The organism is Afifella pfennigii DSM 17143 (genome assembly GCF_000688515.1).
GTDB classification, from domain to species: Bacteria; Pseudomonadota; Alphaproteobacteria; order Rhizobiales; family Afifellaceae; genus Afifella; species Afifella pfennigii.
Window position 1 is genome coordinate 1 of record NZ_JHZK01000002.1, and the last position, 107,902, is coordinate 107,902.

General features: G+C 67.8%; 115 protein-coding genes, 1 tRNA gene and 2 pseudogenes (1 of these 118 cut by a window edge). 35 read left to right on the forward strand and 83 right to left on the reverse strand.

Annotation, left to right across the window (positions count from 1 at the left end; all coding sequences use genetic code 11):
- Nucleotides 1-330: 330 nt before the first annotated feature.
- The 7 genes and pseudogenes from pheT to Q331_RS19545 all read right to left on the reverse strand — a co-directional run bounded on the left by pheT (nt 331) and on the right by Q331_RS19545 (nt 7,195).
- Complete coding sequence (gene pheT, locus Q331_RS0102030; protein WP_026379301.1) at nt 331-2,736, reverse strand: phenylalanine--tRNA ligase subunit beta; 2,406 nt, start codon at nt 2,734-2,736, stop codon at nt 331-333.
- Between the two features lie 57 nt (nt 2,737-2,793).
- A complete protein-coding gene (locus Q331_RS0102035; protein WP_026379302.1) occupies nt 2,794-2,982 on the reverse strand; it encodes a hypothetical protein in 189 nt (62 codons plus the stop codon).
- Nucleotides 2,982-4,055: a phenylalanine--tRNA ligase subunit alpha gene (gene pheS, locus Q331_RS0102040; RefSeq protein WP_026379303.1), complete on the reverse strand. Its 1,074-nt coding sequence runs from the start codon at nt 4,053-4,055 to the stop codon at nt 2,982-2,984. Before pheS ends, Q331_RS0102035 begins: the two co-directional genes overlap by 1 nt.
- Before the next feature lie 185 nt (nt 4,056-4,240).
- Nucleotides 4,241-4,642 (reverse strand): 50S ribosomal protein L20, encoded by a 402-nt coding sequence (rplT, locus tag Q331_RS0102045; RefSeq protein WP_026379304.1) that lies wholly within the window; start codon nt 4,640-4,642, stop codon nt 4,241-4,243.
- A 12-nt stretch (nt 4,643-4,654) separates the two neighbouring features.
- Complete coding sequence (rpmI, locus tag Q331_RS0102050) at nt 4,655-4,855, reverse strand: 50S ribosomal protein L35 (protein ID WP_026379305.1); 201 nt, start codon at nt 4,853-4,855, stop codon at nt 4,655-4,657.
- Nucleotides 4,856-5,336: 481 nt separating this feature from the next.
- A pseudogene (infC, locus tag Q331_RS19540) lies at nt 5,337-5,867 on the reverse strand (translation initiation factor IF-3); the annotation flags it as partial.
- 149 nt (nt 5,868-6,016) lie between these two features.
- Nucleotides 6,017-7,195 carry a glycosyltransferase family 4 protein gene (locus Q331_RS19545; protein WP_034490793.1) on the reverse strand — a complete coding sequence of 393 codons (1,179 nt, stop codon included), beginning with the start codon at nt 7,193-7,195 and terminating at the stop codon, nt 6,017-6,019.
- Between the two features lie 90 nt (nt 7,196-7,285).
- Here Q331_RS19545 and Q331_RS19550 point away from each other — a divergent pair, with 90 nt between their 5' ends.
- The 7 genes from Q331_RS19550 to Q331_RS0102095 all read left to right on the forward strand — a co-directional run bounded on the left by Q331_RS19550 (nt 7,286) and on the right by Q331_RS0102095 (nt 13,607).
- Nucleotides 7,286-8,104 (forward strand): alpha/beta hydrolase, encoded by an 819-nt coding sequence (locus Q331_RS19550; protein WP_051630383.1) that lies wholly within the window; start codon nt 7,286-7,288, stop codon nt 8,102-8,104.
- A gap of 63 nt (nt 8,105-8,167) precedes the next feature.
- Nucleotides 8,168-8,896: a phosphoribosylanthranilate isomerase gene (locus Q331_RS19555; RefSeq protein ID WP_051630385.1), complete on the forward strand. Its 729-nt coding sequence runs from the start codon at nt 8,168-8,170 to the stop codon at nt 8,894-8,896.
- A gap of 28 nt (nt 8,897-8,924) precedes the next feature.
- Nucleotides 8,925-10,172 carry a tryptophan synthase subunit beta gene (gene trpB / locus Q331_RS0102075; RefSeq protein ID WP_026379306.1) on the forward strand — a complete coding sequence of 416 codons (1,248 nt, stop codon included), beginning with the start codon at nt 8,925-8,927 and terminating at the stop codon, nt 10,170-10,172.
- Nucleotides 10,173-10,186: 14 nt separating this feature from the next.
- The gene (locus Q331_RS0102080; RefSeq protein ID WP_034490726.1) at nt 10,187-10,432 is read left to right on the forward strand and encodes a hypothetical protein; all 246 of its coding nucleotides are present in this window, start codon (nt 10,187-10,189) and stop codon (nt 10,430-10,432) included.
- Nucleotides 10,422-11,276 carry a tryptophan synthase subunit alpha gene (gene trpA, locus Q331_RS0102085; RefSeq protein ID WP_034490729.1) on the forward strand — a complete coding sequence of 285 codons (855 nt, stop codon included), beginning with the start codon at nt 10,422-10,424 and terminating at the stop codon, nt 11,274-11,276. The genes Q331_RS0102080 and trpA overlap by 11 nt, the downstream gene beginning before the upstream one ends.
- Before the next feature lie 26 nt (nt 11,277-11,302).
- Nucleotides 11,303-12,277, forward strand: a complete 975-nt coding sequence (gene accD, locus Q331_RS0102090) for an acetyl-CoA carboxylase, carboxyltransferase subunit beta (RefSeq protein WP_026379309.1) — start codon at nt 11,303-11,305, stop codon at nt 12,275-12,277.
- Between the two features lie 16 nt (nt 12,278-12,293).
- Nucleotides 12,294-13,607, forward strand: coding sequence for a bifunctional folylpolyglutamate synthase/dihydrofolate synthase (locus Q331_RS0102095; RefSeq protein WP_026379310.1), 1,314 nt, complete (start codon nt 12,294-12,296; stop codon nt 13,605-13,607).
- A 50-nt stretch (nt 13,608-13,657) separates the two neighbouring features.
- Here Q331_RS0102095 and trxA read toward each other — a convergent pair whose 3' ends face one another.
- The 12 genes from trxA to dnaK all read right to left on the reverse strand — a co-directional run bounded on the left by trxA (nt 13,658) and on the right by dnaK (nt 32,341).
- Nucleotides 13,658-13,978 carry a thioredoxin gene (gene trxA / locus Q331_RS0102100; RefSeq protein ID WP_026379311.1) on the reverse strand — a complete coding sequence of 107 codons (321 nt, stop codon included), beginning with the start codon at nt 13,976-13,978 and terminating at the stop codon, nt 13,658-13,660.
- A gap of 55 nt (nt 13,979-14,033) precedes the next feature.
- A complete protein-coding gene (addA, locus tag Q331_RS0102105) occupies nt 14,034-17,579 on the reverse strand; it encodes a double-strand break repair helicase AddA (RefSeq protein ID WP_026379312.1) in 3,546 nt (1,181 codons plus the stop codon).
- Nucleotides 17,576-20,695: a double-strand break repair protein AddB gene (addB, locus tag Q331_RS0102110; RefSeq protein WP_051630386.1), complete on the reverse strand. Its 3,120-nt coding sequence runs from the start codon at nt 20,693-20,695 to the stop codon at nt 17,576-17,578. The genes addA and addB overlap by 4 nt, the downstream gene beginning before the upstream one ends.
- Before the next feature lie 4 nt (nt 20,696-20,699).
- A complete protein-coding gene (locus Q331_RS0102115) occupies nt 20,700-21,398 on the reverse strand; it encodes a nucleotidyltransferase family protein (RefSeq protein ID WP_084174648.1) in 699 nt (232 codons plus the stop codon).
- Nucleotides 21,399-21,438: 40 nt separating this feature from the next.
- The gene (gene tsaE / locus Q331_RS19560; RefSeq protein WP_084174650.1) at nt 21,439-22,923 is read right to left on the reverse strand and encodes a tRNA (adenosine(37)-N6)-threonylcarbamoyltransferase complex ATPase subunit type 1 TsaE; all 1,485 of its coding nucleotides are present in this window, start codon (nt 22,921-22,923) and stop codon (nt 21,439-21,441) included.
- Nucleotides 22,920-25,331, reverse strand: a complete 2,412-nt coding sequence (locus Q331_RS19565) for a sensor histidine kinase (RefSeq protein ID WP_051630389.1) — start codon at nt 25,329-25,331, stop codon at nt 22,920-22,922. The genes tsaE and Q331_RS19565 overlap by 4 nt, the downstream gene beginning before the upstream one ends.
- Before the next feature lie 251 nt (nt 25,332-25,582).
- Entirely contained in the window at nt 25,583-26,983 is a 1,401-nt protein-coding gene (ahcY, locus tag Q331_RS0102130) for an adenosylhomocysteinase (RefSeq protein WP_026379315.1), read from the reverse strand.
- A 91-nt stretch (nt 26,984-27,074) separates the two neighbouring features.
- Nucleotides 27,075-27,653 (reverse strand): NADPH-dependent FMN reductase, encoded by a 579-nt coding sequence (locus tag Q331_RS0102135; RefSeq protein WP_322786483.1) that lies wholly within the window; start codon nt 27,651-27,653, stop codon nt 27,075-27,077.
- Nucleotides 27,653-28,249, reverse strand: coding sequence for a class I SAM-dependent methyltransferase (locus tag Q331_RS0102140; RefSeq protein WP_026379317.1), 597 nt, complete (start codon nt 28,247-28,249; stop codon nt 27,653-27,655). Before Q331_RS0102140 ends, Q331_RS0102135 begins: the two co-directional genes overlap by 1 nt.
- Nucleotides 28,250-28,328: 79 nt before the next feature.
- Complete coding sequence (dnaJ, locus tag Q331_RS0102145; RefSeq protein ID WP_026379318.1) at nt 28,329-29,462, reverse strand: molecular chaperone DnaJ; 1,134 nt, start codon at nt 29,460-29,462, stop codon at nt 28,329-28,331.
- 3 nt (nt 29,463-29,465) lie between these two features.
- On the reverse strand, nt 29,466-30,347 hold the full coding sequence (locus Q331_RS22840) for an FkbM family methyltransferase (protein ID WP_051630391.1): 882 nt from the start codon (nt 30,345-30,347) through the stop codon (nt 29,466-29,468).
- 59 nt (nt 30,348-30,406) lie between these two features.
- Entirely contained in the window at nt 30,407-32,341 is a 1,935-nt protein-coding gene (gene dnaK, locus Q331_RS0102155; RefSeq protein WP_026379319.1) for a molecular chaperone DnaK, read from the reverse strand.
- Nucleotides 32,342-32,580: 239 nt separating this feature from the next.
- Here dnaK and Q331_RS19575 point away from each other — a divergent pair.
- Nucleotides 32,581-33,208 (forward strand): annotated as a pseudogene (locus tag Q331_RS19575) (alpha-ketoglutarate-dependent dioxygenase AlkB family protein).
- 34 nt (nt 33,209-33,242) lie between these two features.
- On the opposite strand, the gene pyrE reads toward Q331_RS19575, so the two are convergent.
- The 4 genes from pyrE to hrcA all read right to left on the reverse strand — a co-directional run bounded on the left by pyrE (nt 33,243) and on the right by hrcA (nt 36,268).
- Nucleotides 33,243-33,800 carry an orotate phosphoribosyltransferase gene (pyrE, locus tag Q331_RS0102165; RefSeq protein ID WP_034490732.1) on the reverse strand — a complete coding sequence of 186 codons (558 nt, stop codon included), beginning with the start codon at nt 33,798-33,800 and terminating at the stop codon, nt 33,243-33,245.
- Between the two features lie 75 nt (nt 33,801-33,875).
- Entirely contained in the window at nt 33,876-34,265 is a 390-nt protein-coding gene (locus Q331_RS0102170) for a VOC family protein (RefSeq protein ID WP_026379321.1), read from the reverse strand.
- 128 nt (nt 34,266-34,393) lie between these two features.
- On the reverse strand, nt 34,394-35,041 hold the full coding sequence (grpE, locus tag Q331_RS19580; RefSeq protein ID WP_034490734.1) for a nucleotide exchange factor GrpE: 648 nt from the start codon (nt 35,039-35,041) through the stop codon (nt 34,394-34,396).
- Between the two features lie 168 nt (nt 35,042-35,209).
- A complete protein-coding gene (gene hrcA / locus Q331_RS0102180; protein WP_034490737.1) occupies nt 35,210-36,268 on the reverse strand; it encodes a heat-inducible transcriptional repressor HrcA in 1,059 nt (352 codons plus the stop codon).
- Between the two features lie 140 nt (nt 36,269-36,408).
- Here hrcA and rph point away from each other — a divergent pair, with 140 nt between their 5' ends.
- The 6 genes from rph (at nt 36,409) to trmB (ending at nt 43,278) form a co-directional block, all read left to right on the forward strand.
- The gene (gene rph, locus Q331_RS0102185) at nt 36,409-37,122 is read left to right on the forward strand and encodes a ribonuclease PH (RefSeq protein WP_026379323.1); all 714 of its coding nucleotides are present in this window, start codon (nt 36,409-36,411) and stop codon (nt 37,120-37,122) included.
- The gene (gene rdgB / locus Q331_RS0102190) at nt 37,119-37,775 is read left to right on the forward strand and encodes an RdgB/HAM1 family non-canonical purine NTP pyrophosphatase (protein ID WP_051630393.1); all 657 of its coding nucleotides are present in this window, start codon (nt 37,119-37,121) and stop codon (nt 37,773-37,775) included. Before rph ends, rdgB begins: the two co-directional genes overlap by 4 nt.
- A gap of 2 nt (nt 37,776-37,777) precedes the next feature.
- The gene (gene hemW, locus Q331_RS0102195) at nt 37,778-38,941 is read left to right on the forward strand and encodes a radical SAM family heme chaperone HemW (protein WP_026379325.1); all 1,164 of its coding nucleotides are present in this window, start codon (nt 37,778-37,780) and stop codon (nt 38,939-38,941) included.
- Nucleotides 38,942-39,041: 100 nt separating this feature from the next.
- Nucleotides 39,042-41,123: a transglycosylase domain-containing protein gene (locus tag Q331_RS19585; RefSeq protein WP_084174652.1), complete on the forward strand. Its 2,082-nt coding sequence runs from the start codon at nt 39,042-39,044 to the stop codon at nt 41,121-41,123.
- A 218-nt stretch (nt 41,124-41,341) separates the two neighbouring features.
- Nucleotides 41,342-42,514, forward strand: coding sequence for a methionine adenosyltransferase (gene metK / locus Q331_RS0102205; RefSeq protein ID WP_026379326.1), 1,173 nt, complete (start codon nt 41,342-41,344; stop codon nt 42,512-42,514).
- A 44-nt stretch (nt 42,515-42,558) separates the two neighbouring features.
- Complete coding sequence (gene trmB, locus Q331_RS0102210) at nt 42,559-43,278, forward strand: tRNA (guanosine(46)-N7)-methyltransferase TrmB (protein WP_026379327.1); 720 nt, start codon at nt 42,559-42,561, stop codon at nt 43,276-43,278.
- On the opposite strand, the gene Q331_RS0102215 is transcribed toward trmB, so the two are convergent.
- Complete coding sequence (locus tag Q331_RS0102215) at nt 43,275-44,756, reverse strand: gamma-glutamyltransferase (RefSeq protein WP_026379328.1); 1,482 nt, start codon at nt 44,754-44,756, stop codon at nt 43,275-43,277. The two genes, trmB and Q331_RS0102215, sit on opposite strands and share 4 nt — an antisense overlap.
- Nucleotides 44,757-44,831: 75 nt before the next feature.
- Nucleotides 44,832-46,445, reverse strand: a complete 1,614-nt coding sequence (locus tag Q331_RS0102220; RefSeq protein WP_026379329.1) for a phosphoenolpyruvate carboxykinase — start codon at nt 46,443-46,445, stop codon at nt 44,832-44,834.
- Nucleotides 46,446-46,715: 270 nt separating this feature from the next.
- Between Q331_RS0102220 and Q331_RS0102225 the strand changes: the two genes are divergently transcribed.
- The 10 genes from Q331_RS0102225 (at nt 46,716) to Q331_RS0102270 (ending at nt 55,650) form a co-directional block, all read left to right on the forward strand.
- Complete coding sequence (locus Q331_RS0102225; RefSeq protein ID WP_026379330.1) at nt 46,716-47,417, forward strand: response regulator transcription factor; 702 nt, start codon at nt 46,716-46,718, stop codon at nt 47,415-47,417.
- A gap of 24 nt (nt 47,418-47,441) precedes the next feature.
- Nucleotides 47,442-49,259 (forward strand): stimulus-sensing domain-containing protein, encoded by a 1,818-nt coding sequence (locus Q331_RS0102230; protein ID WP_026379331.1) that lies wholly within the window; start codon nt 47,442-47,444, stop codon nt 49,257-49,259.
- 10 nt (nt 49,260-49,269) lie between these two features.
- A complete protein-coding gene (locus Q331_RS19590) occupies nt 49,270-49,716 on the forward strand; it encodes an HPr kinase/phosphorylase (protein ID WP_034490741.1) in 447 nt (148 codons plus the stop codon).
- A 52-nt stretch (nt 49,717-49,768) separates the two neighbouring features.
- Nucleotides 49,769-50,170, forward strand: coding sequence for a PTS sugar transporter subunit IIA (locus Q331_RS0102240; protein WP_026379332.1), 402 nt, complete (start codon nt 49,769-49,771; stop codon nt 50,168-50,170).
- Complete coding sequence (locus Q331_RS0102245) at nt 50,167-50,469, forward strand: HPr family phosphocarrier protein (RefSeq protein ID WP_051630398.1); 303 nt, start codon at nt 50,167-50,169, stop codon at nt 50,467-50,469. The genes Q331_RS0102240 and Q331_RS0102245 overlap by 4 nt, the downstream gene beginning before the upstream one ends.
- Nucleotides 50,470-50,531: 62 nt before the next feature.
- Nucleotides 50,532-51,374, forward strand: a complete 843-nt coding sequence (locus Q331_RS0102250) for an ABC transporter ATP-binding protein (protein ID WP_156953242.1) — start codon at nt 50,532-50,534, stop codon at nt 51,372-51,374.
- Nucleotides 51,371-52,177, forward strand: a complete 807-nt coding sequence (locus Q331_RS0102255) for an ABC transporter permease (RefSeq protein ID WP_026379335.1) — start codon at nt 51,371-51,373, stop codon at nt 52,175-52,177. The genes Q331_RS0102250 and Q331_RS0102255 overlap by 4 nt, the downstream gene beginning before the upstream one ends.
- Nucleotides 52,178-52,355: 178 nt before the next feature.
- The gene (gene phaZ, locus Q331_RS0102260; RefSeq protein WP_026379336.1) at nt 52,356-53,927 is read left to right on the forward strand and encodes a polyhydroxyalkanoate depolymerase; all 1,572 of its coding nucleotides are present in this window, start codon (nt 52,356-52,358) and stop codon (nt 53,925-53,927) included.
- Between the two features lie 369 nt (nt 53,928-54,296).
- Nucleotides 54,297-54,737, forward strand: a complete 441-nt coding sequence (locus tag Q331_RS0102265; protein WP_026379337.1) for a DUF2852 domain-containing protein — start codon at nt 54,297-54,299, stop codon at nt 54,735-54,737.
- Nucleotides 54,738-54,918: 181 nt separating this feature from the next.
- Nucleotides 54,919-55,650, forward strand: coding sequence for a M48 family metallopeptidase (locus Q331_RS0102270; protein ID WP_026379338.1), 732 nt, complete (start codon nt 54,919-54,921; stop codon nt 55,648-55,650).
- Nucleotides 55,651-55,701: 51 nt separating this feature from the next.
- On the opposite strand, the gene Q331_RS0102275 is transcribed toward Q331_RS0102270, so the two are convergent.
- Nucleotides 55,702-56,133, reverse strand: a complete 432-nt coding sequence (locus Q331_RS0102275) for a helix-turn-helix domain-containing protein (protein WP_026379339.1) — start codon at nt 56,131-56,133, stop codon at nt 55,702-55,704.
- Between the two features lie 122 nt (nt 56,134-56,255).
- A complete protein-coding gene (gene lnt, locus Q331_RS0102280; RefSeq protein WP_034490744.1) occupies nt 56,256-57,851 on the reverse strand; it encodes an apolipoprotein N-acyltransferase in 1,596 nt (531 codons plus the stop codon).
- Nucleotides 57,852-57,971: 120 nt separating this feature from the next.
- Here lnt and mbfA point away from each other — a divergent pair, with 120 nt between their 5' ends.
- Together mbfA and Q331_RS24020 are read left to right on the forward strand one after the other, a co-directional pair.
- Nucleotides 57,972-58,949: an iron exporter MbfA gene (gene mbfA, locus Q331_RS0102285; protein WP_026379341.1), complete on the forward strand. Its 978-nt coding sequence runs from the start codon at nt 57,972-57,974 to the stop codon at nt 58,947-58,949.
- A 177-nt stretch (nt 58,950-59,126) separates the two neighbouring features.
- On the forward strand, nt 59,127-59,273 hold the full coding sequence (locus tag Q331_RS24020) for a hypothetical protein (protein ID WP_210164895.1): 147 nt from the start codon (nt 59,127-59,129) through the stop codon (nt 59,271-59,273).
- A gap of 36 nt (nt 59,274-59,309) precedes the next feature.
- Here Q331_RS24020 and Q331_RS0102295 read toward each other — a convergent pair whose 3' ends face one another.
- Genes Q331_RS0102295 through dapB form a run of 3 tightly spaced genes read right to left on the reverse strand, consistent with a single transcriptional unit; the run spans nt 59,310 to nt 61,377 of the window.
- Entirely contained in the window at nt 59,310-59,906 is a 597-nt protein-coding gene (locus Q331_RS0102295; RefSeq protein ID WP_034490746.1) for a hemerythrin domain-containing protein, read from the reverse strand.
- Nucleotides 59,903-60,535: a 2,3-bisphosphoglycerate-dependent phosphoglycerate mutase gene (locus Q331_RS0102300; protein WP_026379343.1), complete on the reverse strand. Its 633-nt coding sequence runs from the start codon at nt 60,533-60,535 to the stop codon at nt 59,903-59,905. The genes Q331_RS0102295 and Q331_RS0102300 overlap by 4 nt, the downstream gene beginning before the upstream one ends.
- A gap of 32 nt (nt 60,536-60,567) precedes the next feature.
- A complete protein-coding gene (gene dapB / locus Q331_RS0102305; protein WP_026379344.1) occupies nt 60,568-61,377 on the reverse strand; it encodes a 4-hydroxy-tetrahydrodipicolinate reductase in 810 nt (269 codons plus the stop codon).
- Between the two features lie 168 nt (nt 61,378-61,545).
- On the opposite strand from dapB, the gene Q331_RS23640 reads away from it, so the two are divergent.
- From Q331_RS23640 to Q331_RS19595, 3 genes are all read left to right on the forward strand, one after another.
- The gene (locus tag Q331_RS23640) at nt 61,546-61,722 is read left to right on the forward strand and encodes a hypothetical protein (protein ID WP_156953243.1); all 177 of its coding nucleotides are present in this window, start codon (nt 61,546-61,548) and stop codon (nt 61,720-61,722) included.
- 197 nt (nt 61,723-61,919) lie between these two features.
- Nucleotides 61,920-63,722 (forward strand): translation elongation factor 4, encoded by a 1,803-nt coding sequence (lepA, locus tag Q331_RS0102315; RefSeq protein ID WP_026379345.1) that lies wholly within the window; start codon nt 61,920-61,922, stop codon nt 63,720-63,722.
- Between the two features lie 113 nt (nt 63,723-63,835).
- The gene (locus tag Q331_RS19595) at nt 63,836-64,519 is read left to right on the forward strand and encodes a glycoside hydrolase family 25 protein (protein WP_051630404.1); all 684 of its coding nucleotides are present in this window, start codon (nt 63,836-63,838) and stop codon (nt 64,517-64,519) included.
- A gap of 36 nt (nt 64,520-64,555) precedes the next feature.
- Here the strand turns inward: Q331_RS19595 and Q331_RS23340 are convergent, their stop codons facing one another.
- Nucleotides 64,556-64,732 carry a DUF1328 domain-containing protein gene (locus Q331_RS23340; protein WP_026379346.1) on the reverse strand — a complete coding sequence of 59 codons (177 nt, stop codon included), beginning with the start codon at nt 64,730-64,732 and terminating at the stop codon, nt 64,556-64,558.
- A gap of 384 nt (nt 64,733-65,116) precedes the next feature.
- Here Q331_RS23340 and Q331_RS22845 point away from each other — a divergent pair, with 384 nt between their 5' ends.
- Complete coding sequence (locus tag Q331_RS22845; RefSeq protein WP_026379347.1) at nt 65,117-66,250, forward strand: extensin-like domain-containing protein; 1,134 nt, start codon at nt 65,117-65,119, stop codon at nt 66,248-66,250.
- A 25-nt stretch (nt 66,251-66,275) separates the two neighbouring features.
- Here Q331_RS22845 and Q331_RS19605 read toward each other — a convergent pair whose 3' ends face one another.
- On the reverse strand, nt 66,276-67,226 hold the full coding sequence (locus Q331_RS19605) for a glycosyltransferase family 2 protein (protein ID WP_051630406.1): 951 nt from the start codon (nt 67,224-67,226) through the stop codon (nt 66,276-66,278).
- Between the two features lie 138 nt (nt 67,227-67,364).
- On the opposite strand from Q331_RS19605, the gene mepA reads away from it, so the two are divergent.
- The gene (gene mepA, locus Q331_RS0102340) at nt 67,365-68,378 is read left to right on the forward strand and encodes a penicillin-insensitive murein endopeptidase (protein ID WP_245615495.1); all 1,014 of its coding nucleotides are present in this window, start codon (nt 67,365-67,367) and stop codon (nt 68,376-68,378) included.
- 4 nt (nt 68,379-68,382) lie between these two features.
- Here mepA and msrA read toward each other — a convergent pair whose 3' ends face one another.
- Together msrA and Q331_RS0102350 are read right to left on the reverse strand one after the other, a co-directional pair.
- The gene (gene msrA, locus Q331_RS0102345; RefSeq protein WP_026379349.1) at nt 68,383-69,042 is read right to left on the reverse strand and encodes a peptide-methionine (S)-S-oxide reductase MsrA; all 660 of its coding nucleotides are present in this window, start codon (nt 69,040-69,042) and stop codon (nt 68,383-68,385) included.
- A gap of 65 nt (nt 69,043-69,107) precedes the next feature.
- The gene (locus Q331_RS0102350; RefSeq protein WP_026379350.1) at nt 69,108-69,434 is read right to left on the reverse strand and encodes a hypothetical protein; all 327 of its coding nucleotides are present in this window, start codon (nt 69,432-69,434) and stop codon (nt 69,108-69,110) included.
- Between the two features lie 139 nt (nt 69,435-69,573).
- On the opposite strand from Q331_RS0102350, the gene Q331_RS0102355 reads away from it, so the two are divergent.
- Nucleotides 69,574-69,663, forward strand: a tRNA-Ser gene (locus tag Q331_RS0102355).
- Nucleotides 69,664-69,943: 280 nt separating this feature from the next.
- Here the strand turns inward: Q331_RS0102355 and Q331_RS0102360 are convergent.
- The 34 genes from Q331_RS0102360 to Q331_RS0102535 all read right to left on the reverse strand — a co-directional run bounded on the left by Q331_RS0102360 (nt 69,944) and on the right by Q331_RS0102535 (nt 97,412).
- Nucleotides 69,944-70,939: a hypothetical protein gene (locus tag Q331_RS0102360; protein ID WP_026379351.1), complete on the reverse strand. Its 996-nt coding sequence runs from the start codon at nt 70,937-70,939 to the stop codon at nt 69,944-69,946.
- Nucleotides 70,940-71,038: 99 nt separating this feature from the next.
- Nucleotides 71,039-71,596: a DUF4376 domain-containing protein gene (locus Q331_RS0102365; protein ID WP_026379352.1), complete on the reverse strand. Its 558-nt coding sequence runs from the start codon at nt 71,594-71,596 to the stop codon at nt 71,039-71,041.
- A gap of 3 nt (nt 71,597-71,599) precedes the next feature.
- Entirely contained in the window at nt 71,600-72,967 is a 1,368-nt protein-coding gene (locus tag Q331_RS0102370) for a hypothetical protein (protein ID WP_026379353.1), read from the reverse strand.
- Complete coding sequence (locus Q331_RS0102375; RefSeq protein ID WP_026379354.1) at nt 72,967-73,569, reverse strand: YmfQ family protein; 603 nt, start codon at nt 73,567-73,569, stop codon at nt 72,967-72,969. Before Q331_RS0102375 ends, Q331_RS0102370 begins: the two co-directional genes overlap by 1 nt.
- Nucleotides 73,566-74,708 carry a baseplate J/gp47 family protein gene (locus tag Q331_RS0102380; protein WP_026379355.1) on the reverse strand — a complete coding sequence of 381 codons (1,143 nt, stop codon included), beginning with the start codon at nt 74,706-74,708 and terminating at the stop codon, nt 73,566-73,568. Before Q331_RS0102380 ends, Q331_RS0102375 begins: the two co-directional genes overlap by 4 nt.
- Nucleotides 74,708-75,166, reverse strand: coding sequence for a phage GP46 family protein (locus Q331_RS0102385; protein WP_026379356.1), 459 nt, complete (start codon nt 75,164-75,166; stop codon nt 74,708-74,710). Before Q331_RS0102385 ends, Q331_RS0102380 begins: the two co-directional genes overlap by 1 nt.
- A gap of 66 nt (nt 75,167-75,232) precedes the next feature.
- Entirely contained in the window at nt 75,233-75,490 is a 258-nt protein-coding gene (locus Q331_RS0102390) for a PAAR domain-containing protein (RefSeq protein ID WP_026379357.1), read from the reverse strand.
- On the reverse strand, nt 75,490-75,933 hold the full coding sequence (locus tag Q331_RS0102395; protein ID WP_026379358.1) for a phage baseplate assembly protein: 444 nt from the start codon (nt 75,931-75,933) through the stop codon (nt 75,490-75,492). Before Q331_RS0102395 ends, Q331_RS0102390 begins: the two co-directional genes overlap by 1 nt.
- Complete coding sequence (locus Q331_RS0102400; protein WP_084174660.1) at nt 75,933-77,177, reverse strand: phage baseplate assembly protein; 1,245 nt, start codon at nt 77,175-77,177, stop codon at nt 75,933-75,935. The genes Q331_RS0102395 and Q331_RS0102400 overlap by 1 nt, the downstream gene beginning before the upstream one ends.
- A complete protein-coding gene (locus Q331_RS0102405) occupies nt 77,177-78,451 on the reverse strand; it encodes a DNA circularization N-terminal domain-containing protein (RefSeq protein WP_026379360.1) in 1,275 nt (424 codons plus the stop codon). Before Q331_RS0102405 ends, Q331_RS0102400 begins: the two co-directional genes overlap by 1 nt.
- Nucleotides 78,448-80,841 carry a phage tail tape measure protein gene (locus tag Q331_RS0102410; RefSeq protein WP_084174662.1) on the reverse strand — a complete coding sequence of 798 codons (2,394 nt, stop codon included), beginning with the start codon at nt 80,839-80,841 and terminating at the stop codon, nt 78,448-78,450. Before Q331_RS0102410 ends, Q331_RS0102405 begins: the two co-directional genes overlap by 4 nt.
- Before the next feature lie 114 nt (nt 80,842-80,955).
- Entirely contained in the window at nt 80,956-81,456 is a 501-nt protein-coding gene (locus Q331_RS0102420; protein WP_026379362.1) for a hypothetical protein, read from the reverse strand.
- Nucleotides 81,457-81,502: 46 nt separating this feature from the next.
- The gene (locus tag Q331_RS0102425; RefSeq protein WP_026379363.1) at nt 81,503-81,862 is read right to left on the reverse strand and encodes a phage tail tube protein; all 360 of its coding nucleotides are present in this window, start codon (nt 81,860-81,862) and stop codon (nt 81,503-81,505) included.
- Between the two features lie 32 nt (nt 81,863-81,894).
- Nucleotides 81,895-83,388 (reverse strand): phage tail sheath subtilisin-like domain-containing protein, encoded by a 1,494-nt coding sequence (locus tag Q331_RS0102430; protein WP_026379364.1) that lies wholly within the window; start codon nt 83,386-83,388, stop codon nt 81,895-81,897.
- The gene (locus tag Q331_RS19610; protein WP_084174696.1) at nt 83,389-83,670 is read right to left on the reverse strand and encodes a DUF2635 domain-containing protein; all 282 of its coding nucleotides are present in this window, start codon (nt 83,668-83,670) and stop codon (nt 83,389-83,391) included.
- Nucleotides 83,663-84,259: a hypothetical protein gene (locus Q331_RS0102440; RefSeq protein ID WP_026379365.1), complete on the reverse strand. Its 597-nt coding sequence runs from the start codon at nt 84,257-84,259 to the stop codon at nt 83,663-83,665. Before Q331_RS0102440 ends, Q331_RS19610 begins: the two co-directional genes overlap by 8 nt.
- Nucleotides 84,259-84,690, reverse strand: a complete 432-nt coding sequence (locus tag Q331_RS0102445; protein WP_026379366.1) for a gp436 family protein — start codon at nt 84,688-84,690, stop codon at nt 84,259-84,261. Before Q331_RS0102445 ends, Q331_RS0102440 begins: the two co-directional genes overlap by 1 nt.
- A 208-nt stretch (nt 84,691-84,898) precedes the next feature.
- Complete coding sequence (locus Q331_RS0102450) at nt 84,899-85,453, reverse strand: hypothetical protein (RefSeq protein WP_026379367.1); 555 nt, start codon at nt 85,451-85,453, stop codon at nt 84,899-84,901.
- A 69-nt stretch (nt 85,454-85,522) separates the two neighbouring features.
- The gene (locus Q331_RS0102455; protein ID WP_026379368.1) at nt 85,523-86,416 is read right to left on the reverse strand and encodes a Mu-like prophage major head subunit gpT family protein; all 894 of its coding nucleotides are present in this window, start codon (nt 86,414-86,416) and stop codon (nt 85,523-85,525) included.
- A 13-nt stretch (nt 86,417-86,429) separates the two neighbouring features.
- On the reverse strand, nt 86,430-86,819 hold the full coding sequence (locus Q331_RS0102460; protein ID WP_026379369.1) for a hypothetical protein: 390 nt from the start codon (nt 86,817-86,819) through the stop codon (nt 86,430-86,432).
- Complete coding sequence (locus tag Q331_RS0102465; RefSeq protein ID WP_026379370.1) at nt 86,819-87,865, reverse strand: phage protease; 1,047 nt, start codon at nt 87,863-87,865, stop codon at nt 86,819-86,821. The genes Q331_RS0102460 and Q331_RS0102465 overlap by 1 nt, the downstream gene beginning before the upstream one ends.
- A 65-nt stretch (nt 87,866-87,930) precedes the next feature.
- Nucleotides 87,931-88,446: a phage virion morphogenesis protein gene (locus Q331_RS0102470; RefSeq protein WP_026379371.1), complete on the reverse strand. Its 516-nt coding sequence runs from the start codon at nt 88,444-88,446 to the stop codon at nt 87,931-87,933.
- A 101-nt stretch (nt 88,447-88,547) separates the two neighbouring features.
- Nucleotides 88,548-89,654 (reverse strand): phage head morphogenesis protein, encoded by a 1,107-nt coding sequence (locus Q331_RS22850; protein ID WP_051630410.1) that lies wholly within the window; start codon nt 89,652-89,654, stop codon nt 88,548-88,550.
- 131 nt (nt 89,655-89,785) lie between these two features.
- Nucleotides 89,786-91,360, reverse strand: coding sequence for a DUF935 domain-containing protein (locus Q331_RS0102480; protein ID WP_034490752.1), 1,575 nt, complete (start codon nt 91,358-91,360; stop codon nt 89,786-89,788).
- Nucleotides 91,360-92,997: a hypothetical protein gene (locus Q331_RS0102485; protein WP_026379373.1), complete on the reverse strand. Its 1,638-nt coding sequence runs from the start codon at nt 92,995-92,997 to the stop codon at nt 91,360-91,362. Before Q331_RS0102485 ends, Q331_RS0102480 begins: the two co-directional genes overlap by 1 nt.
- Complete coding sequence (locus Q331_RS0102490) at nt 92,994-93,545, reverse strand: DUF3486 family protein (RefSeq protein WP_026379374.1); 552 nt, start codon at nt 93,543-93,545, stop codon at nt 92,994-92,996. The genes Q331_RS0102485 and Q331_RS0102490 overlap by 4 nt, the downstream gene beginning before the upstream one ends.
- 3 nt (nt 93,546-93,548) lie before the next feature.
- The gene (locus Q331_RS0102495; protein ID WP_026379375.1) at nt 93,549-93,851 is read right to left on the reverse strand and encodes a VpaChn25_0724 family phage protein; all 303 of its coding nucleotides are present in this window, start codon (nt 93,849-93,851) and stop codon (nt 93,549-93,551) included.
- Complete coding sequence (locus tag Q331_RS22855) at nt 93,848-94,231, reverse strand: hypothetical protein (RefSeq protein WP_051630412.1); 384 nt, start codon at nt 94,229-94,231, stop codon at nt 93,848-93,850. Before Q331_RS22855 ends, Q331_RS0102495 begins: the two co-directional genes overlap by 4 nt.
- 15 nt (nt 94,232-94,246) lie before the next feature.
- The gene (locus tag Q331_RS24110; RefSeq protein WP_245615496.1) at nt 94,247-94,678 is read right to left on the reverse strand and encodes a hypothetical protein; all 432 of its coding nucleotides are present in this window, start codon (nt 94,676-94,678) and stop codon (nt 94,247-94,249) included.
- Between the two features lie 8 nt (nt 94,679-94,686).
- On the reverse strand, nt 94,687-95,241 hold the full coding sequence (locus Q331_RS0102515; protein ID WP_026379376.1) for a hypothetical protein: 555 nt from the start codon (nt 95,239-95,241) through the stop codon (nt 94,687-94,689).
- 15 nt (nt 95,242-95,256) lie between these two features.
- Entirely contained in the window at nt 95,257-96,030 is a 774-nt protein-coding gene (locus Q331_RS0102520; RefSeq protein ID WP_026379377.1) for an N-acetylmuramoyl-L-alanine amidase, read from the reverse strand.
- A 91-nt stretch (nt 96,031-96,121) separates the two neighbouring features.
- Nucleotides 96,122-96,493 (reverse strand): hypothetical protein, encoded by a 372-nt coding sequence (locus Q331_RS0102525; protein ID WP_026379378.1) that lies wholly within the window; start codon nt 96,491-96,493, stop codon nt 96,122-96,124.
- Nucleotides 96,490-96,747 carry a hypothetical protein gene (locus Q331_RS0102530; RefSeq protein WP_026379379.1) on the reverse strand — a complete coding sequence of 86 codons (258 nt, stop codon included), beginning with the start codon at nt 96,745-96,747 and terminating at the stop codon, nt 96,490-96,492. The genes Q331_RS0102525 and Q331_RS0102530 overlap by 4 nt, the downstream gene beginning before the upstream one ends.
- Nucleotides 96,744-97,412, reverse strand: a complete 669-nt coding sequence (locus Q331_RS0102535) for a hypothetical protein (RefSeq protein ID WP_026379380.1) — start codon at nt 97,410-97,412, stop codon at nt 96,744-96,746. The genes Q331_RS0102530 and Q331_RS0102535 overlap by 4 nt, the downstream gene beginning before the upstream one ends.
- A gap of 68 nt (nt 97,413-97,480) precedes the next feature.
- Here Q331_RS0102535 and Q331_RS0102540 point away from each other — a divergent pair, with 68 nt between their 5' ends.
- Nucleotides 97,481-97,819, forward strand: a complete 339-nt coding sequence (locus Q331_RS0102540) for a hypothetical protein (RefSeq protein ID WP_026379381.1) — start codon at nt 97,481-97,483, stop codon at nt 97,817-97,819.
- A 2-nt stretch (nt 97,820-97,821) separates the two neighbouring features.
- Here the strand turns inward: Q331_RS0102540 and Q331_RS0102545 are convergent, their stop codons facing one another.
- The 11 genes from Q331_RS0102545 to Q331_RS0102595 all read right to left on the reverse strand — a co-directional run bounded on the left by Q331_RS0102545 (nt 97,822) and on the right by Q331_RS0102595 (nt 105,263).
- Entirely contained in the window at nt 97,822-98,442 is a 621-nt protein-coding gene (locus tag Q331_RS0102545; protein WP_026379382.1) for a gp16 family protein, read from the reverse strand.
- Nucleotides 98,439-98,825 (reverse strand): winged helix-turn-helix domain-containing protein, encoded by a 387-nt coding sequence (locus Q331_RS0102550; RefSeq protein ID WP_026379383.1) that lies wholly within the window; start codon nt 98,823-98,825, stop codon nt 98,439-98,441. The genes Q331_RS0102545 and Q331_RS0102550 overlap by 4 nt, the downstream gene beginning before the upstream one ends.
- Nucleotides 98,826-98,861: 36 nt before the next feature.
- Nucleotides 98,862-99,149: a hypothetical protein gene (locus Q331_RS0102555; RefSeq protein ID WP_026379384.1), complete on the reverse strand. Its 288-nt coding sequence runs from the start codon at nt 99,147-99,149 to the stop codon at nt 98,862-98,864.
- A gap of 139 nt (nt 99,150-99,288) precedes the next feature.
- Nucleotides 99,289-99,732 carry a GcrA family cell cycle regulator gene (locus tag Q331_RS0102560; RefSeq protein WP_034490753.1) on the reverse strand — a complete coding sequence of 148 codons (444 nt, stop codon included), beginning with the start codon at nt 99,730-99,732 and terminating at the stop codon, nt 99,289-99,291.
- A 14-nt stretch (nt 99,733-99,746) separates the two neighbouring features.
- A complete protein-coding gene (locus Q331_RS0102565; protein WP_026379386.1) occupies nt 99,747-100,271 on the reverse strand; it encodes a host-nuclease inhibitor Gam family protein in 525 nt (174 codons plus the stop codon).
- Complete coding sequence (locus tag Q331_RS0102570) at nt 100,268-100,861, reverse strand: helix-turn-helix domain-containing protein (protein ID WP_026379387.1); 594 nt, start codon at nt 100,859-100,861, stop codon at nt 100,268-100,270. Before Q331_RS0102570 ends, Q331_RS0102565 begins: the two co-directional genes overlap by 4 nt.
- Nucleotides 100,858-101,256: a hypothetical protein gene (locus tag Q331_RS0102575; protein WP_026379388.1), complete on the reverse strand. Its 399-nt coding sequence runs from the start codon at nt 101,254-101,256 to the stop codon at nt 100,858-100,860. The genes Q331_RS0102570 and Q331_RS0102575 overlap by 4 nt, the downstream gene beginning before the upstream one ends.
- Nucleotides 101,249-101,662, reverse strand: a complete 414-nt coding sequence (locus Q331_RS0102580) for a transcriptional regulator (RefSeq protein ID WP_245615497.1) — start codon at nt 101,660-101,662, stop codon at nt 101,249-101,251. Before Q331_RS0102580 ends, Q331_RS0102575 begins: the two co-directional genes overlap by 8 nt.
- Nucleotides 101,659-102,300 (reverse strand): hypothetical protein, encoded by a 642-nt coding sequence (locus tag Q331_RS0102585; RefSeq protein WP_026379390.1) that lies wholly within the window; start codon nt 102,298-102,300, stop codon nt 101,659-101,661. The genes Q331_RS0102580 and Q331_RS0102585 overlap by 4 nt, the downstream gene beginning before the upstream one ends.
- Nucleotides 102,300-103,046 carry an AAA family ATPase gene (locus Q331_RS0102590; RefSeq protein ID WP_026379391.1) on the reverse strand — a complete coding sequence of 249 codons (747 nt, stop codon included), beginning with the start codon at nt 103,044-103,046 and terminating at the stop codon, nt 102,300-102,302. The genes Q331_RS0102585 and Q331_RS0102590 overlap by 1 nt, the downstream gene beginning before the upstream one ends.
- Before the next feature lie 54 nt (nt 103,047-103,100).
- Nucleotides 103,101-105,263: a DDE-type integrase/transposase/recombinase gene (locus tag Q331_RS0102595; protein WP_026379392.1), complete on the reverse strand. Its 2,163-nt coding sequence runs from the start codon at nt 105,261-105,263 to the stop codon at nt 103,101-103,103.
- A 116-nt stretch (nt 105,264-105,379) separates the two neighbouring features.
- Between Q331_RS0102595 and Q331_RS0102600 the strand changes: the two genes are divergently transcribed.
- Entirely contained in the window at nt 105,380-105,625 is a 246-nt protein-coding gene (locus tag Q331_RS0102600; RefSeq protein ID WP_026379393.1) for a hypothetical protein, read from the forward strand.
- A gap of 8 nt (nt 105,626-105,633) precedes the next feature.
- Here the strand turns inward: Q331_RS0102600 and Q331_RS0102605 are convergent, their stop codons facing one another.
- The 3 genes from Q331_RS0102605 to Q331_RS0102615 are packed head-to-tail and all read right to left on the reverse strand — an operon-like array spanning nt 105,634 to nt 107,155.
- On the reverse strand, nt 105,634-105,855 hold the full coding sequence (locus Q331_RS0102605; RefSeq protein ID WP_026379394.1) for a hypothetical protein: 222 nt from the start codon (nt 105,853-105,855) through the stop codon (nt 105,634-105,636).
- Nucleotides 105,852-106,337, reverse strand: coding sequence for a hypothetical protein (locus tag Q331_RS0102610; protein WP_026379395.1), 486 nt, complete (start codon nt 106,335-106,337; stop codon nt 105,852-105,854). The genes Q331_RS0102605 and Q331_RS0102610 overlap by 4 nt, the downstream gene beginning before the upstream one ends.
- Nucleotides 106,337-107,155, reverse strand: a complete 819-nt coding sequence (locus tag Q331_RS0102615; RefSeq protein WP_026379396.1) for a ParB/RepB/Spo0J family partition protein — start codon at nt 107,153-107,155, stop codon at nt 106,337-106,339. Before Q331_RS0102615 ends, Q331_RS0102610 begins: the two co-directional genes overlap by 1 nt.
- A 103-nt stretch (nt 107,156-107,258) precedes the next feature.
- Between Q331_RS0102615 and Q331_RS0102620 the strand changes: the two genes are divergently transcribed.
- A complete protein-coding gene (locus tag Q331_RS0102620; RefSeq protein WP_034490758.1) occupies nt 107,259-107,810 on the forward strand; it encodes a hypothetical protein in 552 nt (183 codons plus the stop codon).
- A 50-nt stretch (nt 107,811-107,860) separates the two neighbouring features.
- Here the strand turns inward: Q331_RS0102620 and Q331_RS0102625 are convergent, their stop codons facing one another.
- On the reverse strand, nt 107,861-107,902 hold the final stretch of the coding sequence (locus Q331_RS0102625; RefSeq protein WP_026379398.1) for a DUF3486 family protein. Its footprint extends 306 nt past the window's final position; 42 of the gene's 348 nt are visible here — the last part of the coding sequence; the start codon falls outside the window, past its right edge; its stop codon occupies nt 107,861-107,863.

The window sequence follows — 107,902 nt, forward strand, 5'->3', positions numbered from 1 at the left end:
GATGATCTGGTCGAGCCGGGCGCGGAACAGGTCATCGGTGAGCTCGCGATTGGGCGCTCTCGGTCGCATCGTCACCTCTCGTGATCCTCTCAATCGAATCACGGAAAGGCGCCGCCGGGAATCCCCAAACCGCATGCGAAATCGCAAGGTTCCGCAGGCTCAAGCCACCGAATCCTGCAAAACCGAAACCTTGCGAGAGACCGAAATCCGTCGACTATCAGCCGCTTATGCGTTCTTCACAGTCAACTGCCGAAGGGCCGCTTTCCGCCTGTCCTGTCGCGCACGGCAGGCGCCGTCATCCACAAGTTACGCACAGGTCAGGCGAAAACCTTATGCGCGCAGCACCCCGCCGGTCGCCTTCGCCACGGCGGCGACGATGCGCTCCGACACGGCCTCGATTTCCGCTTCCGTCAGCGTCCTGTCCTCCGGCGTCATCGTCACCTCGATGGCGACCGACTTCTTGCCCTCGCCGATGACGGCGCCGCGGAAGACGTCGAAGACGCCGATTTGCGAGATGAGGTTCTTGTCCGCGCTCTGCGCTGCCCGCAGGATGCGCTCGGCCGCGACCTCCTCCTCCACCACGAAGGCGAAGTCGCGGCGCACCGGCTGGTAGTCGGAGATGGCGAGCGCCGGCCGCGAGGCGCGCTGCGCCTTCGGCACCGGAATGGCGTCGATATCGACCTCGAAGGCGACGAGCGGCCCCTTGACATCCATCTCATCGAGGATGCGCGGATGCATCTCGCCGAAGACGGCGAGCCGGTTCTTCGGCCCGAGCGCGATGGTGCCGACGCGGCCGGGATGATACCAGGCCGGCCCCTCCGCAAGCACCTGCGCCCTGCCGACGGGCGCGCCGAGCGCCTCCAGCACGGCGAGCGCGTCCGCCTTGACGTCGAAGACGTCGTAGGGGCGGGGCGCGGCGAGCGAGCTGCGCGGCCCGGTGGCGCCGTGGCGGATGCCGGAGGCATGAAGCCGCTCCTCCTCCGGCGCGTCGCCGAGATAGATCTGGCCGATCTCCGACAGCGCCTGGCTCTCCGCGCCGCGGTCGGCATTGCGTCCCGAAGCGGCGATGAGGCCGGGCAGCAGCGAGGGCCGCATGTCGGAGAGCTCGGTGGAGATCGGGTTGTCGAGCGTCAGCCTTTCCTCGCCGCCGCCGAACAGGCCGGCCTCCTCATGCGGCAGGAAGGACCAGGTGACCGCCTCGTTGAAGCCGCGCGCGGCGAGCGTCCTGGCGGCGCGGAAGCGCCGCCGCTGCTTGACGCTGAGCTTCGGGCTCGTCACCGCCTCAAGCCGCGGCAGGGTGACATGGTCGATCTTCTCCAGCCCCCAGATGCGCACGATCTCTTCCACGAGGTCGGCCTCGCCGGAAATGTCGGGTCGCCAGGAAGGCACCGAGACCGCCACTTCCCCGCCGGCGCCGGCGACGCCGAAACCGAGCGCCTCCAGAACCTCCACCTGGCTTTCTGGCGCGATGTCGACGCCGGCAAGGCTCTTCACCCGCGAAAGGCGCAAGGACAAGGTGGTGTTCTTCAAGGGCGGCGCGCCGGCGACGACCAGCTCGGAGGCCTCGCCGCCGCACAGTTCGAGAATGAGCCGCGTGCCGATCTCCGCCCCGGTCTCGGTGAAGGCCGGGTCGACGCCGCGCTCGAAGCGGTAGCGCGCGTCGGAGATGATGTTGAGCTTGCGGCCGGTGGAGGCGGTGCGCACCGCGTCGAAATAGGCAGCCTCCAGGAAGACTTCCGTCGTCTCCTCCGTGACGCCGCTCGCCTCCCCGCCCATGACGCCGCCGATCGATTCCGGGCCCGCCTCGTCGGCGATCACCGTCATCGCCTCGTCGAGTTCGTAGACGCGCCCGTCCAGCGCCTCGATCGTCTCGCCCCGGCGGGCGAGGCGGGCATGGATGTCGCCCTTCACCTTGGCGGCGTCGAAGACGTGCAGCGGCCGGCCATAGGCGTGGGTGATGTAATTGGTGATATCCACCAGCGCCGAGATCGGCCTGACGCCGATGGCCCGCAGCCGCTTCTGCATCCAGGCGGGGGAGGGGCCGTTGCTGACACCGCGGAAATAGCGGCCGACGAAGTGCGGGCAGGGGCGCTCCGCGCCGTCCTCAAAGCGCAGCGAGACGCCGATCGGGCTCTTGAAGGCGCCCTCCACCGGCGCCTCGGCGAGCGGCTTCAGCCGGCCCATCCCGGCGGCGGCGAGATCGCGGGCAATGCCGTAGACGCCGAGCGCGTCGGGCCGGTTCGGCGTCACCGCCACGTCGATGACCGGATCGTCGAGCCCCGCCCAGGCGGCGTAGCTCGTTCCCACCGGCGCATCCTCGGGCAGATCGATGATGCCCTCATGGTCGTCGGAGAGCATCATCTCGCGCTCCGAGACGAGCATGCCATGAGAGGCCTCGCCGCGAATGACGCCGGCCTTGAGGTCGATGCCGGTGCCGGGGACATGCACGCCCACCGGCGCGAAGACGCCGACCATGCCGGTGCGCGCATTGGGCGCCCCGCACACCACCTGCACCGCCTCGCCGGTGCCCGGATCGACCATGCAGACCCTGAGCCGGTCGGCGTTGGGATGCGCGCGCGCCTCCAGCACCTTGGCGATGACGAAGGGAGCGAGCTTTTCCGCCGGGTTGGCAAGGCCCTCAAGCTCCAGCCCGATCATCGTCAGCTTGTCGGCGATCTCCTCCGCCGAAGCGTCGGTTTCCAGATAGTCCTTGAGCCAGGAAAGGGTGAATTTCATCGCGTGACGCTCGAGAGTTGGGAAGCGGCCGGCGCGGCAGGGCGCCTGCCGGCATGATCAGTGGACGACGCCGGCATCGACCCGGACGGTGGCGCTTGTGCGCACGGTCCAGTCGCCGGCCTGGGTGACATTGCCGGCCTCAGGCTCCGGCGGTGCGGCGCCCTGGCAGGCGCCGAGCCCGGCCGCGAGCCCGATGGCGAGCCCGTTGGCGAGCCCGTTGGCGAGAAGGCGGCGCGTTGCCCCCATCAGCTCAGCCCTTCGGCGACGCTCGGCATGTCGAGCGCGGCAAAGCCGTAATGCCGCAGCCATCTGAGATCGGCCTCAAAGAAGGCTCTGAGATCCGGGATGCCGTATTTCAGCATGGCCAGGCGGTCGAGCCCCATGCCGAAGGCAAAGCCCTGGTATTTTTCCGGGTCGAGGCCGCCGGCCTTGATGACATAGGGATGCACCATGCCCGAGCCCAGAATCTCCAGCCAGTCGTCGCCCTGGCCGATCTTCAATTCCCCGCCGACCCATTGGCAGCCGATATCGACCTCCATGGAGGGTTCCGTGAAGGGAAAGTGCGAGGGACGGAAGCGCATCTTCAGTTCGTCCACCTCGAAGAAGGCCTTGCAGAAGGCTTCCAGCGTGCCCTTCAGATGGCCCATATGCGTGGTCTCGTCGATGACGAGCCCTTCGATCTGGTGGAACATCGGCGTATGGGTGCGGTCCGAATCGGAGCGGAAGGTGCGCCCCGGCGCGATGATGCGGATCGGCGGCTCCTGCGCCTCCATGGTGCGGATTTGCACCGGCGAGGTATGCGTGCGCAGCACCATGCGCGAGCCGTCCGCCTTCGGCTTCAGGTAGAAGGTGTCCATGTCCTGGCGCGAAGGGTGCTCGGGCGGAATGTTGAGGGCGCCGAAATTGTACCAGTCGGTCTCGATATGCGGCCCTTCGGCGACCGAAAAGCCCATATCGGCGAAGATGGCGATCACCTCCTGCCAGACCTGCGTCGTCGGATGGATGGTGCCGCGCTGCTCGGCGCGCGGCGGCAGGGTGACGTCGAGCCGCTCGCTCTTCAGCCGCGCCTCAAGCGCCTTCTCCTTCAGTTCGGCGCGGCGCGTCTCCAGCGCCTCGCCGATGCGCGCCTTAAGGCCGTTCAGCGCCGGGCCGGCCACCTGGCGCTCCTCCGGGCTCATCCGCCCGAGGCTCTTCAGCCTTTCTGAGACGACGCCCTTCTTGCCGAGCGAGGCGAGCCGCGCCTCCTCCAGCGCCGTCTCGTCCTCGGCCTTGTGGATGCGTTCGGTGATGTCGCGCTCCAGCGCGTCAAGGTCGGTCATCTGGTCCATTTTTCGCTCCGCGAGAGGAGGCTCTAGCCCATCTTTGCGGCCGGTGGAAAGGCCCGTGCGTGGCCGAGCGCGTCCGTGTCGCTGCAATGCGTTCTGAGCCAATCGCCAGGCGACGCTCCGCCAAGAAAAAGGGCGGCACCCCGGCCGCCCTCGTCGTTTCTTCTCGCGCTCGCGCCTCAGCGCACCGCCGCCTCGTATTCGTTCGGCGTCAGTTCCTTCAGATAGGCGAGCGCCTGCTTGGCCTGTCCGGCGAGCGCGGCGAAGGCCTCAGGCTCGTGCACGGCAAGGTCGGCGAGCACCTTGCGGTCGACCTCGATACCGGCCTTGGAAAGCCCGTCGATGAGGCGGCCATAGGTAAGCCCGTTCATTCGTGCGGCCGCGTTGATGCGCTGGATCCACAGGGCGCGGAAGGAGCGCTTGCGGTTGCGCCGGTCGCGATAGGCGTATTGGTTGGCCTTCTCAACGGCCTGCTTGGCGGCGCGGATGGTGTTCTTGCGCCGGCCGTAATAGCCCTTGGCCTGCTTGATGATCTTCTTGTGCCTGGCGTGCGCCGTCACGCCGCGTTTCACTCGTGCCATGTCGGTGCCTCCTCAGCGCTGGTAGGGCATGTATTTGCGCACGATGCGCGCATCCTGCTCCTCCAGCACCATGGTGCCGCGAGCGTTGCGGATGAACTTGTTGCTGCGCTTGATCATGCCGTGGCGCTTGCCGGCGGCCGCGACCTTGATCTTGCCCGTCGCGGTGAACTTGAAGCGCTTCTTGGCGCCCGATTTGGTTTTCATCTTGGGCATTTGGCTCTCCTTTCCATGACAAAGAGGCCCCGGCGGTGCGGAGCCCTTCTCGTCGGCTCTTGTCAGAGCGTTCTGGATCGCCACGGCATGCCCATTTCCGCCATGTTGTCACAGTGCGGAGAGCCGGGCGATCCGGCAGCGCGCTTATAGAAGCGCGCCTTGGTAAAGGCAAGACGTACCGCTGCCGCGCCCGCAACGACCGATGCGCGGAACGGAACCGTTCCCTTGCCGGCTTTTGTCTCTTTCTCGCTCCGGCGGCATCGCTCCGGCAGCGCCGCGTCGGAGCGGGGGTCGGGCCGCTTCCGGCCGAAGCGCCTCAGGCATCCGCCGCCTGGCGCTCGCCCTCCGGCTGCGCCTCTTCCGGCTCGGCTTCTTGCTGCTGCGCCTCTTGCTGCTGCGCCTCTTGCTGTTTGGCGCTCTTGGCGGCCGCTTTCTCGGCTTCCTTCTTCGCCTTTTCGATAGCGGCGAGCTTCTTGGAGTCCGGCGCCAGGATCATGATCATCTGGCGGCCTTCCATCTTCGGGTCGTGTTCGACCTTGGAGATGTCGCCGAGCTGGTCCCGGACCTTGTAGAGAACCTCCAGGCCGAGCTCCTGATGGGCCATCTCGCGGCCGCGGAAGCGCATGGTCATCTTGACCTTGTCGCCCTCTTCCAGGAAGCGGCGGGCATTGCGCATCTTCACGTCGTAGTCGTGCGTGTCGATGTTCGGCCGCATCTTCACTTCCTTGACGTCGACCGTCTTCTGCTTCTTCCGCGCCTCGGCAGCCTTCTTCTGGGACGTGTATTTATACCTGCCGTAGTCGAGGATCTTGCAGACGGGCGGCCGCTGGTTCGGCGAGATCTCGACGAGATCGAGCCCGGCATCCGCGGCGATGGCGCGTGCCTCTTCCGTGGAGATGACGCCGTGATTTTGGCCTTCGTGGTCGATCAGCTGAATCTCGGGCAGCCGGATCTCGTCGTTGACGCGGGGCCCCTCCTTGACCGGAGGTGGCGCACGATGGGGTCTGCGAATGGTCGGCTCTCCTTCTGTAGTTCACAACGACCTTGGATGATGTGCGGCGCGTCGCTGCGAGCCTGCACGATTAGAGTATAGCATTTCGGCACGACGACTGGAATGTCAACGTACCGAAAGAGCTCGTCAGCAGGAGCTCTGGCGAAAAACTAGCTCTCTGGTGTGCGGGAAAGAATCGCATCGTAGAGCTTGAGCGTTGCTTCGCTCATCGCCGCAAGAGAGAAAGACGCCGCATGCGCGCGCGCGCGCGCGGCAAGGGCCTCGCGCTCGCCCGGCGGCAGCGCCAGGGTCTGCTTCAGCGCTTCCGCGAGCGCGGCCGCATCGCCGGCGGCGACCCGCCAGCCCGTGCGCTGGGGCGCCGGCGTCTCCGGTGGGGCGAGCACGGTCTCGCGCGCCGGGCCGAGATCGCTGACGACCGTCGGCACGCCGAGCGCCTGCGCCTCCACGGCGAAGCGGCCGAAGGCTTCCGGCTCGGTGGAGGCGACGACGGCGACCGAGGCGAGCGCCAGCGCCGCCGGAACGTCCTCGCAATGGCCGGGCATGAGGACGCGGCCGGCAAGGCCGGCCCGCTCGATCTGCGCCGACAGGCGGGCCCGGTAATCGCTTCGCCCCTGCGCGTCGCCGGCCAGCACCAGCGTGAAATCCGTCTCCTTGGCGAGGCGCGCGGCCGCCTCGATGAGGATTTCCTGGCCCTTCCAGGAGGTGAGGCGCGCCACGTTGAGGACAATGCGCGCCCCCTCCGGCAACCCCCATCGCGCGCGCAGGGCCGCGCGCCTCGCCTCGCCGATGGCGCCGGCGTCGAAGCGCGACAGGTCGGTCCCCCGGTAGATGGTGGTGATGCGCCCTGCCGGGGTGCCGTGCCGGCGGGCGACGAGCTCGGCCGTGTAGCGCGAATTGGCGATGACGGCGTCGCCCCTGGCCATCACCGAATTGTAAAAGCCCTTCAGCGCCGATTTCTGTCCGTAGATACCGTGATAGGTGGTGAGGAAGGGCGTGCCGGTCATGCGGCAGGCGAGAAGCGCCGACCAGGCCGGGGCGCGGCTCCTGGCATGGACGAGATCGACGCCGCGCGCGCGCACGAGCCGGGCGAGCCGGCCGGCATTGGCCGCCATGACGGCCGGGTTCTTGGAGGCGAGCGGCATGGCGATGAGCTCGCCCCCGGCGGCCTCCAGCTCGGCCGCGAGCCGCCCGCCTTCGCTGGCCACGAGCGCCTTGTCGCCGCGCGCCGCCAGCGCCGCGGCGATGTCGATGGCGGTGCGCTCCGCCCCGCCCGTATCGAGGTTCGGGATCACCTGCAAAATCGTCTTGGGCAGGATGGGCTTGGGCATGACATGAGGCTTGACGTTGAAGGGCGGCTTGACGGTGGAGGGGCGAGGGCGCACCTCATGCGCCGGAACGAGCGGACGAGACATAGATGGATGGGCGTGCAGTTGCAAAAGATCACTGTCGGTAGCGGCGCGGATGCACGGCAAATCGCCGTCCTGGCGCGGCAGGGGCGCGCGCCGGGCGTTTTCTGGCTTGGCGGCTTCAAATCGGACATGCAAGGCTCCAAGGCCGAGGCGCTCGATGCCTTCGCCGCCGCGACCGGGCATGCCGCCACCCGCTTCGACTATTCCGGCCATGGCCGCTCCGGCGGGGATTTTCTCGATGGCACCATCTCGCGCTGGCTGGAGGAGGCGCTCGCCGTCTTCGATGCCTTCGCGCAAGGCCCGCAGATCCTCGTCGGCTCCTCCATGGGCGGCTGGCTGGCGCTGCTCCTGGCCAAGGCGCTCCGCGAACGGGGCGAGGCGGGGCGTCTTGCCGGCCTTATCCTCATCGCCCCGGCCGTCGACATGACCAAGGCGCTGATGAGCGACCACTTCGGCGATGCCGAATGGGCCGAGATGGAAAGGACGGGCCGCGTTACCCAGCCCTCCGACTATTCCGAGGAGCCCTATGTGCTGACGAAGGCGCTGATTGAGGATGGAGCCAAGCACCTCTTCGGCGAGGCGCCGATCGAGACCGGCTGCAAGGTGCATATCATTCAGGGCATGGAGGATACCGACGTGCCCTATAGCCATGCGGAGAAGCTCGCCGACCGGCTCTGCTTCGACGACGTGGTCTTGACCTTGGTGCGCGACGGCGACCATCGCCTGTCCCGGCCTCAGGATCTTGAGCGGCTATGCGCCGCGCTCGCCAAGATGGCGGGCGGGCAGGACGCGGCGGGCACGCCCGAGCCGCCGGAAACCGCCGCGTGAGGGAACCCTCGCTCGCCCCTCGGGCGTTGGACATTTTAGAGGATTCGTGCGAACGAGAGCGGCATGGCGACAGAGGTGAAAATCTGCGGCCTCTCAAGGCGCGAGGACATCGACGCCTGCCTTGCGGCGGGCGCCGATCTTGTCGGTTTCGTATTCTTCGACAAGAGCCCGCGCGCCCTCGCCCTTGACGTGGCGGCGGCCCTTGCGGCGCCCGTTCGAGGCCGGCTCGGCGTCGTGGCGCTGACGGTGAACGCGACCGACGATGTCGTCGCGGCGATCGCCGCCGATCTCGCCCCCGATTTCCTCCAGCTTCACGGCTCCGAAAGCCCCGAACGCGTTGCCGAGATCGCCGCCAAGTTCGGCCTGCGCACCATCAAGGCGCTGCCCGTCGGCGGCGCGGAGGATTTGCGCGCGGCCGCTTCCTACGCCAAGGTCGCCGACCGTCTTCTCCTCGATGCGCGCCCGCCGAGGCAGGCCACCCGTCCGGGCGGCAACGGCGAGCCCTTCGACTGGGAGCTTCTGGCCGGTTTCGAGCCTGGCCTGCCCTGGTTCCTCTCCGGCGGCCTGTCGCCGGATAATGTCGGCGAGGCGCTCCGCCGCACCGGGGCGCCGGGGCTCGACGTCTCCTCCGGCGTGGAATCGGCGCCCGGCGTGAAGGATGCGGGAAGGATCGCCGCCTTTCTGGCCGCCGCGCGCGCCGCCGATAAGACGCTCGGCCGCAAGGCGGGCGAGCCTGGCGACAGCGCCGCGCCGGACCCCGGCCCGGCACCGCGCGGCTTCGCTGCCGCGTAAGAACGACACGTTGGAAAGGCACGCTGCCATGGCCGAATCCGGTCTGAAGCCCAATACCTACCGCGGCGGTCCCGACGAGACCGGCCATTTCGGCATGTTCGGCGGCCGCTTCGTCGCCGAGACCTTGATGCCGAACATCCTGGAGCTGGAAGCGGCCTATGACGCGGCGAAGGAAGATCCTGAATTCCATGCCGAGCTGGCCGCCCTCGCCAAGCATTATGCCGGCCGGCCGAGCCCGCTCTATTATGCCGAGCGCCTGACGGAGCATTTGCGCCAGGGCGCGCCCGCCGGCCGCGGCGCCAAGGTCTATTTCAAGCGCGACGAGCTCAACCACACCGGCTCGCACAAGATCAACAACTGCCTCGGCCAGATCCTGCTCGCCCTGAAGATGGGCAAGACGCGCATCATCGCGGAGACCGGCGCCGGCCAGCACGGCGTCGCCGCGGCCACGGTGGCGGCGCGCTTCGGCCTTCCTTGCATCATCTATATGGGCAAGACCGATACAGAGCGGCAGAAGCCCAACGTCTTCCGCATGCGCCTCCTCGGCGCCGAGGTGAAGCCGGTCACCGCCGGCGCCGGCACCTTGAAGGACGCCATGAACGAGGCGCTGCGCGACTGGGTGACCAATGTGGAGGACACCTATTACATCATCGGCACCGCTGCCGGCCCGCATCCCTATCCCGAGCTCGTGCGCGATTTTCAGTCGGTGATCGGCCGCGAGGCGAAGGAGCAGATGAAGGAGATGGAGGGCCGTCTGCCGGACGCCCTCGTCGCCTGCCTCGGCGGCGGCTCCAACGCCATCGGCCTCTTCCATCCCTTCCTCGACGAGGAGGAGGTGAAGATCTACGGCGTGGAGGCCGGCGGCCACGGCCTGGAGGTGCAGAACGGCCACGCCGCCTCGCTCAATGGCGGCCGGCCCGGCGTGCTGCACGGCAACCGCACCTATCTCCTGCAGGACGATGACGGCCAGATCCTGGAAGGCCATTCCATCTCCGCCGGCCTCGATTATCCCGGCATCGGGCCGGAGCACGCCTTCTTGAAGGATAGCGGCCGCGTCACCTATGTCTCGGCCACCGACCGGGAGGCGCTCGACGCCTTCCAGCTCTGCACGCGCCTGGAAGGCATCATCCCGGCGCTGGAGCCGGCCCATGCGCTGGCGCATGTCATCAAGCTGGCGCCTGAGATGCGGCGCGACGAGATCATCGTCATGAATATGTGCGGGCGCGGGGATAAGGACATCTTCGCCGTGGCCGAGCATCTCGGCATGGACATCTAGGAGGAGTGGGGGGAATGACGTTTTTCGAGATCTATCGTTCGGTGAACAATCGCCATCATTACGTCGCCGTGCATTCCGGCGACGACCGCCCGAACGCGGAGGGCGTGCGCTCTAGCGAGAACCTCGTCTACATGATGACCGTCCCCGACGACGAACAGCCGCGCATCGCCTTCGACGCGGAGATGGCGCGCGAGCGCATCGAGCGCGACGGCTTCTACGCCTTTTCCGTCACCATCGAGGTGCGTGAGCATGTCGCCTGAGGCCGCCTCCGGTCGCATCGCCCGTCGCTTTTCCGCCGTCCGCCAGGAGCTGAGGCCCGCCCTCGTCACCTTCTTCACGGCCGGCGATCCGGACCTTGCGACGAGCGAGAAGATCCTCGCCGCCCTGCCGGAAGCGGGCGCCGACATCATCGAGCTCGGCATGCCCTTCTCCGACCCGATGGCCGACGGGCCGGCGATCCAGGCGGCGGGTCTGAGGGCGCTTGAGGCCGGACAGACGCTGAAGAAGACGCTCGCCATGGTGCGCCGCTTCCGTGAGCGCGACGACGACACGCCCATCGTCTTGATGGGCTATTACAACCCGATCTACCAATACGGCCCGGAAGCCTTCGTGCGCGACGCCAGGGAAGCCGGCGTCGACGGCCTCATCGTCGTCGATCTGCCGCCGGAGGAGGACGAGGAGCTTTGCCTTCCGGCCCTGCGCGGCGGGCTCAACTTCATCCGCCTGGCCACCCCGACGACTGACGACAAACGCCTGCCGGCGGTGCTGCAGAACACCTCCGGCTTCGTCTATTACGTCTCCATCACCGGCATCACCGGCTCCGCGGCGCCCAACACCACCCTGGTGGCCGAGGCGGTGGAGCGCATCAAGGCCCATACCGATCTGCCGGTTGCCGTCGGCTTCGGGGTCAGGACGCGCGAGCAGGCGGCCGCCATCGGCCGCACCGCCGACGGGGTCGTCGTCGGCTCCGCCCTCGTCTCCGCGATCGCGGCAAGCCTTGATGATGCCGGCAAGGCAACCGACATGACGGTTGCGGCCGTGACGTCGCTCGTCGCCGAGCTGGCGGAGGGCGTGCGCCTGTCGCGGCAGATGGCCGCCGAGTAGCGGCGGCCCGATAGGAGAAACTTGGCTTGAACTGGATTTCCAACGTCGTTCGCCCGAAAATCCGTGGCCTGTGGACCAAGCGCGAGACCCCTGAGAACCTCTGGGTGAAGTGCCCGGAGACCGGCTCCATGGTCTTCTACAAGGATCTTGAGGCGAACCAGTACGTCTTCCCCGGCTCCGGCTATCATCAGCGCATCGATGCCAGGACCCGGCTGCGTCTCTTCCTCGATTACGGCCAGTGGACCGAGATCGACTTTCCCGACCCCGTCGTCGATCCGTTGCGCTTTCGCGATCAGCGCCGCTACACCGACCGGCTGAAGGGCGCCAAGGCCAAGACCGGCATGAAGGACGCCATCCTCGTCGCCGAGGGCAAGGTGGAGGGCGTCGACGTCATCGTCGCGGTGCAGGATTTCGAGTTCATGGGCGGCTCGCTCGGCATGGCGGCGGCCGAGGCGCTGATTGCCGGCGCCGAGGCGGCGTTCGAGCGCGGCTGTCCGTTCATACTCGTCACCGCCTCGGGCGGGGCGCGCATGCAGGAGGGCATTCTCTCCCTGATGCAGCTCCCACGCACGACGGTGGCCGTCGACCGGCTGAAGGAGGCGGGCCTTCCCTATATCGTCGTTCTCACCAATCCGACGACGGGTGGCGTCACCGCTTCCTACGGCATGCTCGGCGACATCCACATTGCCGAGCCGGGCGCGCTTATCGGCTTTGCCGGCCCGCGCGTTATCGAGCAGACCATCCGCGAGAAGCTGCCGGAGGGCTTCCAGCGCTCCGAATATCTGATGGAGCACGGCATGATCGATATGGTCGTGCCGCGCCAGGAGTTGCGCTCGGTCGTCGCCCGGCTGTGCCGCCTGCTGATGAAGCTGCCGGAGCCGCCTATGCCCGCCAGGGAGGAAGAGGTCATCTTGGAGGAAGAGGCGGGCGAGCCGATCGCCGCCGAGCCCTCGGCAAAGAGCGAGGCAAGGCCGGCCGAGGCTGGTCAGGCATCGTCCTGATCGCCGCGCCCGTTTGATGCCCCCGCTGGACGACCTGCTTGAGGCGCTGCTGGCGCTTCATCCCAAGCGCATCGACCTCTCGCTCGGCCGCGTGGAGCGGCTTCTTTCCGCCCTCGGCGATCCGCACGAGCGTCTGCCGCCGGTCATCCACGTCGCCGGCACCAACGGCAAGGGTTCCGTCATCGCCTTCCTGCGCGCCATGTTGGAGGCGGCCGGCAAGACCGCGCATGTCTACACCTCGCCGCATCTGGTGCGCTTCAACGAGCGCATCCGCCTCGGCGCGGCGGGCGGCGGCCGGCTGGTGGAGACGAAGCCGCTGATCGCCGCCATCGAGGAGGCGCTGGAGGCCAACGAGGGCCAGTCGATCACCTTCTTTGAGATCACCACGGCGGTCGCCTTCCAGCTGTTTGCCAAGCATCCCGCCGATTACGCGCTGATCGAGGTCGGCCTTGGCGGGCGCTTCGATGCCACCAACGTCATCGAGCATCCGCTCGCCGCCGTCATCACCACCATCGGCCACGACCACGCCGAGTTCCTGGGCAACGACCTTGCCGGCATCGCCACGGAGAAGGCCGGCATCATGAAGCCGGGCGCTCCGGCCATCGTCGGCCCGCAGGACGAGCACGCCATGGCCATGCTCGCCGTGGAGGCGGAGGCCGCGCATGCGCCGCTGTTTCGCCACAACATCGAATGGGGCGTGCACGAGGAAAGCGGCCGTCTCGTCTATCAGGACGAACGCGGCCTCATCGACCTGCCCCTGCCGCGCCTTGCCGGCCAGCACCAGATTGAAAACGCTGGAACCGCGGTCGCCGTCTTGCGCGCGCTCGGCCTTGATATCGGCCAGGAGGCGATGGCGCGGGGGCTGAAGGAGGCGAACTGGCCGGCGCGGCTGCAACGGCTTGCGGCCGGCCCGCTGGTGGAGGCGGCGCCGCAGGGCGCCGAGCTCTGGCTCGACGGCGGCCACAACGCCTCCGCGGGTCTTGCCGTCGCCTCGCAGATGGCGGCGCTTTCGGAGCGCGTGCCCAAGCCGCTTTTCCTTATCGCCGGCATGTTGACGACGAAGGACCCGGTGGCCTTTTTCACGCCCTTCGACAGCCTCGCCCAGCATGTCATCACGGTGCCCGTCACCAGCTCCGATTCCGGCTTCGGGCCCAAGGCGCTCGCCGAGACGGCGAAGGAGGCGGGGCTGCCGGCGCGGCCGGCCGAGAGCCTGCGCGAAGCGCTCCTCGCCATCGGCGAGATCGCCGACGAGCCGCCGCGCATCCTCATCTGCGGCTCGCTCTATCTCGCCGGCGAGGTGTTGAAAGAAAACGGCCCCCTGCCGCAATAGGCAGGAGGCCGTCTTCACGTAGGACCTTCAAAGAGAAACGAAGCTGGCGCTCAGGCGGCGCCCTGGATCCAGCGCTGCAGATCGCTCTTGGCGCTGGCGCCGACCTTCATGTCGACCGGCTCGCCGCCCTTGAACATGATGAGCGTCGGAATGGAGCGCACGCCGTATTTGATGGCGGTCTTCTGGTTCTCGTCGACATTGAGCTTGGTGATTTTCACCTTGCCGTTCATCTCCTTGGCGATCTCGTCCAGATGCGGGGCGATCATCTTGCAGGGCCCGCACCATTCGGCCCAGAAATCGACGACGACGGGCGTGTCGGACTTCAGGACATCGGCCTCGAAATTGCTGTCGGTGGTTTGCTCGGTGGCCATGGTTCGTAAATCTCCTGATGGGTTGCACCGAAGGTAGGAACGGCTCCGCTGGCGGTCAAGCAGGGCCGGGCGCGGTGATGGCGAGCGGGGCGAGCGCCGCGCCAAGTTGCTCCGCAGCTATCTCCAGCACCGCCGGCCCCGCCGTGTAGACCAGAAAGGCGCGCAGCGTTCTTCCCGGATAGATGCGGGCGAGAAGCTTGCCGTAAAGCGCTATCTGGCGCAGCGCCATCTCGTCGGCCTCCTCGGGCCCGGCCGGCGCCGCGCCGGTCTTGTAATCGGCCAGAAACACCGTCTTCTCGTTGACGGCGAGCCGGTCGATGCGCCCGGAGAGGGCAAAGGCGCCGCTCTTCGTCTCCACCTGTCCCACAAGCGGCACCTCGGCCCGGCTGCCTGGCGCAAAGAGCGGGGCAAGCTCAGGCTCGGCGAGGACGGCGAACGCCTCCTCCAGCGCCGCTTGCCGCGCCGCCTCGCCCGCTTCCGGCCAGAAACGGGCAAGCAGGTTCGCCGCCTTCTCGGCGCGTTCCGCCTGCGGCCAATCCGGCAGGAATTGCAGGAGCCTGTGCAGCGCCCGTCCGCGCCCGGCCGCGAGCCGCGCCCGCTCCGAAGCGGCGGCGAGCGGCAGGGCGAGCCCTGTCGGCGGGTCCTCCTCGGCGAGGGCGCGCGAGGGGCGCAGCGGCTGCGGCGGCAGGCGCGGCGGGCTGGCGGGCTTCACCGCCCATTCCGGCAGCGCGACGGGCGGCTCTTCTTGCCGCGCTGTGTCCTCTTTCTCTTCCGCCGCCTCCGCCGGCGCAGGCGGAACGCGGCCGCGCCAGATGAAGGTTTCCTTGAGCTCGCCGGCTTCGTCGCGTTCGGCCCCTTCGCTTCCTTCCGGGGCGAGCGCGTTGCAGATCGTCTCGTACCAGGCGTTCGCCGGCGTCCTCTCGCCGCGAATGCCGCAGACGAAAAGGAGGTCCTTGGCGCGCGTCATCGCCACGTAGAGGAGGCGGAAATATTCCTCCTCCTGGCGCTTCTTCTCCGCCTCGTCATGGGCGCGCTGGGCCGGCGCGGCATCGTCCTTGCCCTGACGGAAAAGAAAGGCCGGCGCCTCGCCCCCGCCGACGGGCACCAGCCGGTCGCGGTGCTGATGGACGCTGATCTGCCCGCCGGTATCGGCGAGGAAGACGATATCGGCCTCAAGCCCCTTGGCGCCGTGCACCGTCATCACCCGTATCGCCGCCGCGCTCTCCGACAGCTCGCGCTTGACGTCGCCGGCGCCGGCGCGGATCGTCGCCGCGAGCGCCTGCAGGCCGGGAACCGTCGCCTCTTCCAGCCTCAGCGCCGTCGTCAGGAAGAGGTCGAGGACATCGTCGGCCTCCGAACCCATGCGGGCGCGGAAGGCCTGGCGCCCCCCGTCGGTCTCCATGAGGCGGGTGAAGAAGGCGAAGGGCGTCACCTGATCGGCGAGCGCCATCAGCCGAAGAAGGCGCCGATGCGCCGCCTGGTGGCGCGGCTCGGCGCTTTCGCCAAGTCGCTGCATCAGGCTCGCCCTGCTGCGGCGTTCCTCGCCATCGATGAGGAGCGCCATCAGATCCTCGTCGTCGAAGGCAAAGAGCGGCGATTTGAGAAGCGCCGCCAGTTGCAGATCGTCCTCAGGCAGGAGCATGACGTCGGCGAGCGCCAGGAGATCCTGGACGATGATGTGCTCGGCCAGGGCGATGCGGTCGGCGCCGGCCGTCGGCAGGCCCCGCGCCTTCAGCGCCCGCACCATGGCGCGGGCGAAGCTGCCGCGCTTGCGCGTCAGCACCATGATGCCGCCCGCCCGCACCGGCGCGCCGGAGGGCAGCCTGCGCTTCTTCAAAAGGCGCGCGATCTCCTCCGCGATCGTCTCCGCAAGCCGGTTCTCGCTTTCCGCCGGCGCGTCGTAGGGCTGCCACCAATTCTCCGGCGCCTCGCGCTTCGGCCGCAGGATGCGCGGCAGGATATGAACCTCCCCCGGTGCCTTCTCCCGGAACGCCTGATGCGCCTCGTAAGTCAGTCGGGTGACCGAGGCGGCGAGATCCCCGTCGAAGACGGCATCCACGGCGTCGAGAACGGCTTGCACGGAGCGGAAGGAGACGCGAAGGCTGACGCCGCGAAAGACGAGCCCGGCCTCGTTCGCCCGCCGGGCGAATGCGTCGCGATAGGTGGAAAACAGCGTCGGATCGGCGCCCTGGAAGCCGTAGATCGACTGCTTGTCGTCGCCGACGGCGAAGAGGGTGCGCGTGCCGCGCTCCGCGCCCTTGCCGGCGAAGAACTCCGCCGCCAGGTGCTCCACGATCTTCCAGGCCTCCGGCGCGGTGTCCTGCGCCTCGTCGAGGAGGATGTGGTCGATGCCGGCATCGAGCTTGTACTGCACCCAGGCCGCGACCTCCTCCTTCTCCAGGAGGTTCTTCGTGCGCTCGATGAGATCGTCGAAATCGAGAAAGCCGCGTGCCTGCTTCAGCCCGCGGTAGCGCGAAAGGATCGCCTCGCCGACGGTAAGCAGAGCCGCGCTCGCCTCCGCGGTGCGCGCCAGCGACAGCCGCTCACGCAGGCGAAGAAGGCGCGCCGCCTCCGCCCCGAAGCGCTCGTCGAGCCGCGGTTCGGCCTTGCGCAGCTCCTTGCCGAAGCGGCGGCTTTCGCTGCGCTCGCCCCAGCTTCCGTCCTTTTTCTGGTTGAGGAAGAAGCCGAGCCGCAGCGCCGCCTCCCCCTCGCCGTCGATCTCGCCGATGAGCGCCGTGAGGGCTTGCAGGGCGCCGGCATCGATGCTGTTCGCCGCCTCTCCGAGTCGGAAGATGGCCTGGCAGACGGCCCGGCAGGCGGCCTCGTCCCAGTCGTCGCTGCGGCAGATTTCGGCCGCGATCGCTTCTTCGCTTTCCTGCGGCCCGAGCCCCAATTCCCGCCTCAGATCGGCGATGGCGTCCTCCACGCCGCCGGGCCTCGTCGCGCCTGCCGGCCTTGCCCGTTGCATCCAGCGGCGGATGGCCTCCCGCCTGTCGATGACGGCCTTCAGCGCCGCCTCGATCTCCTGATCGTTCTTCAGCCTCGCCAGCCTCGTCAGCGCCGCGCCGAGCCCGTCCGCGTCCTTGCCCGCGGCGGCAAGCACCGCCTCGCGCGCCTCGGCGATGAGGGCCGCCGCCCCCGTCTCGTCCAGTACCTCGAAATGCCCCGCCACATTCGCCTCGAAGGGGAATTGGTGCAGGATGCGCTCGCAGAAGGCATGGATGGTCTGGATGTTGAGCCCGCCCGGCGTCTCCAGCGCCCGGGCAAAGAGCCGCCTTGCCCGCGCCATACTGGCGCTATCGGGCCGCGTTCCCTGGCTTGAGGCGATGGCCTGCGCAAGCTCCGCCTCCCCCAGCACCGCCCATTGGCCGAGCGTCTTGAAGACGCGGCCGGCCATCTCCGCCGCCGCCGCCTTGGTGTAGGTGAGGCATAAGATGGCGCCGGGATCCGCGCCGGCGAGCAGGAGCCGCACCACGCGCTGGGTCAGCACATGCGTCTTGCCGGAGCCGGCATTGGCGGCCACGAAGGCGGAGACGGAAGGCTCCGACGCCTGCCATTGCAGCCGCGCCGTCGGGCTGGCGGAAGGCTGGGCGGCGCTCATGCCTCGCCCTCGCCGAGCGAGAATTCGGCAAGCCGCGCCAGATGGTCGTATTCCCCGGCGAAGGCGGTGGGGCGCGGCACGCGGCTGGAGGGGTAGGGGCTTTCCGGCTTGGCGAAATGCGCCACCAGCTCGGCAAGGTTCCTTTCCGTCTGCGCCAGGCATTCTTCAAGGCGCATCGGCGGCTTGCCGTCGCGGCTCGCTTTTTCCCGCACGCCGCGCGAAAACGTCTGGCCACCTTCGCCGTGGCCTGAGAGCCGGTAATAGAGGAGCGCTTCGGCCTCGCCCGCCGGCACGTCCTTGAAGGCGCCGCGCCGCGCCATCAGCGCCTCCAGCGGTAGCTGCGGGGCGAGCGTCAGGACTTCCTCCGCGCCGGGCGGCGGGCCGGTCTTGTAGTCGATGATGGTGAGCCGCCCGTCCGCGCCCCGGTCGATGCGGTCGGCGCGCCCGGTCAGGCGGAAATGCTCGCTCACCTGCCAGTCGCCCCTGGCTTCCACATGCCGTTGGAGGATGCCCTCGCGCCCGGCCTCCTGGCGCACGAACCAGGTTGCGATGCGCTGAAAGCGCGGCCACCACAGCGCCGCCACCTCCGGCCAGTCGGCATAGGCGGCAAAGGCCTCGCGGCCGAGCTCCGTCAGCCGGGAAAGCGCCGCCTCGTCGAAGGGGCCGGCAGGTCGCTCGGCGACGAAGCGCTCCAAAATGTCGTGGACGAGCGTGCCGCGTTCGGCCGCCCCGGCGGGCGCGGCGATTTCCTCCAGCGCGGCGAGGCCGAGGATGCGCTCCGCGTAGATGGCGTAAGGGTCGCGGATGAGCCGCTCGATGCGCGTCACGGAGAGTTTCTTCGGGCGCGCCTTGAGCGGCGGGCGCGGCTGCGGCGGCGCAAGGGTGATCGTCGCCGGCGGGATGTCGAGCGCGCGCGCCAGGCGAAGGAGTTCGGTGCCGCGCCCGCGCATGGCCTCCGTTCCGGCCTCTCCCGCGCGGGCCATGAGCCGCTGCAGCCAGCGCGAGGCGACCATCGGCTCGCCCTCCTGGCGCAGCGCGCGGGTGAGCACGACCTCGCCATGGCCGAGCGACTGGACGAAATCGTGCGCCGACAGGCCGAGCCGCCGCTCCGGCGGGTCGAGGCCGATGGCCCCCGCCATCAGCCGCGACAGGAACGGGTCGGTGCGCGCGGGCCGCGGCCAGACGCCCTCGTTGAGCCCGCCGAGGACGGCGAGGTCGACGCTCTGCAGCCGCGCCTCCAGCGTCCCCCAGATGAAGACGCGCGGATCGTTGCCGCCGCGCCGCCGCACCTTCGCCTCGGCGATGAGAGCCTCAAGGAGCGCCGGATACTCGCCCGCGCCGAGGGCGGGGCCGTCGTCCGCCGCCGCCTCCAGCGCCTCCAGCCTGGCGGCGAGCGCCTCGCCGGCCTCCTCGGCGAAAAGCCCGCCGGTGCCGCCCGAACCGTCGTCCGCGCAGGCGGCGAGCGCCGCGACATGGGCGGCAAGGAACTCCGCGAAGGGCGCCTTGCCGGCGGCAAGCGAGGCGAGCGGCGAAAGCGCCGCGCAAAGCCGCGCCAAGAGCGCCTCGGCCGCGCAGAAATCGTCCTCGCCGAGCCCGGCCGAAGCCGCCCGGCGATCCTCGCCCGCCTGCCATTCGGCGTGTCGGCGCTTCAGCGCCTTCTCCATCGCCGGCAGACCGGCGGCCAGCACCGGGCCGCGCAGGACGGCCCGTTCCAGCGCCCTTGCCGCATGCCGTACCCGCCCTTCCGGCCAGCCGAAGCGGGCGAGCGGATGCTTCAGCAGCGACAGGAGCGGGATGGCTCTGGCGCCCTTCAGCGCCACTTCGGCGACGAGCCTGGCGAAGAGGCCGGGTGACGTCAGCGTCAGCGCCGTGCCGCCGGAATCGTCGACGCGCACCTGCCAGCGCTCCAGGATCGCCGAGACGCGCCGCGCCAACGCCCGGTCCGGGGTGATGAGGGCGGCGAGCTTTTTCTCCTCCAGCGCCCGGCGCAGGGCGAGCGCCGCCGCCAGCGCCTCCTCGCGCTCGTCGCTCGCCTCCAGGAGCGCAAGGCCCTCAAGGCCGTTCGCCTCCGCCGGGGCCGGCAGGGCGGCCCATCGGTCCGTGGTGGCGGCCGGGCGCAGCGCGTCGGAGACAAAGCGCATGCGCGCTGAAAGTCCCGAAGGCGCCTCGGCGAGCGGCGTCACCGCCTCGCGCGCGCAGCCGAGGTCGGCGAGGAGCTTCTTCAGCCCGAACTGGGGATGGCCGGCATCGGCGGGCTCGCGCCTTGCATCGCCGATCGCCTCCCAACTCTCCCGGTCGAGATCAAGGTCGAGGCCGGGCAGGACGACGGCGCCGTTCGCCAGCCGCGCGATGGCGCCAAGGAGAGCCGCCGTCTCCGGCACCGAGCCGGTGGAGCCGGCGGCGATCACCGGCCCGGCGGAGCCTTCCGCGGCAAGCCGCGCCGCCTCTTGGCGCAGCGCCGCCTTGCGATGCGCGCCCGGATCGGCAAGGCCGCGCTCGGCAAGGAAGGCCGGCCAGCTCTCCGAGACGATGGCGAGGAAGCGCTGCGTCACCTGCCAGTACTGCGCCAGCTCTTGCGGCGGCACGGCGTCAAGGGCGCGCCAGCGCTCGCGATCGAGCCCCACCTCGTCGAGGAGGTCGGCGAGCGCGGCGGCAAGCCGCGCCGCATCGGCGGCGGAGGCCGGCACCAGGGCGGGCTCCCCGCCGAGCCCTGCCGCTTGCCGCGCCATGGCGCCGGACCAGGCAAGCACCAGCCGCGTCAGGACGAGCTGGCGGATAAGCGGGGAGACCGGCGGCGCGGCCGAGGCGTGCTCGTCCGCTGCGAAGATCTCGGCGACGGGCTCGTCCTCGTCGAGATCGCCGAGGGTGCGGATGCGCGGCAGGATGAGGCCTTCCGGACGCGCCCTCAGGAAGCTCTCGCGGATGGCGCGCGCGGCGCGGCGCGTCGGCAGGTAGAGGGTGAGATCGGCGAGCTGCAGCGGCTCCTCCAGCCGCGCTGCGGGAATGATGCGGCCGGAAAGGATCGCCTCCACCAGGGCGTCGAGGAAGGGAGCGCCCGCCGGCAGGCTGAAGATATGGGCGGCAGTTCTCTCGCGTTCGGCCATCGCCTCGGCCATGGCCTCAGGCGGCGCTTTCCAGGATGGCCGCCTCGGCGGCCCGGATCGCCTCCGGGCTTTCCACGTTAATCCACAGCCCGTCGAGGCGTACGCCGAAAAGGCGGCCCTTCTCCAGCGCCCGATCGAAGAGAAGGTTGAGCGAGAAGGCCCCTTCCGGCGGGTCGTCGAAGAGCCGCGGCGAGACAATGGCCGCGCCGGCATAGGCGAAGGGCGCCACCGTGCGCTCGGCGCGCCGGGTCAGCCTTCCATCCTTGCCGAGCTCGAAATCGCCGGCGCCGGTATAGCCGGCCGAGGCGACGGTGGAGGCGAGCAGCAACAGCCCGTCCATCTCCGTCTCGTCCCAGCCCTCGATCAGCCAGCGCAGATTGGGGCGCACGCCTTCCAGCCAGAAGGAATCGGAGTTGCGGATGAGGAAGGGACCCTCGCCGAGAAGCGGCATCGCCTTGATGCAGGCCCCTCCGGTATCGAGCAGCCTTGCCCGCTCGTCGGAGATGACGACCTGCGGGCGCTTGCGCCGCGCCAGATGCGCTTCCACGAGGTCGGCGAGATAATGGACGTTGACGACAGCCTGGCCGATGCCGGCTTGCGCCAGCCCGTCGAGGCAATAATCGATCAGCGCCTTGCCGGCGACCTCGATGAGGGGCTTCGGCGTCGTGGTGGTCAGCGGGCGCATGCGCCGGCCGAAGCCGGCCGCAAGCACCATGGCGCTGGACGGAGAGGTCAACGGCAGAACTCCAGCACGATCAAAGGAGGTTCTGATAGCACCGGCGGAGCGGCGACAGAACCGGCTTGTTGAGGTCGCGCCTCAGCCGGGCGCGAAGCCGCGGCATATGGGCTCGGTAGGTTGGCATGCCCGCGCGCGCCAGGCGGGCGAAGGCGCCCAGCACCTTGCTGGCGCGCTGCGCGGCGAGGATCGCATAGGCCCGCCGCAAGGCCTCTTCGTCGAAGCCCGGTTCGGCCTTTTGCCGCGCCGCGACATAGCGGCGTAGCAGCGCCTCTTCCTCAGCCTCGGCGATATCGGCGCGCGCATCCTGGGCGAGCGAGGCAAGGTCGTAGGCCGGATGGCCGATGAGCGCGTCCTGGAAGTCGATGACGCCGACGCGGTCGGTTCCCGCCGCCCCTTCCAGCCAGATGATGTTGGGCGAATGGAAGTCGCGCAGGACGATGACCCGCTCGCCGCCCTGAAGCGGGCCGAGCAGCTCGCGCCAGGTGGCGAGGAAATCCTCGCGCTGCGCGGCCGAGAACGGCCTTTTTGCCTCCTGCGCGGCGAAATGGTCGGCAAACAGGCTCGTCTCGATGAGCAGCGCCTGCGTGTCGTAGGCGGACAGGGCGGCGCGCGCCGCCGCATCTTTGGGGTGCGGTCGGTGCAGCTTGAGAAGGAGGTCGACGGCCGCCTCGTAGCGCGCCAGGATCGGCCGGTTATCCGGCGTCAGGATCGGCTCGGCGCCGAAATCCTCCACCAGGAGGAGCCCGGCGGCGAGATCCTGGGCGTAGACTTCCGGCACGCGCGCGCCCTTGGCGGCGAGCAGCTCTCTGACGGTGAGGAAGGCGGAAAGGTCGAGCGCGCGATGCGCCACCGCGTCATAGCTCTTGCCGTGCCAGACGGGCGGCCCCTGCTGCCGGGCCGGGGCGTTCATCAGCACGGCATCTGCGCCGCCGCGCACCCGTTCGTAGCTGCGCCCGGAAGCGTCGCCGAGAATGGGCATACGATGCGACCTCGCCCGCCGGCTCTTATCCAGAAACCGGCGGATGAGAAAGCTGCGCGCGAGCCTTTCCGGCCAGTCGCCGCCGCCGCAAATGCTCGCCGAGCGGCCGCAGCCATCCACCTCCAGGCGGATGGTCAGCGCCTCCTCGGCGTCGAGCTCACCCCGTTCGGGCCATTCGGCGAGAAGCAGCGTTTGCGGCGACAGGTCGAGAAGGCCGACCTCCTCCGCTTCGGCCGGATCGGCGAGCCGGTAAAGGTCGGCATGCGTTACGGCAAAGCGCGGCATGGCGTAGTCGATGCGCATCGCGAAGCTCGGGCTCGGCACTTCCAGCTGCGCATCGCCGGCGAGCGCTCGCAGGAAGGCGCGGGCGAAGCTGGTCTTGCCGGCGCCGAGCCCGCCTTCAAGCAGGATGATGTCGCCGGCGCGCGCGGCCGCCGCGACGTCCTCGGCAAGGCGCGCCGTGGCGCTCTCCTCGGCGAGTTTGAGGGTGGCGATGGCCGCCGGCGGCACCTTCGTCTTCACTCGGCCGCTTCGGCCGCCTCTTCGATATCGGCGGGAAGGCGGATGGTGGTGGTGGTGCCGGCGCCTTCTGCCGTATCGATGCCGATCTCGCCCCGGTGCAGCTCGACGAGCCGCTTGACGATGGAAAGGCCGAGCCCGGCGCCGCGCCGTCCGCCCTGCGGCGCCGTCCCCTCGAAGGGCTCGAAAATGTCGTCGCGGATGGCTTCCGCGATGCCCGGCCCCTCGTCGCGAACGCGGAAGAAGACCGAGCCGTCGCGGCGCTCTGCGGAAATCTCCACGCGCCCGCCCTCGGGGGAGAAATTGATGGCGTTGGAGAGGAGATTGTAGAGGATCTGCCGCACGCGCGAGGCATCGGCGCGGAAGCTGCCGAGGCCCGGAGGCGTTGTGATGGCGAGGTCGACCTTCTTCTCTTCGATGCGGTCGCGCACGCCCTCCACGGCCGCGCCCACCACCTCGGCGATATCCACCTCGCCGATCTCAAGCTCCATGATGCCGGCATCGACCGTGGCGAGGTCGAGAATGTTGTTCACCAGCGCCAGCAGCGCGTCGGAGGATTGGGCGATGTGGTCCATGTATTCGCGCTGCTGCGCGTTGAGCTCGCCCGGCGCCTCGCTGGCGAGCATCTGCGAGAAGCCGATGATGGAGGCGAGCGGTGTCCTGAGCTCGTAGGAGACGTGCTGGACGAAATCGGATTTCAGCTGATCGGCCTCTTCCAGCAGCCGGTTGCGCTCTTCCAGGAAGCGATGCGCCTCCGCCTTTTCCGTCACATCGGCGAAGGTGAGCAGCGTCATGCCCTGCGGCAGCGGCACGGTGGCGTATTCCAGGATGGAGCCGCCGCGTCGCTCCATGCGCCCGGAAAGGCTTTCGCCCGCCTCCGTACGGGTGATGGCGTTGGCGACGCGCTTCCAGGTCTCCTGATCGGGATAGAAGACCATCCAATGGCCGATGAGGCTGGAGATGTGCGGCTCCTGGCGCAGGAAATCCGGCGACAGGCGCCACATCTCGGCGAGGACGGGATTGTGGAGCCTCAGCCTTCCGTCGGAGCCGAAGACGCCGACCGCCTCCGAAAGATGGTCGAGCGTCTCGCCCTGGATGCGCGACAGGGCGTTGACCCGGCTCTCCAGGCTGAGCCGCTCGGTGACGTTCTCGTAGATATAGGTGAAGCCGCCCTGCGCGTTCGGCGTGGCGATGAGGCGTAGCGAGCGCCCATCGGGCAGATGCCACATCTCCTCGCGCGGCTGCGGGTCGGCATAGGCGGCAAGGTGCTCCTGGCGCCAGCCGCGGTAATTGGCCTGTTCGGGAAGCTGACGCTCGGCGCGGAGCTGGTCGAGGATCACCCCCTCCTCCGTGCCGGGGGCGAGGAAGCGCTCCGGCAGGTTGAACAGCGTACCCAAGGCGGCGTTGGAGAATTCCAGGCGCTGCGAGCCGTCGAAGACGGCAATCGCCGAGCTTACCTGGTCCAAGAGGCGGGCGTTGAGCTCGATATTGCGTCGCAGCTCGCTGCGCGCCCGCTCCAATTCGGTGACGTCGAAGGCGAGGCCCACCGTGCCGTCCTCCGCCTTGATGTCGAAGACCTCCATCCGCCGTTGCCCGGCGCCGGCCTTTACCGGCACGATCTCGTGGAAGATGGCGCCTTCGCGATGCGCCACCCGCATGGCCTCGCGCGTATCGGATGCGAACAGCTCGGCGGCCCGCGCGTTGAGCGCCGCCACATCCTCCGCCCCCGCAAGCGTCAGATAGGCCGGGTTCACCCAGCTCAGCCGGCCATGGGCGTTGCGCCGCCAGAGCGGGAAGGGCAGCTTTTCGGCGAGCGTGCGCAGCGCCGTCATCTCCGAGATGACGATGCCGGCCTGCTCCTTCAGCTCGGCGAAGGAGCGGCGCTCGCCGGTCAGCTCGCGCAGCCGCACCAGCGCCCTTGCGCCGCTGGTACGTCCGCTGGCTTCCACGAAGCAGTCGCTCAAGCTGCGCAGCGACAGGCGGAAAGGCTCTCCGGTTTCCATCAGCTGCTCGATGGCGGTGGCGAGCGCCTCGGCGCTGCGCGCATCCAGCCAGGTCTGGAAGTCGAGGAAATCGACCGTGGCCATCGGCGCGCCCACCCGCTCCGGCAGCGTTCCATAGAGCTCGGCGCTGTCCTCCGCGGCGTTGAGGCAAAGCGTCTTCTGGTCGTCGCTGGCCAGAAGCGCCTCGGCGCGGTCGAGTGCCTGCTTAAGATCGGAAATTCGCCGGTTGGCCTCCATGAGGCCGTTCTCGCGCTCGCGCCGGGCCAATAGCATGAAGGCGATGACGGCGGTACCGGCAAAGCCGGCCGTCACGGCGAGCCACAAAACGCCGGGAAGGCCGCCGCCGTCGAAAAGTGCGGGAAAGGTGGCAGCTTGCGTCGGATAGGCGAGGAAGAGAGTGGCGGCCACGCCGGACGCGATCCTGCCTGAGGCTCGAATCGCTATATGCCCGGCCTGCCGGTCCAATCTCGTCTCCGCCGCGTTTGCCCTGGCTGCCGGCGAGGAAGCCCCGACATCCCCATCCGAATCGACACATTAACCGCTTCGTGGGAACCGGAAAAGTGTGACCGGGGACGCGCTGCGTCGCGGTGGCAAGCGCTTGACGGCAAAGAGCGCCCGAAACGGGCGCTCCGCGGTCTGTCAAAAAGCCGCTTCTCGCCTCAGTAGCGGTAGTGGTCGGCCTTGAACGGACCTTCCGGCTCCACCCCGATATAGGAGGCCTGCTCGGCGCTGAGCTTGGTCAGCTCGATATTGAGCTTCTTCAGATGCAGCGAGGCGACCTTCTCGTCCAGATGCTTGGGCAGGACGTAGACCTTGTTCTCGTATTCCTCGCCCTTGGCGAAGAGCTCGATCTGGGCCAGCACCTGGTTGGTGAAGGAGGCCGACATGACGAAGCTCGGATGGCCGGTCGCGTTGCCCAGATTGAGCAGCCTTCCCTGCGATAGCAGGATCATGCGCTTGCCGTCCGGGAAGCTGATCATGTCGACCTGCGGCTTGATGTTGGTCCAGGTGAGGTTGCGCAGCGCGCCCACCTGAATCTCGTTGTCGAAATGGCCGATATTGCCGACGATGGCCATGTCCTTCATCGCCCGCATATGGTCGATGGTGATGACGTCCTTGTTGCCGGTGGCGGTGACGAAGATGTCGGCATCCGGCGCCGCCTCTTCCATGGTGACGACCTCAAAGCCGTCCATCGCCGCCTGCAGGGCGCAGATCGGGTCGATTTCCGTCACCTTCACGCGCGCCCCGGCGCCGCGCAGCGATTGCGCCGAGCCCTTGCCGACATCGCCGTAGCCGCACACGACGGCCACCTTGCCGGCCATCATCACGTCGGTGGCGCGGCGGATGCCGTCCACCAGCGATTCCCGGCAGCCGTATTTGTTGTCGAACTTCGACTTCGTTACCGAATCGTTGACGTTGATCGCCGGGAAGGGAAGCATGCCCTTCTTCTGCAGGTCGTAGAGCCGCATCACCCCGGTCGTCGTCTCCTCGGAGACGCCGCGGATGGCCTGGCGCACCTTGCCGAACCATTCCGGATGGCTCTCAAGGCGCCGCTTGATCACCTTGTAGAGCTCTTCCTCTTCCTCGTTCTGGGGATTGGCGATCAGCGAGGGATCGTCCTTGGCCCGCGCCCCGAGGAGGATGAGAAGGGTCGCATCGCCGCCATCGTCGAGGATCATGTTGGCGGGTTCGCCATCCGGCCACTCGAAGATACGGTCGGCATAGTCCCAGTATTCGGCGAGCGTCTCGCCCTTGACGGCGAAGACGGGGATGCCCGCGGCGGCGATCGCGGCGGCGGCATGGTCCTGCGTGGAGTAGATGTTGCAGGAGGCCCAGCGCACTTCGGCGCCGAGAGCGACGAGCGTCTCGATCAGGACGGCGGTCTGGATGGTCATGTGCAACGAGCCGGCGATGCGCGCGCCCTTCAAGGGCTGCGCGGCGCCGAACTCCTCGCGAAGCGCCATCAGGCCAGGCATCTCTGTCTCGGCGATGGCGATCTCCTTGCGACCCCATTCGGCCAGCGACAGGTCCTTGACGGCAAAATCTTCGCGTTCAGGCATGCGATCCTCGGCTTGTTGTTATGTCTTGGGGAAACGAACGGCCGCGCGTTAACACGCCGCTCGGCAAGCGGCAAGCTGGCGAAGGGCCGCCTCAGCTTTCGCGTGAAAGTTTTAGCGCCGTGGCGCGTTCAATAAGGGCGCGCAGCACCGCTTCCAGGCGCTTGTCCGCCGCCGCGTCCTTCAGTTCCTCGTTCTCCGCAAAGGCCTCGCCGGCGAAGGTGAGCAGGAAATGCTCCGGGATGACGAGGGCGCCAAGGCCGCTCGCCTCCAGCATCTGCCTGAGCGCAAGCGCCACGCGCACGCCGCCGAAAGGCCCGGGGGAAGCGGCGGCGAGCGCGAAGACCCGGTCGCGGAAGGGGGCCACGCCGTCGCGGCTCATCCAGTCGATCGCGTTGGAAAGCACCGGCGGGATGCTGGCATTGTATTCCGGGCTGACCAGGAGCACCGCGTCATGGGCCATGAACTGCTCGGCGAGCTTCTGCGCTGCGGCCGGCGTGCCGCTCTCCTTCTCCAGGTCGCCGTTATAGATCGGCATCTGATAGTCGGCGAGCGAGATGCGCCTCACCTCCGCGCCCCGGAGGGCGAGCTTCTTGGTCGCGAGCGCGGCAAGGCGCGTATTCAGCGAGCCGGTGCGAAAGGAGCCGGGGACGACGAGGACCCTGACCGCCATCAGGCGGTCTCGCGCTCGAAGATCCACACCCGGCCCGGCGGCAGGTTGAAGCCGACCCAGGGCGAGCTGCGCACCCGGAAGCTGCCGGGGACCGGCTTTTGCGGCGTGGTGAAGGAATAGGAAAGCTGGGTCATGTTGCCCCCCGGCCTCACCCGCGACAGGCAATCGGCGATGAAGTGGCGGCGCTTCTCCTCCGAGATCAGCAGCACCGGCACGCCGGAAAGCACCGCCGAGAACTGCGTATCGGCGAAGGCGCCGAGCGTTTCGCCGAGGTTGAAGGCGTCGCCGCGGATGAGGTTCACGCGCGGGAAGCGCTTCTTCAGGAGGTCGTAGAAATGCTGCTCGTATTCCACGCAGACGAGGCGTTCCTGGGGAATGCCCGCGCGGATCAGCTCCTCGGTGATGACGCCGGTGCCGGGGCCGAGCTCCAAGGTCCAGCCTTCCGGGTCGGGCTTGCCATGGCGGATCATCATCCGCGCGAAGGCGCGGCTGGAAGGCACCACCGCCCCCATCTTCATCGGCCGCTTGGCCCAGGTCTTGAAGAAGCGGAATTCGTCCTCGATCCGTTCGCCGAGCGGTGTTGCGTTCTGAGCCATTGGCAGACCTTTCGTCCTATGGCGAGCGGCGCGCGCTAGCGGCGCCTCGCTCGCTTTGTTTGCGTCATCTCCATGACGATTATGTGTCGCTGAGCGATCCCAAGAAGTCGCGCACGCGGGCGAAGAAACCGGTCGATTCCGGATTGTTTTCTTCCGACTGCACGCGCTCGAATTCTTCTAGAAGCTCGCGTTGGCGCCGCGACAGCTTCTGCGGCGTCTCCACCACGATCTGGACGTACATGTCGCCGTGATTGCGCGATCTGAGCACCGGCATGCCCTTGCCCTTCAGGCGGAACTGCTTGCCGGTCTGCGTGCCCTCCGGGACGCGCACGCGCGTGCGCCCGCCCTCCACGGTCGGCACCTCGAACTGGCCGCCGAGCGCGGCGGTCGTGAGGGAGACCGGCACGCGGCAGAAGATGTCGGCGGCGTCGCGCTGGAAGAATTCGTGCGGCTTGATGGAGAGGAAGATGTAGAGGTCGCCCGGCGGTCCGCCTCTCACCCCCGCCTCGCCCTCGCCGCCGAGGCGGATGCGCGTGCCGTCCTCGATGCCGGCGGGAATGTTGACGGAAAGCGTGCGGCGCTCCGCCAGCCGGCCGGAGCCGGAGCATTTCTCGCACGGGTCGGTGACGATGGCGCCGCGGCCCTGGCAGGTCGGGCAGGTCTGCTGGATCTGAAAGAAGCCCTGGGTGGAGCGCACCCGGCCGGCGCCGCGGCAGGTCGGGCAGGTCGACGGGCTGGTGCCCGGCTTGGCGCCGGAGCCGCTGCAAGCGTCGCAGGTGACGGAGGTCGGCACCTCGATCTCCACGGTCTTGCCGCGATAGGCCTCCTCCAGCGTCACTTCCAGATTGTAGCGCAGGTCCGAGCCGCGCTCGCGCCCGCCCGAACGGCGCCCGCCGCTCATGAACTCGCCGAAAATGTCGTCGAAGATGTCGGAGAACGAGCCGAAACCGGCCGCGCCCGCCGCCCCGCGCGGCCCGAAGCCGCCATTTTCGAAGGCCTGGTGGCCGAAGCGGTCGTAGGCGGCGCGCTTTTGCGGATCGCGCAGCACCTCGTAGGCCTCGCCGACTTCCTTGAAACGGTGCTCCGCATCGTGGTCGCCCGGATTGCGATCCGGGTGATACTGCATGGCGAGCTTGCGGAAGGCGGCCTTCAGCTCCTTCTCTTCGACGCTGCGGGAAACGCCGAGAATTTCGTAGTAATCGCGCTTGGACACGGCTCAGGCGCCCCCTTGTGCTTGAGCTTTCGCGCCTGGCTCGCTCATGGTGAAGATGGCGTTGATGCCGGCGCGCTCCACGAGCCTGTAGCCGTGGCGCTCGACGTTCGCAATGATGGAAGCGGTGTTGTCCCGGCCCGCTTCGGCGATGAGAAGCCGCGGCCAGCGCTGCGGCGCGACCTCGGCGAACAGCGTTGAGAGCGCTGCCTCGTCTTCGCCTTCGATGTCGATCTTCATGGCATCGACGCGCTCGATGCCGTGCTCGCTCATCAACTGCGGCAGGGTGAGGACGGCGACCTTCTGGCCGGCCGCCTCCCCGTGTTGCAGGCGCACCTCGCCCCGGTTGCGCCGCGGCTGGACGAGGCTCGCCGAGCCGGCCTCGCCGCCAATGGCACTTGCCACGACCTCGATGCCTTCGGCTTCCGACAGCGCGATGTTGAGGCACAGCCGGCCGCGGTTCATCGCATCGGGTTCCACGGCGAGAATGCGGATCTCCCGCTGCGCCCGGGCCGCCTCCGCGGCGGCGAACAGCGTGTAGAGGCCGACATTGGCGCCGATATCGAGGAAGACGAAGGGCCGCGCCTCACCGAAATCGGCGATCGCGGCCGCGAGCGCCTGGCGCTCGCGCCGATCCCAGAACTGCGCGCCGGCGAAGACCGCCTTCTCGCAGCGGTTGGAGCGAGGGAACAGCCGCGCCCTGGCGCGCGAGAAGACCTCCACATCCACCGGATCCTCGCGCCCGGCAAGGCAAACGCGCCGCACCAGCGAGGCGAGGCGCCGATTGACGCCGGAAGCCGGGCGCTGGAGCGACCAGCGGCGCAGCTTCTCCAGCCAGGCCGGAAGGGCATGCGTTCCAAAGGGTGGATGGATCGTCGCGTCTGTCATGGAGAGAGACGAGATGCGTCAAGCCGGGCCCTGGACGAACCGGGCCCGGCTGTCGGCAATTAGGCCGATTTCTTCTTGTCGTCGTCGTCGATCTCCTCGAAATCGGCATCGACGACGTCCTCGTCCTTGGTTCCGGTCTCCTCGCCGGCTTCGCCGGCCTCCGCGCCGGTCTCTCCGGCGGCCGATTCCTGCTCGGCCTTGTAGACGGCCTCGCCGAGCTTCATGGAGGCCATGGCGAGGGCCTGGGACTTGGCCTCGATGGCGTCCTTGTCCTCGCCGGCGGCCGCTTCCTTCAGCTCCGAGAGAGCCGTCTCGATGGTCGATTTGGTTTCCGCGTCGACCTTGTCGCCATGTTCGGCGAGCGACTTCTCGGTGGCGTGGACGAGCGCCTCGGCCTGGTTCTTGGCTTCCACCATCTCGCGGCGCTTCTTGTCCGTCTCCGCGTTGGCTTCGGCTTCCTTCACCATCTTGTCGATGTCCGCGTCGGAGAGGCCGCCGGAGGCCTGGATGGTGATCTTCTGCTCCTTGCCGGTGCCCTTGTCATGGGCGGAGACGTTGACGATGCCGTTGGCGTCGATGTCGAAGGTGACCTCGATCTGCGGCATGCCGCGCGGCGCGGGCGGAATGCCCTCAAGGTTGAACTGGCCGAGCATCTTGTTGTCGGCCGCCATTTCGCGCTCGCCCTGGAAGACGCGGATCGTCACCGCGTTCTGGTTGTCCTCGGCGGTGGAGAAGACCTGGCTCTTCTTCGTCGGGATGGTGGTGTTGCGGTCGATGAGGCGGGTGAAGACGCCGCCCAGCGTCTCGATGCCCAGCGACAGCGGCGTCACGTCGAGCAGAAGCACGTCCTTGACGTCGCCCTGCAGGACGCCGGCCTGGATCGCCGCGCCCATGGCCACCACCTCGTCCGGATTGACGCCCTTATGCGGCTCCTTGCCGAAGAGGTTCTTCACCACTTCCTGCACCTTGGGCATGCGCGTCATGCCGCCGACGAGCACCACCTCGTCGATATCGGAGGCGGAGGCCCCGGCATCCTTCAGCGCGGCCTTCACCGGGCCCACCGTGCGCTGCACCAGATCGTCGACCAGGCTCTCGAACTTGGCCCGCGACAATTTCATGGTCAGATGCTTCGGGCCGGAGGAATCGGCGGTGATATAAGGCAGGTTGACCTCGGTCTGCTGCGCCGAGGAGAGCTCGATCTTGGCCTTCTCGGCGGCTTCCTTCAGGCGCTGCAGGGCGAGCGGGTCGTTCCTGAGGTCGATGCCCTGCTCCTTCTTGAACTCGTCGGCGAGATAATCGACGAGGCGCATGTCGAAATCCTCGCCGCCGAGGAAGGTGTCGCCGTTGGTCGACTTCACCTCAAAGACGCCGTCGCCGATCTCCAGGATGGAGATGTCGAAGGTGCCGCCGCCGAGGTCGTAGACGGCGATCGTCTTGCCGTCGTTCTTCTCCAGTCCGTAGGCGAGGGCGGCGGCGGTCGGCTCGTTGATGATGCGCAGCACTTCCAGGCCGGCGATCTTGCCGGCATCCTTGGTGGCCTGGCGCTGGGCGTCGTTGAAGTAGGCCGGAACGGTGATGACGGCCTTCTCCACCTTCTCGCCGAGATAGCTCTCGGCCGTCTCCCTCATCTTTTGCAGGATCATCGCGGAAATCTGCGAGGGGGAGTATTTCTCGCCGTTGGCCTCCACCCAGGCATCGCCGTTGTCGGCCTTGACGATCTTGTAGGGGACCAGCTTCTGGTCCTTGGCCACGGTCGGGTCGTCGAAGCGCCGGCCGATGAGGCGCTTGACGGCGAAGATGGTGCGCTGCGGGTTGGTGACGGCCTGGCGCTTCGCCGGCTGGCCGATGAGGCGCTCGTTGTCCTCGGTGAAGGCGACCATGGAAGGCGTGGTCCGCGCGCCTTCGGAATTCTCGATGACCTTCGGGCTCTTGCCCTCCATAACGGAGACGCACGAATTCGTCGTGCCGAGGTCGATGCCGATGACTTTCGCCATGTCCAATCACTCCTTTTTGGCAGGCTGGCCGGACCCCTTTTGGCATCCGAGAACGCGGCAAACGCCCGCTCCAGCCCCCGTGGTCTGACGTTCGAAATAGGTGGCGCCGGCTCGCCGACGCAAGGTTGCGGCTCATATAAGAAGGGCGATTCGGGGCCGCAAGTAAGAAGGCCTTTAGCCAACAGCAACCCTTTCGCAATGGCGAGGGGGCCCGTCATGAATGCGACGAGGAAAGCGAGATGAGCGGATTGCCGGGCGTGAAGATCGTGCCGGGTTTCCTGTCGCGCCGCGCCCAGGAGGCGCTGCTTGGCGAGCTGCGCGCGGTGATCGCCGAAGCGCCCCTCTTCACGCCCGTCATGCCGCGCACGGGCCGGCCCTTTTCGGTGAAGATGACCAATTGCGGCAGCCTCGGCTGGGTCTCCGACCGGTCGGGCTATCGCTATCAGGACAAGCATCCGCAGACCGGCCGGCCCTGGCCGGCCATGCCCGAAGCGCTTCTTGCCGCCTGGCGCGCACTTGCCGACCATCCGCATCCGCCGCAGGCCTGCCTCGTCAACTACTACGCGGCGGGCGCCAGGATGGGCCTGCATCAGGATCGCGACGAGGAGGATTTTTCCGCGCCCGTCGTCTCGCTTTCGCTCGGCGATGAGGCGCTGTTTCGCATCGGCGGCACAAACCGCAAGGATCCGACGCGCTCCTTCCGCCTTGCCTCCGGCGACGCGCTCGTCCTCGGCGGGCCGTCGCGGCTTGCCTATCACGGCATCGACCGGGTGATTGCCGGCTCCTCCACTCTCCGGCTCCTCCACTCTGTTGCCGAAGGGCGGGCGCATCAACCTGACGCTTCGCCGGGTGACGCCGCCCGCCTGAGCGGAGCGGGCGCCTTGTAATGCGCGCCGGCGCTTCAGGTGCGTTCGCCGGCGAAATCCTGCTTGCGGAAGAGCGCGTGCAGCGTGAGCCCGGCCTCGGCGAAGGCCGCTTCGGCGCCCTCCTGCCGGTCGACGACGGTGAGGACGTCGCGCACCTTGGCGCCGGCCTGGCGCAGCGCCTCGATGGCCAGCATCGCCGAGCCGCCGGTGGTCGTCACGTCCTCCACCACGAGCACGGCGCGCCCTTCAAGGCTCTCGCCCTCCGCCAGGCCCTCCACCTGGCTTTGCGTGCCGTGGCCCTTGGCCTCCTTGCGGATGAAGACGGCGCGCACCGGCCGTTTGCCCGCCGCGCTCATCGCCGCCGTCACGGCGACGAGCGGCACCGCGCCCATGGCCAGCCCGCCGACGTAATCGGTGCCTAGCTCGCCCGCCTTTTGCGCGATCGCGCTGCCGATGAGGCGTGCGCCCGCGGGGTCGAGCATCGTCGGCTTCAGGTTGAAATAGACCGAGCTCTTGCGACCCGAGGCGAGGGTGAACGCGCCGCCCTCGCGGAACGAGCGTTGCGCGATGATGTCGTAGAGCTCCTGGTTCATGCCGTCCCTGCCGCTTGTCATGCGGCAGGCAAAGGCCCGAAAGCGGCGCCCCCGTCAAGCCGTGGCGTCGAAGGCTCAGCCGCCTTGCGGCTCGGCGGCGGTCATCCAGCCGATCACCGCCCCGCCCGGCTCCTGCAGGATGGCGATGCGCCCCACGCCGGGCACGTCGAAAGGCTCGCGCAAGATGCTGGCGCCGGCCGCTTTCGCCTTGGCGCAGCGCGCGTCGATGTCGTCGACGGCGATATAGGGCATCCAGCCCTCCGGCGATTGCCCCATCCCGGCGGCCTTGACGTCGAACATGCCGCCGACCGGCCTGCCGCCCATCATCGCCACCCAATAGGTGAGGCCGTCGGCCATCGGCATGGCGTCGAAGCTCCAGCCGAGCGTGTCGGCGTAGAACTTCTTGGCCCCGTCGATGTCGTGGGCCATCAATTCGTTCCAGTAGAAAGTGCCGTGCTCGGCCATGGGAACCTCCCTGGCGGCGCCCTCACCGCCGCCCGGGAATATTCCGCCTCGTCGGCCCGCCGCGCAAGCCGCGGCCCACGCTTGGCGAGGACCCGCCGAGACGGGGCATCAACGCGCCGAGGCGGGGCTCAGCCGGCCTCCTGCCCTTGCGCCTTGCCGTTGCCTTCGTCCTGCGGGGCTTTTTCCGGCGGCGGGCCGCCCCTTGAGACGCCGACCATCGCCGCGCGCAGGACGCGTTCGCCGATCATGTAGCCGTTCTGCGCCACCTGCACGATGGTGCCGGCCGGCACGCTGTCGTCGGGCACCTCGAACATGGCCTGGTGCCGGTGCGGGTCGAAGCGCTCGCCCATGGCCGGTATCAGCTTCACCTCGTGCCGCTCCAGGATGCGCTCCAATTCGCGCGCGGTCATCTGCACGCCTTCCATCAGCGCCTTCAGCTCCGGGTCCTCGGTGCCCCAGGCCTTCTCGTCCACCGCCTCCAGGGCGCGGCGCAGATTGTCCTCCACCTGCAGCATGTCGGCGGCGAATTTGCTGATGGCGTAGCGGCGCGCATCCTGCACGTCGCGGGCGGCGCGCCGGCGCGTGTTCTCGATCTCCGCCGCGACCCGAAGCAGTCGCTCGGTGAGGTCGGCCTTCTCCGCCTCCAGCTTTTCGATCAGCTCTTCGATGCCGAGCGTCGCCTCCTCGCTGTCGGGTGCGGGCTCGACGCGCTCTTCGGCCTTGGCCTCCTCGGCCGCGGCTTCCTGGCTATCGAGATTGCGTTTTTCACTATCCATCGCGAAACGTCGCTCTCTTCAGAACCTTTAGGAATCGCGCCGCATATCGAGGCTTGCGAGAGGAAAATCAACCCGCCCGCCCGATGCCCGCATCGCGCTACGCGTCTCTCCTGTCGCTCGCCTCGCCGAAACCAAAACAGAACCGCTTCCAGCAAGGCATGACACGCTCTAGCGTCGGATGAGATCCGTCATCAACTGCGCCGTATAGTCGACAACGGGAATAACGCGAGCATAGTTGAGGCGCGTCGGGCCGATCACCCCGAGCACGCCGACGACGCGCTCCGAGCCGTCGCGGAACGGCGCCACCACCAGCGAGGAGCCCGAAAGCGAGAACAGCTTGTTCTCCGAGCCGATGAAGATGCGCACGCCCTCGCCCTCTTCGGCCAGGTCGAGAAGCTGGATGATGTCCTTCTTGGTCTCAAGGTCGTCGAAGAGGACGCGGATTCGCTCCAGGTCCTCCAGGGCCTTGAGGTCGTTGAGAAGCTTGGAGCGGCCGCGCACGATGAGCGTCGCCGGCTCCTGCGGCGGTCCCGACCATTGCGCCAGCCCCTCCGCGATGATGTCTTCCGACAGCGTGTCGATGGCGCGCCGTCTTTCCTCGCGCTTCTTCTCCAATTCGCCGCGCGCCTCCGCCAGCGTCTTGCCGCGGATATGCGCGTTCAGATAGTTGGAGGCCTCGTGCAGCGCCGAGGTCGGCAGGCCGCGCGGCACGGCGATGACCCGGTTCTCCACCGTGCCTTCCTCGCTGACCAGGACGACCAGGGCGCGGTTCGGCTCGATGCGCACGAACTCGATATGCTTCAGCCTCAGATCCTGCTTGGCGGCGACGACGACGCCGGCGCCTTCCGAAAGGCCCGAAAGCGTCTGGCTCGCTTCCGTCAACAGGGTCTCCACGCTTCTCTCTTCGCCGCCGATGCGAACCTGGCTTTCGATCGCCTGGCGCTCGCTGTCGCTGAGCCCGCCGATCTCCAGGAGCGAATCGATGAAGAAGCGCAGCCCCATCTCCGTGGGCATGCGCCCGGCGCTGGTATGGGGCGAGAAGATGAGGCCCATCGCCTCAAGGTCGGCCATGACGTTGCGTACCGAGGCCGGCGACAGGGCCGTCGACAGCAGCCGGCTGACATTGCGCGAGCCGACCGGCTCGCCGCGATCGAGGTAGCTTTCCACGATGCGGCGGAAGATCTCGCGCGAGCGATCGTCCAGGGCTGTGAGCATCTGCGCTTTCATCGGCAGGGGCTGTGGGGACGGTGGGTTGTGGTGCTCAAGCTCCCCATATTGCGGCGCCGCGCCGTCCGTGCAAGCCGCTCGCCTTGCTCAGGCGGAAACGAATGCTTAACAGAGCGGCACTTCATGGAAGGAGATTCTCTATGCGCCCATCGCACCGGGCCGCCGATGAGATGCGCGCCATCTCGCTGGAACGCGGCGTCTCTAAGCATGCCGAGGGCTCGTGTCTGGTACGCTTCGGCGATACCCATGTCCTGTGCCTGGCGAGCGTCGCCGAGCAGGTCCCGCCGTGGCTGCGCGGCGGCGGCAAGGGCTGGGTGACGGCCGAATACGGCATGCTGCCGCGCTCCACCGGCGAGCGCATGCGCCGCGAGGCCGCGCTCGGCAAGCAGGGCGGGCGCACGCTGGAGATCCAGCGTCTCATCGGCCGCTCCTTGCGCGCCGTCGTCGACCTGAAAGCCCTTGGCGAGCGCCAGATCACCGTCGATTGCGATGTTATCCAGGCCGATGGAGGCACCCGAACCGCGGCCATCACCGGCGCCTGGGTGGCGTTGCGCGACGCGCTTGAATGGATGCGCGCCCGCGATATCGTCAGGGCGCCGGTGCTGACCGACCACGTGGCGGCGGTCTCCTGCGGCATCATGGAGGGCGAGCCGGTGCTGGACCTCGATTACGCCGAGGATTCGGCCGCCGAGACGGATGCCAATTTCGTCATGACCGGCGCCGGCAAGCTCGTCGAGGTGCAGGCGACCGCCGAGGGCGCGCCCTTCTCCGAGGAGGAGCTCGGGGCGCTCTTGAAGCTCGCCCGCGGCGGCGTTTCCCGTCTCGTCGATCTGCAGAAGATGGCGGTGGAATGACGACGCCGCGCATCGTTCTGCATCCCGGTCCGCTCGTCGTCGCCAGCCATAACGCCGGCAAGATCGCCGAGATCGCCGATCTTCTGGCGCCCTACGGCTTTTCGGTGCGCTCGGCCGCCGAGCTTGGCCTGATTGAGCCGGAGGAGACGGGCGAGACCTTCTCCGCCAACGCCATCCTGAAGGCCGAGGCGGCCGCTTCCGCCTCCGGCCTGCCGGCGCTCGCCGACGATTCCGGCCTCGCCGTGAAGGCGCTCGGCGGCGCGCCCGGCATCTATTCGGCGCGCTGGGCGGGCGATGGCCGCGACTTCGCCCAGGCCATGCGCAATGTGGAGGAGAAGCTGGCCGCCGTCGGTGCCGTCACGCCCGAGGAGCGCCGCGCCGCCTTCGTCTGCGTGCTGGCGCTCGCCATGCCGGAAGGCGCCGTGGAGACCTTCGAGGGGCGGGTCGACGGCACGTTGGTCTGGCCGCCGCGCGGCGACCGGGGCTTCGGCTACGATCCGATGTTCCTGCCGGACGGGCACGCGCGGACCTTCGGCGAGATGCTTGCGGAGGAAAAGCACGGCTGGCGCCCCGGCGAGGCGCAGGCGCTCTCGCACCGCGCCCGCGCCTTCAAGGCCTTCGCCGAGGCCTGTCTCGGCAGCGCGCGGGCCTGACCATGATGGTCCCGGCGGAGAAGACGAGCTTCGGCGTCTATCTGCACTGGCCCTTCTGCGCCGCCAAATGCCCCTATTGTGATTTCAACTCGCATGTGCGCCACCAGCCGGTGGACGAGGCGGCTTTCCTCGAAGCCTTCCGGCGCGAACTCGCCCATTTCGCCGAGCTCGCGCCCGGCCGCACCGTCACCAGCATCTTCTTCGGCGGCGGCACGCCCTCGCTGATGCGCCCGGCGACGGTGGAAGGGCTGCTGGAGGCGGTCGCCGCCCGCTGGCCGGTCGCCGGGGACGCCGAAATCACCCTGGAGGCCAATCCTTCCAGCGTCGAGGCGGAGCGCTTTCGCGGCTACCGCGCCGCCGGTGTGAACCGCGTCTCGCTCGGCGTCCAGGCGCTCCACGATGCCGCGTTGAAGGCGCTCGGCCGTATGCACGACAGGGCGCAGGCGCTGCAGGCCGTGGAGCTTGCGCGCGCCACCTTTCCGCGCCTTTCCTTCGACCTCATCTATGCCCGCCCCGGCCAGACGCTTGATGCCTGGCGCGGCGAGCTTTCCGAGGCGCTCGGCTTTGCCGCCGACCATCTGTCGCTCTACCAGCTCACCATCGAGAGCGGCACACCCTTCGCGGCGCTGCACCGCGCCGGCAAGCTCATCGTCCCGGCCCCCGACGAGGCCGCCGATTTCTACGCGGCGACGCAGGAGATGACGGCGGGGGCGGGCCTGCCGGCCTACGAGATCTCCAACCATGCCCGTCCCGGCTGTGAAAGCCGCCACAACCTGACCTATTGGCGCCATGGCGAATTCGTCGGCGCCGGGCCCGGCGCCCATGGCCGGCTCGCCACCGCAAAGGGGCGCCTCGCCACCGCCGCCGAGAGCCATCCCGAACGCTGGCTGGAAAGGGTCGCGGAGAAGGGTCATGGTCTCGTGGAGGAGGGTCTTCTCACGCTGGAGGAGGAGGCCGACGAGATGCTGGTCATGGGCCTCAGGCTGGCGGAAGGCATCGATATCGACCGCTACCAAGCGCTCGTCGGAAGGCCTTTGCAGCGCTCGCGCATCGCCGATCTCGTCGAGCACGGCATGGTTCGCCACGACGCCGGCACGGGGCGCCTCGTCGCCACGCCGGCGGGGCTTGCCGTTCTCGATGCGGTCGTCGCCGATCTCGCCGCCTGAGACGCCAGTTCCGCCTTGCGCGGGCGCCATGGTTTACCGTGCCTTAAATCGCCCATCTTAGCCTGCCAGCTCCACACCCGATGAAAGGGACGGGCTGCTGATGGCGGGTCGGAAGAGGAAGGAGCGCGTGGAGCCGCGCTTCGACGATGCGCCGCGCCAGGCGGAGGCGGGCAACGGCCGTGGGCGCAAGAAGAAGCGCGCCGCAGGACGCCGTTCCGGCTTTTTCGCCCGCTCCGTCTATTGGGGCGCGGTCCTCTGCCTGTGGGCGGCGATCGGCCTTGCCGGCGTTCTTGCCTGGTACGGCATTCAGATGCCGCCGATCTCCGAATGGAAGGTGCCGGAGCGTCCGCCCAATGTGCGCATCCTTGCCGTCGACGGCAGCCTTATCGGCAATCGCGGCGATACCGGCGGGGAGGCGGTGCGCCTGACGGAGCTGCCCGCGCATGTGCCGCAGGCGTTGATCGCCATCGAGGACCATCGCTATCGCTACCATTTCGGCGTCGATCCCATCGGTCTCACCCGTGCCATGGCCCGCAATCTTCTCTCCGGCGGCGTGGTGGAGGGCGGCTCCACGCTCACCCAGCAGCTGGCGAAGAACATGTTCCTGACGCCGGAGCGCTCCGTCCGCCGCAAGGTGCAGGAGTTGTTGCTGGCGCTTTGGCTGGAGCGAAAATACTCCAAGGACGACATCCTGGAGATGTACCTCAACCGCGTCTATTTCGGCGGCGGCGCCTATGGCGTCGACGCGGCGGCGCATCGCTTCTTCGCCAAGGGTGCGAGCGATCTCTCCCTGAAGGAGGCGGCGATGCTCGCCGGCCTTTTGAAGGCGCCTTCCCGCTATCAGCCGGACCGCGATTTCGCGGCCGCCGAGGAGCGTGCCGCTCTCGTCCTCGATGCCATGGCGCGCGAGGGCTTCATCAGCCGCGCCAAGGCGGAGGCGGCCAAGGCCGAAAAGCCGCGCATCGCCTCGCGGGGCCGCGTCCATGCGGAGAATTACGTCGCCGATTTCGTCATGGACCGGCTGCCTTCCTATGTCGGCGCCATCAGCGAGGATCTGGTCGTCTTCACCACGCTCGACATGGAGCTGGAGCGCCAGGCGGAGTTCTCGCTGGTGGAGGGCCTGCGCGCCTTCGGCGGGCAATACGGGGTGAAGCAGGGCGCCCTGGTGGCCATCGACGGCACGGGCGCCATCCGCGCCATGGTCGGCGGGCGCGCCTATAAGGACAGCCAGTTCAACCGCGCCGTCCAGGCCAAGCGCCAGCCCGGCTCCGCCTTCAAGCCTTTCGTCTATCTGACGGCCCTGGAAAAAGGTCTCACCCCGCAGACGGTGCGCGTCGACGAGCCGGTGCGCATCGGCAAGTGGCAGCCGCAGAACTATGCCGGCAAATATGAAGGCGCGGTCACGCTGCAGACCGCGCTTGCCCGCTCCCTCAACACCGTCGCTGCCAAGCTCGCCGCCGAGCTCGGCCCCAAGAGCATCGCCGAGACGGCCCATCGCATGGGTATCAGCTCCGAGCTTGTCTCCAACGCCACCATCGCGCTCGGCACGTCCGAGGTCAGCCTGTTGGAGATGACAGGGGCCTACGCGCCGCTCGCCAATGGCGGCTTCGCCGTGCTGCCGCATGTCATCCGGCGCATCACCACGGCTGAGGGACGGGAGCTTTTCGTGCGCTCCCCGCCCGGCCTCGGCCGCGTGGTGGAGCTTCCCACCGTCGCCATGATGAACGAGATGATGCGGGCGACGCTGGAAATCGGCACCGGGCGCAAGGCGCAGATTCCCGGCTGGCCCGCCGGCGGCAAGACCGGCACCAGCCAGGATTGGCGCGATGCCTGGTTCGTCGGCTATACGGCGAACCTGACCACCGGCGTCTGGCTCGGCAACGACGACAATTCGCCGACCGACAAGGCATCCGGCGGCAACCTGCCGGCGATGATCTGGTCCGACTTCATGCGCGAGGCGCATCGCGGCGTTGAGGTGGCAGAGCTTCCCGGCGAGGGGCTCTACCGTCCCGCCGCGCGCGCCCAGACGGCGGCGAGCGGAGGCCGGAGCGGCCAGGACGACGGCGATGCCGCCCACCGCAACTGGATTCTCAACAGGGATGGCGGCGCGCCGCGGCAGCGCACGCAGACGGGCGGTTCATCGGGCGAGAGCAGCTTCTTCGGCCGCATTTTCGGCAATTAGAGCGCATCCATCAAGGCATGACGCGCTCTCGCCCGAACGCCAGGGTTTGGCGCGGTTGAGAGGGGTGCGAGAGTCAACGTGACGCCGCCCGTCCTTGCGGCGATTTTGCCCCGAACCTTGACGGCGGGCGCGCCTGCGGGCAAACACCGGCGCCACGACCTCAGTCACCCCAGCAATCCCGAGCCGGGCTTAGAGCCGCTTCAAGGAGGCGTGTCAGCGTGCCACGAGAGCATTACCTTTTCACCAGCGAGTCGGTTTCCGAGGGCCATCCCGACAAGGTCTGCGACCGCATTTCCGATGCCGTCGTAGATGCCCATCTTGCTGCCCTTCCGGAGGCACGCGTCGCTTGCGAGACGCTGGCCACCACCAACCGCGTCGTCATCGCCGGCGAGGTGCGCGGCGCGGCGGAAGTCGATGCCGCTGCCGTGGAGCGCTGCGCCCGAGAGGCGATTCGCGACATCGGCTACGAGCAGGAAGGTTTCCACTGGAGAGACTGCAAGGTCGAGGTCCTCCTGCATGAGCAGTCGGCCGACATCGCGCAGGGCGTGGATGGCGGCGAGGCCAAGGACGAGGGCGCGGGCGACCAGGGCATCATGTTCGGCTTCGCCTGCCGCGAGACGCCGGAGCTGATGCCCGCGCCGATCCTCTATGCCCACAAGATCCTGCATCTGATGGCAGAGGCGCGTCATGCCGGCAGGGAGCCGGCGCTCGGCCCCGATTCCAAATCGCAGGTGACGGTGCGTTACGAGAACGGCGTGCCGGTCGGCGTCCATTCCGTCGTCGTCTCCACCCAGCACACCGACGAGAAGCTGACCTCAGCCGACGTCCGGGCGATCGTGGAGCCCTATGTGCGCGAGGCGCTGCCGGAGGGCTGGGTGAACGGCGACACGATCTGGCACGTCAATCCGACGGGCAAGTTCGTCATCGGTGGCCCGGACGGCGATTGCGGCCTCACCGGGCGCAAGATCATCGTCGATACCTATGGCGGCGCGGCCCCGCACGGCGGCGGCGCCTTCTCCGGCAAGGACCCGACCAAGGTGGACCGCTCGGCCGCCTATGCGGCGCGCTATCTGGCCAAGAACATCGTCGCCGCCGACCTTGCCGAACGCTGCACCATCCAGCTCTCCTACGCCATCGGCGTCGCCAAGCCGCTGTCGATCTATGTCGACATGCATGAGACGGCGAAGAATGTGCGCGCCGACGACATCGAGAAGGCGCTCGACAAGGTGATGGACCTCACCCCGCGCGGTATCCGCCAGCACCTCTCGCTCAACCGTCCGATCTATGCGCGCACCGCCGCCTATGGTCATTTCGGCCGCCCGCCGGAGGAAGACGGCGGCTTCTCCTGGGAGAAGACCGACCTCGCCGACAAAATCCGCGACGCGCTCTAGGCGCTACTTGTGAAGGGGGCGCCGGTCGCGGCGCCCGCAGCGTCATGGTGCGGGGCGAGCGTCGCGATTCCTTCTTCGGCCGCCGCAAGGGCAAGCGTCTGACCGCAGCGCGCCAGGCGCTCATGGAAGAATGCCTGCCGGAGCTGGCGGTCGATATCGCCCGCCCGGCACCGGAGCATCTGGCCGCTCTCTTCGCCGTCCCGGTCGTTGAGGTGCGCCTGGAGATCGGCTTCGGCGGCGGCGAGCACCTACTGCATCGCGCGCGCCAGAACCCCGATATCGGCTTCATCGGCATCGAGCCGTTCCAGAACGGCCTCGCCAAGGCGGTGGCGGCCATCGAGGCGGAGGGGCTGGAGAACGTCCGCCTCTATGGCGCCGATGCCGGACCTTTTCTCGACTGGCTGCCGGAAGGCTCGCTCGCCGGGATCGATCTTCTTTATCCCGATCCCTGGCCGAAGAAGCGGCATTTCAAGCGCCGCTTCGTCAATCAGGCCAATCTCGCCCGCCTCTGGCGCGCGCTGGAGCCTGGGGGACATTTCCGTTTCGCCACGGACATCGCCTCCTATGCCGATTGGACGATGGTGGAGGCGGCAAAGCACGGCGGCTTCGCCTTTCTGGCCGAGCGGGCGCAGGATTGGCGCCGGCCTTTCCCCGACTGGCCCGGCACCCGCTACGAGGCGAAGGCGATCGGAGAAGGGCGCCGGCCGGTCTATTTCACCTTTGAGAAATGCCGGAGAGCCTCACGCGGCGACAAGCTGCGCTAGGCGAGCGCGAAGACCCCGCCGCGGCGCGGATCGCCCCGGCCGGCAAAGCCGCCCTTTCCGTCGGCGCACACCACATGCACGCCGCCGAAATACATCGAGCGCTCGCGCCAGGCCTTGAGGCCGGGCTCCTCGGCCTTGAGGGCGGCAAGGTCGTCGCGCTCGCCGGAGGCTTCCACGTCCAGCGTGCCGTTCTCGTAATGCAGCCGCGCCGCCTCCACGGCCTCTTGCGGGTTCATACCCTCCAGGAGGAGGTTGGCGAGGACGTTGAAGATCGCCGTGCGAATGCGCGAGGAGCCGCCCGTGCCGAGCGCAATCAGCCGGCCGTCCTTCGCGCGGGCGATGGTCGGCGCCATCATGGAGGCAAGGCGGATACCGGCCTCGCAGGCGTGAAAGCCGGCCGGGTTGAGGTCTTCCTCGCCGAGCATGTTGTTGAGCATGAAGCCCATGCCGGGCACCAGGCGGCCGTTGCCCTCCCCGTTGGAGACGGTCACGGCCGCCGCCATGCCGTCCGCGTCGACGACGCTGACATGGGTGGTGCCGCGGCTGACGAGGGGCGCGGTAAGGTCGGCCGCGCTGTCCGCCTCGCCTGCATCGGGGAGACGGGGGAGGCGGCCGGAGCGGCGTGCTTGCTCAAGCTCCCGCAAGGCGGCAAGACGCGCCTTCCCGTCACTGTGTTCGCTTGCCGCAAGCGCCTTCAGCGCCAGGCCGGCGAGAAGCCCGCCAAGGGCGGGCGGGGCGTTGAGGAAGAGCTCAAAGTCGCCGATCCGTGTCGTCACGGGCTGGCGTTCCTTTACCTCGTAGGCGTCGAAATCGCGCCGCTCCAACAGGCCGTCATGGGCCCGGCATTCGGCGATCATCGCCTCTTCCACGGTGGCGATGCGCCCGGCGGCGATCTCGGCGAGGGCATCGGCGAGCTGCGGATTGGCGAAAGGCTCGCCCTCCTCAAGCAGCCTGCCTTGCGGCGCAAAGAGCCTGCGGGCGGCATCCTCGAAGGTGAGGATCGGCGCCACGATGCGGAACATGCGCGCCTGCAGCGGCGCAACGGCGATGCCGGCGCGCGCCGCCAGGATCGCCGGCTGAAGCAGGTCGGCAAAGGCGAGCCGGCCGAGCTCGGCCGAGGCGCGCTTCACCCCGGGCAGAAAGCCGGGCGTCGCCGCCGCCCCGGCGCCAATGTGGAAGGCCTGCGTGGTCTCGCCGAAATCGGCGTGGATCTCGACGAACTCGATATCGTGCCGCGGCGGCAAGGCCAGCGGCGCGTCGCAGAAGAAATCGAACAGACGCGGCGTCGTCCCGTCGTGGGCCATGAGAAAGCCGCCGCCGCCGGGCGCCGCCAGCACCGGCTCGGCGAAGGCCGCCATGAACAGGGCCGCAAGGCAGGCATCGACAGCGTTGCCGCCGGCGCGCAGCACCTCCACCGCCGCCCTGGCGGTCTCCGGATGGCCGCAGGCGACGGCCCCCTTCGCCCCTGTCGCGCTCATCGCCTCTCGCTCAAAAAAACGGGCGGGCCGGGCATCCTCCCGCACCCGCCCGTCGATGGTAAATCCTTTGCCGGCCTATTCGGCGGCGTCCTTCAGTCGCGGCGCCGCGGCCAGAACGTCGGTGTCGACGTCGTCGGCGAATTGCTGGAAGTTCTGGCTGAACATCTCCAGGAGCTTCTCCGCCTGGCGGTCGTAGGCGTCCTTGTCCTGCCAGGTGGCGCGCGGATTGAGCACCTCGCTGTCGACACCCTCCACCGCCTTGGGGATGGCCAGGCCGAAGACCGGCTCTGAGACCATCTCCACATCCTGCAATTCGCCGTCGAGCGCGGCATGCAGGAGCCGGCGCGTCAGCTTCAGCGGCATGCGCTTGCCGACCCCGTAAGGTCCGCCGCTCCAGCCGGTATTGACCAGCCAGCAGGTGACCGCGTGATGGTTGATGTGCCGGCGCAGGAGATCGCCGTAGACGGCCGGCGGGCGCGGCATGAAGGGCGCGCCGAAGCAGGTGGAAAAGGTTGCCTCCGGCTCCGTCACGCCGCGCTCGGTGCCGGCGACCTTGGCGGTATAGCCGGAAAGGAAGTGCACCATCGCCTGTTCGGGCGTCAGCCTGGCGATCGGCGGCAGAACGCCGAAGGCGTCGCAGGTCAGCATGACGATATGGTTAGGCTGCCCGCCCATGCCGCTTTCGCTGGCATTGGCGATGAAGTCGAGCGGATAGGCCGCGCGCGTGTTCTCCGTCAGCGAGCCGTCGTCGAAATCCGGCTTGCGCGTCGCTTCGTCGAGAACGACGTTCTCAAGCACGCAGCCGAAGCGCGTCGCCGCCGCATAGATTTCCGGCTCCTGTTCCGGCGACAGGCGGATGGTCTTGGCATAGCAGCCGCCCTCGAAGTTGAAGACGGCGTTCTCGCTCCAGCCATGCTCGTCGTCGCCGATCAAGGTGCGCTCCGGGTCGGCCGAGAGCGTCGTCTTGCCGGTGCCGGAAAGGCCGAAGAAGATGGCGACGTCGCCGTTCTCCGCCTGGTTGGCGGAGCAGTGCATCGGCATGACGCCCTTGTCCGGCAAGAGGTAGTTAAGGACGGTGAAGACCGACTTCTTGATCTCGCCGGCATAGGCCGAGCCGCCGATGAGGATGAGGCCGTTGGAGAGGTCGCAGGCGATCACCGTCTCCGAGCGGCAGCCATGGCGCTGCGGATCGGCCCGGAAGCTCGGCAGGTTGATGATGGTGAATTGCGGCGCGAAGCCGTCGAGCTCTTCGCGCGGCGGGCGGCGCAGAAGATTGCGGATGAACAGCGAATGCCAGGCCATCTCGGTGAAGACGCGCACGTTCAGCCGGTAGGTCGGGTCGGCGCCACCCCACATATCCTGCGCGTAAAGCGTCATGCCCTCCGCGTGCTTGAGGAAATCCTCCTTCAGTCGGGCGAAGGCCTCAGGCTCCATGGCGCCATTGCCGCCCCACCAGATGACGTCTTCCGTCGTGGCGTCGCGGACGATGAACTTGTCCTTGGGCGAGCGTCCGGTGTGCTTGCCGGTCGTGGAGACCACGGCGCCGTCGGCTGATAGCCGCGCCTCGCCTCTCTTGATCGCATGTTCGGCAAGCTCAGCCTGCGGCAAGTTCCAGTAGAGCCCTTTCAGTTTTTGAAGCCCAATCGTTTCCGCCCCGCAGGCGGGATTTCGCTTGCCAAACTCCTCCACCATCCACTCCTGTTCGTATTTCACCCGCCCGCGCGAGCGCCGGCCTTATCCGGTGGCTGATATCATGTGCCCGGGCGGAGCGCGCAAGGCGCTATGAGCTCCCGAAGCGTGATGGGCATATGACCCGTCAAGTTGTCTTTCTTAAGGATTTCTAATTTTGCCTGAAGGGGGTTTTTGTGCAACCTGCCACAATTCGTTCGCATTCTGTTACAAGAGCGGCGTCCACGCGGCGAACGCTGCACCCATTTGCTGACCGCTAGGAGAGAGTCAATGGCGACCATCGCACTCGTGGATGACGACCGGAACATCCTTACATCCGTGTCGATGACGCTGGAATCGGAAGGATATCGCGTCACCACCTTCAACGATGGCGCCTCCGCTCTCGACGGGCTGAGCCAAAGTCCTCCGGACCTTGCCATCCTCGATATCAAGATGCCGCGTATGGACGGAATGGAGCTGTTGCGCAAGTTGCGGCAGAAATCCGACCTGCCCGTCATCTTCCTGACCTCCAAGGACGAGGAGATCGACGAATTGTTCGGCCTCAAGATGGGCGCCGACGACTTCATCAAGAAGCCCTTCTCGCAGCGCCTGCTGGTTGAGCGGGTGCGGGCGGTCCTGCGGCGCGCCCAGCCCAAGGAGGCGGGCCCTGCCCGCACCTCCGACAGTTCCAAGACGCTGGAGCGCGGCGCCTTGGTGATGGATCAGGAACGTCATACCTGCACCTGGAACGGCGAGAATGTGACGTTGACGGTAACGGAATTTCTCATCCTGTTCGCGCTCGCCCAGCGGCCAGGTGTGGTGAAAAGTCGCAACGCGCTGATGGACGCCGCCTACGACGATCAGGTCTATGTCGACGATCGGACGATTGATAGTCACATCAAGCGATTGCGGAAAAAATTCAAGGCCGTGGACGACGACTTCAACATGATCGAGACGCTCTACGGCGTCGGCTACCGCTTTCGGGAGAGTTGAGGATGCGCCGTTGAGGGTCGGCCCATGGTGGCGGAGACGCATGGCAGACATAGACGGCTGAGCCCGGAAGCTGACGTCAACGGCAACAGGGCGGAGGCAGGGCCGGGCAAGCGCGGCTGGCGCGGCGCGCTGCGACGGCTTCACCGGCCCTTCGCCCGCTGGCTGTCCGCCATCGGCCGGGCGAGCTTTTCCTCCGTCACCCGGCGCATCGTCATTCTCAATCTGGCGGCGCTGATCGCGCTCGTCCTTGCCATCCTCTATCTCAACCAGTTTCGCGCCGGCCTCATCGATGCGCGGGTGGAAAGCCTCAGGACCCAGGGCGAGATCATCGCCGCGGCGATCGCCGCCCAGGCGACGGTGGAGACCGACGCCATCACCATCGACCCGGATCGGCTGCTGGAGATGCAGGCCGGGGAGAGCATCTCCCCCTTCGATGTCGGCGAGAGCTCGGCTGATTTCCCGATCAATCCGGAGCGCGTCGCGCCGCTGCTGAAGCGCCTGATAACGCCGACGCGCATTCGCGGCCGGCTCTACGATCAGGAAGGCAATCTCATCGTCGATTCCAAGGGTCTTTACACGCGCGGTCAGATCCTGCGCTTCGACCTGCCGGCGCCGAACGAGACGCGCTCCTGGTGGGACAAGGCATGGGATCGTTTCCGCGTCTGGCTGCGCAGCGGCGAATTGCCGAAATACCGCGAGGTGGGCCCGGGCGACGGCCGCGCCTATCCGGAGGTGGCCAACGCGTTGGAGGGCGAGGCCGGCTCCGTCGTGCGCGTCGGCGACGATGGCGGCCTTATCGTCTCCGTGGCGGTGCCCGTACAGCGCTTTCGCGCCGTCCTGGGCTCGCTGCTTCTTTCCACTGAATCGGGCGATATCGACGCCATCGTCCAGGCCGAGCGCATGGCGATCTTCCGCGTCTTCCTGGTGGCGGCCGGCTCCACCGTGCTTTTGTCGATCCTGCTCGCCAGCACCATCGCCGGGCCGATCAGCCGCCTGTCGCAGGCCGCCGAGCGGGTGTCGCGGGGCGTGCGCTCGCGCATCCAGATCCCGGATTTCGGCGAGCGCAAGGACGAGATCGGCCACCTTGCCCGCTCCTTGCGCGACATGACCAACGCCCTTTATTCGCGCATCGACGCCATTGAGCGCTTCGCCGCCGACGTGGCGCACGAATTGAAGAACCCGCTGACCTCCTTGAGGAGCGCCGTGGAGACGCTGCCGATCGCCCAGAGCGAGGAGAACCGCGAGCGCCTCATCGCCGTCATCAAGCACGATGTGCGCCGGCTCGACCGGCTGATCAGCGACATCTCCGACGCCTCGCGCCTCGATGCCGAGCTTGCCCGCGAGGATGCCGAGCCGGTGAATCTGGCAAGGCTCCTGGAAACGGTGGTGAGCGTGGCCAAGGAAGTGCGCACCGCGCGGCCCGATCAGCTCAGCCTCGCCGTCCGGCCCGGCCGCTTCGGCAAGGACGCCTTCTACGTCCTCGGCCATGACAGCCGTCTCGGCCAGGTCTTCAACAACCTTATCGACAACGCCCTTTCCTTCTCGCCGCCGGACGGCAAGGTGCGCGTCACCGCCGAGCGGCAGCCGGGGCGCATCCTCGTCACCGTCGACGATGACGGGGCCGGCATACCTGAGGACAATCTGGAGCGCATTTTCGAGCGCTTTTACACCGACCGGCCCGAGACGGAGGATTTCGGCAACAATTCCGGCCTCGGTCTCGCCATCTCGCGGCAGATCGTCCAGGCCCATCGCGGCAGCATCCTCGCCGAGAACCGCCATCGCACCGATGGCTCGGTGGCCGGCGCCCGTTTCACCGTGATGCTGCCGGCAAGCGACGCATGAGCCCGGCGCGGTGACGCAGCGCATCCACGCCTCCTGCGTCGTCCTCGCCGGCAAGGGCGTGCTCATCCGCGGCGCCTCCGGCAGCGGCAAGTCGTCGCTGGCCTTCGCCATCATCGAGGCCGGCGGACGGCTTCTGGCCGACGATTACTGCGATCTTTCCGTGTGCTCCGGCCGGCTGGTGGCGACACCCCCGGCGGCGACGGCCGGGCTCTTGGAGCTGCGCGGACGGGGCCTCCTGCGCCTGCCGCACGAGCGCGCCGCCGTCATCCGCCTTCTCGTCGATCTCGTGGGCGAGGCGCAGATGCCGCGCATGCCGGAACCCGAGGACTTGAAGGTCGAGCTTCTCGGGGTGAAGCTTTGCCGCCAGCCGGTGCCGGCGCGCAGCCCGCTCGCCCTTGCCTTGGTGGGGGCCGCGTTTTTCGTTCCCGATGGCGCCCGCTTGGGTCTTGCAACGTGAGGCGGTTTGGCCAAGATGGCGCCCCTTGCGCAAACCATCGGGCACTTCGGGCATGATAGGCCTCGTACTCGTCACCCATGGCCAGCTGGCCATGGAGTTCCGCGCCGCGCTGGAACATGTCGTCGGCCCTCAGAAGGCCTTCGCCACCATCTCCATCGGACCGGATGACGACATGGAGGATCGCCGCCATGACATCATGCGGGCGGTGGAGGAAGTCGATGACGGCGACGGCGTCATCCTTCTGACCGACATGTTCGGCGGCACGCCGTCCAACCTCGCCATTTCGGTGATGGAACCGGGACGCATCGAGGTGGTGGCGGGCGTCAACCTGCCGATGCTGATCAAGCTCGCCAGCGTGCGCGGCGAGATGGGGCTCGACGAGGCCACCCTTGCCGCCCAGGAAGCGGGCCGCAAATATATCAACGTCGCCAGTCGTATCCTTTCAGCCACATGAGCTCGCTTCTCATCGAGGAAGGCGCCCCGACGCGGCGCCTGGCCATCTGCAACAAGCGCGGCCTGCACGCCCGCGCCTCGGCGAAGTTCGTGCAGCTCGCCGGCCGCTACGATGCCGAGATCGTCGTCATGAAGGATGGCCAGAGCGTCGGCGGCACCTCCATCATGGGGCTGATGACCCTGGCGGCCGCGCCCGGCTGCCATATCGACATCGCTGCCGTGGGTCCGGAGGCCGAGGCCGCCCTGACAGCGCTGGCGGAGCTGGTGGAGGGCGGTTTCGGGGAAGAGCTCGACGGCTGAGCGGCTGGCGGCCAGGATGGCCGTGGCCAAGCTTCAGCGCAACGATGCCTTTTGTGAACCGCATGCAACCCGAACCCCCCGAGCCGAACGCGCCTGATGCGCCTGCGCCTTATGCCGTTGCGCCCCATCCGATTGCGCCCCACCCGATTGCGCCCCACCCAATTGCGGTCGATGGACTGACGAAGGCCTATGGCCGGTCCGGCGAGGTCCTGGCCGTCGACCATATAAGCTTCAAGGTGCCGCGCGGCTCCGTCACCGGGCTTCTCGGCGGCAACGGCGCCGGCAAGACCACGACCATCGCCATGCTGATGGGGCTTCTGACCCCGAGCGCCGGCAGCGCCCGCATCCTCTGCGCAGACATGGCCCATGAGCGCCACCGCGTCCTGCATCGCATCAACTTCGAGAGCCCCTATGTGGAGATGCCGATGCGCCTCACGGTGCGCCAGAACCTCACCATCTTCGGCCGGCTCTACGGCGTTGAGGGGCTGAAGGCGCGCATCGCCGAACTGGCGGAGGAACTCGCCCTTGCCGATTTTCTTGATCGGCCTTCCGGCAAGCTCTCCGCCGGGCAGAAGACCCGCGTGGCGCTGGCCAAGGCGATGGTCAACCGTCCCGACGTGCTTCTCCTCGACGAGCCGACCGCCTCGCTCGATCCCGACACCGCCGATTGGGTGCGCTCGCATCTGGAGCGCTATCGCAAGGCGCGCGGGGCGACGCTGCTTCTTGCCTCGCACAACATGCCGGAAGTGGAGCGGCTGTGCGATAACGTCGTCATGATGAAGGCCGGGCAAATCGTCGACGAGGGTTCGCCCCGGCAGCTGATTGCGCGCTACGGGCGCCACACCATGGAGGACGTCTTCCTCGACGTGGCGCGCGGCCGGCGCAAGGGCGAGGCGGCGCCATGAGCCCGCTCGCCGCCTCCCTCAACCGCATCTTCGCGCTCATCCTGCGCTACTGGTATCTGCTGCAAAGCTCCTGGCCGCGCATCGTCGACCTCGTCTACTGGCCGACCGTGCAGATGCTCATGTGGGGCTTCTTGCAGGTCTATCTGGCCGGCCAATCCTCCACCGCGGCGCTTGTCGGCGCCACCTTCATCGGCTCCGTGCTTCTCTGGGACATCCTGTTTCGCGGCCAGATAGGCTTTTCCGTCTCCTTCCTGGAGGAGATGTGGTCGCGCAATCTCGGCAACCTGATGATGACGCCGCTGCGCGTCTGGGAGTTTCTCGCCGCGCTGATGGTGATGAGCGTCATCCGTCTGGCCATCGGCTTCGTGCCGGTATCGCTCCTGGCCATCGCCTTTTTCGGCTTCAACCTGTGGGGGCTCGGCCTGGCGCTCGCCGCCTTTTTCGCCAACCTCATCGTCACCTCCTGGTCGGTGGGGCTCGTCGCCTCCGGCGTCGTCCTGCGCAACGGCCTCGGCGCGGAGGCGCTGGTGTGGTCGATCCCCTTCCTGCTCCTGCCGCTCGCCTGCGTCTATTATCCGGTCGAGGTGCTGCCGGCCTGGTTGCAGCCGATATCGCTCGCCCTGCCGCCGACGCATGTCTTTGAGGGCATGCGCGCCCTCATCCTGGAAGAGCGCTTCGATGTCGGCGCGATGCTCTGGGCGGCGGGGCTGAACGCGCTCTTTTTCCTCGCCGCCATCCTTGCCTTCCTCGCCTTTCTGCGCGCCTCCCGCCGCGCCGGCTCGCTCCTGCAGGTCGGCGAATAGGTCCGCGCGGCGCGTGCGGCGCCTCGCCGGTCCTTGGGCCGGCCCCTTTCGCCTGCCGTTGGGGCGGCGAGGGTGCGACGCTGTTGCCATTCTGTCATGAAGGCCTATTCTGCACTGCGAGAAAACGTGCTGCGCTGCCGCAAAGGCGGGGTGCGGCCGGCCGGAGAGGGGCTCTGGATTGGCGATTTATCAGCTCTACGAACTCAATCATGCCTTTCTGGCGCCCTGGCGGGCGATGGCGGATATCACCCGCCTCACCTTCCAAAGTCCCTTCAACCCGATGGCGGAAACGCCGCTCGGGCGTACCGTCGCCGCTTCCGCGGAGCTTTTCGAGCGCACCACCCGCCGCTACGGCAAGCCGGAATTCGGCCTGACGGAAACAGAGGTCGACGGCAAGAAGGTCGCCGTCGAAGAGCGCGTCGTCTGGAGCCGGCCGTTCTGCGACCTTCTGCATTTCCGCCGCGATCTGCCCAAGGACCGTCCGGCCGACCCCAAGCTGCTCATCGTGGCGCCCATGTCGGGCCACTACGCCACGCTCCTGCGCGGCACGGTGGAGGCGATGCTGCCGGGGCACGAGGTCTTCATCACCGATTGGGCGGATGCGCGCATGGTGCCCCTGTCGAAGGGGCATTTCGATCTCGACGACTATATCGACTACGTTATCGAGATGCTGCGCCATCTTCGCAGCGGGGCGCATGTCATGGCCGTCTGCCAGCCTTCCGTGCCGGTCCTGGCGGCCGCCGCGGTCATGGCGGAGGACGAAGATCCTTGCGTGCCGGCTTCCATGACGCTGATGGGCGGGCCGATCGACACGCGCCGCAGTCCCACTGCCGTCAACCGCCTGGCCGAGGAGAAGGATATCGATTGGTTCCGGCGCCATGTCATCATGCGCGTGCCCTTCCCGCATCCCGGCTTCATGCGCGAGGTCTATCCCGGTTTTTTGCAGCTTTCCGGCTTCATGGGCATGAATCTGGACCGGCACCTTTCGGCGCATCGCGACTTTTTCCAGCATCTGGTCGAAGACGACGGCGATTCGGCCGAAAAGCACCGGGAATTCTACGACGAGTATCTGGCGGTGATGGACCTCACCGCCGAATTCTACCTGCAGACGGTGGAGACCGTCTTCATCCGCCACGATTTGCCCAAGGGGCGGCTGCTGCATCGCGGCCGCAAGGTGCGCCCCGAACGCATCCGCCATACCGCGCTTCTCACCGTGGAAGGCGAGCGCGACGACATTTCCGGCGTCGGCCAGACGGAGGCCGCGCACGATCTGTGCACCGGCCTGCCGGAAGATATGAAGCGGCACCATCTGCAGCCGAAGGTCGGCCATTACGGCGTCTTCAACGGCAGCCGCTTCCGCGCCGGCATCGTGCCGGTGATCAGCGAGTTCATCCGCGCCCATGCCGACGAGAATGCGCGGGCGCTGAACGGGGCGAGCGAGGCCGTCCGTCCCCATCCGCGCGACGATTACAAGGCCCGCCTTGCCGACGCGCTGGGCTTTTCCGCCCTGGCCGCCGACAACCTCCCGGCGGTGACCGGCGACCTTACCGAGATTGCCGGCCTCGGCCCGCGCGCCGCCCAGGATCTGAACGAGTTCGGCATCTATCAGGTGAGCCAGCTTGCCGAGATGAGCGGCGAGGCGATCGAGGTTCTTCAGGGCGAGCTTCCGGCCCGCGCCGGTTCCTCGCTGGAGGGTTGGGTGAGGCAGGCGCGCCGCCTCATCGGCCTGCCGGCCGAGGCGAAACACTAGCTTTCCTGAGCTTTCCTGCCGGCGACTGGACAAAAGCAGAACCAAGGGCGGGCTCAAAGGGTGCCGCCGCGTGTCCTTACGTTGCGGCACCGCGCGCGCCAGAGCGTTGCAGAAGTGGCCGGCGCGGTGCCGGATCTCGTCTGGTAAATATCTGAAAATACTGGTCTTTGTTGAGTTTTCCGCGCGCCTCGCAAGTGCGGTTCATGAGCTTTTTCGCGGCCTCGCAAGAGCAACGGCGCCGAAGAGGCGGCGAAACCCGCCCCGGCATGAGAGCCCTGCTGCGCCGGTGGCGCGCGGCGGTCGGTTTTTCTTGAATCGCCGATTCGCCCTCCCCATGTCCTAGCCATCCACTGCTAGTTGGGGAGTTCGATGAACCAGACAGTCACCGCCAACCGGTCATGCTCGCGAGGCCGCTGGTCAGCACTCAACATCGTCCTGATGGTGCTCGGTTTCGTTTTGTTCTGGCCGCTGGGTCTGGCCATGCTCGCCTGGATGATCTGGGGAGATGAGCTTGCCCGCTTCGGCCGCGACATGCGCGACCAGGTGCGCTCCACCTTCGCCAGCGAAGGGCGCAGCGTGGCGCCGAGCCGGCCCTTCGGTATGCGCGATACCGGCAACGTCGCCTTCGACGAATACCGCACGCGCGAATTGGAGCGGCTCGAGGAGGAGCGGCGCAAGATCGAAAGCATGCGCCACGAATTCGAGTCCTTCCTGAAGGAGCTGCGCCGCGCCAAGGACAAGGAGGAGTTCGACCGCTTCATGGAAGATTATCGTCGTCGCACCGGCGGCGAGAACGAAGCGGGCGCCTGAACGGGCCTTCTGGCCGGCCTTGTCAAGGCCGGCCGCGATGAGCGATGAAGACGACGGACGGGGCCGCAAGGCCCCGTCGGTCATTTTGGCGACGACTTTCCCCTCAGGAAAGTCGTCGTGGCGGCGAGACAAACCTTGCGGCCGTTTCCCGCGCGACGCCGATCGGGCCATAGTGGCGCCGATGCGATTCGCCCCCCATCCCCACACCGAGATATGCCTCCTGGCCATGGCGCAAGAGGAGCTGCCGGTGCGCGTGCGCCGCTCGCCGCGTGCCCGGCGGATGATCCTGCGCCTCGACGGGGCGAGCGGCGAGCCGATCCTCACCTTGCCGCAGGCCGTTCCGCTTGCCGCGGGCGAAGCCTTTTTGCAGCGCCATCGCGCCTGGCTGGAGCGGCGCATGCGCGAACGCCCCGAGGCGATTCCCTTTGCCGCCGGCGAGGTCATCCCCCTGCGTGGCGAGGGGCGGCGGATCGTTGCCATGCCGGGCCGCGGCCTGCCGCGCGCCGCGCTGCAGGAAGATGAGAGGGTGATCCTGGTGCCGGGCGATCCGCGCCATCTCGCGCGCCGCCTGACGGATTGGCTGAGACGGGAGGCCCGGCGCGACCTGGAAGCGGCCTCGCATCGTTACGCGGAGCGTCTCGGGGTTCGTTTCGGCCGGCTTGCCTTGCGCGATACGACGAGCCGCTGGGGCTCGTGCTCCTCACGTGGCACGCTTTCCTTCTCCTGGCGCCTTATCCTCGCGCCGAGCCCGGTGCTTGACTACGTGGCGGCGCATGAGGTGGCGCATCTGAAGGAGATGAACCATTCGCAGCGCTTCTGGCGCCTGGTGCGGGAATTGGAGCCCGGCTGTGAGGAGGCGCGCCTGTGGCTGAAGGAGAACGGTGCCGGCTTGCACCGGCTGGGCCGCGGCTGAACGCGATGCCGCGGACCGGCGGCGAGAGCTGTATCTAGTGTAATAAAAAGTTCAGCTCAGCTTTTGATTGCCGCCTTCCGATTCCTTCGCCAGCTCGCCGACGAGGTCGATAAGGCGGCGGCGCAGCTTGCTGTTGGAGATGCGCGTGAAGGCGCGGTTGAGCTCCACGCCCTCGGCCGTGGACACGAAGTCCATGACGAAGGCGGTCTGCTTTTCGGCGAAGCCGGGCTGGCCTTCCGCACCGTTCGCCTCGGGTAGGAAATAGGATAGGGGAGTGCCTAAAACATCGGCAATCTGATAGAGGCGGCTCGCGGCGATGCGATTGGCGCCCTTCTCGTATTTCTGCACTTGCTGGAAAGTGACGCCGAGTTGCTCGCCAAGCTTCTCTTGCGACATGCCGGCCATTTTGCGGCGCATGCGCACCTGTCTGCCGATGTGCGCGTCGATTTCGTCGGGCGACTTGGGTTTCCGCTTCTCGTTCATTGTTTTTCCTTGTGCGCTTTGGCCAATTCATCGGCCAAGCGGGTCGCCGCGTCAAACCCCCCAAGCTGCGCCGAAATATGCCTGACCTAGGGGCATCCCTTTCGGCCCCGTGTCCTTCAGAGTCAATGGTGGGCGCGGCGTTTTGCGGCCGCCTTGGTTGTAAAGGCGACAAAAATACAAATCAAAAGGAGAGTCCGACTCATGGTGCTACTTATGCGTGTATCGACCGGCGGAGCCAGCGCGGCGGGTAGCGCGCTATCCAGAACGGCGCGCTCTCCCAAGGGAGCACGCGCACTGATTCGCCCGTAGCCGTCGATCACCGCCGAGATGCCCGTATTGGCGGCGCGCAGCACCGGCAGGCCTTCCTCCACGGCGCGCACCCGCGCCTGATGCAGGTGTTGATAGGGGCCGGGCGTGGTGCCGAACCAGGAGTCGTTGGTGACGTTGACGAGGAAGCCCGGCCGCGTCCCGTCGTCGGCGAGCACCGCGCCGGGGAAGATGATCTCGTAGCAGATGAGCGGCACGAAGGGCGGCGCGCCCTCCGCGATGAGCGTGCGCCGGCGCGGTCCTGGCGTGAAGCCGCCGCGCACCCGCGTCAGCTGCTGGAGGCCGAGGCTCTCAAGAAGCCCCTGCATCGGCAGATACTCGCCGAAGGGAACCAGATGCACCTTGTCGTAGGCCCCTTCGATCGTGCCCTCGTCGTCGATGACGTAGACGCTGTTGAAGACGAAGCGCCCGTCGGGCCCGTCCTCGGCGCGCGCCGCGCCGGTGATGAGGCTGGCGCCCTGCGGCAGCAGCTCCGCGATCGCCGGCAGTGCCCCGGGCTCCTCCGTCAGCGCGAAGGGAAAGGCTGATTCCGGCCAGATGAGCAGCATCTCGCCGTCGAGCGGGCGCCCGCCCGCTTCCGCGCTGAGGCTGAGATAGGACTGGAACACCGCCTCCTTGTTCTCCGGCCTCCATTTCTCCGCCTGATCGATCGCCGGTTGCACGATGCGCACCGTCGGGCGCGCGAGGCTGGCATCTTCGGCCCCGGAAAGACGCGCCAGCCCGAAGCCGACGAGGCCCAGGAACAGCAGGGCCGCCAGAACGCTCGGCAGGGCGCTCTGCCGGCCGGCCGCCGGCAACAGGCTCGCCGGGGCGGCAAAGACGACGATGGCGAGGAAGCCGAGGGCGTAGACATCGCCGAGCGCGGCCGATTGCATCATCACTTCGCCGGCCGTCAGCGCATAGCCGAGGGCGTTCCAGGGAAATCCGGTGAACAGGTATCCGCGCAGCCATTCGGCGCCGCCGAGCCCGGCGGCGAGCGCGAAGATGCGCCAGGGGGAGGGCGACCACAGAAGCTGCGCCGCCGCCGCGCCGGCGCCCCAGAGGAGCGCCAGGCCGGCCGGCAGGAGCAGCACGGCGAAGGGCATCAGCCAGGCGAATTCCTCCGCTTCCACCAGGAAGGCGGCGCCGATCCACCACAGCCCGGCGAGAAAATAGCCGAAGCCGAACCACCACCCCGCCGCGAAGGCGGCCACAAGCCGCCCGCCGAGGCCGGAGACGCGCGCCGAGACGGCGCCGTCCAGAAGCAGGACGAGAACCGGCAGGGTGATCCACAGGACGGGAAAGACAAAGAACGGCGGCTGCGCCAGCGCCGAAACGGCTCCCGCGAAGAAGGCGATGCCCCGGCGCCGCCAGCCCCAGGAAAGGATGATCGCCTCCGCCAGCTTTGCCATCGTCTCCCGAATCGCTGCTCACGCGGCAGCGACATGACGGCTTCGGCGGGGCGAAATCAAGGAGAGGCTGCGCCGATCCATCCGCTTGCCTTTGGCGCCAAAACCGGCCAACCAAAAGCCATGCTGCCGGGAATTGCCAATCGTATCCCGTTTTCCTCCTTGAGCGAGAAGGAGGTGCTGGCGCTCGCCATCACCGCGGAGGAGGAGGACGGGCGCATCTACCGGACCTATGCGGAGCAACTGGCCACCGATTATCCGCAATCCGCCGCGGTGTTCCGGGCGATGGCGGAGGAGGAGGACGAGCACCGCCGCCAGCTCATCGAGCATTTCCGCGCCCGCTTCGGCGAGACCATCCCGCTCATCCGTCGCGGCGATGTCGCCGGCTTCTACCGCCGCCGGCCTGTCTGGCTCGTCTCCAATCTCAGCCTGGAGCGCATCCGCGGCGAGGCGGCGAGCATGGAGGAGGAGGCGCGCAACTTCTATCAGAAGGTCGCCGAGCGCACCTCCGACGCCGCCACGCGCAAGCTTCTGGGCGATCTGGCCGCCGCCGAGAGCGAGCATCTGGCGACCGCCGACCGTCTGGAGGCGGAATACCTGCCTGAGGCGGCGCGCGAGGAGGAGGCGGCCGCCGAGCACCGGCGCTTCCTGCTCACCTATGTGCAGCCGGGCCTGGCCGGGCTCATGGACGGCTCGGTCTCCACCCTGGCGCCGATCTTCGCCGCCGCCTTCGCCACCCACGACACCTGGCAGACCTTCCTCGTCGGCCTTGCCGCGGCGATCGGCGCCGGCATCTCCATGGGCTTCACCGAGGCGGCCTCCGACGACGGGGCGCTGACCGGCCGCGGCTCGCCGGTCAAGCGCGGCTTTGCCTCCGGCATCATGACCGCCATCGGCGGGCTCGGTCACGCTCTGCCCTATCTCATCCCGCATTTCTGGACGGCGACCACGATCGCCATCGTCATCGTCTTCATCGAGCTATGGGCGATCGCCTGGATCCAGAACCGCTGCATGGACACGTCCTTCTGGCGCGCCACTTTGCAGGTCGTCCTCGGCGGCTCGCTGGTCTTCGCGGCTGGCATCCTCATCGGCAACGCCTGACTTGCGCCGGGCTGTTGCTGCGGCGCAACAGCTTCGTCGAATTTTAACGACATGCGCTCTTGGGCGCCGAATCGGCGCCGGTCGGTCATCTTGTGTTCAGGGATCGTGACGTAAGGCACGGACGAGAGGACGAGGCTCGACCAGGGTGGGCAGGTCAGCCAAGAGCGAGTGAAGACCATGCCGACATTCAGGAAATGGATCCGTCATCTGGGCGAGAGCGCCCGCGATTTCTTCGTCCCGCGTTATCGCCCCGAGCGGCACTATATGCGCGGTGCCGGCCCTGCTTGCGCCGCCCGCAACCAGCCGCGCCGGCCCGCCTTCTGAGCCGGCCCGCCTTGTGAGCTGGGAGAATGCTGGCGCTCAGCCGATGCCGAGCCCGGCCTCGCCGCGCTCCAGGATGAGCGGCACGATAAGGTCCTCCTCGTCGTGAAGATGGCGGCGAAGGCCCTCCAGGAAGAGGCTGAGCTCGCGGCTCGTCGCCTCGGCGCTGCGCAACCGGGCGTCATGGTCCGATGCGAGCGCGGCAAGGAGCGCGGAGCCGGCCTCGCGCAGGCGCAAGAGATCCATGTGCAGGATCTCATGGTCGTTCTCCAGGATTTCGAAGCCCCGCTTCAGCCTGCTCTCCGCCGCCATGAAGGCGGGAAAATAGGCCCCGTCCTCGATCCGGTGATGAGCCTCCAGCTGCTGCAGGAAGAAGCGCATGCGCGGCGCGAAGAAGGCGCGGAAGGGCGCCGCCTCGATCCTTTGCTCGCCGAGCTCTTCGGCCGCGCCGGCCAGCACGCCGCAAAGCTCACGGAACATGTCGTGGCGCGAAAGCCAGAAGCGGGCGAGCTCGCCGAGATTGGCGTGGTGCGGCCAGGTCTCGCGCGGATATTTGGCAAGCAGCGCCAGAAGGTCGTCGGGCAGGCCCTGGCGCGCCTGCAAGGAAAGCTCGTCGGGTATCGTCGTCCGGCTCATTCCAGGATGATTTTACTCGCCACCCGCGTATCGGCGTTCAGCCGGTAGACGAGCGGCACGCCGGTGGCGATTTCCAGCTTCACCACCTCCTCCGGCGTCAGCCGGTCCAGCACCATGGCGAGCGAGCGCAGCGAATTGCCGTGGGCGGAGACGAGCACGCGCTTGCCGCCCATCACGTCCGGCAGGATGTGGGTGAGATAATAGGGCCACACGCGCGCCCCGGTATCCTTCAGGCTCTCTCCGCCCGGTGGCGGCGTGTCGTAGGAGCGGCGCCACGCATGCACCTGCTCCTCGCCCCATTTCTTGCGCGCATCGTCCTTGTTGAGGCCGGAGAGGTCGCCGTAGTCGCGCTCGTTGAGCGCCGCATCGGCAATGCGCGGCAGCGATCCTTCGCCGGCAAGGGGCACGCCCATCTCCTCCAGCATCAAATCGAGCGTCACCTGGGCGCGGCTGAGGACGCTCGTATAGGTGATGTCGAAGGAAAGCCCGGCCGCCTTCAGGAGCCGGCCGCCTTTCCTGGCCTCCGCCACGCCGTTCTCCGTCAGGCCGGGGTCCTTCCAGCCGGTAAAGAGGTTTTTCAGGTTCCATTCCGACTGGCCGTGGCGAACGAGTACGAGGAGGCGGTCCATGAGGGTCTATCCGAAGTGAAGCGGGGGAAATGTCAGTGCAGGCCGAGCACGTCGGCCATGTGATAGAGGCCGGGCTTCTTGTCGAAGGCCCAGAGCGCGGCCTTCAGCGCGCCGCGCGTATAGATGCTGCGGTCGAGCGCGTGGTGGGCGATCTCGATCCACTCGCCCTCGCCGGCGAGGATGACGCTGTGCTCGCCGACGACGGAGCCGCCGCGCAAGGTGGCAAAGCCGATCTTGCCTTCCGGGCGCGGGCCGGTATGCCCGTCGCGCACGCGCACGGCGTTTTCCGCCAGCGCAATGCCGCGTCCTTCCGCCGCCGCCTCGCCGAGGAGAAGGGCCGTGCCGGACGGGGCGTCGACCTTGTGGCGGTGATGCATCTCTAGGATCTCGATGTCGAAATCGGGCCCGAGCGCGGCGGCGGCGCGGCGCACCAGCCCGGCCACCAGATTGACGCCAACGCTCATATTGCCCGATTTGACGATGCGGCAGTGACGCGCGGCGGCGCGAAACTTCGTCTCGTCCTCGGGGGCGAAGCCTGTCGTGCCGATGACATGGACGATGCGCGCCTGCGCGGCGAGCTCCAGCAGGGCAAGGCTCGCATCGGGCAGGGTGAAATCGATGAGCGCGTCGCAATGCGCCAGGACTTCGATCGGGTCGTCGCTGACGGCGACGCCCGCCTCGCCGGCGCCGGCAAGCAGCCCGGCGTCCTGGCCGACGGTCTCGGCGCCCTCTCGCTCCAGCGCGCCGACCAGCTTCAGCTCCGGATGGGCGAGCGTGGCGGCGAGGAGCGCCTTTCCCATGCGCCCGCTGGCGCCGGCGACGACGGTTCTGAGTTCGGCCAAAAAACCTCTCCTTCGGCAACGCGCCGCCTATAGCACGACGCGGCAAAGAGGCCAGCCTCGCACGACCCGCGCCGCGCGCTAAGGTGGGAAAGAACGCCGGCCGACCACGCCGACCCACCGCGCCGGCCGACCACGCCGACCCACTGCGCCGATTGGGGAGAGAGCCGCATGTCCGACGATCGGCAAACCTCGCAGGAGGCAGAAGGCGAATCCGCTGCCGCGCGCAAGGTCAGCCCCGAAATGGCCTCGCTGCGCGAGGGGGTGATGCGCGCCGTCTTCTTTGGCGGCGCGGCGTTCGCCGTCCTCGTCCTCGCCCTCTTGGCGCTCTGGGCGATGCCCCTGTGAGGGCATCCTCTTCGCTTTTCCGGCCGCGGCGCCGGGCTTTGCCCGCCGGGCGCTGAGGCGACGGGGCGGGAGCTGAGACAGGCGCCGGCGCCGGCGGGAAGGCGCGGCCCGTCGCGCGCCTTCCTGCCTCGCCGCTTGCGCGCGGCCCCGGCCATGCTACATGCGCGGGCAATCCTTGAATCTAACAAGCCGGTTGCATGGCCGACCTCTCCCATATCCGCAACTTCGCCATCATCGCCCATATCGACCACGGCAAGTCGACGCTCGCCGATCGTCTCATCCAGATGACCGGCACGCTGCCGGATCGCGAGATGAAGGAGCAGCTCCTCGATTCCATGGATATCGAGCGCGAGCGCGGCATCACCATCAAGGCGCAGACGGTGCATCTGCGCTACCGGGCGAAGAACGGCGAGGATTACCATCTCAACCTCATCGACACGCCCGGCCATGTCGATTTCGCCTACGAGGTGAACCGCTCGCTCTATGCCTGCGAGGGCTCGCTGCTGGTGGTCGACGCCTCGCAGGGCGTGGAGGCGCAGACGCTCGCCAACGTCTACCAGGCGATCGAGGTCGATCACGAGATCGTGCCGGTCCTCAACAAGGTCGACCTGCCGGCGGCCGAGCCGGAGCGGGTGAAGGAGCAGATCGAGGAGGTCATCGGCCTCGACGCCTCCGACGCGGTGATGATCTCCGCCAAGACGGGCCAGGGCGTGGAAGACGTTCTGGAGGCGATCGTCACCCGCCTGCCGCCGCCGAAGGGCCTGGCCGATGCGCCATTGAAGGCGCTTCTGGTCGATTCCTGGTACGACCCCTATCTCGGCGTCGTCGTCCTGGTGCGCGTCATCGACGGCTTCTTGAGGGAAGGCCAGACGATCCGCATGATGGGCACCGGCGCCCGCTACGAGGTGAACCAGGTCGGCATGTTCACCCCGAAGATGGTGGAGACGGGCGAGCTCTCGCCCGGCGAGATCGGCTTTCTGACCGCCTCCATCAAGGAGGTCGCCGACACCGCCGTCGGCGACACCATCACCGAGGACAAGCGCCCGACGCAAAAGCCGCTCCCCGATTTCCGCCCGGCGGTGCCGGTGGTCTTCTGTGGCCTCTTTCCGGTCGATGCCGCCGATTTTGAGGACCTCAGAGCGGCGATGGGCAAGCTGCGCCTCAACGACGCCTCCTTCAGCTACGAGATGGAGACCTCCGCGGCGCTCGGCTTCGGCTTTCGCTGCGGCTTTCTGGGCCTCCTGCATCTGGAGATCATCCAGGAGCGGCTCAGCCGCGAATTCGATCTCGACCTCATCGCCACGGCCCCCTCCGTCGTCTACCAGCTCAGCCTGACGGGCGGCGAGGAGACCGAGCTTCACAACCCGGCCGACATGCCCGATCCGGTGAAGATCGCGGAGATCCGCGAGCCCTGGATCCGCGCCACCATCCTGACGCCGGACGAATATCTCGGCGGTGTCCTGAAGCTCTGCCAGGACCGGCGCGGCGTGCAGCAGGGCCTCACCTATGTCGGCCAGCGCGCGATGCTGGAATACGACCTGCCGCTCAACGAGGTGGTCTTCGATTTCTACGACCGGCTGAAATCGATCTCCAAGGGCTATGCCAGCTTCGACTATCACATCACCGGCTATGAGGCCGGCGATCTCGTCAAGATGTCGATCTTGGTCAACGGCGAGCCGGTCGACGCCCTGTCGATGCTCGTCCACCGCAGCCAGGCGGAACGGCGCGGCCGGGCGCTGTGCGAGAAGCTGAAGGACCTCATTCCCCGCCATCTCTTCAAGATCCCGATCCAGGCCTCCATCGGCGGCAAGGTGATCGCCCGCGAGACGATCTCCGCTCTGCGCAAGGACGTCACCGCCAAATGCTACGGCGGCGACGTGACCCGAAAGCGCAAGCTTCTGGAGAAGCAGAAGGAGGGCAAGAAGAAGATGCGCCAGTTCGGCAAGGTGGAGATCCCGCAGGAGGCCTTCATCGCCGCGCTGAAGATGGGAGATGGCTGAGATTTCACTCCGACTTTGCAATCAATAGACGTATAGCTCCAAAAATACATCCATAAGTAGAATAATCTTAAGGCGCACAGCGCAACCTGGCGGCCAGCACGAGGGCCGCCGCCATGCTGAACGCCGTCATCGACATCTCGCATTACAACGGCGCCGTCGATCTCGCCGCCGCCAAGGCGGACGGCATTATCGGCGTCATCCAAAAGGCCACCGAGGGCACCGGCTACGTCGATCCGAGCTACGCCGCCAATCGCGATAAGGCGCGCGCGGCCGGCCTTCTCTGGGGCGCCTATCATTTCGGCACCGGCGCGGGCGGCGCCGCCCAGGCGACGCATTTCCTCTCCGTCGTCGGCGACGATCCTGCAACGCTTCTCGCCCTCGATTTCGAGGCCAATCCGTCGGGTCCGAGCATGAGCCTTGAAGAGGCGAAGGCTTTCATCGTCGCCGTCGCCCGCCGGCGCGGTCGCTTCCCCGGCTTCTATTCCAATGCCCGTATCGCCGATGAGCTCGGCGATCACGTCGATCCGCTGCTGGCGCGATGCTGGCTTTGGGCCGCGCGCTACGGCTCGGCGCCGGTGGTTCCCAAGACCTGGCCGACCTGGACCATGTGGCAGTACACCGACGGCCATGCCGGCCCCGAGCCGCACGCGGTCGCCGGCGTTGGCCCCTGCGACCGCGACCGCTTCAACGGCGACGAAGCCGGCCTGAGGCGCCTCTGGGGCCAAGGCGAAACGGCCGTCGCGGCCGCTTCGCCAAGCGAGCTTTTAGCACATGGCTGTGGTCCAAGGGGCTGCTGACAGAATGGCTTGCAGCCGACCCGTTGTTCGTTTTCCTCACACAGCGACGGCGCCGATGCCGAACAGCATCAGGACGAGGAAGATCACCGCGATGACGAGGAAGAGGAAGAACAGGAAGCGCGCGACGGTCGCGGCGGCGCCGGCGATGCCGGTGAAGCCGAGCGCCCCGGCGATGAGGGCGATGACGGCGAATATGATGGCCCATTTCAACATGGCGTCAAATCTCCGCGGATGGTGAAGCGCGGCCGTTTGGCCGTTGGCAGGATAAACCGCGGCCCGGTGGCGAGGTTCCCGGCAAAGACACGGGAGCAAAGACACGCGAGCAAAGACACGGGATCGGTAGACCCGTCCTCGCCCCGCAAGCCGTTGGCAGCCAAGGACAGCCAAGGACAGCCATAGGGAGCCATTATGGGCCTCCGGGCGTTTTGCTGGCAGCATGAACAGTATGCGAGCGTCCATGTCGCCCGATCGTTGCGTCCCGTTGCGGCTTTTCCTCTTCGCCTCGCAAGGATTTCACCCATCATCGTCCGCCTGCGAAAGACAGCGCCGCCAACGAGCGCGCGGGCATGCTCGCCCGGCATGCGGCGGAGGTGTTTCGTGAGCGGCCGCCTGGCTGCCGCCGCGCTTGCCGGCGCGCTTGTCTTCTCCCTGCCAGCCGCCTGGGCGGTGGACCTGCCGCGCCCGCGGCCCGAGGAAGCCGGCATCGCCAAGCTTCCGACCCCGCGTCCGCCGGTCCCGGAGGCACGCCAGGCCGCTCTCGCCTCACAGGCGGAGCCGGACGCGGCCCTGGCGCCTGGAGAGGCTATGCCGGGCGGGGAAACGGAAGGCGCGCCCGCCATCCCCAAGCCAAGGGACGAGGCGGCGGCGCCCCGGGCGCCTGCGGCGCGAGGCACGCAGGGCGGCGAGCGGCGGCAGGAAAGCGCTGGCGAGGTCGCCGAAAGGCAGGCCGCCTTTCAAGCTTGCAGGGCCCGCCTTACCGCCCTCGGCGCGCAGTTCGACCTTGCGCAGCCGATCGACGAGGAGGGGGGCTGCTTCGTGCCGCATCCGATCACGCTCACGCGGCCCTTGCCGCAGATTGAGCTTCGGCCCGCCGCGAGGCTGAACTGCGCCACCGCTCTGGCGCTGGCCGAATGGCTGAAGGAGATCGTGCTGCCGGCGGCGGAGGAGCATCTGGAGGGGGCGCTTCCGACCGGCGTGAGGCAAAACTCCGCCTATGTCTGCCGCAAGCGCTACGGCGACCCTGAGGCCAAGCTCTCCGAGCACGCCCGCGCCAACGCCATCGATATCTCGGCCATCGTCTTTGCGGACCGCGCGCCGCTCGCCTTCCGTTTGCGCGATACCGGGTCGGCCACGGTCAGGCGGGCGGAAGACGCGATCATCACGCACGCCTTGGGCGGGCCGCGCCCGCAGCTTGGCCGGGACGCACCCGATAGCGACGCGGCAAACTCGGCCGAGCCGGCGGAAGGGATGCGCTCAGGCGATGAAAAGGCCGGCGATACGACGGGCGAAAGGCAGGCGAGCATCGACACCGAGAGCGCCGCTTCCAAGGATGCCGCGCAGGCGAAGGCCCGGGAGGAGCAAGAGCGCGAACGCCTCTTCCAGCGCGAGATCCGTGAGGGTGCCTGTCGCTATTTCACCACGGTCCTGGGCCCCGGCGTCAACGCCGAGCATGCCTCGCATTTCCACTTCGACCTTGCCGCGCGACGCGGCGACTATCGGATCTGCCAATAGTCACCGGTCTTGCCGCAAGGGGGCGCTATTGGACGCCCAGCGCCGGCACGGAAAGGAACAGGATGCGCTTCTGCTCCAGCCGGGCGCGCCTGAGGCTCTCCAGGACGAAGCCGGTCGCCAGCGCGAAGGCCGCCAGAAGCAGGGCGCTCATCGCCGTCATCGTCGCCCCGGCGCCTGCCGGGCTGCCGCCGAGCGCTGCCGCCAGAAGCGGCAGGGCGATGAGGACGCCGATGAGGCCGAAGATGGCGCCGAAGGTGGCGAACAGAGCGAGCGGGCGTGCTTCCAGCATGATGCGCGCGAGCGTTGCCGCCTCTCCGCCAAGGCGCGCCAGCGAGCGTTCCTTGCGGTGCCGCGGGGCCGGGCGGCCGCCGTCGAGCGACAGGCTCGCGACCGGGATGGAGAGCTCGCTTGCATGCAAGGTGAGTGCGGTCTCCGGCGAGAGCCGCGGCGCCACCGGCGGGAAGCTCTTGACGAGCCGCCGCGTCAGCGCCCGGTAGGGCGAGGCGCGCTCGCCGAAGGGATCGGAAAAGCCTGCGCCGAAGAGCCGGCGATAGGCTTCGGCAAAGCCGCCGCCGGCCCAGGAGGCCCCTTCCGCCTTGGCGCCGCCGAGCCTCGCGGAGGTGCCGATCACCATGTCGAGCCGTTCCGTCACGAGCGCGTTGATGAGCGAGGAGGCATCCGCCGGCTCGCAGGCGCCGTCGCCGGAGGCCATGAGATAGATATCGGCCTCGATATCGGCGAACATGCGCCACAGCGCGGCGCCCCGGTCCGGTCCCGCGCCGCGCAGCACCTTGGCGCCCGCCTTGCCGGCGATGCGTGCCGTGTCGTCGGTGGAGGCCTCGTCGAAGACGTAGATGCGCGCCTCAGGCAGCGCTTCGCGAAAGCCGCGCACCACCTTCTCGATGGTCGCCGCCTCGTTGCGGCAGGGCAAGAGCACGGCGACGCGCAGGCCCTCGCTGGCCGAAAGATGGGTCATCGATCCCCCCGGGGAAAGCCGCCAAACCTCGCCCGCTTCTAGCGGTTGACGGGTTAACACCCCGTTAGGATTTAGGCTCGCCTCGTCTGGAAATCGCCGATCTTCTGGGCTGGCGGCGCCCGTGTTATGGTAGCCGCGATGCTGCGATTCATCCGCCTCGTCGTTCTTCTGGCGCCCGCCCTTCTTCTCGGGGCAGGGGCGCAAGCGGAGCCTGCCGCCAAGCAGCTCTTCGGCGCCAAGCAGCTTCCTTCCGCCCAGCGCGCGCAGGCGATCGGCTTCTACTCCAAGGGCTGCCTTGCCGGCGGCGAGGCGATGCCGGTCGACGGCCCCCACTGGCAGGCGATGCGCCTGTCGCGCAACCGCAATTGGGGCCATCCGCAGCTCGTCGCCTTCGTCACATGGCTGGCGCGCGAAGCGGCCGAGAAGGATGGCTGGCCGGGGCTTCTCGTCGGCGATCTGTCGCAGCCGCGCGGCGGGCCGATGCTGAGCGGCCATGCCTCGCACCAGATTGGGCTCGATGCCGATATCTGGCTGACGCCGATGCCGAGCCGGCGCCTGTCGGCCAGGGAGCGCGAGGAGATGTCGGCGGTGCCGGTGGTCAAGCCGGGCCCGCACGAGGTCTATGAGAATGTCTGGACCAGGGCGCATGGCCGTCTCATCCGCCGCGCCGCGATGCATCCATCCGTGCAGCGCATCCTGGTCGCGCCCGGCATCAAGAAGCGGCTCTGCGAGGAGGCCGGCGGGGACCGTTCCTGGCTCGCCAAGGTGCGCCCCTATTGGGGCCACAACTATCATATGCATGTGCGCCTCTTCTGCCCGGACGGCTCGCCCGGCTGCAAGGCGCAGCGCGCCACCGGCAGCGACGACGGCTGCGGCGGGGCGCTCGCCTGGTGGTACAGCGACGAGCCTTACCGACCGGCAAAGCCCTCCAAGCCGGCGCCGAAGAAGCGCGAAATGACGCTGGCGGCCCTGCCTTCCGCCTGCCGGGGCGTGCTGGCCGCCGAAACGCGCGCGGGCACCCAGACCGCGCTCGCCGCCTTTGAGGGGCATGTGCCGCCATCCGTGCTTGCCAAGGCCCGCGATATGCGCCCGGCGGCCGCCGCGCTCGTCGGTCTGCCCTATATGCCGCGGCCGCGTCCGGCGCGGCCTTGAGGTTCTAGGCCGCTTCCGGCACGGCTGGGCAGGCGACACCGGTGCCGCCGAGGCCGCAATAGCCGCCGGGATTCTTGGCGAGATATTGCTGATGATAATCCTCGGCGAAATAGAAGCTCGGCGCGTCGACGATCTCCGTGGTGATCGCCGCATACCCCTTCTCCCGCAGGGCCTCTTGGTAGGCTTGCCTGGCCGCCTCCGCCTGGCGGCGCTGCGCCGCGTCGAAAACGTAGATGCCGGAGCGGTATTGCGTGCCGACATCGTTGCCCTGGCGCATGCCCTGCGTCGGGTCGTGGGCCTCAAAGAAGCGGGAAAGAAGCTCGTTGTAGCTCACCTTGTCGGGATCGAAAACGACCAGCACCACCTCGTTATGGCCGGTGCGCCCGCTGCACACTTCCCGGTAGGTGGGGTTTGGCGTTGTTCCGCCGGCATAGCCGACCGCCGTCACCCAAACGCCTTCGCTCTGCCAGAAGACGCGCTCCGCCCCCCAGAAGCAGCCGAGGCCGAAGAGCGCCATCTGCATGCCCTGCGGATAGGGACCCTTGAGCGCCCTTCCGCTGACGAAATGCGTCTCGGCCGTTGCGATGGGCTCGGCGCGGCCGGGCAGCGCTTCCTCCGCGCTCGGCATGGCGGTCTTCTTGAGCAGGCGGTCGAGGCCGAACATGGCAGGCTCCCTGTCTCTCCTGGTGAGGTCACTCCTGGCGAAGATATGGGGCGGCGTGCCTTCAGCTAAAGGTCCCGCTCATGGGCGAATTGGAAGCGCCGGCGCGGCCGTCCCAGCCAGAAGAAGAGGAGCGCCACCACCAAGAGGATGGCGAAGGTCGGCGCGGCGAGGAGGAAGCGTGCGGCGCCGCCCCACATCCAGGCGGAAGGGCTGGTCTCGATCGCCGTCTGAAAGGCCGCAAGGCTCGTTGCTGCCCAATTCGACCAGGTTTCCGCCAGCGGGGTGAAGAGCAGGCGCGATTCGGCAATGGAGCGCGTGCCGTCGATGACGACCATGACGAGGCCGGCGGCCATCAGCCAGATGGCGAGGAAGCGCAGGATAAACCGGATCATGCCTTCAGCTTTGCCTTGCGGCTTGCGCCGCCGCTTGTCGGCTCATAGGTAGAGTTTTCCTCCCCGGCAGGCAATCGCGCCGCATCGTGTTCGCGACGCCTTGCTCTTGCGCCTCTCGCTCGATAAAGGGGAGCCCGCTGGAGGGGTGGCCGAGTGGTTGAAGGCGCACGCCTGGAACGCGTGTAGGCGGGAAACCGTCTCGAGGGTTCGAATCCCTCTCCCTCCGCCATACCTAAGCTCCTGACATAAGTCGTGATTTTCGCCCCGGCGGCACCCGAATACCGTATGGCGTGACGCGGTGGGCGGGGCGGCCTCGCCAGACGTCATGTAGCTTGTAGCGCGCTCGTCAGCGCTACATCTTGTAGCGCGCAAGATCAAATGGGCCGCCGCGCAAGATCAAATGGTCCCCGTTCGCGTGCCATTGAAGCGCTGTTGAACGACCGTCAGGCTGCGGGGCACCGTTTGCGGAATTCACAGAGGCGGATTGAGATGAGAGCGCTCTGCGGGGGCTAGGAGGTCTCTGAGACGAAGGCGACCGGCGGTTCGGTGGCGCAGCGTGCATCGATCATCGTCTCGACCATCATGCATCCCACCTGGGGAGTGTAGTGGCTGCCGTCGAAGTAGAAATCCGCGCTTGTCGATTGCGTGATCCGGTTCTCGTCGTAGAAATCCCAGAGCGGAACGCCCTCTTCGGCCGCTATTCGAGCCATCTCGCTGCGCCACCGCTTCGGAAGATCGCCAATGCCGCGCTCAGCAAAGCGCCGCTGAACAGCCACATGCTCGGGGCTGAGGAACGCAACTGCATTGACGTTGTTCTGGCGGAACGCGCGGAATATCTCCCGGGCGCCTCCAAGCTTCGCTTCGAAGCCTGCAATATCCCCGTACAACCACTCCGTCGAATGAAAACCGTCCACACTCGCCTCAATCGCTGCGGGGAGGTCTGATGATCTCTGACGCCGGTGGAAGCCTGAGGGCAGAACAAGTTCTTTATCGCTTAGACCCGTCCAAATCATGTCGAAGGCGGTCGTCGATATCGTCATATACCCGGCGTTGCGATAAGGCGCCAACGGTTCGGTATAGCTCGCGCTGAACCCAGGCTGATGATCGCGGTGCGGGTTGAACATGTAGAAGTCGAAGCCAAGGAGCACCAGCTTCGGCTTCAGGCGCGCGATCTGCCGCGCATAGACGGTCATCTCGTCGATCAGGAGGCCTGAGACGCCATAGTTCATGGCAGACGCATCGGGACCAAAGCTGGCCGGATCGAACCCGTCGCGAACGCGTGATGAGCCAAGAACCACGATGTCAGGCCGCCGCAACGTTGCGATGATGGGCAGCGCGATACGCGGGTGCCACCAAATGCCGGCTCGATGGGATTCGCGCGAGGGGAAAAACACGCCGAAGGGATCGAAGGCGATCGAGACGGCGCCTGCTGCGAGGAACAGGGCGACCATGGTGCCGATCACCGTCCGGTTGAATGCTGCCCACTGCGCCCGCTCAATGTCCATGACAGCGATAACTACTCGGGCTCTCGTCGATCGGCAACGTGGCGCCTGCAGCCAGTAGCTGTCATCGGCACACTCTGCTGGTATTGGCGAGCTGGGCGCTCACGGCCAGCCGGCCTCGATGTCGATTGCGTCGAGTGCCGCTTCGTCCTCGGCGGCGGCAATCTGGTCTTTGAGCGTCCAGGACCGCGCGAGGATCGCCACGCCGTGGTCGGCCATCGCCATGAGGATCGCGTGCGCGTCCGCGAAGCTGAGCGTGTGGTTGGCGTTGTCGGCGTCGCGGATTGTCGCGCCGGCGATCGCCCCGTTGCCTGCTGCGATCTCGGTGGCGTACCGGATCGCCGCCGTCTGCCAGTTCGCGCGATCCGCGGGCCGCGTCTGCAGCGTCGCCGGTGATCCGTCGATCTCGGTGGGGTAGCCAGCTGCAAGACGGCGGTCGCGCTCCGCGTCGACCGACGCGCGCATCACCTGCCGGCGGGCAGCGACCCGCTCCGCATCAGGCACGGGCGTGATGTCGGTCCCAGTGGCGATGATCGCCGCATAATGGCGGTTTCCCGGGTCGAGCGGGATCGAGGACATTTCGACGCCGTTGATCCTGGCGGTGACGGCAATAGGCGACCCGTCCGGGCCGGCGACGAAGCGGGCGTCTTCGATGAACATGGGTTAGAGCTCCGAGTCCGCGTCATAGGCGAAGAAGAACCCGTATTCGGTCCCGTACCAGCGGTGCAGCCGAATGAGGCGCGGGCTGACCGTCGGGGCTCCATAGGCCGTATTGTTTGCTGCGTGGGCGCCGCCCGACGAGGTCCAGATTGACACACGGGACAGGTTGCCGAGGCTGTCCCAGTGGCGGACTGTAGGCGTTGCGCGCATCTCCACCGGGAAGAAGGCGGTGATCTGGATCAAGGTCTCGTTCGGCTTCTGCCATGGCAATTGCGTAAAGACGCAGCTGCCCGGCTCGACCATGTTGTTGTCGACGCCACCCGGCGACAGGTCCTTTCCTGGCGGCGAGGCCATAAGATAACTCTTGCAGTAATAGCGCTGGCAGCGCGCCAATTCGACGGAGAAGTCCCGGCCCGCCCAGGCCGTCGGTTCCGGCCCGCGCTCCATCTGCACCCGGCGATAGGTAACGGCGCCGGCGGCCGGCGTCAGCGTCAGCGTGACATTGCCGATCGCGCCGGCAGGCACGGTCAGCGTCGCGCCCCGGCGGCCGCCGCCGGGCGCGATTGTCGACGTCGCTCCGTCGATATCAATGTCGAGCCCGCCGCCGGCCAGGTCTTCCACAGACACCGTCACCTCGGCCGAGGCGAGGTCGGGACTCTCGATCACCTGGACCATGGAGCCGGATGCATGTGTGACGACCCCGCCTAAGACCGAGACCGCGCACCCGCCGGCGCCCGCCTTCCAGCGGTCGTAGCCGTAATCGCCCGCGGCGAGCGCACCACCCGCGAATACACGTTGATTGATGGCGAGATCGCCGTTGACCAGGATGTTCCGGTCCGGCGCCGGCACGTAGGCGCCGGGCGGCAGGGTCCAGGGCACCAGGAGCCAGGCATCGGCGACAGACGAGTATTGCGCCTCAGCCGGGCGCCCGGCGGTGATTTCGGCGCCTGCTAGCGCGTACCCTCCGACGCTCTGGAGAGCGCGCGCCCCGGTCCCGAATGCGTCGAGCGTCATGGCGCCGGTATTCGTGATAGAGGGCAGCCAGCGGACAGCCATGCCATCGAACAGTCCGTCAGGGACCGCGAAAGAGCCGGTCGACGTCACCGTCTGGGCGTTGGCCGTGCCGCCGCCCGTGCCATACCAGGCACCGCCGGCCGCGTGCCGGGCGACGGCCTGGGCGAGCAGCGCCCAGTTGAGGGGGTCAGGTAAGAGCTCGGCGGCTTCGATCGTCTTGAGGAGGTTCTCTTGCACGGCGTTGAGCCATGCGGCCGTCACTTCCGTCCCATCGGCCCCGCCAGCGATGCTCTCGCTGCGAAAGCCGCGGCGGCCGCCGCCGATATCGACCCAGCCCTCTCCGTTGACGCGATCCATCAGGCGCCCTCCTCAAGCGTGTAGGAAAAGACCAGGGTCGTGTGCGCGGGCGCGAGCCGTTGCAGCACGCATTCGATCCCTGACCGGATGATCCAGCCGAGCGGATAGCCGGCGCGCCCGGCGCCGGCCCGGAACTTGATCGAACCGAGCGGGGCGAGCTTCACGCGCCAGATGAACTGCTCGCCCTCGGCGACGAGGCGGTCGCCCGCACGCAGCACGCCGGCCCTCGACGGCCAGAATTCCTCGATCTCGATGGCAACGCCGAGAGCGGCCGCGATCGAGATGAAGTACGGGATCGACTGCCCGCCCCCGGCGATCCACCTTTGATGGGCGATGCGCTGGCGCTCCTTCACCGAGGAAGCTTCCGTATCGCGGCCGCACGGGTCGGGGCCCAGGACCCGCTCGAAGTCCGGCAGCAGCTTGACCGCCGTGCGCGGGTCGACCTCGTCCATCAGCGCTTCGGCCTCGGCCTCGGCGTCTGCTGTCGGCGCCGCGAAGCCCGAAAGAACGGCATCGAGCACACCGCCGCGCTTGCCGAGCGCGAAGCCGGGATGCCGCTTGCCGATGAGGCTCGTCAGGATCTCCGCCGCCGACCTGGTCATGCGGCCGCCTCGAAAGTGATGGTGCCCGGCACCGGATAGGCCTTGCGGTCGAGCACGTAGGGGGCGGTCGGCTCCAGGAGATCGTGGGCGTATTCGCCGGCGGCGGCCGAGATCGCTTCGGAGATGCGCGACGGCTCGATCCTGGCGCCGATCGGCCCGGCATTCTCCTCGTCGTCATCATCGCCGATCGTGGCGACGAAGCGCTGGAATGCCTCCTCCACCGCCGCGCGTGCCGCGACCGTATCGGGCCGCAATCGGAGCCGCACCGGCAACTCCACGACATCGGCCGCGACGACCACCACGCGGGCGGTCACCGGCCGCACACCTTCGGGCTTGCCGAAGCGGCCGAGATAGACCTGCATCGCCTCGACCTCGTCGACCGTGGGCGCCCGGCCGAAGGTGCCTTCCTTGATCGCGACGACGACACCGACGGAGCCACGACCAATCCATTCCGGCACGACATTGACGGCCCGCACGTCGAACTCGCTCTCAAGCCAGGTCGGATAGTCGAAGGCTGCCCCGCCATGCGGCCGCTGACGGATATGGGCGAGGAGCCGCAGCCGGAGTTCCTGCCAGGTTTCCTCGGCCGCACCGCCGGCGATGCCCTCTGCGCCGACCGTCACGCGGGTGATGGCGGGGAAGGGTAGAACGGTGGCCAGCCGGATCCCGGCTTCGAGATTGCCTGAGGTACCGGTCTCGACGGCTGCTACTGCCACTGACGTCTCGCCGTTGGGGGCGATCTCGCCAGCTTCGGTGGAGACGTAGACCGTGCCATCGGACCCGGCGAATTCGATGCCGGCGGGGAGCGCCGTTCCGGCTGCGCCCTCGATCGTCACCGTGCCGATCGCAGCGGTCGCCCCCCGGGGCGTGATCCCCCAGATGCCGGCGTGGCGGTAGACAAACTCCTCCTCAGCCGTGTCCGGGAAATACTGGCGGCCCCACCAGCTGATGTGGTCGTGGACCTCGCGCAGCTCCAACGCCACGGCGCGGCCGAGCTGCGCGAGCATGCCGCGCCCAGAGCGCACCGCACGGGAGATCGCAAGCGGGCTCAGATCTTCTCGGAGCTTTGAGATCGCCTCCTCAAGGGTCGCCGCGATGCGCTCGGCGATCGTGCTTGCCTTCCGCGTCGGCCACGGCATCAGCCGAGCTCCCGCTTCTGCGAGACGGCGACATCCTCGACGAGGACGCGCCAGGCGAGCGTCTGCGGCCGCACCCAGGCGACCTCCCGCTCGGCCGGCACTCCGGTCTCACCTTCGGCCCATTCCAGGCACTCGCCGAGCCAGACGTCGAAGAGGAGCCGCGTCGTCTCGGTTTCCTTCGCCCGGTCGAGCAGCCAGAGGCGCGAGCCCGCCCGCTCGCCCGCCGCATCGAGACCGTCGCCGGCAGAGCCCCTGCGCTCGGAGAAGGTGGCGGGCGTCAGGAAGCGGGTGCGGCCTTGCGGCAGCTCGTCGTCAGGATCGGCGCGCCGGTCAAGCCCGACGGAGAGGAGAATCGGCGTGATCGGGGTTTCATCGACCAGGAGATCGCCGTCGTCGCTCAGCGCCAGGTCGCAGCGGCGCGCCTGCCGGTCGTAGACGAGGGCGAGGTCGAAGAACATTGTGCGGGACGCTATCGCGCGCGCGGCCATCGGTTCAGTCCGCCGGGGCGGGCGACAAGTGGCGCATCAGTCACAGCTCCACCTCTCCGCCCCCGAAATGAGCGCCGCCCCGCAGGCCGTGTGATCGCCTTCGCGGGCGATCTCCGCCCCCTCGCAAAGCCATTTCGAAGAGCCTTCGACGATCGGATTGAGGCCGTGGATCGGGCAGTCGAACATGTCGCCCTTGCGGGCGATCTTCTTGCCCTCGGCCGACCATCTCGCCGCCGAGGTGACGACCCTGCCGCCATGGGTGGAGCTGTCCCCGAGGCGGACGATGAGCGGCATTACGAAAGATGCCCCTCGCCCTCGGCTTTCACCGTGACGTTGCCCTTGCTCTCCACGGTGACGGCGCTCTTCGTCTTCACGCTGACCGTCGCGCCGGTGCGGATGTCGAGATCGCCGCCGGGCTTCAGGGCCATCTTGTCGCCATGGGCGTTGTAGAGGGCGACCTCACCGGCAGCGAGCTTGCCCATCCGCTTCGACGGGTTGGCGACGGGCAGGACGACAATGTTGCCCTCGTCGCCTTCCACGGCGAGCACGATGCCGAGTGCCCCGTCCTCGGGCACATGGGCGGCGAAGCCGTAGGGCTGCAGCACTTCGACATCGTCGCGCCAGACGCCGGCGGCGACCTCCACCGAGCAGGTCTGCATCTCGCCGTCGTCCTTGACGTTCTTCAGCGTGCAGCGGCGGATCATGCCGCGCAGCTTGCCTGCCGTTTCCCTGTCCATCAGAGCGCCTCCGCCGTTCCGTCGAGCCCGCCGCCGCTGCGGCTCGCCTTGCCGCCCGAGCGCTTGTTCGTCCGCCTTCCGCCGATCGGCCGCGCGTCGAAGGCCTCGGGCGAGGACAGCGTCAGCTCCGTCTCGGCGCCCTTCTCGTCGTAGCGATAGACGGTGCGGGAGATGAGGAGGTCGCGCTCGATCCCCTGGTAGCGGTCTGAGACGAAGGCGAGCTGGTTGACCTTCCAGAGCGCGCCGTTCGCCCGAAAGTCGTGAACGCGGGTCTGGAGATCCTCCGCCTCCGCCCTGGCGGTCCGCATGCGCCAGTCCGCCTCGTCCGTCGCGGAGACCTCGTCGGGCTGTGTCTTCGCCAGATGCACGATCGGGCGATAGCGCGTGATCTCCGGATCCTGGGCCCGACCGACAATCGCCGTGCCGTAGCGCTCGCGCTCGGTCGCCGAGCCGTCGCCCGCCTGGCGCTCATCGACGGCATGCGGATCCCCGTTGACGTCGAGCGGTACCGCGCGCCCCTCACGACGTCCGCCGGCACGCTCGGCCTGGCCCCGCACGATGGTGTCGGAATGCCGGTTCTCGTGGCTGTACTCGGCGCGGGACGCCTTCATGTTGCCGGGCAGCGTCAGGGCTGCCGGCGCCCGGCTTGCCCCCGTGCGCGTGATCACGACGCCGCCCGTCCCGTCGGAGGTGACCAGCGCGTGCCTCTGCCTGGCGCCCTTCTCGATCGCGGCAAGGCCCGTCTCGGCGAGGTCCAGCGGATAGCGCGGGAAGGGATGGCCGGTGTCGATCTCCGAGCGCACCTTGAGCCCGAAGGGCGCCGCGACCCGCCGAGCCGCCTCTTCGAGCTTCACCTGCCGGAATTCTCCGGGCCCGTCCGGCGCGGCAGCGCAGTCGATCAGATCGCCCGCCTTGTCGCGTCCGGAGATCGTCACCTCGGCGCGTTCGTCGTCGATATCGGGGATGACCTTTTCGATGTAGCCGTGAAGGACGAGCTCGCCGTCGATCAGGATCCGCACCTCCGGGCCGGGCCGCAGGCGGAAGACAGGCGGCGGCGAGGCCCATTCGAAGGTGGCGAGCGAGCGGGTCGCATCTCTGAGGATGAAGGTGAAGGAGCCGGAGAAGTCTTTCAGATCCCGCACCACCTCTGCAGCCGACCATTCCTCGCAGCGTCCGGCGCCGGCGATCTCCAGCGTCAGGCGCCGCGTCGGCGTCGCAGCTGGCAGGAGCTCGCGCGACGCCATCAGCGGGCTACCTCGATACGGCCTGCAGGGATCGCCGCCGGATGGCGCGGTCGGTTCCGCGCGACGATGTCGGCATAGCCGCGCTCGATCTCCGCCGGTGTGTCGCCGAAGAGATGGTTGGCGAGCTGGAAGGCGTCGACGCGCCGATCCGTGACGATCGCCACCACCTCCGGCAGACGGCCGATGATCTCGTTGATGTCGGCGATCGTCGTGGTGCGAAGGTCGGAGATGGCGCGGCCTACCGCGCTCGCATGACTGGCAAAGAGCGTCTCGGAAAGCTCCGCGTTTGCCGCCTCCAGCGCCTCGGCCGCACCGGCGATGGCGCTGCGGCTCGCCGTCGCCTCGCGCCTGGTCGGGAACGCAGCCTGGCCCAGCATCGGGCCCGCCTCTGAGAGGACGAGCGCCGCGGCGCCAGCGAGCATTGCCCGGTCGGGGGCCGACGGAGCCTCTGCAGAACTCACGGTCAGGCGGGAAGCAATGTCGACGACGAGTTCCAGCCCCTGCAGCGCGGTGAGACCCGGCTTCGTCTCCGGTGCGCTGTAGGCCGGCGCGACCACAACCGCGGGCGCCGTGAGCGCCGGAACCGCCGCCAGCATGGCTTCTCCCGTGGAGGAGACCAGGCTCTCCAGCGCATCGGGTGCGCCGGCTCTTGCGGAGGACACCGTCGCCACGATGCGCCCGGTACCGGCGCCCGCCCTCACCCGCGGGATGGCCGCCGCCGCATCTCTCACCGCGTCGGCGAAGATCCGCGCCGATCTCTTTGCCGCCGAGGCCTGCACCCGGCTGATCGTCAGTTCCGCCGGCGCCAGGACGAGGCGCCGGGCGGCCGTGGCGAGGACAGCGGCTGCATCGGCGACGAGGCCTGCAGTGGAGGACGAAAGCGGGGCGCCGCCGGGCAGGCGCTTGAAGAAGGCGCTGAAGCGGGCGACGCGGAGTTCGCGCGAGGAGAAAGTGATCTCGGGAGGCCGGTCGACGATGACCTGCATCGGTCCGAGCCAGGGATGCATGAGCGTACCGGGTCCCGGCCGCGTGAAGGCGCTCCTGAGGGCCTTTGCCCTGGCGATGTAGTCGTCGCCGAGGATGACGCCTTCGACCGAGACGACCTCCGGAAGAAGGCCGAGATCGTCGTACTTGGCGATGTCGTGGCCGGGGAAGAGGTGCTCGGCGATGCGCCGGCCGACCTCCGTGCGCGTGTCCGGCACGTCGAAGGCGACGCCGCGATAGCCGCCCGGCAGGAGACCGGGCAGAAGATCGGAGACGCTGTCGAGGATCATGCCCGCCCCACCGCGCGGCCGCGATCGGGCGCGAGCCTGACGCCCGGATTGCTCGAGCTGGCACCCGCCACCTTGCCGGGGCCTTCAACGGCGATACGGATCGTGCCGGAGACGTCGGCGCGGGCGGGCATGACGGCCGCGGCCTGGCTGCGGCCTTCGAGTGAGGATCGCTGGCGGAGCTTGCGCCGCAGGCGCCGACCCTCGACGCCCCCCGGCATCCGCCCGGACGGGTTGTTCTCGTTCGCCGGCGGCGAGGGCAAATTGTTGCCGCCGAGGCTCTCGTTGAGGCTCTTCATCGCGCCGGAGAAGGAGAAGCCGGAGACCGCCTCCTTGAGGCTGATGATCGCACTCTTAACCCTCTCGATAACCTGCGCGACCTTCTCGAAGGCCTCGACGACGCTCGCCGGGATCATCTTGCTCCACGGAATGGGCTCGTCCCCGGAGAGGATGCTGATGATGCTACGGACAACGCCGAGGAAGTCGTTGAGCGAGGCGACCACCCCGGCGAGGTCCTCACCGAACCGGCTGAACTCCTTGCCGAGGACGGAGCCGATCCCCTCGGTGCCCTCGCCGAAGAGCTTTTTCCAGTCGATACCGGTCTTGCCGAGCAAGGCGTCCAGATCGTCGAAGATGCCGCCAAGCGTCCGGAACGTCGTGGCGAGCTCTTCCGCCGCCTTTCGGAAGCCGGAGAGGTCGACGTTCCTGCCGAACCCCTGCGCGAAGCGACCGACGGTTTCCACGGCAATCCGGGCGCGATCCATCGCGCCGGCGCCCACCGCCTTCAGCCGGTCGATCGCGACGCCCGCCCGCGAGCTCGCCCATTCCCAGGCGCGGCCGACGCCGTCGCGCACGGCCGGTCCGTAGCGATTCACCACGTCATGCGCGAAGTCCTGGAAGCGCCGCTTCGTGCGGTCCCACATGCGCATGATGCGGGGTCCGTAGCGATCCCAATTCTTGGAGATGTAGATCGCGCCGGCGGCAAGGGCGCCGAGAAGGAGGCCGATCGGACCCAGCGCCACGGCCGCGAGCGAGGCGAGCGCGGAAAACCCTGCGGCCACGACGGGAAGCGCCAGGCCGAGCGCCCCGAGCGCGCCGGTCAGGAGGATCCCGCCGCCAGCTGCGACGAGCGCCTGGTCGACCCAGCCGCCCGTCGCATCGTTCAGCCGGTTGACGAGGGAAAGCACCATCATCAGGCCGGAGTTGACGTCCGGAAGCCAGGTCCCGAAGGCCATGCCGACCCGGCGCACCGCCTGCGTGCCGATCTCGCGCAGGATGACGAGTTGCCGGTTGATCCCCTGCATCTGCGTCTTGAAATCTTCGTCGATGATGCCGCCGGTCGCTGCCGCGACTTCGGCCTTGATGCGCTTGTACTCCTCGATGTTCGCCAGCATCGGGATGAGGAAGTCGAGGACCTGCTGGTCCTGGAAGAGCTCGCCGAGCTTGCCGGCCGCGCCGATCGCCTCCAGCTGCTGGCGCACGAAGTCGAGCGCCTCGCCGCCTTCAAGGCCGCGCTTCTTTGCCGTCTCCATGTACTTGCCGATGGAATCGGCCGAGACGCCGGTTAGGACGCCGATCTTCTGGATCATCGCCTCAAGCGGGTTGATCCCCTTCGCTGCGGCGTCCTTCATCACCGCTTCGATGTCGACGCCCATATCCGCGAACTTCTTCTGCGTGACGGGTGCGAGCGCTTTCGAGAGGAAGTTCTGCAGGTTGTTCGCCGCCTGGCCCGGATCGCTCGTCCCCTTGCGGGCGATCTGCAGGAGGCTCGCGATCTGGTCGGAGGCCTCCCGGCCGACGATGCCGAACTTCTTCATCTGGCCGGTGAGCTGCGGGAAGTAGCGCGCCATATCCTTCAGCTCGAAGGCGCCCTCCTTGCCGGCGACCACAAGGCCGGCAAGCGCGCCTTCCAGCCCGGCCTCGGGCACGTCGAGCGTGTTGACGAGCGCGGTGGCGACGCCCGCCATGTCGGAGAACTCGGCATTGGCGGCCGTCGCCGACTTGCCGACCGTGCCGATCACCTTGTCGACGATCTCGGCCGCGCGACCGCCGGCGGCGACCATCTGCCCGGCGCCATCGGCGATCGTGTCGGAGCTCTGCCCGATCTTGACCGCCAGCTCCTCGTACTGGCCTTGCGTCTGCCGGGCGAAGTCGAAGGCGGCCTCCCCCGTCAGATTCGCGGTACCGGCGATATCGAGGAGCTTCTGCTGGAAGGCGGCCGCTTCCTGGATCGGGCCGAGGAAGGAGATCGCGGCGATCGCCGTGCCGACGAAGCCGATCTGGCGCGCCGCGTTGCCGAGCGAGCGAAGATTGTTCCGGAGCCGGCGCAACGGTCCGGAGAGCCGGTCCCGCAACCGCACCAGGACATCGAGGGCCATCGATCGGGAGGACATGTCACTCCGCGTCCTTCATCAGCTCGCGGCCGGCCATCACGGCGTTCCACCAGAACAGGAGCCTCTCGGCGTCGAACCCTTCGAGTTCGTCGGCGGAGAAGCCGGTCGCCTCGGCTAGGACGCCGAGCTGCGCCTGCCAGTCCTGCGGCCACTCGCGAAAAAATTGTTGATCACCTGGCCGCCGGCCGCGATGTCCGCCCCGTCCAACCTGTCCCAGAGCGCGTTCATCACGGCCTGGTTGAGGCGGGTGGAGCGGGCGAAGGCGACGATCGACTGCATCTCCTCGCTCGCAGCCGCGATGGCGCGCTGGTCGGCGCCGGTGAGGCGGTGGAAGACGAGTTCGCCGAACTTCCTCTCCCGGATCCTGCCGTCCTTCTTGGTACGCAACTCGGTTGGATAGAGAAGCGGCAGCGTCACCGATCCGTCGACGTTGCGCCTGGCATGGGCGGGTAGCCGGTCGAGCGGATCGAGATCGGCATCCTCGTCGACGACCTCATCGTCCGTCTTGGCGAGCACGACCGGCGCATCTTCGTCGATCGGGGTCTCGGCAATGGTCTCTTCGTCGTCGTCGAGATCGACGGCAACGCGCGGGCCTGCAGCTTTGGTGTCGGGCATGGAACCTGCCTTCAAAAGGTTTTCGAAAGGGTGTTGGCGCGGAGCGTCAGCCGATGATTTCCTCCGGCGCGGACGCGGCCCAGGTGAGCTCGAACTGGCCGTCCTCGCCGCCGGTAATCTCCGGGCGTTCGGTCAGGAAAGCGTCGTTGAAGACGAAGGTCTGGCCGCTGTCGCAGACGACCTGCAGCTCTCCCTCGCCCGGATCCCAGAGAGTGCCCCAGCGCTGGCCGCGCTCGAAGTTGGAGGTCGCCTTGACCACGGAGGCGCGGAATTCCTGGGCGCGCCCTGTTTTGCGCCCGTAGGTGACGACGACGTTCTGGATCCCGCCGACGGTCACCTTTGCGCCCCTCTTCACCGGGATGTTGCGGCCGCGCCAGACGATGTCGATGAGCCCGAGGGTCTGCATGTCTCTCTCCTCTCAGATGGTTGCCGGCGCGCTCAGACCTGGAATTCCAGGCTGCCGGCGAGCACCATCAAATTGCCGACGATCACCACCTGCTGGCGGCTTTCGAGGCGGTTCTTGTCGTCCTCGGAACGGGCGAACTGGCTCTCCTTGACGGTCCGCTCGACGTTCTCGATCCACGCCCTGTTGCCGTAGAGCCGGCAGCGGGCCGCCCAGGAGGCATGCATGCGCCGCGGCGTGACGACCGAGTTGCCGGCATCCTCGTCGCTCTCGTCCGTGCGACCGACGAAGGCCGCCGAATCCTCGTCGTCGAGGAGCTTCGCCCGCGGGTAGAGAAGCGAGACGTAGACGGACCAGTCGTAGCGGATCCGGCTCATCGTCGCCGGCACCATGATGTCGAGCCAGGCGCGATCGGCAACCCCGAGGTTCGATTCCTTGTAGGTTGTGACCATGCGGGAGACGACGGTGGTGCCGTCGCTCAGATGGTCGAAGGTCGCGACGCCCTTCCTGAGGAGGAGCTCCTGCTCGGTCTCGGTGAACTGGTCGACCGGGTCGGGGCCTTCGAAGCCGTTGAGCGCGAGAGAGCGCAGCTGCCGGGCCGGGTCGTTCGTCAGGTGGACGGCGGCAAGGCCGCAGCACACCGCCGACAGGATCCAGGAGCTCGACTTCGGCTTGCTGAGGCCGGCGCAGGTGAGGAAGGGCGAGTTGGTGAGCTCACCCCAGGTGCCGAGCTCGCCGAAGGTGCCGCGCTTGCCGACGAAGCCATGCGCGTCGAGCTTGGACATCGCCTGGTAGCGCCGCGCGAGATCGACGGCGAAGGCCGCCATGTTGGTCGCGTCGTTCCACGGATGCTGGATATGGGTAAACCAGTCATTCTCGATCACGTCGAGCGCGTCCTGCAGATCCGGGTTGCCGCTGCCGCCGGACATGGGCGTCACCGTCACCGTAAGCCCGGAAGGCAGGGGCTGCGCGGCGACATCGACGCGAAGATCGATATCGTTGCCGACCTCGCCGCCGTGGCGACACGTGACCGTCACCACCTCGTCCGCCGCCGCGGCCGTCACCGTCAGGCCGGTCTCGGCCATGATCGCGGCGGCAAGCTTCGTCGCCATCTGGGCGAGCGTGTCCGTCGCGGCCGCCGTGAACCGAACCTGCTTGCCGGCGACGCGGAAGCGCAGCACCACCGCGGCAGAGACCGCGCCCGCAAAGGCGAAGGTACCGCTCGCCTTGACCGCGGCATCCGCGTCCGCAAGCGCCTGGACGTAAAGCGGGCTCGTCTTGTTGATCTTGCGGAACGCCGCGACCTGTTCCGCGCCGATCGAGCCTTCGCCGAAGAGCGCGATCGCCTGCTCGGGCCGCACCACCTCCACCACCTGGCCGGGCGCGAGCGTGCCCGTCGCGAGCTTCTGCCCGACGATGTGGGCGCGCACCGGATACGGGAAGATGCCCGCATTGCGGTAGTTCGGCGTGACTTCGAGATAGTTGCCCGGCTCGAGCCAGTCGTAAGGGATCTCGTCGAACGTGAACATCTAGCTCTCCTTGCGGGCGCGGGCGCCCTTCTTGGTCTCGGCCGGCGGAGCGACCTCGGTCTCGGCGACGGCCTCCGGCTCGTTCGCCGGCTGCTCGCTCGCAGGGGTCGCCTTCGCTTTCGGGTCGACGAGGTCGCCGTCTCTCAGGCGACGGCGGTAGTAGCTGGTGGAGGGCACCGCGCGCGGGGCCGGCCTGCCCTTGCCGTCGGTCGGCCAGGGCGTTCCGTCTTCCATCGGCACGGAGCGGCCGCGGGCGGGGACGAGCTTCTTCTCCTCAGGCACCTTCGCCTCCAAGCTGGATTTCCTGGGGCGCTGCGGGCCCCTCTTCGGGATCGGCGGAATCGGCGATGAGCCACGTCGCCCCGATCGAGACGAGATCGTCCGCCGCGACGAGACGGAAGGCGGCGGGGCTCGATGAGAAGGCGACCTCGAAGTCCACCTGGTTGACGACGGTCGCGTCGTCTCCCCAGCCTTCGGCGTAGACCGCCTCGACCGAGGTCACGCTCACATCGCCGACCTCCTCGATCGCCGCGCCCTGCAGGAGCGCGACGGCGACATCCGTCATGGCGTCGAGGCCGATCTCATGGGCATCGCCGGAAAATCGCGTGCAAAGGTCCCGGCTCGCCTTGACGACCAGGATCAGGCGCCAGCGCATCTTCGCCTGCAGCTGCCTTCCGGAATTGGCGTCGGGCTTGATGCCGAGGAAGGCGAGGCCGAGGAAGGGCGGCTGGCGCAGCACCCGTTCGAACTCCTTCACGGTCAGCACCGCAGGGATGCGCTCCAGCGAAAAGTCCTTCTGCGGAAAGGCAAGGCGCAACCGCGCCGCCAGAAGCGGCTCGATCGTGCGGATCGGGCTTGCGGCGAGATCCATCACCAACCCCTCAGATTGTCGTCGGAGAAAGGACGGCCGCGGTCGCTCGTGCGTGCACCGCCGGCGCCGCCGCTGCCGACACCGGCCGCCGGCGCATCGATGGTGACGGCACCGCCGGCGAGCGCCTGCAGCCACTCGATCACTTCCTTGCGGGCAAGGCGCATCTGCTCGGTCGGCTCGGTGCGTTCGCCCTGCGCCAGGTCGTAGCGGGCGAGAACGCAGTTCGCGCGAACCACGCTCTCGGGGGGCTGGGCGACCGGCACGACGTAGCGCTTGCGCAGATAGTCGTCGATGAGGGCGGCGCCGTCCGCGAGGGCGACACCGATCTTCGCCTCGTCCACCGTCTCGGCCGTGCGATCATCGGGCTTGGAGAGCCGGATCATCTCCAGCTCGCCGAAGCGCTCGATCATGTTGGCGACACTGGCGTACACGGTAGCTCCTCTTCAAATGGTGCGGGCCGGCGAGCTGAGCTCCTACCTTCGATGGTCCCCCAACGGGTGCTGGGTGCCTTGCGAGCAGTACCAGACCGGCCCGGTATTTTTGCCGCTGTTCCCGATGGCCCCTTTCGGGCTCCAGCCCATCGACGGGCTTCGGGGCAAGGGCCGTAGCCTTCCCCTCGCGGCGCTCCCTGCGGAATCCTCAGCCTGCGGCTTGTCCCTTCTCGTCTTGCATGGCTGCCTCGATCTCCTCCACGGAGGGTTTGAAGCCGAGCTTCTTCTCCAGGACGGCGACCTTCGGCCGGCCTTCGCGCGTCCTCTCGTCGTCGCCGATCTCGCCGAGCACACCGCGGATCGCCGCGACACGGTCGGTTTCGGGTGAGGTGGTGCCGCCTTCGCCGGTGTCCGCCGGGGCCGGGCCGGCATCGGGGCCCGTTCCACTGCCGGGCGTCCCATCGAGATGAGGCTCGCTCGGGCCCGCACCGTTGTCGCTCACCTGGTCCGCCGCGTCGGCGCCGGGTGCAACTGCAAGCGCTGCTGCGGTGCCGCCGGGATCTCCGGCGGCGGCCGCGTTGCGCGCCTCCGTGGCTGCCGCATCGGCCCCGTCGACCATCCGCACCTCGAATTCCGGATCGGCCCGGAGGATGACGAGCTCTTCCTCGGTGAAGTGATCGGCCTCGTAGACTTTCCTGGCCGGATGTTCCCGGCCCAGGCGCCGGAAGCCCGGCGTCCTGCAGAAGACTTCGATCTTGCCCATCTCGCGTCCTTGCGATGTTGTCCGGAACGGGCTGGCGGCCGAAGTCGCCAGCCCTCCTCAGGCCGCCGGTCAGGCGAGGTGCGGGATGACGACCACCTCGGCGGTCTTCGCCCAGATGTTCGTGTCGCCGCCGTTGATGAGGGCCGCCTCGACCACCTGCCGCGCCTTGGTTTCGAGGCTCGGCGGGACGATCAGCTTGGTCGGGCGGATCGCGATGACGGACCCATCGCGGCGGCGGATCGATCCCATCGCGGCGCGGGCAGCGGCATAGTTCTCGGAGGTGAGTTCGGCCTTCGACATGAAGGCGAGCTGCCAGAGGCCGAAGCCGGCATTGCAGCGGCCGTCGACGCCCCAGACGAACTTGCCCCGATAGAAGACGTTCTCGTCGGTCTCCTTGTCCATCTGCACGAGCTGGAAGAGCTTGCGCGACTGGAAGACCATCGGCTTCATCACCTGGGTGTCGTCGACGAGATACCAGGCCGCGTTGCCGCCCGCCTGATAGTTGGAGACCGAGGTGACGCCGCCGTTCTCGTCGAAGCCCGGATGGTCCGTGTCGAAGAAGTTCTGGCCGTCGTAGCACTTCGTCGTGGCGCCGGCCTTCAGCAGCGGAAAGACGAGCTGATCGGGGAACTGCGCTGCGGACTGGCCGAGCTGCGCAGCCACCGGCGTGAAGAGGCCGATCTGGTCGTCCTCGATCTGCGAGCGCTTGATGCCGACCGTGCCTTCGAACTCGCGATTGCGGATCTGGTAGGTCTGCGCCGAGAGGTCGTGGACGACGCGGTCGCCGATCCATTCCCGGATGCCCGGCATGTCGTCCATGCGCGGATACTCGTTCATGGCGGTGACCGAGTTTACCGTCATGGCGACCTGGCCATAGAACGTCGTGGTCGATGCCAGACGCTCGTTGAAGGCCGTCGAGAGGCCCGTATAGATGCTGCGGAGCGTCGAGGCGTTGATATCCATTTTGCGGATCCCCTTAGAAGCGCACCCAGACGCCGTCCGCGTCGATGCCGTCGATGGTGCCGGCGGCGAGTTCTCCGCCAGCGTTCGTGAGCTGGAGCGTCTCGTCGTCGGCCGCGTAGACCGTCTTGCCGATGTCGTCGGCGCCGGCGTCCGTGACCGGGAACAGGAAGACGCCGCGGAGCGCGCGCACGATCTGGTCGCCGGCCGCACCGTCCCGGTTGTCGATCCGCTCCTCGGCGAGACCGACCACGGCGACGGCGTCTTCGTCGTCCGGCAGCACCGTCTCCAGGGTCGCGGTGACGGCGACGATCGTCCGCCCGAAGTGACGGATGTTGGCGCCAGCCGGGTAGCCGTAGGAATCGCCCGTGCGGGACGGGCGTTCGAGGTCCTTCGTCGCGGCCATCAGACAGCGCTCCTTTCAAGCTTCTTGGAGGTCTCGGCGAAGGCCTTGGGATCGAGGCCCATTAGCGAGCAGACGGCCTCGTCGTCGGGCGAGAGGGTGGACCCGTCGCCCTCGCCGGAGGGCTTGTAGTCGCGCAGCGAGCGAGCATTGAGGGCGGGCATCGCCTTCAGCTCGGTCTCGACCTCCCCCGGCTCCTTCATGTGCCGGGCAATCATGTGGTCGCGCAGCGCCGGGACGAGCTTGCCCGCCTCGATGGCGCCGTCGATCGCCGCCTCGGCATCCTTGCGGGCGGTGGCCGCCGTGACCTGGGTGAGCTGCGTGTTGAGGCTCTTCACCTGCTCGCGCAGCTCCTTGACCTCGCTTTCGTCTTCGCCGGAGGCCGAGGAGGACACCCTCGCCTGCAGGGCGATGACGAGATCGTTCTCGCTGGCGTCCTTTGCGGCGCCGGAGATCTCCGAAAGACGCGCCATGAGCGCGGTGTGGCTGGTCGATGCCGCATGCGCGGCCGTGGCGGCCTTAAGGATCGCGTCCTTGTCCGCGTCTTCGGGAAGGCCGAGCGCCTCCCGGAGCTCCTTTTCCATGTCGGTTTCCTCGTGGGTGTGAAGCGACTTCAGGGAAGCCAGGTTCGGGTCGTTCGTCAGCGCGACGCGCAGGAGCTTGTCGACCCGGTGCGGCTTGGATTTCGTGTGCAGGAAGACGGGGGAGAGGAAGCCGTAAGCGCGCTCCTCCATCAGCGTCTTGCCGGTCGGCGTCCATTCGACCCGGCCCCAGATGCCGTCTTCGCGGGCCTGCAGCTCGACGACCCAGCCGCGGGCCGGCGAGGCGCCGCCCTTCGCGCCGACATGGTCGATCGCATGGTTCTCGTCGATCGGCAGCTTTCGGCCGCCTGCGATCGAGGCCTCGATCACCGCCTGCATGTCCTTCACGACATAAGGGCCGCGCCCGTCCTCGCCGGCAAAGCTGCCCGCCGGAAGGAGATGCAGCCATTCCGGCACGCCTTCGGCGGCAGGCAGGGCATGCGCAAGCGAGTTGAGGGCCTTGTCCATCGGCCCGACCATCGCAAGCGAGGCGGGCGGTGCATCAGTCCGCCGAGGCGGGCGATTGCCGGGATCTACGGGCGGTTCGGAAGGTGGCGTTCCAGGAAGCCGAAGACAGTGTCGGCGATCATCTCCTCATCCTCCCCGTCGATGCCGAGGAAGGGGCGTGCCGGGATCGTAACCGACTTCGCCAGGACAAGACCAGAGGCGAGCCGGAAGACGAGGTGCGACGCCTTCTTCGGCTTGATCGTGCCGCCGAACTGGTGAACCGCCGCGTAGATCGTGTTCGTGCCGACCCTGACCTCGTCGCGGCTCGGCCGCGAGTTGATGGAATCGCGCAGCCGGCCGCTCGCGGTCAGGATCCGGCTGCCGCGCTTGACCGCTGCGTAATCGGGCAGGAGTGGCGCCCAAGCCTCGCCGCCAGGCGCGGTCTGGGAGACGAAGCGGCGATGCGTCGATCCGACGAGGCCGGTGCCGATCGCCGCCATCACCGGCGTCGTGTTGTCCATGACGCCGACGAGCCGCGTGAAGGCGCGCTCTACGCGCTCGCTTCGAATTTCTGCGGTGATGGAGATTGAGGCGCCGGCCACGAATCTTGCCCTTTCTGGACCGAGAGCCTACATAAGTTCTGCGCGCCGAGCCATATTCCGATCGCCAGTGTCGGGGTTTACTTCGGGCCCCGCGGCGCGCGTCACCTCCCCAGCCGCCTCCATCCGCGAATCCGCTTGAGCTGCCCAGCCCGGCCGCGGTGCAGCGTCGTCACCAGGAACTCCCCGAGCCGAGTGGCCTTGAGGCCGAGGATGTGGTCGCGCCCGCTTATCTCCACGATCCCGGACAGCCGCCCACGCGGGCCTTCGAATATTTCGCCGGCGGCAAGCGCCCGCCTTGCCGCCGCCTGGTAGTCGAGGGCCGTGATTTCGGCGCGGTGCGCATGAGAGCGGATCGTATCGACGGAGAGCCGCGCCCGCATGCCTTCGCCAAGCCCGAGGTCGGCAAGGACTCCGGCCGGGACTTCGGCAACCGGCACTGTCGCGCCGACCGGCAGTTCGCCCGCCAGCGCCCGCCTTGCGAAGTGGGCGACCCTTTCGGGCTCCGCGACCGGCTCGAACGGACGCCCGCCGGAAAGCCAGCTCTGGCCGGGATTGTACTCAAAGCCGGGATCGACGCCGTTCGGAACCTGGCGTGGCACCCCGCCGACGACCTTCGTCTCGAAGGAGAGCTGCGGGCTCGGATCGGGGCCAGCCTTGCCCTGGCGCCTGAGGCCTGCCTCGCTCACGGGTGTGGTGAAGCAGCCGCATCGCCAGCCGTTCGGCGGATAGTTGGTCGTCCAGAAGGGATCGTCCGCCCTTAGCACGAGGCCGTCCCAGGCAAGGTGCTGCTCGCGCGGGTGCAGCGAGCCGGAATGGTGGTATTGCCAGAACGGAAAAGCGGCGAGCGTCTCCGGCAACGTCTGCTGGGCGTAGCGCCCTGCCGCAAAGGCGGTGCGCAGGTTCGTCTCGACGATAACGCGGGTGCGCCAGTTGCGCCCGCCCGTGTAGCTCCATCCGTGCTTGCCGACGATCCCGTCGAAGGCCTTGCGGAAGTCCGCGAGCGTCGTGCCCTGTTCCAGTGCCTTGTCGATCTCAGCCCGGAAGTCGGAAAGGAGTGCGTCCGAGGCCGCGCCCGCCACCATGAAACTGTGCGAATGGGCCGCCGCGTAGACATCGCTCCAGCGCCGGGTCGGCACATTCGCCTTCTGCCGGAAGAAAGAGATCGCCTCTTCGAATGGCAGATCGAGCGCTTCTGCAGTCGTCGGCATCGATCAAACTCGCCCGTTAAAGGGGTTTCAAAGGGGGTTGGGGGCGCGAATCCCGTTTTTCGCATGGACGGTGGCGGCCCGGCCCCGCCAAACGCGCCAGAGGGCCGCTATGCCGATTTCGCCTTCGCGGATCATCGGCGCCGATCCAGATCGTCGATCAGCGCCGCCTGGCCCGCCAGATGGGCAAGCGCCATGCCGCGCCCCGTCGCATCGGCGAGCTCCTCCGGCGAGAGCTGCAAGCGCGCGAGCCTTTCTGCCGCGTCGCGGAGATCGCTCGCCGCTTCGAGCTCCGCCCGGATCTCTTCGGCAAGGCCCGCGAGCGCGCCGGCCGCGTCTTCCTCCAGGCGCCGGGCCATCCGCTCGACGAGGCCGTCTTCCTCCTCGCGCGACATCCTCGCCCGCACGAAGCGCCGGAAGGACGCCGCATGCTTGGCCGTCGTCTCCGCTCCCTCCAGGAGCGGGGCCGCTGCGCGTCCGCCGACGAGTTCGTCGTCATCCTTAGGCTCCGGGATGCCGAGCCTCGCGCGCATGTAGCTCGCCGGCGCCGTCACGCCGAGCGGCCCGAGCTTGGAGAACGCTTCGGAGAACTCGCCGAGCGGCACCTCGTCGGGCCGGCCGATGCGCACCTTCGGATAGCGGTCCTGCGGCCCGAAATTGAAGGCGACCAGGTTGGGCACGATTTGCTTGTTGACCGTCGCTGAAACGACGCTGGCATCGGACCGCTCGATGTCCTCCTGGACGAGCCGGTGCTCCTGGCTGACGGCATGGCCCCCGGAGATGGCGTCGGTCGTCGTCGTCTGGCCGAGCACGGCCTTGGAGACCTGCCGGTCCATCCAGTCGGCGCGCTTCTCGTAGAGCTCGCTGGAGGTGGTCTTGGCGTCGACCTCGACGAATTCGAGCAGCATGTCCTTCGGCACGATCGCGGCGCAGTCGCCGGCGATATTGGAGACGGCACGCCAGAGAACGTCCTTCTCCTCCTCGCTGGCGTTCGGCCCATAGCGACCGATGCGGATCGGCATGCCGAAGTTCTGGCAGAAGATCGCCCAGTCCTTCAGCGTGAAAGCCTTGTACATCCACGCCCATGAAGCGACGCGGGCAAGGCCCGAGCGCAACGTGAGGCCGGACTTCGACTTGTGCCGGTGCGTGACGAAGAGATGCGGGGCGAGTTCCTCGCCGGCGACGCCTTCTCGAAGGAGCACCGTCTCGCCGTCGTTCCGGTCGAACATGAACCAGCGCTGCGGGCGGTAGATCAGCTCCCGCGGGCACAGATGGCCCATGTGGTAGCGCCAGTCGATCTCCATGACCGAGAAGCCCTTGCCGATCGCGTCGAGCATGTCGAAGAGCGCGGCTTGCAGGATCTCGTCGTCGATCCACGATTGGACGAGCTCCGCATGCTTCTTGTGCTCTGCATCGTCGGAAGCGGGCGTCACCGTGATCGGCAGCTGCGCGACCTGGCGCTTGCGGGTGGAGAGAACTCCAAGATAGTGGAGGTCCCGCTCCTCGATGTCCTCGGCAAGCTCGAAATAGGCGAGCGGATCGCCTTCGGCCGCTGCGCGGTGGATATGCGAAAGGCGCCGCGGGGTGAGCCCTTCCGCCGGATGGCCGGAGATCACCGGCCGGACGCCCGCGAGCGTCGGACCCGCGACGGGCTTGCCGAGCGAGCTCTTCTTGATGGGCCTTCCGTACTGGTCGAGGATCCCCGCCACTAGTTCAGCCCTCCGCGCAATTCGGGATCGATGGTGCGTTCGCGTGCCTCGTCGCGGCCAGCGCCGCGACGTGCCGTGCCCGCCCTCGCAGCCTCGTAGCCGTAAGAGACGGGGTCCTGGCGCGAGGCAAACCAGGCGAGCATGCCGGCGATCGCGTTGTCGCCGTGCCGGTCCTGGCCGTCCTCGCCCTTGTTGCGATGGTCAGCCGGCACGCGGATGACGCCGTTCACATACTGCAGCGCCTGATGATCGCGGATGTCGTCCTCGTCGGCCGCCACCGTCACCGTCTGGTCGGCGAAGGCCTCCACATAGGCAGCGCCGTTTGCCTGGTACCAGGCCGCAGACAGCTTCACCTCCGCAACGCTCTCGCCGTATTTGAGCGCCGCCGCCTCGGCGAGATAGGCACCGTTGCCGGTCGCATCGAGAGCTCCGCCCAGAAGGCGCGGCAACCGGTCGACGACATAGAAGAGCGCGTCGCGCTGCTGGTCGAAGGGGATGTTGCGCATCTCCAGGACGAGACGCAGCCGCCTCACGAGGTCGACGCCCATCTCGTAGACCCTCAAGGATGAGACGTCGCCGGAACGGGCAAAGTCCTCGCCGAAGACATGGCCGCGCCTCCAGTCGAGGGTGTCGAGCACCGGCTTCAGTTCGCGCTCGCAGAAGTCCCGCTGGACCGCCTCTCGAACCTCCTTCGAAAGGGCTTTGACGTCGTCGCCCAGCTGCCAGCGAACGACCTTCGCTGAGGCGTCCTTGCAGCGCTCGATCATCACGCGCGTCAGGGCCGCGCCCTCCGCATCGGCGGGGATGGCATCGAGCTCCTGCCGCATCGCAGCGGTGCGCGTACCGTAGGCGCCGCGGATCGTCGCCTCCCATTCGCGCGCGCCTTCCTCGGTTGGCTCGATGCCCCGCACCAGACAGACGCGCTCGTAGAGGCCGTTTTCGACCGCTGCCTGAAACGGGATGTGGTGGACGCTGAAGTTGTTCTTGCCGGCACGCGCCTCGGTCAGCAGTTCGTTGAAGGCGTTGAGCACGCCGTTGTGCGTGGAGATCACCCGCACCTTGCCGCCCCAGATAAGGAGGGCGTTGACGGCGTCGATCACTTGGCGAACGTCACGATGGTAGGCGGCCTCGTCGATAACGACGATGCCCTGCAGCCCGCGGATGTTGGCCGGGTTGGAGGATAGCGCCTCGACGCGGAAGCCGGAGGCGAAGCGCACCCGGTAGGCGGAGATGTGCTTTGTCGAACCGTCGGGCTGCTCGTCCTCGAAGAGGAACTCCTCGATCCCGGCGAGCTCGCCTGCGACGACGCGGGCGAAGTGGGCGACGTAGCCGATGAACTCGCGGCCCTTGTCCTTCGTGTCGCCGATATAGAAGACGTTGTCGCCGCCCGCCCCCCGCTCGGCCGCGGCCGCCAGCGTGTCGTCGAGCGCCTCCGCATAGGTGATGCCGGTGCGTCGCCCTTTCTCACACGCCTTTAGCGGCGAGGCGTCGGCGAGCCAGTCCACCTGGTGCTGCATCAGGATGCCGTCGGCGAGCGGATCCTGGTCGGGCGGGATCTCGCTGCCACGCGGCAGAGCGGCGGGAAGCGCCTCGGGATCGCGGGTGAGGACGGGAGCGGTGGCGAGATCCTCGCTCATCCGGGCACTCCGAGGAACTCGCGCCGGAGCTGCGAGATGCGCTCGGCCGAAAGCCCCGCAGCCTTGCCGGCCGCGTCGATCGCCTCGCCCGCCTTGTCCGCGAACTCCTTCTCCAGGACACGGCGCCGCTGGGTCGAGAGCCCCTGTGCCAACGCGACATCCTTCATGGCGCGCGCCATCTCCATGGCGTTCCGCGGCGTCAGCTTCCCGCCGTCCTCGAGGAGTTCGAAGATCAGCGTCTTGATGGTCTCCGCGACCATGATGGTGAGGTCGTCCGTCGCCTCCGGCATGCGTTCGTTGAGCACCTTGGCGATCGCGCGCGTCTCCTCCAAACGCCGCGCGGTCCTCGCAAGCCTGATCGAATGGCGGTTGAAGGCGGATTTGGAGATCGGCCCGATGCCCCGGTCGGCAAGCCGCGCGTTGAACTCCTCCAGGATCGCGCTCTGGAGCATCGAGCGCTCGCGCAGCTGCTCCATCGCCCAGGCGATGTCGGGCTCCGCTTCTTCCGGGAGAAGGTCGATCGAGGACAGGCGCCCCCTGCCGGACATGGCTCAGCCCTCCGACGGCGACGGCCGCTTCACGCCCTCCAGGACCGCGCGCCGCTCGACATGGTCGATCCCCTGGCGCGTGATCTCGGCGATGATGACCGAGGCGGCGGGCGTCAGGCGCACGGCGCCGATATCGGCGAGATAGCGCAGCTCCTGGTGCACCCATTCGCGGGTGCGGCTGATGCCGAACATGTCGTCGAGGAGCTGCTGCAGCATCGAGCTGCCGAGCGTGCCGTTCGATTGCTCGGCGAGGAAGCGCAGCATGATGAGCCGGGCCTCCTGGCGCATGATCCGGTCCATGCTCATGTGCGGCCCCGCTTTTCCTTGGCCTCTTCCAGGAGGAATTCCTGCAGGCGTTCGGAGATGGCGGCCACCGGCTGCAGGCGCTCATTGAGGACCGCCAGCTGCCCCCTGACCTCCACGAGCGCCATCTCCGTCCGGTTGGCGCTGGCCGCATCCGGCATGTGCTTGAACTCGCCCTCGATCGCCGTCAGCCTGGTGGCGACGGCTGAGCGGGAGTCGTTGCCTGCCTTCTTCTCCTCTTCGAACTTTCCGTCGAGTTCCTTCAGATCCTCGCGAAGCTCATCGAGTTCGGCCTTTCTCGCGCCGGCCCGGTACTGAACGATGTTCCAGAGAAAGACCGCTGCCGCGATCGCGATGGGCGCCCACAGGCGTACGATTTCCATGGCCTCCTCGATCGGCTAGGGCCGGGCCTTCCAGCCGCAAAGCGTGGCGCCCTTGCGATTATGCGCGAGCGCGGCGTCGACCTCCCCGTCGCTCATCTCAGCGATGACGACGGCAGTCGGGCGGATCGGGCGGGCAACGTCGCAGAAGCTCCCGCCGCTCTGGCAGGCGCCGAGGATGAGCGGGACCGCGATGAGGAGAGCGCCGCTCAGAACGGACCATTCCGACAGCTCCTTTCGCTTTGCGTCGGGATCTTCGGCCGCGACCTCGTCCTCGATGCGCCGGCTCGTCTCGACCGCGTCGAGCCGCGCCTGCAGCTCCTTCTCGCGCTGGCGGCTCCTTGCTGCGTCGCGCACGCTCCAGACGAGGACGGCGAGGATCAGCGCAACGACGCCGGCAATGGCGAACCACTTGCCGGCGCCGGAGAGCAGGGGCGCGAGGATTTCCATCAACGGCCTCAGGTGATGCGGGCCGCGAGAGTCTGGGGCGGATTTTCCGGATCGACCAGCATGCCGGAGAGCCGCGCTTCGACCATCTCCGAGAGGCGAGCCGCCGTGATGCCGAAATGCTTGAGAGCGTCGGGGACCGCCGCCAGGGCGTAGTTCGTCGCGGTCGTCAGAGCCCGGCTCTTGAGGTTGATCGGGATGCCGCCGGCCGCCCTGTTCTCAAGCTGCGTCGCCGCATAGCCGACCGCTCGGCCGAGCGCCTGTTCGATCGCCTCGCGATGGCCCGCGTCGATCGCCAGGCCGGTGCGCGTGCCGATCCGGCCGAGCACCCAGGTAGCGAGCGTTCCCAGCACCGTGACGACGATCGGCGCAAGGTACTCGATCGTCACGCTGGCGAGCGGCCCGAAGTCCACCGACGTGCCAGCGGCCGTGGCGATCGTGGTCACGCCGCCGTCCGCCGCATGAACCGCATAGAAGGGCGAGAAGATCGCCGCGGCCGTCAGCGCCACGGCGACAGCGAAGAAGAGCCCATGGCGAGAGAAGAAGGATCGCAGTTCGGAAACCATGGTGATTGCCTCCGTTCAGGGTGAAACATCGCCGAGATCGGCGAGCGCACCGCGCAGCTTGGCGACGGCGCCCGCAACATCGACGTCGGGGTCGTTTTCGGGGATGGCCTGGAAAGGCGCCTCGCCGGCCAGGGCGAGATCCATCTCCTCGCGCGTCTGCGGGCCGACCTTGCCGTCCGCCAGGATGCCGCGCGTCGTCTGGAAATGGATGGTCGCAAGCTCGACGGTGTGGTCGTAGGCGTCGCCCCGAGGCATGCCCCACTGGTAGTCGATGAGCTCGCGCCAGGCGGCGAGGTCCTTGCGCCAGGCTGCGACGGCCGGACCGCTGTCGCCGCGCTCCAGGATCGCGTCTTGCACCGGCACGAAGTCCGCGCCCGAGGTGAGATGTGCGTATTCCGCCGTGGCGTCGAAAGACGGGCAGGCCTTTGCGGCGTAATCGCGGTGGCCGGAGATTTTCCTGATCTTGAAGAGCGCCACGAGACGCTGCAACTCGCTGACGAGCGCCTCCCTCTGGGCCGGCGTGCGCGTGTCTGTCGCCGTCTTGCCGTCCGTTTCCACGCCGCCGACATAGACGAGGCCGATCGTGCCGGTGTTGTGACCGGCGACATGGGCGCCGATCTTGGCGATCGGCCGCCCGTCCTCGACCTTGCCGTCGAGATGGACGACGCGGTGATAGCCGATGCCCGACCAGCCGCGGGCGCGGTGCCAGGCGTCGATCTCCTTGACCGTCACCCGCCGGCCTTCAGGCGTTGCGGTGCAATGGACGATGATTTCGTTGATTGGGCGCACGTCGAGCCTCTGGTTTGAGGCTCGACGCTAGTCCCCCAGGGAGGGTGATCGTCAGTCCGCCCAGGCGGGCGACCGCCGGCGGCGGGGGAGATCAGTCGAACAGATTGTGCTGGCGAGAATCGCTTGCCTGGCGTCTCGGCCGGCGCGGATGGCCCGCGCGGCGGAAGAGCTTTTCCACCCCGCTCTCGGTAATGCCGAGCCGCCGAGCGATCGCCTGGTCGCGCATGCCGAGGTTGCGATAGTGACGGGCGCGTAGCTCTCGCGCAAGCGGCACGCGGATGTAGCAGCCCCGATAGGTCTCGTGGAGCCTGGCCGACGCCTCGACGCCGATCGCCGCGTCGATCTCCTCGTCCCGCTTTGTGGCGGGGATGAAGCGGCGAAGGCCCCCGAACGCCTCCACGAAGGCGATGAAGCGTTCCCGGCCGAGAAGCTCCAGGAGCTCGTCGGAGAGCGTCTCCCTCATCCCTCGCCTCCGATATGGCTCACCCGGCCGGTTCTGGAGAGAGCCGTGACGACCGTCGCCTGCCCCGAACCGTTCGACCGGATGACGAGCTTCACCTTCTCGATCTGGATGGCGATCGCGCCGAGCTCGGCCGCACCCTGCGCCATGCCGGCGAGGTGGCTGCGCACCGCCGCCACATCGAGCCCGTGCTGGCGCTCCAGGTAGCACAGCACCGCATGGTCGCTGACTTGGAGGAGGACCGCGCGCCGCTTCATTCAGCGTCTCCCTCGTCGGGGAGCGACCAGGGCAGGTCGTCGAGATCGCGCTGGAAGGTGAGGCTCTCCCGGCAGCCGGGCGGGATCCAGACATAGTCTGTGCGGCGTGCCGGCTGACCGAGCCGCCAGACGATCCAGCAATAGGCGGTGAGCGTGTCCCCGTCCGGCACCCAGCGACCGCGATGGAGCGGCACGCGCTCCACGAACTGCGCGACGATTGCTGGCCGACTACGGCGGTAGACCTGGCGGTAACGGGTGAGGCCCTCGGTCTGCGTGGTGCGCACGAAGACGGCGACGCCCTGCCGGGCGCGGGCGAGAGCCCGGCTCATGAAGGCGAGGCTCTTTTCGGCAAAGGGCGGATTGGTGATGATCCAGTCGGGCTCAGGTATCTCCGACCAGGCCTCTGCGTCGAGGAAGTCCCGCACCTCTCCAAAGCCGTATGGAAAAATGTCGCTTGCCCGCACCGTCCCGAAATAGTCGGCGAGCGCGTAAGCCATATGGCCCTCGCCGCAGGCCGGCTCCTCGACGGTGAGGTCGCGAAAGCCGCGCGTGCCGAGAACATGGACGAAGAGCGCCCGCGCCGCCCAGGGCGGCGTCGGAAAGAAGTCGAGCGAACCCGCCGGCTCGATCCGACGATGCGCGACGACGCGGGAGGCAGAGGGCATCACGCCGCCTTTCTCCCCGCTTCGCCAGCGCCTATGCTGGCGGCCTCAAGACGATTGGAGGTGGCACGATGCTCTCGAAGGTTCTCGCCGTCTTGGCCCTTGTGCCGCTCCTTTGCGGGTTCACCGTCGACGATGCTCTTCAGCGCTTCAATGGCAGCTGGCAGGCGGATGATCCTACCCACGGCTTCGCGGGTGCAATCCTTTTCGACGCTTCCGAACGGACGATCACAGCAGCGGCCTACTCTGAGAAAGTGCAGGGCACGATCGAGTCGATTACGGTCATGGGGACGAGCGCGATCGTCACTGTCAGCGACGAAACGATTGTCCTCTACTCCGGCAAAGACCCGGACGTGATCAAGGCACAGATTGCCCACACGCCGACGATACGTTTTGTCCGGGTGCGCTAGCATCACCCGCCGCCCTCGCGGATCTCCTCGCCGAGCGCGTTCATCGCCCTGATCCACTCCTCGTCGGAGGGCTTTTCGGCGACGAGCGTGCGGCCGAGCATCTCACCGATGTCCCGCCAGAAATCGGGCATGGGCGCGCTGGGATGGAGCTTGCGCCACTGCGCCAGCGCGATCTTGTAGCCGTAGCGCCGCTTGTGGTCCTCCGTCGACTGGCCGACCGACCAGTCGACGCCCTCGCGCTCGCACCAGGCCTTGAGCGCCTCCACGACGGCGCGGCCGTGGCCGGCGTCGAGCACCCATTCGGTACGCTCGATCCCCGTTTGGCGCTTGACGAAGGCAAGCAGCGCCTGGTCGCGCTTGTCGGCGACGGCGCCGAGATTCCAGAGCGCGATCCAAAGCGCCTGCGCCTTCTTCGCATACGGGCCCGAAGGGGCCTTTCGGCCGCGCTTCGAAGAGCCTTTAAAGCCGAGGCGGCGAAGCTCGGCGAGCACCATCCGGCGCTCGCTCTCGCTCATGGCGCCGGCCGAGCTCTTGCCGGTGACGCGGGCGAGCACGGCGCGATAGGCACCGTCGTCGAGGCCGAGATCGCGCTTGGCGACATGGATCGCGGCAAGGACGTTCATACGGCGCTCCCGATATCTACGGCGCCTGCTCGGATGACCCGTTTCTGGGCGATTGGAAGGGCATAGCCGACGCCACGGATCGTTTTGATCCGCACTCCGTAAGGGTCCAGCTTTCTCCGCATCTTGCAGAGATAGACACGGATAATATTCGGCTCGGGTTCGTCGCGCCCATGAGCATGGTAAAGGCTGGCGAGGATCGCGCCCCGCGTGGCGATCTTGCGGGAGAGCAGCGCCTGCATAACCTGAGTCTCGGCCGCCGTGAGGCCCCATTCGGCCGGCGGATGCCACGCATCTTCCGCGAGTGCCTGCTTCAGCAGCGCGATGCGCTCTCGCAGCTCGTCATTCTCGGCGGCGAGCATCTTCAACCGGAGATCAGCATCCATGGCGCATCCCTCCGGTCTTCTGACTGGCGACGATGTTCATCCCGCCCTCCTTTCACCGGCTTCTCGGGCCAGCAGCGCGGCTGCCAAGACGCGGAGCGTGTGCGGTGCCGTCATGGCGTGCGCGTTCCCGGCCAGCACTGCCGCCGCGAGCGCCTGGGCGCCGTCGCGCGTGAAGGACATCTCCGGCTCGCCTTCGTCCTCACCGGTCCGCAGCGAAATGAGATGCAGCTGGCCTTCATCGTCGGCCGCGACGACGCGTCGGCCGAGGCCGCTCTGGAACGGCACAGCAGCGAGGAGGCGCGCAGTGGCGGCATGCTCGTTCATGCCGCTCTTCCTCCGCATTCCCCACAAAGGAAGCGGCCGGCGCGCTCAAGCCATCCGAAGAGGCTGGCATGCCTGCGGCGGGCGACCTCGCCTTTGCCTTTAAAGGCGAGCTGGCGCGGGCAGGAGTAACAGGTGAGGATCATGCCGTCCTCCCGACATAGGCGACGGTCGCATGGTAGGCGCAGTACGGGATGCCCGCCTCCGCATCGCAGCCGCAGAAGCAAAAGCCGGACTTGCCAGGAGCGCCGATCGGCCATTTGCAGGTGCGTTCCGAAAGCGCCTCTAGGGCGAGACGCTTCGGTGCCGCTGGGGCCACTGAAGCCAGCTTGGGTGGCATCGCCGAAGGCTCGGCGGTGGCCGCCGCGGCAGATGACGCCTGGAACCCTTCCGCCGGCCGCTTTTGTTTTTTTCGCCACCGCTGGATCGTCGATAGCGGTTGACCCCGTCCCGAGAGGCCGAGGCGATGGATCTTGCCGATTACGGCGTCGCGGGTAACGTCGCCGAGTTCGCCCGCGATCTGGCCGGCGCTGAGGCCGTCTTGCCAGAGCCGCTTCAGAAGGTCGGTGCGTTCTTCGGTCCACATGATTGTCTCGCCCTTCAGCTTGAGGAAAGCTCAATCTCGAAGGGCTCGACGACGAAATCCTCGCCGCCGGAGCCGAGCGTGACGCCGGGGACGAGGCGCGCCTTGTCGGGGTCTGCCAGCATCGCGTCCTTGCTCACCTCGACCTTGGTGCGCAGGAAGTGCGTAAAGCCGAGTTTCTGCACAGTCTCGATCACGGCATCGATTTGGCGGAGCCGCACCGATGGCGGTCTCATTCGCCAGGAGATTTTGCCGGTGCCAAGATCGGCGAACTTGACCTTGCCGTTCTCCGTCAGGGCAGTGCGGTTCGCCTCGGCCCAGACCTTCAGCCCTTCGGTCTTTGCGGTGACTTGCTCACGCAACGGCGCCGCTTGCTGCTCGGCCGTCTCCTTGAGGCCGGCGATCCGGTCGTTGAGGTCGGCCTCGATGCGCGCGATCTGCCGGCTGAGCTCGCCGACGATACGCACCGCCTCGGCCGCCTCGTCGCGGCTCTGCGGCACCGGCAGATTGGCGCCGCGCGTCTTCGTTCTCTGCTTTTTCATCGGCGGAACTCCTTTTTTCCGGGCTGCATGCCGCGCGGCAGCGGCAGACCGTTGCGCTTGGCGTGCGCCCGCACGCCGTGGATGACGGTGGTGTGATCGCGATGCAGGAGCCGGCCGATGGCCGGCAGGGAGAGCAGCGTCTCCGCGGCCGCCTGATACATGCCCTCATGGCGCGCCTCGGTCAGGCGCCGATGCCGTCGCACGGCTTGCAGATCAGAGAATGTGAGGCCGTGGCGACGCGCGATGGTGGCGAGCAGCCTCCGGCACTCCGCCTCCGCCTGCGCATCCTCGATGACCGCCGGAACCGGGCGGATCACGTGAATGCAGTATTGGAGACGGATGTCTTCTCGCTCTAGCGGCTCCTGGCTCACCATCCTCAGCGGCACGCCCTCAACCCAAGCTAAAGTGCGGCGCCGCGCTGCCCTTCTCCGGGCAGCGAGGACGAGTTCGATTGCGGTGAGCGGCTCGCCCGTCGCCTCGCGGATGGCACGGGCCGGCATGCCTTTGCCGGCAAGCTTCTCGATGAGCGCGATCCGACCGGGGACGATCTGGTCGGTATCGATGTCTCGATAAGGAGTGAGGGTGTTCATCTGTCCCGCTCCGTCCCGGCGAGGCGCATTGCGTCCGCGACAGCATCAGTCGTCCGGCTCAGCCAGTAGGCGACCTGATGGTTGGCCTCGATAGTCGGCGACAGCATTGCCGCGCTGAGCGCTGTCCGCGCCACCGCGAGGCTCGTCGCCGCCGCCTCGACCTTCTCCAGCGCTGCCGCCGCGGCTGCATTGATGGCCAGGAGCTCGGGCCCCTCCTCCAGCCCGACGGCGTCCTGGCGTAGCCGCGCGAGCGTGTCGCGGACGCTCTCAACGTCTGCTCGCGACATACCCGCGCCATCGCGCAGCAGGCTGCTGAAGCGCTCTTCAAGTTCTCCGATCCGCGCCGCGAGGGGTGGCTCAGACACCGCATGGGTGCGCGGGGACATACTAGTCATCACGATCTCCCTTCTGCTTGGAGTGCGGGCAGCCGCCGCGGCAGGCGCGCCAGAGGGCCATCCGGGTGCTGTTCGTGGGGCTTTTCGGCTTGCGCTGCTCGTCGAGGCACTGGTCGCGGCCGATCTCACCGAGGATTGGGCAGGAAACGACCGCGCCCATCAGAGCTCCTCGGACCGCATCCGCAACGCGGTCGACATCGCCGGCATAGCGGCCATTGATGACGGTCGAGAGCGTCGAGCTCGAATAGCCGATGCGCTCGGCCGCGATCCGCAGCCCGGCTGCGTCGGCAAACCTGGCGAGCTCGTCCACCCAATCGGGCAGCGGCGCACCCCAGGCAGCAAGCGCTTTTTCGGCCATGGTGCGCATATCGGCCGGCCGCGCGCCGGTGACGGGGCCCCGTTTCATGGGCTGACCTCTTCGGCCTCAACCGGCCGCGGCCAGATCTCACCCGTATTGGGGTCGTAGACGACTTTGGTGCGCAGGATCTTCGGTGCTTCCGGTCGCCCTTTTTTCATCGACGGTCGAAGCCTCCAGACCTCGGCTCTACCGGGTCCGGCCGGCGAGACGACCGTGAGGTAACCGGCACGCTTCAGCGCCTTGCAGTAAGAGAGCGCGGTCGCGCGGGCGACGGACACTTCCTCTGTGCTGGCGGCAACCGCGAGCTCGGCCGCGGTGAAGGCGTCGAGCGCGCGGATAGCAGTCCACATCTGCGCCTGCCCCAGCCCCTGCCGCGCCGGCGTGCCGTCGCGGCGAGGGTGCGGCGTCTCTGTCGGTCGTCGCAGCAGGCGGTAGACCGTTGGTCGCGTCTTGCGCCTGCCCCCAGGGCGATGCGGCTCGACAATCTCAAGATATTCGGCCTTGGCGAGACGGCGCAGATAGTCCGAAACGGCTTCCAGGCGGCGCTGCTTGCTTTGGTTGAACACCTCAGTTGCCGTGAAGGTCGCACCGCCGCGGCCGAGATCCCGGATCACCGACCAATAGTGATCGATGCCGGTCAGAACCGGGCTATGGGCCCTGATGGTTAGTCGGAAGACCTTCGGCATCAGGCGGCCCTCCGGCGGCGAGCCGGCCGTCCGGTGAAAAAGTCGCCGTCAAACGCGGCCGCATCGATGGCATCGATCCCGTGATTGCGGGCGTGCTCGCCAATCCTCTGCAGATTGACCACGATGCGCCGCGCTCGGCCGTCGCTCTGCCGTCTCACCACCTCCAGAAGGTCGTCAGCGACCTGGATGTCGTCGCAAAATAGCTGCGCGAGAGCGCGCGTATCTTCCGCATCGCACGGCAGTGCGGGGATCCATTCCAGCACACGATTTGCCGTGCGTTCCACCGCTTGGAGCTTCGCCGGCAGCTCCTCCTCGCCGATCAAGACGATCGGCACCTGCGCCTTGTCGTGCAGCTCGCGGATGAGCTCGATATAGCCCTTGTCGACGGCTTTATCGGCCTCGTCGACAAAGAGCGGGCGATCGGGATCATCGCCGAGTGTGTAGATCGCCGCTTCCATCATATCGGCGATGGTGCGCGGCGCCTTGGCCAGGCCCGCTTCGGCGAGGATAGCCCCGAGGAAGGATTTGCGGGTCCAGCTTTCTCCGACCTCCACGCGCAGACCCCGCGTCCTGTTCTGCGCGTAGATCGCCGCATAGGTCTTGCCGTAGCCCGAGGGCCCGTGAAAGACGCCGAGCCCGGGCAGATGCGGATTGCGCCCGCGCAAGGTCTCAACGAGCGTGAAGCAGGCGCTGACGTTGCGCAGCAATGCCAGCGTCGGCTTGACCTCTTTCGCCTGTGTCGTCATCTTCTCCTCTCAATCTGATCTCGGCCGCGCATCGCCGCGGCCTTTTCTTTGGTCTCAGTGCGTCGCTTGCTCGCCGAAATCCTCAAAAATCGCCTTCATCGCCCGATATTCCGGACCGGCCTGGTAGCGGCCGAGCCAAACGGCGTCCGCGGCCGCGACGGCCTCGCCGGCGTCAATCCGCGTCTCGATCGCCCGCGCCCGCGCAAAGCGCTGCTCGCGAGTGTCTTTCCGGCGGATCGGCGTCACGTTGACGGGTTCATCCGACGCTTCCGCCTTGAGGGCCGCATGCGTCTCGGCGGCGCGTGCGGGCAGCGCGCCGGCATCGGCGGGCCCCGTGGCCTCCGCGGCGGCGATCGCCGCCCTTATCTGCGGCGTCGTGTGGGGCTCTGAGCGCGGCGGAAGCGGCACGACATTGCCGGTTCTTCCCTCGCGGACGGCGAGGATGCGCTCGTGATAGGCACCGCTCTTCTTGATGCGCCGGATCTCGGCCTTGATGGCGGCCGCGCCGCGTGCCGTGATCTCGTTCTGCAGGGCCTTGATCGTCTTCGCCGCCTCCTCCGGCTGGATGCCGGATAGCGCCGGGCAGATGCCGCAGCCGAGAAACTCGCCACCGTCCGGCGTGAAGGCGTAGACGAGGCCGAGATCGGCCGAGTCCATGCGCACAAGCACCTCGGTGCCGGGCAGGATCGTCGGCGTCATGTAGTGGGCGCCGTCCACCCGAATGCCGCGGCTCGTGACGCGCCGCGTGCCGCCGCCGGGCACCGTCATCAGGAGGGCGTCGAGGGCGCGCTCGTCGACATGCCGAAGGGGTCGCCTCGATTGCGCCGCGACCAGCTGGGGCGTCTGGCCTTTCAAGCCCTCATGCGGACGCTGCTCATAGACGGCGACCCAGCGGTCGACGGTCCCCTGCAGATCCTCGCCCGAAAGGCCGACCTCGAAGAGGTTGGCGTCGCTCTCGCCGAGCCGGGCCGCAAAGCTCTTGCGGTCCTCGATGGCCTTCCGGTCGGCCACCGAGTGGCCGACGAAGCCCGGCAGCATCGTCGCGCAATCCTTCTGGAAGGTGCCGATCGCGCGTTCGACGAAGGCCTTCTGCTGTGGCTGGTAGGGATCGGAGAGTTCCACTTCGACGCCGAGCGAGGCGAAGAGACGTTTCGTGTCGCGGGCGACGAAATCCGAACCGTTGTCGGTCTTGATGAGGTCGGGAACACCCCAGGCGAGGATCGCCTTGCGGATGAGGAGCCCGACGGCTGAAGCGCGCGGCGTGCGGCTGACGAGGAGCGTCATCCGCCTGGTCGCGACGTCGAGGCAGACATAGATCGCATGCCGACCGTCCGTGCAGAGCGCGTCGACCGGCGAGGCGTCGATCTGCCAGAGAGCGTTCGGCTCGCGGATATGGGCAAGACTGCCCGTTCCGCGCGGTGCCATGACGGAGCGGAAGCGGTCGGGGTTTTGCACCCGGGTCAGCACGACCGCCTCGGTGCTTCGAAGCCCCTTCAAAAAGTGTTGGAAGGTCCGGATCGGCGGCAGCGGAACGCGGCTCTCCCGGCCAGGAACGGCCAGCGTCTCGCCATACTCGGCGGCGACGAGATCGCGGATATGCTCGGCCGAGAAATGCTGATTGTCGGCGAGAAGGGCGAGGATGGTGGCACGCACCCGGCCGTCCTCTGCAAGGTCAAGCAAACCCTTGCCCTTGCGAGCCTTGGAACGGTCGAAGGCGAGGGATTCGCCCTTGCGGGCCCGGCCGATCCAGCGCTTCAGTGAGCCTTTGGAAAGCCGCGGGACGGAGGACAGTACCCAATCTTCAATGTGCAGGCTGCGGGCGTTGTACTTGTCGGTGAAGACCTGCAGCGCCGAAGCCTGGCGCAGGGTCAGGCCGCTGCGGAACTGCGCGAACTTGCGGATGATGGCAAGGCGCGCGTCCCGTTCGACAGCCGCCGCGTCGGATAGCTTTGCGTCTTTGGTCGCGCGGGGCGCCTCGCCGGTGACGCCGGGCGCTCCGAGGCGCATGTGCTTTTGGCAGTAGGCGATCTGGGCAAGCGTCGGCAGGAGGCGAAAATGGTATTCGAGGCCGCCACCTCGTCCGCTACGCGCTCTCGTGTGGGCAGGATGGTCGTTCCAGCCATTGCGATCAGCGAAACGAATGGCTGCCGACTCAGTCGTCGGAAGGCCAGGCAGGCGTTCTTCGGCGATTTCGCGCGCGGTAAGCCACTCTTTCATGGCCGGCCTCCCGCGCGTCTCGGCAGCGTGATAGGATTCGTGCGGAACCGGCGCGCGTTGGGCGCGCGCGCCGGCCCCTTCCGTCCCCACGTGCACAACCACATGGAGAAGGTCCGATGGACGAACGTGCAGAGAAGATGCGCGCGCGCATGGAAAGCTCGCGCGGAAAGGTAATGGCAGGCATGTGGTACATGGCTTTCACCGACACCATGCTCGATCTTCTGCCCACCAAGGGCTCCTTCACCCATGAGGAGCTGAAGGCCGAGCTGGAGCGGCGCCTGGAGAAGAATCGCGACAGCGATCTCCTGACGGCCGCCTATGAGGAATGCCTCGAACGGCTCGAAGAGCACCGGCCGAAATAGTCTTTCGCTCATGCCTCGCTCCCTTTCCGCGAGGCGACGAAGGCGCGGACCTCTCCCTCGTTGGTCTGCAGCCAGCGCAGCGTGGCGAGGACGGCCTGCATGCGCGCCATGTGCAAATCGGCAACCGACTGCCGCATGCGGCGCGAAGCGACCAGGCGGGTATAGACGCCGCCTCGCTGCCTGATCTCGAACTCCACTTCCTCGATCTGTGCGGTGAGGGAATGCTTCATCGCCGCCCCCGCATCCGCGTTTCGAGCGCGGCGATTTCCGCATCGATCGCGCTGCTATGCTGCGCGATCGTCTGCCGGCGCTCCTTCATCTGGTGGAGCCGGATGATCTCTCGGCAGTCATCGGAAACGACGGCGTAGCCGAAGAGGCCCGGCAGGACGCCGAGAAGCTCCCATCTCTCGGTGACGGCGATGAGCGCCGCGAAGGCGTCGAGCGTGATCCGGTGCTCGCTCGATCCGGGCGAGGACCACTTGTAGAGCATCTCCTTGGAGACGGAGCGGCCGAGACGCTCGCTCATGCGCCGCGCGATCTCACCGCGGTCGATCCCCTCGTCGCGCATGTCCTGCAGCGCCTTGGCGAGGAGCCGGGAAATGCGGAGGTCCAGCGGTCCCCGCCCGGTAACGTCTTCGCCGTAGCCGACGGTCATGGCCGGCGGCTCCCAGTCGAAGAGGTCGAGCGTGAGCGGGTCCCGCGGGCGTGGCATCAGCGCGTCTCCGCCAGCCAGGTCTCGATCGCGTCGCGATGCAGCGCGAAAAACGCATGCTGCTCGCGAGGCGTCAGCTTCGCAAACCTCTCCGAGAGCTTCTCGTAGGCTGGCGCGACGCGCGGCTTGGGCAGCCTGTCGAGGATGGCGATCGCCTCGGCGACGCTCTCCGCCTCGGCATCCTCCGCCAGAAGAATGTCGGCGATCGCCGCCTGCCGCGCCTCGGGTTCTGCGGCGAGTGCCAGAAGCTCGCCTTGATGGTCGGCGATGCGATGGTCGAATATCCGGGCGCGCACCTCTGAGGCGATCCCGCGGGCGATCTTGATCGTGAACTGGACCTTGCGCTCAGAGCATCCCAGTGTCACGGCCGCAGCTTCAGAGAAGCAAAACGAAAAATTTTCGTTTTGCTCTGCCTCGGTCTTCCTTGAGCGACGCCCACCTCGCCCAGCCGTGTTGTTTCGCGCCTCGTAAAGGTCCTTCCAGGTCGCAAGCGCCACCGCCTCTTCCAGAACGGTGAGCGGGAAGGAGACGAAGTTCTCGACGATCTCTTCGATCTGCCGGTCCGCCTCGTCGCCGAAGGACGTCTCCGGGATGACCTCCGCCGTGATCTGCGGCCATTTGAGATGGTCGCGCACCGCGGCGAGCCGATGCTCGCCGAAGACGAGGCGATAGCCGCCGTCCGCGCGCTCGATCACCTTGATCGGCGAGAGCTGGCCGTGCTCGGCGATGCTTTCTGCCATGGCGGCGGCGCGCTCGGGCCGCACATGCCGGAGCCGGCCGGCCGTGTCGATCTTGGCGACGTCGATCTTCTCAATCACGATGATACTCGCTGCGCGACGGAGATTGAGCCGTGCGTACCTGGTCGGCCGCGCCCGAACCGGCGGGCCGCAGGAACTGGATGACGGTGACGGAGGGCACGTGATGGACGCCGAACAGGCTAAGAGCTGGCTTGAAACGGCCACTGCCGGCGGCGACGCCATCAGAGCTGCACTCGACGCGGTAAAGGGGCTGGTCGGCGTGATCGGAAGCGGCAAGAAGAGCGGCGAGCAGAATGCTCTGCTGTCGCCCCTGATAGATCTCCAGGCACAGCTTCTTCGTGCCCAGCAGGAGCACTTTGCGTGCCAGAGCGCGGGCGAGGCGCTGAAGAAGGAAATTGTTCGCCTGAATGAGACGATTGCCCGGTACGATCGCTTTGATGCGGATGCGGGCAACTACAAACGGGTGGCGGCGGCCAAGCACACGCTCTGCTATATTCCCCAGGGAGACCCCGACGCCAAACACGCGAGCTACCTGCTTTGCCCCAAATGCTTCGAGGCGCGAGAGAAGTCTTATCTCAACGTCGCGAAGGAGGAGTTCCACGCGGACGCCTACAAGTGCCCACGCTGCGCGACCGAGGTTTGGATCGAAAACGATAAGACCATGGAGGTGCGGAGCAGTCGCGCTCGCACGGACTTCGACGTCTTTGACACCTGAATGAGCCATCATAAGGCTCGCCAGCCATTCGCCTGCGTGGAGACTGCCCGTCATGCCTCTCCTCCCTCGCAGAGGGCGAGCATCGCGATCTC

What these genes read in the sequence shown, in the direction of transcription:
- pheT (WP_026379301.1), bottom strand. Translation starts at nt 2,736, where the DNA reads ATGAAATTCACCCTTTCCTGGCTCAAGGACTATCTGGAAACCGACGCT.
- Q331_RS0102035 (WP_026379302.1), bottom strand. Translation starts at nt 2,982, where the DNA reads ATGGGGGCAACGCGCCGCCTTCTCGCCAACGGGCTCGCCAACGGGCTC.
- pheS (WP_026379303.1), bottom strand. Translation starts at nt 4,055, where the DNA reads ATGACCGACCTTGACGCGCTGGAGCGCGACATCACCGAACGCATCCAC.
- rplT (WP_026379304.1), bottom strand. Translation starts at nt 4,642, where the DNA reads ATGGCACGAGTGAAACGCGGCGTGACGGCGCACGCCAGGCACAAGAAG.
- rpmI (WP_026379305.1), bottom strand. Translation starts at nt 4,855, where the DNA reads ATGCCCAAGATGAAAACCAAATCGGGCGCCAAGAAGCGCTTCAAGTTC.
- Q331_RS19545 (WP_034490793.1), bottom strand. Translation starts at nt 7,195, where the DNA reads ATGCCCAAGCCCATCCTGCCCAAGACGATTTTGCAGGTGATCCCGAAC.
- Q331_RS19550 (WP_051630383.1), top strand. Translation starts at nt 7,286, where the DNA reads ATGGGCGTGCAGTTGCAAAAGATCACTGTCGGTAGCGGCGCGGATGCA.
- Q331_RS19555 (WP_051630385.1), top strand. Translation starts at nt 8,168, where the DNA reads ATGGCGACAGAGGTGAAAATCTGCGGCCTCTCAAGGCGCGAGGACATC.
- trpB (WP_026379306.1), top strand. Translation starts at nt 8,925, where the DNA reads ATGGCCGAATCCGGTCTGAAGCCCAATACCTACCGCGGCGGTCCCGAC.
- Q331_RS0102080 (WP_034490726.1), top strand. Translation starts at nt 10,187, where the DNA reads ATGACGTTTTTCGAGATCTATCGTTCGGTGAACAATCGCCATCATTAC.
- trpA (WP_034490729.1), top strand. Translation starts at nt 10,422, where the DNA reads ATGTCGCCTGAGGCCGCCTCCGGTCGCATCGCCCGTCGCTTTTCCGCC.
- Q331_RS0102095 (WP_026379310.1), top strand. Translation starts at nt 12,294, where the DNA reads ATGCCCCCGCTGGACGACCTGCTTGAGGCGCTGCTGGCGCTTCATCCC.
- trxA (WP_026379311.1), bottom strand. Translation starts at nt 13,978, where the DNA reads ATGGCCACCGAGCAAACCACCGACAGCAATTTCGAGGCCGATGTCCTG.
- addA (WP_026379312.1), bottom strand. Translation starts at nt 17,579, where the DNA reads ATGAGCGCCGCCCAGCCTTCCGCCAGCCCGACGGCGCGGCTGCAATGG.
- addB (WP_051630386.1), bottom strand. Translation starts at nt 20,695, where the DNA reads ATGGCCGAGGCGATGGCCGAACGCGAGAGAACTGCCGCCCATATCTTC.
- Q331_RS0102115 (WP_084174648.1), bottom strand. Translation starts at nt 21,398, where the DNA reads ATGGTGCTTGCGGCCGGCTTCGGCCGGCGCATGCGCCCGCTGACCACC.
- ahcY (WP_026379315.1), bottom strand. Translation starts at nt 26,983, where the DNA reads ATGCCTGAACGCGAAGATTTTGCCGTCAAGGACCTGTCGCTGGCCGAA.
- Q331_RS0102135 (WP_322786483.1), bottom strand. Translation starts at nt 27,653, where the DNA reads ATGGCGGTCAGGGTCCTCGTCGTCCCCGGCTCCTTTCGCACCGGCTCG.
- Q331_RS0102140 (WP_026379317.1), bottom strand. Translation starts at nt 28,249, where the DNA reads ATGGCTCAGAACGCAACACCGCTCGGCGAACGGATCGAGGACGAATTC.
- Q331_RS22840 (WP_051630391.1), bottom strand. Translation starts at nt 30,347, where the DNA reads ATGACAGACGCGACGATCCATCCACCCTTTGGAACGCATGCCCTTCCG.
- dnaK (WP_026379319.1), bottom strand. Translation starts at nt 32,341, where the DNA reads ATGGCGAAAGTCATCGGCATCGACCTCGGCACGACGAATTCGTGCGTC.
- pyrE (WP_034490732.1), bottom strand. Translation starts at nt 33,800, where the DNA reads ATGAACCAGGAGCTCTACGACATCATCGCGCAACGCTCGTTCCGCGAG.
- Q331_RS0102170 (WP_026379321.1), bottom strand. Translation starts at nt 34,265, where the DNA reads ATGGCCGAGCACGGCACTTTCTACTGGAACGAATTGATGGCCCACGAC.
- grpE (WP_034490734.1), bottom strand. Translation starts at nt 35,041, where the DNA reads ATGGATAGTGAAAAACGCAATCTCGATAGCCAGGAAGCCGCGGCCGAG.
- hrcA (WP_034490737.1), bottom strand. Translation starts at nt 36,268, where the DNA reads ATGAAAGCGCAGATGCTCACAGCCCTGGACGATCGCTCGCGCGAGATC.
- rph (WP_026379323.1), top strand. Translation starts at nt 36,409, where the DNA reads ATGCGCCCATCGCACCGGGCCGCCGATGAGATGCGCGCCATCTCGCTG.
- rdgB (WP_051630393.1), top strand. Translation starts at nt 37,119, where the DNA reads ATGACGACGCCGCGCATCGTTCTGCATCCCGGTCCGCTCGTCGTCGCC.
- hemW (WP_026379325.1), top strand. Translation starts at nt 37,778, where the DNA reads ATGATGGTCCCGGCGGAGAAGACGAGCTTCGGCGTCTATCTGCACTGG.
- Q331_RS19585 (WP_084174652.1), top strand. Translation starts at nt 39,042, where the DNA reads ATGGCGGGTCGGAAGAGGAAGGAGCGCGTGGAGCCGCGCTTCGACGAT.
- trmB (WP_026379327.1), top strand. Translation starts at nt 42,559, where the DNA reads ATGGTGCGGGGCGAGCGTCGCGATTCCTTCTTCGGCCGCCGCAAGGGC.
- Q331_RS0102215 (WP_026379328.1), bottom strand. Translation starts at nt 44,756, where the DNA reads ATGAGCGCGACAGGGGCGAAGGGGGCCGTCGCCTGCGGCCATCCGGAG.
- Q331_RS0102225 (WP_026379330.1), top strand. Translation starts at nt 46,716, where the DNA reads ATGGCGACCATCGCACTCGTGGATGACGACCGGAACATCCTTACATCC.
- Q331_RS0102230 (WP_026379331.1), top strand. Translation starts at nt 47,442, where the DNA reads ATGGTGGCGGAGACGCATGGCAGACATAGACGGCTGAGCCCGGAAGCT.
- Q331_RS0102240 (WP_026379332.1), top strand. Translation starts at nt 49,769, where the DNA reads ATGATAGGCCTCGTACTCGTCACCCATGGCCAGCTGGCCATGGAGTTC.
- Q331_RS0102245 (WP_051630398.1), top strand. Translation starts at nt 50,167, where the DNA reads ATGAGCTCGCTTCTCATCGAGGAAGGCGCCCCGACGCGGCGCCTGGCC.
- Q331_RS0102250 (WP_156953242.1), top strand. Translation starts at nt 50,532, where the DNA reads ATGCAACCCGAACCCCCCGAGCCGAACGCGCCTGATGCGCCTGCGCCT.
- Q331_RS0102255 (WP_026379335.1), top strand. Translation starts at nt 51,371, where the DNA reads ATGAGCCCGCTCGCCGCCTCCCTCAACCGCATCTTCGCGCTCATCCTG.
- Q331_RS0102265 (WP_026379337.1), top strand. Translation starts at nt 54,297, where the DNA reads ATGAACCAGACAGTCACCGCCAACCGGTCATGCTCGCGAGGCCGCTGG.
- Q331_RS0102270 (WP_026379338.1), top strand. Translation starts at nt 54,919, where the DNA reads ATGCGATTCGCCCCCCATCCCCACACCGAGATATGCCTCCTGGCCATG.
- Q331_RS0102275 (WP_026379339.1), bottom strand. Translation starts at nt 56,133, where the DNA reads ATGAACGAGAAGCGGAAACCCAAGTCGCCCGACGAAATCGACGCGCAC.
- lnt (WP_034490744.1), bottom strand. Translation starts at nt 57,851, where the DNA reads ATGGCAAAGCTGGCGGAGGCGATCATCCTTTCCTGGGGCTGGCGGCGC.
- mbfA (WP_026379341.1), top strand. Translation starts at nt 57,972, where the DNA reads ATGCTGCCGGGAATTGCCAATCGTATCCCGTTTTCCTCCTTGAGCGAG.
- Q331_RS24020 (WP_210164895.1), top strand. Translation starts at nt 59,127, where the DNA reads ATGCCGACATTCAGGAAATGGATCCGTCATCTGGGCGAGAGCGCCCGC.
- Q331_RS0102295 (WP_034490746.1), bottom strand. Translation starts at nt 59,906, where the DNA reads ATGAGCCGGACGACGATACCCGACGAGCTTTCCTTGCAGGCGCGCCAG.
- Q331_RS0102300 (WP_026379343.1), bottom strand. Translation starts at nt 60,535, where the DNA reads ATGGACCGCCTCCTCGTACTCGTTCGCCACGGCCAGTCGGAATGGAAC.
- Q331_RS23640 (WP_156953243.1), top strand. Translation starts at nt 61,546, where the DNA reads ATGTCCGACGATCGGCAAACCTCGCAGGAGGCAGAAGGCGAATCCGCT.
- lepA (WP_026379345.1), top strand. Translation starts at nt 61,920, where the DNA reads ATGGCCGACCTCTCCCATATCCGCAACTTCGCCATCATCGCCCATATC.
- Q331_RS19595 (WP_051630404.1), top strand. Translation starts at nt 63,836, where the DNA reads ATGCTGAACGCCGTCATCGACATCTCGCATTACAACGGCGCCGTCGAT.
- Q331_RS23340 (WP_026379346.1), bottom strand. Translation starts at nt 64,732, where the DNA reads ATGTTGAAATGGGCCATCATATTCGCCGTCATCGCCCTCATCGCCGGG.
- Q331_RS19605 (WP_051630406.1), bottom strand. Translation starts at nt 67,226, where the DNA reads ATGACCCATCTTTCGGCCAGCGAGGGCCTGCGCGTCGCCGTGCTCTTG.
- mepA (WP_245615495.1), top strand. Translation starts at nt 67,365, where the DNA reads ATGCTGCGATTCATCCGCCTCGTCGTTCTTCTGGCGCCCGCCCTTCTT.
- msrA (WP_026379349.1), bottom strand. Translation starts at nt 69,042, where the DNA reads ATGTTCGGCCTCGACCGCCTGCTCAAGAAGACCGCCATGCCGAGCGCG.
- Q331_RS0102350 (WP_026379350.1), bottom strand. Translation starts at nt 69,434, where the DNA reads ATGATCCGGTTTATCCTGCGCTTCCTCGCCATCTGGCTGATGGCCGCC.
- Q331_RS0102360 (WP_026379351.1), bottom strand. Translation starts at nt 70,939, where the DNA reads ATGGACATTGAGCGGGCGCAGTGGGCAGCATTCAACCGGACGGTGATC.
- Q331_RS0102365 (WP_026379352.1), bottom strand. Translation starts at nt 71,596, where the DNA reads ATGTTCATCGAAGACGCCCGCTTCGTCGCCGGCCCGGACGGGTCGCCT.
- Q331_RS0102370 (WP_026379353.1), bottom strand. Translation starts at nt 72,967, where the DNA reads ATGGATCGCGTCAACGGAGAGGGCTGGGTCGATATCGGCGGCGGCCGC.
- Q331_RS0102375 (WP_026379354.1), bottom strand. Translation starts at nt 73,569, where the DNA reads ATGACCAGGTCGGCGGCGGAGATCCTGACGAGCCTCATCGGCAAGCGG.
- Q331_RS0102380 (WP_026379355.1), bottom strand. Translation starts at nt 74,708, where the DNA reads ATGCCGTGGCCGACGCGGAAGGCAAGCACGATCGCCGAGCGCATCGCG.
- Q331_RS0102385 (WP_026379356.1), bottom strand. Translation starts at nt 75,166, where the DNA reads ATGTTCTTCGACCTCGCCCTCGTCTACGACCGGCAGGCGCGCCGCTGC.
- Q331_RS0102390 (WP_026379357.1), bottom strand. Translation starts at nt 75,490, where the DNA reads ATGCCGCTCATCGTCCGCCTCGGGGACAGCTCCACCCATGGCGGCAGG.
- Q331_RS0102395 (WP_026379358.1), bottom strand. Translation starts at nt 75,933, where the DNA reads ATGGACAGGGAAACGGCAGGCAAGCTGCGCGGCATGATCCGCCGCTGC.
- Q331_RS0102400 (WP_084174660.1), bottom strand. Translation starts at nt 77,177, where the DNA reads ATGGCGTCGCGCGAGCTCCTGCCAGCTGCGACGCCGACGCGGCGCCTG.
- Q331_RS0102405 (WP_026379360.1), bottom strand. Translation starts at nt 78,451, where the DNA reads ATGATCCTCGACAGCGTCTCCGATCTTCTGCCCGGTCTCCTGCCGGGC.
- Q331_RS0102410 (WP_084174662.1), bottom strand. Translation starts at nt 80,841, where the DNA reads ATGTCCTCCCGATCGATGGCCCTCGATGTCCTGGTGCGGTTGCGGGAC.
- Q331_RS0102420 (WP_026379362.1), bottom strand. Translation starts at nt 81,456, where the DNA reads ATGCCCGACACCAAAGCTGCAGGCCCGCGCGTTGCCGTCGATCTCGAC.
- Q331_RS0102425 (WP_026379363.1), bottom strand. Translation starts at nt 81,862, where the DNA reads ATGCAGACCCTCGGGCTCATCGACATCGTCTGGCGCGGCCGCAACATC.
- Q331_RS0102430 (WP_026379364.1), bottom strand. Translation starts at nt 83,388, where the DNA reads ATGTTCACGTTCGACGAGATCCCTTACGACTGGCTCGAGCCGGGCAAC.
- Q331_RS0102440 (WP_026379365.1), bottom strand. Translation starts at nt 84,259, where the DNA reads ATGGATCTCGCCGCAAGCCCGATCCGCACGATCGAGCCGCTTCTGGCG.
- Q331_RS0102450 (WP_026379367.1), bottom strand. Translation starts at nt 85,453, where the DNA reads ATGGGCAAGATCGAAGTCTTCTGCAGGACGCCGGGCTTCCGGCGCCTG.
- Q331_RS0102455 (WP_026379368.1), bottom strand. Translation starts at nt 86,416, where the DNA reads ATGGATATCAACGCCTCGACGCTCCGCAGCATCTATACGGGCCTCTCG.
- Q331_RS0102460 (WP_026379369.1), bottom strand. Translation starts at nt 86,819, where the DNA reads ATGGCCGCGACGAAGGACCTCGAACGCCCGTCCCGCACGGGCGATTCC.
- Q331_RS0102465 (WP_026379370.1), bottom strand. Translation starts at nt 87,865, where the DNA reads ATGGACAAGGCCCTCAACTCGCTTGCGCATGCCCTGCCTGCCGCCGAA.
- Q331_RS22850 (WP_051630410.1), bottom strand. Translation starts at nt 89,654, where the DNA reads ATGCCGACGACTGCAGAAGCGCTCGATCTGCCATTCGAAGAGGCGATC.
- Q331_RS0102485 (WP_026379373.1), bottom strand. Translation starts at nt 92,997, where the DNA reads ATGAGCGAGGATCTCGCCACCGCTCCCGTCCTCACCCGCGATCCCGAG.
- Q331_RS0102490 (WP_026379374.1), bottom strand. Translation starts at nt 93,545, where the DNA reads ATGTCCGGCAGGGGGCGCCTGTCCTCGATCGACCTTCTCCCGGAAGAA.
- Q331_RS0102495 (WP_026379375.1), bottom strand. Translation starts at nt 93,851, where the DNA reads ATGAGCATGGACCGGATCATGCGCCAGGAGGCCCGGCTCATCATGCTG.
- Q331_RS22855 (WP_051630412.1), bottom strand. Translation starts at nt 94,231, where the DNA reads ATGGAAATCGTACGCCTGTGGGCGCCCATCGCGATCGCGGCAGCGGTC.
- Q331_RS24110 (WP_245615496.1), bottom strand. Translation starts at nt 94,678, where the DNA reads ATGGAAATCCTCGCGCCCCTGCTCTCCGGCGCCGGCAAGTGGTTCGCC.
- Q331_RS0102515 (WP_026379376.1), bottom strand. Translation starts at nt 95,241, where the DNA reads ATGGTTTCCGAACTGCGATCCTTCTTCTCTCGCCATGGGCTCTTCTTC.
- Q331_RS0102525 (WP_026379378.1), bottom strand. Translation starts at nt 96,493, where the DNA reads ATGAGGGAGACGCTCTCCGACGAGCTCCTGGAGCTTCTCGGCCGGGAA.
- Q331_RS0102530 (WP_026379379.1), bottom strand. Translation starts at nt 96,747, where the DNA reads ATGAAGCGGCGCGCGGTCCTCCTCCAAGTCAGCGACCATGCGGTGCTG.
- Q331_RS0102535 (WP_026379380.1), bottom strand. Translation starts at nt 97,412, where the DNA reads ATGCCCTCTGCCTCCCGCGTCGTCGCGCATCGTCGGATCGAGCCGGCG.
- Q331_RS0102540 (WP_026379381.1), top strand. Translation starts at nt 97,481, where the DNA reads ATGCTCTCGAAGGTTCTCGCCGTCTTGGCCCTTGTGCCGCTCCTTTGC.
- Q331_RS0102545 (WP_026379382.1), bottom strand. Translation starts at nt 98,442, where the DNA reads ATGAACGTCCTTGCCGCGATCCATGTCGCCAAGCGCGATCTCGGCCTC.
- Q331_RS0102550 (WP_026379383.1), bottom strand. Translation starts at nt 98,825, where the DNA reads ATGGATGCTGATCTCCGGTTGAAGATGCTCGCCGCCGAGAATGACGAG.
- Q331_RS0102555 (WP_026379384.1), bottom strand. Translation starts at nt 99,149, where the DNA reads ATGAACGAGCATGCCGCCACTGCGCGCCTCCTCGCTGCTGTGCCGTTC.
- Q331_RS0102560 (WP_034490753.1), bottom strand. Translation starts at nt 99,732, where the DNA reads ATGTGGACCGAAGAACGCACCGACCTTCTGAAGCGGCTCTGGCAAGAC.
- Q331_RS0102565 (WP_026379386.1), bottom strand. Translation starts at nt 100,271, where the DNA reads ATGAAAAAGCAGAGAACGAAGACGCGCGGCGCCAATCTGCCGGTGCCG.
- Q331_RS0102570 (WP_026379387.1), bottom strand. Translation starts at nt 100,861, where the DNA reads ATGAACACCCTCACTCCTTATCGAGACATCGATACCGACCAGATCGTC.
- Q331_RS0102575 (WP_026379388.1), bottom strand. Translation starts at nt 101,256, where the DNA reads ATGACTAGTATGTCCCCGCGCACCCATGCGGTGTCTGAGCCACCCCTC.
- Q331_RS0102580 (WP_245615497.1), bottom strand. Translation starts at nt 101,662, where the DNA reads ATGAAACGGGGCCCCGTCACCGGCGCGCGGCCGGCCGATATGCGCACC.
- Q331_RS0102585 (WP_026379390.1), bottom strand. Translation starts at nt 102,300, where the DNA reads ATGCCGAAGGTCTTCCGACTAACCATCAGGGCCCATAGCCCGGTTCTG.
- Q331_RS0102590 (WP_026379391.1), bottom strand. Translation starts at nt 103,046, where the DNA reads ATGACGACACAGGCGAAAGAGGTCAAGCCGACGCTGGCATTGCTGCGC.
- Q331_RS0102595 (WP_026379392.1), bottom strand. Translation starts at nt 105,263, where the DNA reads ATGAAAGAGTGGCTTACCGCGCGCGAAATCGCCGAAGAACGCCTGCCT.
- Q331_RS0102600 (WP_026379393.1), top strand. Translation starts at nt 105,380, where the DNA reads ATGGACGAACGTGCAGAGAAGATGCGCGCGCGCATGGAAAGCTCGCGC.
- Q331_RS0102605 (WP_026379394.1), bottom strand. Translation starts at nt 105,855, where the DNA reads ATGAAGCATTCCCTCACCGCACAGATCGAGGAAGTGGAGTTCGAGATC.
- Q331_RS0102610 (WP_026379395.1), bottom strand. Translation starts at nt 106,337, where the DNA reads ATGCCACGCCCGCGGGACCCGCTCACGCTCGACCTCTTCGACTGGGAG.
- Q331_RS0102620 (WP_034490758.1), top strand. Translation starts at nt 107,259, where the DNA reads ATGGACGCCGAACAGGCTAAGAGCTGGCTTGAAACGGCCACTGCCGGC.